Origin of the sequence: Microvirga puerhi (assembly GCF_020089865.1) — a bacterium.
GTDB lineage: Bacteria > Pseudomonadota > Alphaproteobacteria > Rhizobiales > Beijerinckiaceae > Microvirga > Microvirga puerhi.
Window position 1 is genome coordinate 2,126 of record NZ_JAIRBM010000005.1, and the last position, 113,828, is coordinate 115,953.

General features: G+C 60.0%; 105 protein-coding genes and 2 tRNA genes (1 of these 107 cut by a window edge). 61 read left to right on the top strand and 46 right to left on the bottom strand.

Features of this window, described 5'->3' with window-relative positions; translation table 11 throughout:
• Positions 1–119: 119 nt before the first annotated feature.
• The 8 genes from K9B37_RS07860 to ygfZ form a co-directional block, all read right to left on the bottom strand.
• The gene (locus tag K9B37_RS07860) at positions 120–368 is read right to left on the bottom strand and encodes an exodeoxyribonuclease VII small subunit (protein WP_224312537.1); all 249 of its coding nucleotides are present in this window, start codon (positions 366–368) and stop codon (positions 120–122) included.
• A 36-nt stretch (positions 369–404) separates the two neighbouring features.
• Entirely contained in the window at positions 405–3,119 is a 2,715-nt protein-coding gene (locus K9B37_RS07865; RefSeq protein WP_224312538.1) for a DUF2339 domain-containing protein, read from the bottom strand.
• A gap of 56 nt (positions 3,120–3,175) precedes the next feature.
• Positions 3,176–3,694, bottom strand: coding sequence for a tyrosine phosphatase family protein (locus K9B37_RS07870; protein WP_224312539.1), 519 nt, complete (start codon positions 3,692–3,694; stop codon positions 3,176–3,178).
• 52 nt (positions 3,695–3,746) lie between these two features.
• A complete protein-coding gene (locus tag K9B37_RS07875; RefSeq protein ID WP_224312540.1) occupies positions 3,747–4,346 on the bottom strand; it encodes an HD domain-containing protein in 600 nt (199 codons plus the stop codon).
• Positions 4,346–4,954 (bottom strand): DNA-3-methyladenine glycosylase I, encoded by a 609-nt coding sequence (locus tag K9B37_RS07880; RefSeq protein ID WP_224312541.1) that lies wholly within the window; start codon positions 4,952–4,954, stop codon positions 4,346–4,348. The genes K9B37_RS07875 and K9B37_RS07880 overlap by 1 nt, the downstream gene beginning before the upstream one ends.
• A gap of 103 nt (positions 4,955–5,057) precedes the next feature.
• A complete protein-coding gene (locus K9B37_RS07885; RefSeq protein ID WP_224312542.1) occupies positions 5,058–5,699 on the bottom strand; it encodes an FMN-binding negative transcriptional regulator in 642 nt (213 codons plus the stop codon).
• A 115-nt stretch (positions 5,700–5,814) separates the two neighbouring features.
• Positions 5,815–7,764: a hybrid sensor histidine kinase/response regulator gene (locus tag K9B37_RS07890; RefSeq protein WP_224312543.1), complete on the bottom strand. Its 1,950-nt coding sequence runs from the start codon at positions 7,762–7,764 to the stop codon at positions 5,815–5,817.
• 120 nt (positions 7,765–7,884) lie between these two features.
• Positions 7,885–8,763: a CAF17-like 4Fe-4S cluster assembly/insertion protein YgfZ gene (ygfZ, locus tag K9B37_RS07895; protein ID WP_224312544.1), complete on the bottom strand. Its 879-nt coding sequence runs from the start codon at positions 8,761–8,763 to the stop codon at positions 7,885–7,887.
• A gap of 111 nt (positions 8,764–8,874) precedes the next feature.
• On the opposite strand from ygfZ, the gene K9B37_RS07900 reads away from it, so the two are divergent.
• Positions 8,875–10,209 (top strand): dihydroorotase, encoded by a 1,335-nt coding sequence (locus K9B37_RS07900; RefSeq protein ID WP_224312545.1) that lies wholly within the window; start codon positions 8,875–8,877, stop codon positions 10,207–10,209.
• Between the two features lie 218 nt (positions 10,210–10,427).
• Here K9B37_RS07900 and K9B37_RS07905 read toward each other — a convergent pair whose 3' ends face one another.
• From K9B37_RS07905 to K9B37_RS07930, 6 genes are all read right to left on the bottom strand, one after another.
• Positions 10,428–11,243: a prephenate dehydrogenase/arogenate dehydrogenase family protein gene (locus K9B37_RS07905; protein WP_224312546.1), complete on the bottom strand. Its 816-nt coding sequence runs from the start codon at positions 11,241–11,243 to the stop codon at positions 10,428–10,430.
• 213 nt (positions 11,244–11,456) lie between these two features.
• Entirely contained in the window at positions 11,457–12,170 is a 714-nt protein-coding gene (locus K9B37_RS07910; RefSeq protein ID WP_224312547.1) for a class I SAM-dependent methyltransferase, read from the bottom strand.
• 108 nt (positions 12,171–12,278) lie between these two features.
• Entirely contained in the window at positions 12,279–12,536 is a 258-nt protein-coding gene (locus K9B37_RS07915) for a hypothetical protein (protein WP_224312548.1), read from the bottom strand.
• A 130-nt stretch (positions 12,537–12,666) separates the two neighbouring features.
• Positions 12,667–13,212, bottom strand: a complete 546-nt coding sequence (locus tag K9B37_RS07920) for a TIGR02301 family protein (RefSeq protein ID WP_224312549.1) — start codon at positions 13,210–13,212, stop codon at positions 12,667–12,669.
• Positions 13,209–13,658 (bottom strand): NUDIX hydrolase, encoded by a 450-nt coding sequence (locus K9B37_RS07925; RefSeq protein ID WP_224312550.1) that lies wholly within the window; start codon positions 13,656–13,658, stop codon positions 13,209–13,211. The genes K9B37_RS07920 and K9B37_RS07925 overlap by 4 nt, the downstream gene beginning before the upstream one ends.
• Positions 13,655–14,773, bottom strand: a complete 1,119-nt coding sequence (locus tag K9B37_RS07930; protein WP_224312551.1) for a citrate synthase family protein — start codon at positions 14,771–14,773, stop codon at positions 13,655–13,657. The genes K9B37_RS07925 and K9B37_RS07930 overlap by 4 nt, the downstream gene beginning before the upstream one ends.
• Before the next feature lie 75 nt (positions 14,774–14,848).
• On the opposite strand from K9B37_RS07930, the gene K9B37_RS07935 reads away from it, so the two are divergent.
• Entirely contained in the window at positions 14,849–15,916 is a 1,068-nt protein-coding gene (locus tag K9B37_RS07935) for a citrate synthase/methylcitrate synthase (RefSeq protein ID WP_224312552.1), read from the top strand.
• 13 nt (positions 15,917–15,929) lie between these two features.
• On the opposite strand, the gene K9B37_RS07940 is transcribed toward K9B37_RS07935, so the two are convergent.
• The 4 genes from K9B37_RS07940 to K9B37_RS07955 form a co-directional block, all read right to left on the bottom strand.
• Positions 15,930–16,649, bottom strand: coding sequence for an RNA polymerase sigma factor (locus K9B37_RS07940; RefSeq protein ID WP_224312553.1), 720 nt, complete (start codon positions 16,647–16,649; stop codon positions 15,930–15,932).
• A gap of 75 nt (positions 16,650–16,724) precedes the next feature.
• Positions 16,725–17,264: a plastocyanin/azurin family copper-binding protein gene (locus K9B37_RS07945; RefSeq protein ID WP_224312554.1), complete on the bottom strand. Its 540-nt coding sequence runs from the start codon at positions 17,262–17,264 to the stop codon at positions 16,725–16,727.
• On the bottom strand, positions 17,261–17,680 hold the full coding sequence (locus K9B37_RS07950) for a DUF5602 domain-containing protein (protein WP_224312555.1): 420 nt from the start codon (positions 17,678–17,680) through the stop codon (positions 17,261–17,263). Before K9B37_RS07950 ends, K9B37_RS07945 begins: the two co-directional genes overlap by 4 nt.
• A gap of 134 nt (positions 17,681–17,814) precedes the next feature.
• Entirely contained in the window at positions 17,815–18,537 is a 723-nt protein-coding gene (locus tag K9B37_RS07955; protein ID WP_224312821.1) for an SDR family NAD(P)-dependent oxidoreductase, read from the bottom strand.
• 171 nt (positions 18,538–18,708) lie between these two features.
• Here K9B37_RS07955 and K9B37_RS07960 point away from each other — a divergent pair, with 171 nt between their 5' ends.
• Positions 18,709–19,374, top strand: coding sequence for an HAD-IA family hydrolase (locus tag K9B37_RS07960; RefSeq protein ID WP_224312556.1), 666 nt, complete (start codon positions 18,709–18,711; stop codon positions 19,372–19,374).
• Between the two features lie 20 nt (positions 19,375–19,394).
• Here K9B37_RS07960 and pdxH read toward each other — a convergent pair whose 3' ends face one another.
• Entirely contained in the window at positions 19,395–20,003 is a 609-nt protein-coding gene (gene pdxH / locus K9B37_RS07965; RefSeq protein WP_224312557.1) for a pyridoxamine 5'-phosphate oxidase, read from the bottom strand.
• Between the two features lie 86 nt (positions 20,004–20,089).
• Between pdxH and K9B37_RS07970 the strand changes: the two genes are divergently transcribed.
• The 8 genes from K9B37_RS07970 to K9B37_RS08005 all read left to right on the top strand — a co-directional run bounded on the left by K9B37_RS07970 (position 20,090) and on the right by K9B37_RS08005 (position 27,716).
• Entirely contained in the window at positions 20,090–20,527 is a 438-nt protein-coding gene (locus tag K9B37_RS07970; protein WP_224312558.1) for an RT0821/Lpp0805 family surface protein, read from the top strand.
• A 124-nt stretch (positions 20,528–20,651) separates the two neighbouring features.
• Positions 20,652–21,590, top strand: a complete 939-nt coding sequence (locus tag K9B37_RS07975; RefSeq protein WP_224312822.1) for a DnaJ C-terminal domain-containing protein — start codon at positions 20,652–20,654, stop codon at positions 21,588–21,590.
• 146 nt (positions 21,591–21,736) lie between these two features.
• A complete protein-coding gene (gene fabI / locus K9B37_RS07980; RefSeq protein WP_224312559.1) occupies positions 21,737–22,561 on the top strand; it encodes an enoyl-ACP reductase FabI in 825 nt (274 codons plus the stop codon).
• Between the two features lie 2 nt (positions 22,562–22,563).
• Positions 22,564–23,157 carry a histidine phosphatase family protein gene (locus tag K9B37_RS07985; protein ID WP_224312560.1) on the top strand — a complete coding sequence of 198 codons (594 nt, stop codon included), beginning with the start codon at positions 22,564–22,566 and terminating at the stop codon, positions 23,155–23,157.
• Positions 23,158–23,230: 73 nt separating this feature from the next.
• On the top strand, positions 23,231–23,623 hold the full coding sequence (locus K9B37_RS07990) for a hypothetical protein (protein WP_224312561.1): 393 nt from the start codon (positions 23,231–23,233) through the stop codon (positions 23,621–23,623).
• Positions 23,624–23,805: 182 nt separating this feature from the next.
• Complete coding sequence (gene aroC, locus K9B37_RS07995) at positions 23,806–24,921, top strand: chorismate synthase (protein ID WP_224312562.1); 1,116 nt, start codon at positions 23,806–23,808, stop codon at positions 24,919–24,921.
• Between the two features lie 78 nt (positions 24,922–24,999).
• Positions 25,000–26,289, top strand: a complete 1,290-nt coding sequence (gene ribB / locus K9B37_RS08000; RefSeq protein ID WP_224312563.1) for a 3,4-dihydroxy-2-butanone-4-phosphate synthase — start codon at positions 25,000–25,002, stop codon at positions 26,287–26,289.
• 104 nt (positions 26,290–26,393) lie between these two features.
• Entirely contained in the window at positions 26,394–27,716 is a 1,323-nt protein-coding gene (locus K9B37_RS08005) for an oligosaccharide flippase family protein (RefSeq protein ID WP_224312564.1), read from the top strand.
• A gap of 104 nt (positions 27,717–27,820) precedes the next feature.
• Here the strand turns inward: K9B37_RS08005 and K9B37_RS08010 are convergent, their stop codons facing one another.
• Positions 27,821–28,762 carry a histone deacetylase family protein gene (locus K9B37_RS08010; protein ID WP_224312565.1) on the bottom strand — a complete coding sequence of 314 codons (942 nt, stop codon included), beginning with the start codon at positions 28,760–28,762 and terminating at the stop codon, positions 27,821–27,823.
• Positions 28,763–28,971: 209 nt separating this feature from the next.
• Here K9B37_RS08010 and K9B37_RS08015 point away from each other — a divergent pair, with 209 nt between their 5' ends.
• Positions 28,972–29,559: a L,D-transpeptidase gene (locus K9B37_RS08015; RefSeq protein ID WP_224312566.1), complete on the top strand. Its 588-nt coding sequence runs from the start codon at positions 28,972–28,974 to the stop codon at positions 29,557–29,559.
• A gap of 45 nt (positions 29,560–29,604) precedes the next feature.
• Here K9B37_RS08015 and K9B37_RS08020 read toward each other — a convergent pair whose 3' ends face one another.
• The gene (locus tag K9B37_RS08020) at positions 29,605–29,793 is read right to left on the bottom strand and encodes a hypothetical protein (RefSeq protein ID WP_224312567.1); all 189 of its coding nucleotides are present in this window, start codon (positions 29,791–29,793) and stop codon (positions 29,605–29,607) included.
• Between the two features lie 196 nt (positions 29,794–29,989).
• A complete protein-coding gene (locus tag K9B37_RS08025; protein WP_224312568.1) occupies positions 29,990–30,448 on the bottom strand; it encodes a MarR family winged helix-turn-helix transcriptional regulator in 459 nt (152 codons plus the stop codon).
• A gap of 227 nt (positions 30,449–30,675) precedes the next feature.
• Here K9B37_RS08025 and K9B37_RS08030 point away from each other — a divergent pair, with 227 nt between their 5' ends.
• The 3 genes from K9B37_RS08030 to K9B37_RS08040 all read left to right on the top strand — a co-directional run bounded on the left by K9B37_RS08030 (position 30,676) and on the right by K9B37_RS08040 (position 33,843).
• Positions 30,676–31,902 (top strand): DUF898 family protein, encoded by a 1,227-nt coding sequence (locus tag K9B37_RS08030; protein ID WP_224312569.1) that lies wholly within the window; start codon positions 30,676–30,678, stop codon positions 31,900–31,902.
• A gap of 85 nt (positions 31,903–31,987) precedes the next feature.
• Positions 31,988–33,064 (top strand): M48 family metallopeptidase, encoded by a 1,077-nt coding sequence (locus K9B37_RS08035; RefSeq protein ID WP_224312570.1) that lies wholly within the window; start codon positions 31,988–31,990, stop codon positions 33,062–33,064.
• On the top strand, positions 33,064–33,843 hold the full coding sequence (locus tag K9B37_RS08040; protein ID WP_224312571.1) for a DUF1499 domain-containing protein: 780 nt from the start codon (positions 33,064–33,066) through the stop codon (positions 33,841–33,843). Before K9B37_RS08035 ends, K9B37_RS08040 begins: the two co-directional genes overlap by 1 nt.
• A 6-nt stretch (positions 33,844–33,849) precedes the next feature.
• Here K9B37_RS08040 and K9B37_RS08045 read toward each other — a convergent pair whose 3' ends face one another.
• Positions 33,850–34,761: an MBL fold metallo-hydrolase gene (locus K9B37_RS08045; RefSeq protein WP_224312572.1), complete on the bottom strand. Its 912-nt coding sequence runs from the start codon at positions 34,759–34,761 to the stop codon at positions 33,850–33,852.
• Between the two features lie 125 nt (positions 34,762–34,886).
• Between K9B37_RS08045 and K9B37_RS08050 the strand changes: the two genes are divergently transcribed.
• Positions 34,887–35,495 carry a biotin transporter BioY gene (locus K9B37_RS08050; protein WP_224312573.1) on the top strand — a complete coding sequence of 203 codons (609 nt, stop codon included), beginning with the start codon at positions 34,887–34,889 and terminating at the stop codon, positions 35,493–35,495.
• 124 nt (positions 35,496–35,619) lie between these two features.
• On the opposite strand, the gene K9B37_RS08055 is transcribed toward K9B37_RS08050, so the two are convergent.
• Positions 35,620–35,904, bottom strand: a complete 285-nt coding sequence (locus tag K9B37_RS08055; protein ID WP_224312574.1) for a hypothetical protein — start codon at positions 35,902–35,904, stop codon at positions 35,620–35,622.
• A 193-nt stretch (positions 35,905–36,097) separates the two neighbouring features.
• Between K9B37_RS08055 and K9B37_RS08060 the strand changes: the two genes are divergently transcribed.
• Both K9B37_RS08060 and K9B37_RS08065 read left to right on the top strand, forming a co-directional pair.
• Positions 36,098–36,421 carry a PepSY domain-containing protein gene (locus K9B37_RS08060; protein WP_224312575.1) on the top strand — a complete coding sequence of 108 codons (324 nt, stop codon included), beginning with the start codon at positions 36,098–36,100 and terminating at the stop codon, positions 36,419–36,421.
• Between the two features lie 54 nt (positions 36,422–36,475).
• Positions 36,476–37,177 (top strand): hypothetical protein, encoded by a 702-nt coding sequence (locus K9B37_RS08065; protein WP_224312576.1) that lies wholly within the window; start codon positions 36,476–36,478, stop codon positions 37,175–37,177.
• 48 nt (positions 37,178–37,225) lie between these two features.
• On the opposite strand, the gene K9B37_RS08070 is transcribed toward K9B37_RS08065, so the two are convergent.
• The 4 genes from K9B37_RS08070 to K9B37_RS08085 all read right to left on the bottom strand — a co-directional run bounded on the left by K9B37_RS08070 (position 37,226) and on the right by K9B37_RS08085 (position 40,079).
• Entirely contained in the window at positions 37,226–37,630 is a 405-nt protein-coding gene (locus K9B37_RS08070) for a DoxX family protein (protein ID WP_224312577.1), read from the bottom strand.
• A 468-nt stretch (positions 37,631–38,098) separates the two neighbouring features.
• Positions 38,099–38,305 carry a DUF1737 domain-containing protein gene (locus K9B37_RS08075; RefSeq protein ID WP_224312578.1) on the bottom strand — a complete coding sequence of 69 codons (207 nt, stop codon included), beginning with the start codon at positions 38,303–38,305 and terminating at the stop codon, positions 38,099–38,101.
• Positions 38,306–38,375: 70 nt separating this feature from the next.
• A complete protein-coding gene (locus tag K9B37_RS08080; RefSeq protein WP_224312579.1) occupies positions 38,376–39,821 on the bottom strand; it encodes a pyridoxal phosphate-dependent decarboxylase family protein in 1,446 nt (481 codons plus the stop codon).
• Positions 39,822–40,002: 181 nt separating this feature from the next.
• Positions 40,003–40,079: transfer RNA gene (locus K9B37_RS08085), tRNA-Pro, on the bottom strand.
• Between the two features lie 153 nt (positions 40,080–40,232).
• Between K9B37_RS08085 and K9B37_RS08090 the strand changes: the two genes are divergently transcribed.
• The 10 genes from K9B37_RS08090 (at position 40,233) to K9B37_RS08135 (ending at position 51,881) form a co-directional block, all read left to right on the top strand.
• A tRNA-Gln gene (locus tag K9B37_RS08090) sits at positions 40,233–40,307 on the top strand.
• 541 nt (positions 40,308–40,848) lie between these two features.
• The gene (locus K9B37_RS08095) at positions 40,849–42,228 is read left to right on the top strand and encodes a hypothetical protein (protein WP_224312580.1); all 1,380 of its coding nucleotides are present in this window, start codon (positions 40,849–40,851) and stop codon (positions 42,226–42,228) included.
• Positions 42,229–42,231: 3 nt separating this feature from the next.
• Entirely contained in the window at positions 42,232–43,008 is a 777-nt protein-coding gene (locus tag K9B37_RS08100; protein WP_224312581.1) for a class I SAM-dependent methyltransferase, read from the top strand.
• Between the two features lie 12 nt (positions 43,009–43,020).
• On the top strand, positions 43,021–44,193 hold the full coding sequence (locus K9B37_RS08105) for a glycosyltransferase family 4 protein (protein ID WP_224312582.1): 1,173 nt from the start codon (positions 43,021–43,023) through the stop codon (positions 44,191–44,193).
• On the top strand, positions 44,183–44,989 hold the full coding sequence (locus tag K9B37_RS08110) for a class I SAM-dependent methyltransferase (protein WP_224312583.1): 807 nt from the start codon (positions 44,183–44,185) through the stop codon (positions 44,987–44,989). The genes K9B37_RS08105 and K9B37_RS08110 overlap by 11 nt, the downstream gene beginning before the upstream one ends.
• A 5-nt stretch (positions 44,990–44,994) precedes the next feature.
• Complete coding sequence (locus K9B37_RS08115; protein WP_224312584.1) at positions 44,995–46,698, top strand: glycosyltransferase family protein; 1,704 nt, start codon at positions 44,995–44,997, stop codon at positions 46,696–46,698.
• Positions 46,699–47,215: 517 nt separating this feature from the next.
• The gene (locus K9B37_RS08120) at positions 47,216–47,983 is read left to right on the top strand and encodes a class I SAM-dependent methyltransferase (protein ID WP_224312585.1); all 768 of its coding nucleotides are present in this window, start codon (positions 47,216–47,218) and stop codon (positions 47,981–47,983) included.
• Positions 47,976–48,893, top strand: coding sequence for a class I SAM-dependent methyltransferase (locus K9B37_RS08125; RefSeq protein WP_224312586.1), 918 nt, complete (start codon positions 47,976–47,978; stop codon positions 48,891–48,893). Before K9B37_RS08120 ends, K9B37_RS08125 begins: the two co-directional genes overlap by 8 nt.
• A 145-nt stretch (positions 48,894–49,038) precedes the next feature.
• On the top strand, positions 49,039–50,919 hold the full coding sequence (gene asnB, locus K9B37_RS08130) for an asparagine synthase (glutamine-hydrolyzing) (protein WP_224312587.1): 1,881 nt from the start codon (positions 49,039–49,041) through the stop codon (positions 50,917–50,919).
• Between the two features lie 38 nt (positions 50,920–50,957).
• On the top strand, positions 50,958–51,881 hold the full coding sequence (locus tag K9B37_RS08135; protein ID WP_224312588.1) for a lysylphosphatidylglycerol synthase transmembrane domain-containing protein: 924 nt from the start codon (positions 50,958–50,960) through the stop codon (positions 51,879–51,881).
• Positions 51,882–51,920: 39 nt separating this feature from the next.
• On the opposite strand, the gene K9B37_RS08140 is transcribed toward K9B37_RS08135, so the two are convergent.
• A complete protein-coding gene (locus tag K9B37_RS08140) occupies positions 51,921–52,529 on the bottom strand; it encodes an acyltransferase (RefSeq protein ID WP_224312589.1) in 609 nt (202 codons plus the stop codon).
• A gap of 586 nt (positions 52,530–53,115) precedes the next feature.
• Between K9B37_RS08140 and K9B37_RS08145 the strand changes: the two genes are divergently transcribed.
• The 12 genes from K9B37_RS08145 to K9B37_RS08200 all read left to right on the top strand — a co-directional run bounded on the left by K9B37_RS08145 (position 53,116) and on the right by K9B37_RS08200 (position 66,353).
• On the top strand, positions 53,116–54,063 hold the full coding sequence (locus K9B37_RS08145) for a glycosyltransferase family 2 protein (RefSeq protein WP_224312823.1): 948 nt from the start codon (positions 53,116–53,118) through the stop codon (positions 54,061–54,063).
• Positions 54,064–54,065: 2 nt separating this feature from the next.
• Positions 54,066–55,931 carry an asparagine synthase (glutamine-hydrolyzing) gene (asnB, locus tag K9B37_RS08150; RefSeq protein ID WP_224312590.1) on the top strand — a complete coding sequence of 622 codons (1,866 nt, stop codon included), beginning with the start codon at positions 54,066–54,068 and terminating at the stop codon, positions 55,929–55,931.
• A gap of 206 nt (positions 55,932–56,137) precedes the next feature.
• On the top strand, positions 56,138–57,145 hold the full coding sequence (locus K9B37_RS08155) for a LacI family DNA-binding transcriptional regulator (protein WP_224312591.1): 1,008 nt from the start codon (positions 56,138–56,140) through the stop codon (positions 57,143–57,145).
• A 72-nt stretch (positions 57,146–57,217) separates the two neighbouring features.
• A complete protein-coding gene (locus K9B37_RS08160) occupies positions 57,218–58,501 on the top strand; it encodes an ABC transporter substrate-binding protein (RefSeq protein WP_224312592.1) in 1,284 nt (427 codons plus the stop codon).
• A gap of 67 nt (positions 58,502–58,568) precedes the next feature.
• Positions 58,569–59,420, top strand: a complete 852-nt coding sequence (locus K9B37_RS08165) for a carbohydrate ABC transporter permease (protein WP_224312593.1) — start codon at positions 58,569–58,571, stop codon at positions 59,418–59,420.
• Positions 59,417–60,277, top strand: a complete 861-nt coding sequence (locus K9B37_RS08170; protein WP_224312594.1) for a carbohydrate ABC transporter permease — start codon at positions 59,417–59,419, stop codon at positions 60,275–60,277. Before K9B37_RS08165 ends, K9B37_RS08170 begins: the two co-directional genes overlap by 4 nt.
• Positions 60,278–60,288: 11 nt before the next feature.
• Positions 60,289–61,338 carry an ABC transporter ATP-binding protein gene (locus K9B37_RS08175; protein ID WP_224312595.1) on the top strand — a complete coding sequence of 350 codons (1,050 nt, stop codon included), beginning with the start codon at positions 60,289–60,291 and terminating at the stop codon, positions 61,336–61,338.
• 5 nt (positions 61,339–61,343) lie between these two features.
• The gene (locus K9B37_RS08180) at positions 61,344–62,630 is read left to right on the top strand and encodes an MGH1-like glycoside hydrolase domain-containing protein (RefSeq protein WP_439651697.1); all 1,287 of its coding nucleotides are present in this window, start codon (positions 61,344–61,346) and stop codon (positions 62,628–62,630) included.
• A 96-nt stretch (positions 62,631–62,726) separates the two neighbouring features.
• On the top strand, positions 62,727–63,269 hold the full coding sequence (locus K9B37_RS08185; protein ID WP_224312597.1) for a methylated-DNA--[protein]-cysteine S-methyltransferase: 543 nt from the start codon (positions 62,727–62,729) through the stop codon (positions 63,267–63,269).
• Positions 63,270–63,386: 117 nt separating this feature from the next.
• Positions 63,387–64,574: a fumarylacetoacetate hydrolase family protein gene (locus tag K9B37_RS08190; protein WP_224312598.1), complete on the top strand. Its 1,188-nt coding sequence runs from the start codon at positions 63,387–63,389 to the stop codon at positions 64,572–64,574.
• A gap of 81 nt (positions 64,575–64,655) precedes the next feature.
• Positions 64,656–65,315, top strand: a complete 660-nt coding sequence (locus K9B37_RS08195; RefSeq protein WP_224312599.1) for a LysE family translocator — start codon at positions 64,656–64,658, stop codon at positions 65,313–65,315.
• 93 nt (positions 65,316–65,408) lie between these two features.
• Complete coding sequence (locus K9B37_RS08200) at positions 65,409–66,353, top strand: NAD(P)/FAD-dependent oxidoreductase (RefSeq protein ID WP_224312600.1); 945 nt, start codon at positions 65,409–65,411, stop codon at positions 66,351–66,353.
• Between the two features lie 7 nt (positions 66,354–66,360).
• Here K9B37_RS08200 and K9B37_RS08205 read toward each other — a convergent pair whose 3' ends face one another.
• Positions 66,361–67,380: an alpha/beta hydrolase gene (locus K9B37_RS08205; RefSeq protein ID WP_224312601.1), complete on the bottom strand. Its 1,020-nt coding sequence runs from the start codon at positions 67,378–67,380 to the stop codon at positions 66,361–66,363.
• A 162-nt stretch (positions 67,381–67,542) separates the two neighbouring features.
• Between K9B37_RS08205 and K9B37_RS08210 the strand changes: the two genes are divergently transcribed.
• Together K9B37_RS08210 and K9B37_RS08215 are read left to right on the top strand one after the other, a co-directional pair.
• Positions 67,543–68,877, top strand: a complete 1,335-nt coding sequence (locus tag K9B37_RS08210; RefSeq protein ID WP_224312602.1) for a solute carrier family 23 protein — start codon at positions 67,543–67,545, stop codon at positions 68,875–68,877.
• Between the two features lie 118 nt (positions 68,878–68,995).
• Entirely contained in the window at positions 68,996–69,853 is an 858-nt protein-coding gene (locus K9B37_RS08215; RefSeq protein ID WP_224312603.1) for an SDR family oxidoreductase, read from the top strand.
• A gap of 87 nt (positions 69,854–69,940) precedes the next feature.
• Here K9B37_RS08215 and K9B37_RS08220 read toward each other — a convergent pair whose 3' ends face one another.
• Positions 69,941–70,147 (bottom strand): hypothetical protein, encoded by a 207-nt coding sequence (locus tag K9B37_RS08220; protein ID WP_224312604.1) that lies wholly within the window; start codon positions 70,145–70,147, stop codon positions 69,941–69,943.
• Between the two features lie 196 nt (positions 70,148–70,343).
• On the opposite strand from K9B37_RS08220, the gene K9B37_RS08225 reads away from it, so the two are divergent.
• On the top strand, positions 70,344–70,517 hold the full coding sequence (locus tag K9B37_RS08225) for a DUF1328 domain-containing protein (protein WP_109596226.1): 174 nt from the start codon (positions 70,344–70,346) through the stop codon (positions 70,515–70,517).
• Between the two features lie 73 nt (positions 70,518–70,590).
• On the opposite strand, the gene K9B37_RS08230 is transcribed toward K9B37_RS08225, so the two are convergent.
• Positions 70,591–71,136 (bottom strand): sigma-70 family RNA polymerase sigma factor, encoded by a 546-nt coding sequence (locus K9B37_RS08230; RefSeq protein ID WP_224312605.1) that lies wholly within the window; start codon positions 71,134–71,136, stop codon positions 70,591–70,593.
• A complete protein-coding gene (locus K9B37_RS08235; protein WP_224312606.1) occupies positions 71,133–71,429 on the bottom strand; it encodes a NepR family anti-sigma factor in 297 nt (98 codons plus the stop codon). Before K9B37_RS08235 ends, K9B37_RS08230 begins: the two co-directional genes overlap by 4 nt.
• A 107-nt stretch (positions 71,430–71,536) precedes the next feature.
• Between K9B37_RS08235 and K9B37_RS08240 the strand changes: the two genes are divergently transcribed.
• The 6 genes from K9B37_RS08240 (at position 71,537) to K9B37_RS08265 (ending at position 76,975) form a co-directional block, all read left to right on the top strand.
• Positions 71,537–72,340: a response regulator gene (locus K9B37_RS08240; RefSeq protein ID WP_224312607.1), complete on the top strand. Its 804-nt coding sequence runs from the start codon at positions 71,537–71,539 to the stop codon at positions 72,338–72,340.
• 294 nt (positions 72,341–72,634) lie between these two features.
• Positions 72,635–73,072: a hypothetical protein gene (locus tag K9B37_RS08245; protein WP_224312608.1), complete on the top strand. Its 438-nt coding sequence runs from the start codon at positions 72,635–72,637 to the stop codon at positions 73,070–73,072.
• Positions 73,073–73,117: 45 nt separating this feature from the next.
• Entirely contained in the window at positions 73,118–74,953 is a 1,836-nt protein-coding gene (locus K9B37_RS08250; protein WP_224312609.1) for an ABC transporter ATP-binding protein/permease, read from the top strand.
• A 305-nt stretch (positions 74,954–75,258) separates the two neighbouring features.
• Positions 75,259–75,888, top strand: coding sequence for a PRC-barrel domain-containing protein (locus tag K9B37_RS08255; protein WP_224312610.1), 630 nt, complete (start codon positions 75,259–75,261; stop codon positions 75,886–75,888).
• 285 nt (positions 75,889–76,173) lie between these two features.
• Positions 76,174–76,410 (top strand): hypothetical protein, encoded by a 237-nt coding sequence (locus K9B37_RS08260; protein WP_224312611.1) that lies wholly within the window; start codon positions 76,174–76,176, stop codon positions 76,408–76,410.
• 22 nt (positions 76,411–76,432) lie between these two features.
• Complete coding sequence (locus K9B37_RS08265; protein WP_224312612.1) at positions 76,433–76,975, top strand: hypothetical protein; 543 nt, start codon at positions 76,433–76,435, stop codon at positions 76,973–76,975.
• 74 nt (positions 76,976–77,049) lie between these two features.
• Here the strand turns inward: K9B37_RS08265 and K9B37_RS08270 are convergent, their stop codons facing one another.
• Positions 77,050–77,244 carry a con-10 family general stress protein gene (locus K9B37_RS08270; protein ID WP_109596240.1) on the bottom strand — a complete coding sequence of 65 codons (195 nt, stop codon included), beginning with the start codon at positions 77,242–77,244 and terminating at the stop codon, positions 77,050–77,052.
• 422 nt (positions 77,245–77,666) lie between these two features.
• On the opposite strand from K9B37_RS08270, the gene K9B37_RS08275 reads away from it, so the two are divergent.
• The 6 genes from K9B37_RS08275 (at position 77,667) to K9B37_RS08300 (ending at position 85,868) form a co-directional block, all read left to right on the top strand.
• On the top strand, positions 77,667–78,923 hold the full coding sequence (locus K9B37_RS08275; protein WP_224312613.1) for a glycosyltransferase: 1,257 nt from the start codon (positions 77,667–77,669) through the stop codon (positions 78,921–78,923).
• A 3-nt stretch (positions 78,924–78,926) separates the two neighbouring features.
• On the top strand, positions 78,927–80,831 hold the full coding sequence (gene asnB / locus K9B37_RS08280; protein WP_224312614.1) for an asparagine synthase (glutamine-hydrolyzing): 1,905 nt from the start codon (positions 78,927–78,929) through the stop codon (positions 80,829–80,831).
• Between the two features lie 99 nt (positions 80,832–80,930).
• Positions 80,931–82,868 (top strand): asparagine synthase (glutamine-hydrolyzing), encoded by a 1,938-nt coding sequence (gene asnB, locus K9B37_RS08285; RefSeq protein WP_224312615.1) that lies wholly within the window; start codon positions 80,931–80,933, stop codon positions 82,866–82,868.
• 16 nt (positions 82,869–82,884) lie between these two features.
• A complete protein-coding gene (locus K9B37_RS08290; RefSeq protein ID WP_224312616.1) occupies positions 82,885–83,832 on the top strand; it encodes an NAD-dependent epimerase/dehydratase family protein in 948 nt (315 codons plus the stop codon).
• Positions 83,833–83,843: 11 nt separating this feature from the next.
• Complete coding sequence (locus tag K9B37_RS08295) at positions 83,844–84,785, top strand: NAD-dependent epimerase/dehydratase family protein (protein ID WP_224312617.1); 942 nt, start codon at positions 83,844–83,846, stop codon at positions 84,783–84,785.
• 18 nt (positions 84,786–84,803) lie between these two features.
• The gene (locus tag K9B37_RS08300; RefSeq protein ID WP_224312618.1) at positions 84,804–85,868 is read left to right on the top strand and encodes an NAD-dependent epimerase/dehydratase family protein; all 1,065 of its coding nucleotides are present in this window, start codon (positions 84,804–84,806) and stop codon (positions 85,866–85,868) included.
• Positions 85,869–85,977: 109 nt separating this feature from the next.
• On the opposite strand, the gene K9B37_RS08305 is transcribed toward K9B37_RS08300, so the two are convergent.
• Positions 85,978–88,284, bottom strand: a complete 2,307-nt coding sequence (locus tag K9B37_RS08305) for a glycosyltransferase (RefSeq protein ID WP_224312619.1) — start codon at positions 88,282–88,284, stop codon at positions 85,978–85,980.
• A gap of 1,044 nt (positions 88,285–89,328) precedes the next feature.
• On the opposite strand from K9B37_RS08305, the gene K9B37_RS08310 reads away from it, so the two are divergent.
• Positions 89,329–90,147: an ABC transporter permease gene (locus K9B37_RS08310; RefSeq protein WP_224312620.1), complete on the top strand. Its 819-nt coding sequence runs from the start codon at positions 89,329–89,331 to the stop codon at positions 90,145–90,147.
• Positions 90,148–90,158: 11 nt separating this feature from the next.
• Positions 90,159–90,917 (top strand): ABC transporter ATP-binding protein, encoded by a 759-nt coding sequence (locus K9B37_RS08315; RefSeq protein WP_224312621.1) that lies wholly within the window; start codon positions 90,159–90,161, stop codon positions 90,915–90,917.
• Between the two features lie 868 nt (positions 90,918–91,785).
• Here the strand turns inward: K9B37_RS08315 and K9B37_RS08320 are convergent.
• Positions 91,786–94,668: a glycosyltransferase gene (locus K9B37_RS08320; protein WP_224312622.1), complete on the bottom strand. Its 2,883-nt coding sequence runs from the start codon at positions 94,666–94,668 to the stop codon at positions 91,786–91,788.
• 781 nt (positions 94,669–95,449) lie between these two features.
• Between K9B37_RS08320 and K9B37_RS08325 the strand changes: the two genes are divergently transcribed.
• Entirely contained in the window at positions 95,450–97,240 is a 1,791-nt protein-coding gene (locus K9B37_RS08325; protein WP_224312623.1) for a calcium-binding protein, read from the top strand.
• Positions 97,241–97,657: 417 nt separating this feature from the next.
• Here the strand turns inward: K9B37_RS08325 and K9B37_RS08330 are convergent, their stop codons facing one another.
• Positions 97,658–99,247: a calcium-binding protein gene (locus K9B37_RS08330; protein ID WP_369414254.1), complete on the bottom strand. Its 1,590-nt coding sequence runs from the start codon at positions 99,245–99,247 to the stop codon at positions 97,658–97,660.
• Between the two features lie 578 nt (positions 99,248–99,825).
• On the opposite strand from K9B37_RS08330, the gene K9B37_RS08335 reads away from it, so the two are divergent.
• A complete protein-coding gene (locus K9B37_RS08335) occupies positions 99,826–100,245 on the top strand; it encodes an HIT family protein (protein ID WP_255616497.1) in 420 nt (139 codons plus the stop codon).
• A gap of 7 nt (positions 100,246–100,252) precedes the next feature.
• Here K9B37_RS08335 and wecB read toward each other — a convergent pair whose 3' ends face one another.
• From wecB to K9B37_RS08355, 4 genes are all read right to left on the bottom strand, one after another.
• Positions 100,253–101,296, bottom strand: coding sequence for a non-hydrolyzing UDP-N-acetylglucosamine 2-epimerase (wecB, locus tag K9B37_RS08340; RefSeq protein WP_224312624.1), 1,044 nt, complete (start codon positions 101,294–101,296; stop codon positions 100,253–100,255).
• 51 nt (positions 101,297–101,347) lie between these two features.
• Positions 101,348–102,832: a glycerol kinase GlpK gene (gene glpK, locus K9B37_RS08345; protein ID WP_224312625.1), complete on the bottom strand. Its 1,485-nt coding sequence runs from the start codon at positions 102,830–102,832 to the stop codon at positions 101,348–101,350.
• 30 nt (positions 102,833–102,862) lie between these two features.
• Positions 102,863–104,383 (bottom strand): glycerol-3-phosphate dehydrogenase, encoded by a 1,521-nt coding sequence (locus K9B37_RS08350; RefSeq protein WP_224312626.1) that lies wholly within the window; start codon positions 104,381–104,383, stop codon positions 102,863–102,865.
• An 86-nt stretch (positions 104,384–104,469) separates the two neighbouring features.
• A complete protein-coding gene (locus K9B37_RS08355; RefSeq protein ID WP_224312627.1) occupies positions 104,470–105,672 on the bottom strand; it encodes an MFS transporter in 1,203 nt (400 codons plus the stop codon).
• A 331-nt stretch (positions 105,673–106,003) separates the two neighbouring features.
• On the opposite strand from K9B37_RS08355, the gene K9B37_RS08360 reads away from it, so the two are divergent.
• The gene (locus K9B37_RS08360; protein WP_224312628.1) at positions 106,004–107,491 is read left to right on the top strand and encodes a DEAD/DEAH box helicase; all 1,488 of its coding nucleotides are present in this window, start codon (positions 106,004–106,006) and stop codon (positions 107,489–107,491) included.
• Positions 107,492–107,547: 56 nt separating this feature from the next.
• Here K9B37_RS08360 and K9B37_RS08365 read toward each other — a convergent pair whose 3' ends face one another.
• Positions 107,548–108,762 (bottom strand): MFS transporter, encoded by a 1,215-nt coding sequence (locus K9B37_RS08365; RefSeq protein ID WP_224312629.1) that lies wholly within the window; start codon positions 108,760–108,762, stop codon positions 107,548–107,550.
• Between the two features lie 121 nt (positions 108,763–108,883).
• Between K9B37_RS08365 and K9B37_RS08370 the strand changes: the two genes are divergently transcribed.
• Positions 108,884–109,246, top strand: a complete 363-nt coding sequence (locus K9B37_RS08370; protein WP_224312630.1) for an ArsR/SmtB family transcription factor — start codon at positions 108,884–108,886, stop codon at positions 109,244–109,246.
• Positions 109,247–109,267: 21 nt separating this feature from the next.
• Here K9B37_RS08370 and K9B37_RS08375 read toward each other — a convergent pair whose 3' ends face one another.
• The 4 genes from K9B37_RS08375 to K9B37_RS08390 all read right to left on the bottom strand — a co-directional run.
• On the bottom strand, positions 109,268–109,888 hold the full coding sequence (locus K9B37_RS08375; RefSeq protein ID WP_224312631.1) for a hypothetical protein: 621 nt from the start codon (positions 109,886–109,888) through the stop codon (positions 109,268–109,270).
• A 204-nt stretch (positions 109,889–110,092) separates the two neighbouring features.
• Positions 110,093–111,292, bottom strand: coding sequence for an ABC transporter permease (locus K9B37_RS08380; protein WP_439651698.1), 1,200 nt, complete (start codon positions 111,290–111,292; stop codon positions 110,093–110,095).
• Positions 111,253–112,272, bottom strand: coding sequence for an ABC transporter permease (locus K9B37_RS08385; protein WP_224312633.1), 1,020 nt, complete (start codon positions 112,270–112,272; stop codon positions 111,253–111,255). The genes K9B37_RS08380 and K9B37_RS08385 overlap by 40 nt, the downstream gene beginning before the upstream one ends.
• On the bottom strand, positions 112,269–113,828 hold the 3' portion of the coding sequence (locus K9B37_RS08390; protein WP_439651703.1) for an ABC transporter substrate-binding protein. The gene runs 354 nt beyond the window's last position; only the last 1,560 of its 1,914 coding nucleotides appear in the window; its start codon lies beyond the right edge, outside the window; it ends in the stop codon at positions 112,269–112,271. The genes K9B37_RS08385 and K9B37_RS08390 overlap by 4 nt, the downstream gene beginning before the upstream one ends.

Consider the following 113,828-nt stretch of genomic DNA (forward strand, 5'->3'; position numbering starts at 1 on the left):
GGGTGTGGACAAAGGTGTTCTCGTTAGGGCGTTACAAGAAGGATACTTCTTGCCACATAGTGTGCCGATGGAGACGGGTCAAACGTCGGACTGGGCCATTTTCACGAAAGAATCTGAGACTATTCGTCCACATCGAGCGGTGTTTTTCCCGAAGCTTGGCCGTCCGGACCGATGGTGATCTTCTCGATTCGGGCTTCCGCCTTCTTGAGCAGCTGCTCGCAATGCTTCTTAAGTGCCTCGCCACGCTCGTAAATGGCGATCGAATCCTCGAGCGGGACATCGCCGCGCTCGAGGCGCCGCACGATTTCCTCGAGCTCGGCCAGAGCCTTCTCAAAAGGAAGCGTCTTGATGGAAGTTGTATCGCTCATGCCGCCGTCCGCCAAACTGGGGTCCTCCGTCGAATTCTATTGTGTGGCCGTGGCATCGCCTGGCCGGTGTGCGAGCAGTCTCTGATAAACGAGACCGATGCCGATGAGAACAAGGCCGAGGCCGATAAAGGACAGGGCCCGCATGACGCCCTCCAGATTGGCCAGATCGACGATGAACACCTTCAGAACGGCGAAAACAAGATAGACCGCCGAAGCGAGGCGGGCAAAGCGAATGTCGCGCAGGAGGCCCACGCCCAGAAGCACGATGCCGGTGACGAGAAGCGCGACCGAATAGGCCCATTGCTCGCCCTGGGTGAACCCGCGCCAATAGCCGAGTTCCGGCCCCTGGAAAATCCGCCGGATTTCCAGACCCACATAGGTCACTTGAAGGAGCAGGCCGAGGATGGCCGACGTCCAGGAATAAAGAGGTGGTCTGACGCCTCGTTCCTGGAGGGCAAGGAGGACGGTCAGGATCATCGGCACGAGATAGGCTGGGATCAGAGCATTGAAGAAAATGCCGCCAGGAACCGGCTCATCGGTGAAGAGCGGGTTGTTGACTATCAGAAGCCCGCCTGCGGACAGGGCAATCGAGACGACCTTGAAGACGAGCGAACCCCAACGATAGACCGGATCGGTCCTGCGAAGATCGAGGCGGGTGAGAAGAAGCGCGAAGACGAGACTTTCGGTCGCAACGAGTCCCGCCTCAAGGAGCCCGAAACGTGCGGCCAACGGGTCGCCGTCGTTCAGGGCGTGGCGGATTTCGAAGAACACGAGGAAGGCCGCGAAGACGATGGCGAGACTCTCCGTGAGCCTGACGACTAGATCGCGACCGGTACGCTCTAGGAGGCGGCTCGCCAGAAAAAAGGCGAGCGCCGGGATGCCATAGCCCCAGAACAGCCAATTGACGAGGATCGGGCCGGGATTCCCCTCGACGATAGTCGGGCTCCAAATGAGACGTCCGAGAACGATGAAGCCGATGGCACCGACCGCATAGCGCAGGACCGGAATGGCAACCCGCTCGGCCACCCAGGCCGTAGCGAGGGCGGTAAGGGCGAAGGCGACCGTCAGCATTCCCTTGTCGAGAGCAAATGTAAGCCCGAGAGCCAGGGCTCCCAGGGCTGAGGAGGCGGTTGCTCCGATGCCGAGATGGACCGGGGCGGCAGCCTCGGCGTCCGGGATGCGGCGCAGCCAGACGGTGGCATAGACGAAAGCCAGGGCGAGAGCGGCTGCCACGAGTGCGAAGGACAGGCTTCGCTCCAGTTCGGCGATCCGCCAATAGGCGGCCACCAGGGCGAGCAGGGGAAACGCCGTCGCCGCTCCGGCATACCAGGCCGCAACGGGGACAGGCAGTTCGCGGGACCGGGACAATCGGACGAGAGACGCGCCGGCGATAATCGGGACCGACAGCACCGCAAAGGTGAGATAGGTGCCGAGGGCGTCCGGCCGTACCGCGAAGGCGTCGCCGGATTGGTAGAACAGATTTTCGGGATCTTGGCGGAGCAGGGTCCTGATCGGCCAGACCACGAGAGTGCCGACCGCAGCAAGGGCCGCGCCTCCGGTGGCCGCTGCCGCTTGGGGAATGCGCAGCCCCGTGGCGAGGAGGATCAGTGCGACAGCCCCGATGAAGACGGGTCGTGCATCTCCCACTGCGACGGAGCTGGCGAGGATGACACTCGCAGCGGCAAAGACCATCAGGACGAGGTTTGCTGGGCGGTCGAGCGCCGCTCCCTCGTCGGATGCATTCCGATAAGGCTCGATCGTCAGGAAGAAGGCCGCGAAGGCGGTCTGAAGGGCGACGTGAATCATGGCGGGCAGGGCTGCTGCCTGATCGATCCAGAAGATCGGCAGCGTCCAGAGCAGCGCACCGGCTGCACCCGCCAGGGCCAGCCAGCGCCAAAGCCGAAGGCGAGCCACGCCGTAGGCCGGAAGCACCACGAAGGCGAGATAGATGACAAGGACCCAAGGCTGCGGCTCGTCCGATGAAACGAGCAGAGGGCTTCCCAGGGCGCCGACGAGTCCGAGGGCCGCCAGGGCCGGTCCGTGCAGCGTCGCGGCCACCATCGCGAGCACCGCAATGAGGCCGAGGACGACGAAGGTCGTTCCCGGCCCGACAAGGTCATAAAGTGCATAGGCCGCATAGGCGGATGCGAAGGCGGTGCAGGTGCCGGCAGCTGTCAGGATGCTCGGCACGTTGGCCGCTGGGATCCCCGGCAGGGCAATCGCCTGTTCCCGGCGTCTCAGCCATTCGCCTGCGCCAATGAGACCAAGGGCGAACAGTCCGCCGAGGACGATGCGTGTCGCCGGGCTGAGCAGATTCTGCTCGATGGAATAACGCACCAGGAAGATGCCGCCGAGCGCGAGGGCGAGACCACCGACCCAGACGGCCCAGCGGGTGCCGAGCTTTTCCTCGAATCGGCGGTCGTCGTTGGCAGCGGAAGGCGGAGCTGGGGCAATGGAAGGAACCGGTGCTCTCGGCGGCTCAGGCGGCGCGACATCGGGTTCGGGCTCTGCCGCTCGCACATGCTCCGGAATCTCGACGGGAAGCGGAGATGTCTCTCCGACCGGAGCCTCCGGCGCGACTGACGAGCTTGGGACAAAACCTTCCCGCACGGCCCCTTCGAGGCGCTCGATACGTGCGGTGAGGATCGCGATGCTACGGCGTGCCTTGATCGCCAGCACCAGACCGGTGATCGCGCTGATCGGAAAGGCGAGCGCGAGCAGCACAAGCAGCAGAATCTCGACATCGTCCAAGGTGTGCCCCCTCGGCTTTACCCATGGGTAGCGACACGCGCATCAAGCGACGTCGGCTAGCCCCTGCTAAGCTGTAACATGAAGGGCGTGCCCTCCATAGCCTCCGCCCCGCGGCCGATGCCGTGGATGGCCTCGACCATTCGGCCCTGGCGTCCGAGGATGTCGTCGGCGAGTGCGACGAACTTGGCGTTCGGGGTCGCGGTCGGGGAGGCAAGGCGGAGGGCCTGTGCGATGTCCGCCTCATTCCTTTCGGGCACGAGCGCGCAGGCCGAGATGAAGGCGGCCGCCGTCGAACGGCTGATGCCGGCCCAGCAATGGAACACGAGAGGGCTTTCCCGCCCCCAGGCGCGGACGAAGGTGAGAAGTTGTTCGATATGATCGGATGCTGGAAGAATGTGGCCGTCCAGCGGTTCGATAATGTCGCTGACGCCGAGAAAAAGGTGCCGGTCCGGCGAGATCCCCTGCGGCCTCTCTACGACTGATCCGACATTGATCAGCGTCACGACGTGGCTGGCACGGGTTTCGGTTACGGTGTCCTGGAGACGGGAGAGGGGGCAGACGTGCAGGGTGGGCATGATCGGCATCCGGGCAAAGAATGATCGAGGATAGGACTTGCTGTTGGCCCGATCAGGGCGGCGTGGCCGTGCAGGACAAAACCCGCTCCCGATATCGCGCTTCTGCCTCCGCGACCGGCCAGGGATCGAGGAAGCTCTGGACTGCGCGGGGCATCGGCTCCGGGCGTCCGAAGATCTTGATCGCCTCCTCGCGGGAGAAGCCAGCGAGTCGGGTCGCCTCGAGATAGGCGGCCTGTCGGTCAGCCCGCTTGATGAAGCGCTTGAGCGTGGCCGTCGGCTCGGCCGGAAGGCCGAAATGAAGGTGGATGGCGCCGAGAAGCCGCCCCTCGACGCTCTTATAGGCGTCGCCGATCACGGCCTTGAAGGGGGAGATGATGTCGCCGATCACGTATTCGGGCGCATCGTGGAGCAGAACCGCCAATCGCGAGAGCGGCGGCAATCCGGGATCGAGATGATCCGCGATGGCTTCGACCAGGAGGCTGTGCTGCGCGACCGAGAAGATGTGAGACCCTTCCGTCTGCCCGTTCCAGCGGGCGACGCGGGCGAGGCCATGGGCGATGTCGTCGAGTTCCACGTCGAGCGGCGACGGATTGATGAGATCCAGGCGCCTGCCGGACAGCATACGCTGCCAGACGCGTGTCTCCTTCGCCATCACCGCTTCTCGGCGAGGGCCGCGCACTCCGCGTGGCGGAAGCAGCCCGTGAGGTGGTCGTTCACCATGCCGACCGCCTGCATGAAGGCATAGACGATAGTGGGTCCGACGAAGTTGAAGCCTTCGGCCTTCAAGGCCTTGGAAATTCGCCGCGACACCTCGGTTTCGGGCTTAATCTGGGAGCGGCTCTTGAGGTTGTTCTGGACCGGGCGGCCGTCGATGAAATTCCACAGGAACTGCGAGAAGCCGCCGCGCTCCTGGATGGCGAGCCAGGCCTGCGCGCTTGCGACGGTGCTCTGGATCTTGGCGCGATTGCGCACGATGCCCGGATCGAGCATGAGCGCCTCCACCTGCGCCTGATCGAATCGGGCGATCACGACAGGGTCGAATCCCGCGAAGGCTTGGCGGAAGTTCTCGCGCTTGCGCAGGATCGTAATCCAGGACAGGCCGGCCTGAAAGCCATCGAGGATCAGCTTCTCGAACAGGGCGCGGTCGTCGAATTCCGGCACGCCCCATTCGGTGTCATGATAGGTCACATAAAGAGGGTCCGTGCCGGGCCACCAGCAGCGCACTTTCTGGTCGGGGTGAAGGATCAGTCCATCGGTCATGCGACACGTTTAGCTTCACCGGAACGAAACGGGAAGATCGCATCATCGGAAAAGTATTTTTTCTCGCCCGCCGTCCTTTTTCAGGCTCGCGAACAGAGGTGTTTCAGCTCTTTACGCCACGCTGGTCGACGAGGTCCGCCATTTCCTGCGCGGTTCGGCTCTCGCGGCTGCGCAGGCCCTCGCTGACGCCCAGGCGATCGCCCTCTGGCCGGTTCTGGCTGACTTTCCATTTGCCTTCGATGCGGGCGATGGCGATCTGCACGCCGACGATGCCCTTGAGCTGCGCGGCGACGAAATCGTCCGGGGCGTCGCTCACCGCCCACGGCTCGGCGAAAGAGCCTTCCTGCTGCGCCGTCAGAGCGCCGATCTGCGCCCTGACCCAGTTCGGATCGTCCATGATTGTCATCGGGCCCGCTGCCTGCACGACGGCATAGTTCCAGGTCGGCACAACCTTTCCGGTCTCCCGCTTCGTCTCATACCAGGAGGGTGTGATGTAGGTGTCGACACCCTGGAAGATGACCAGGGCCTCCGCTCCTGATTCGATGTCCCGCCATTGCGGATTGGCGCGGGACAGATGCGCCTTGAGGACGCCTTTCGTCGACGAGGACACGTCGAGGAGGAAGGGAATGGGATTGGCCAGGAGACCGGAACGCCCCGAGGTCACGAGCATGCCGAGCGTCTGCGCCCGGATGAAGCCGTGCAGAATATCGAGGCGATCCTCGCGGAAGTGAGGCGGCTGGTACATGGCGTCCCCGTCAATGCGTGATCCCTTCATAAAGGGAACGAGGGAAACGCTTCCAATCACATTTTCAGCTGCCTCACATCACGCAAAGCGATTCCAGGACCAGACAGCGATCGCCTCATCCCCTGGCGCGGAGGTGCCTGAGCTTGTCGGCCAGTTCCGTCCACCTATACGGCTTGCTGATGAAGGAGGAGCCTTCCGGAAGTCCCTGCGTCGGAAGCGTGGAGATCGGGTAGCCGGAGGCCAGGAGGATCTTGATAGTCGGACGCAGCCGCTGGCTTTCTCTGGCCAGCTCGAGGCCGCTCATCCCACGCGGCATCACCACGTCGGAGAAGAGCACGTCGATATGAGCCTCTCCGCGTAGCACATCGAGGGCCGCGATGGCGTCGATCGCCGTCAGAACCTCATAGCCCAGGCTGTCGAAAATTTCGCTCGCGATCTCCAGGACCTCGGGCTCGTCCTCGACGATCAGCACCGTCCCGGCGCTCCGGCGGAGCTCCTGATCATCTCCTGCCGGCTCTGTCGGCTGCTGTTCTTCGCCCTCCTGGACCGGCAGCAGCATGATAACCGACGTGCCTTTGCCCGGAGCGCTGACGATTTCGACATGTCCGCCCGATTGGACCGTGAACCCATAAACCTGGCTGAGGCCGAGGCCCGTTCCCTTTCCGATTTCCTTGGTGGTGAAAAAGGGCTCGAACGCGTGATCGGCCGCTTCACGAGACATGCCATGACCGGTGTCGGATACTGTCACGCAGGTATAGACGCCGGGTTTGAGGTGGGCGGCGTAGCGGTCGTTCTCCCGGACCGTTACATTGCGCGACGAGACGGTCAGGGTGCCGCCATCCGGCATGGCATCGCGGGCATTGATGACGAGGTTGAGGAGCGCGGTCTCGAATTGCGGTCCATCGATGCTCGCGGACTTGAGCTGCGGGTCGAGAGAGATTCGGAAGTCGATGGTTTCGCCGCAGGCCCGGTGCAGCACCGGCTCGAACCCCCTGATCAGATTGTTGGGGTTGTTAATCTCAGGCTGAAGCGGCTGCCGGCGCGAGAAGGCCAGCAATTGCTGTGTCAGCTTGGCGCCCCGGTCGGCAGCGCGTTGCGCGCTTTGGATCAGCCGCTTGTCGCGCGGTTCGTGGGCATTGCGGGTGAGAAGATCGAGATTGTTGACGATGATCGTCAGAAGATTGTTGAAATCGTGAGCGATGCCGCCGGTCAGCTGCCCGACGGCCTCCATCTTCTGGGACTGGAAAAGGGCCGCCTGGGCCTGGGCGAGGGCTTCCTGCGCCTGTTTGCGCTCGGTAATGTCGCGGGTGATCTTGGCAAAGCCGATCAGCTTGCCCGTGTCGTCACGGATCGGATCGATGACGGCGCTTGCGAAGAACCGGGTGCCGTCTTTGCGGACGCGCCAGCCTTCAGACTCGAATTTTCCTTGCTCGACCGCCGTCTTGAGCGCCCGGGAGGGTAGGCCCGTGGTGCGGTCCTCCTCCGTATAGAAATGGGAGAAATGCGTCCCGATGATCTCGTCCTCGGTGTAACCCTTGAAGCGTTGCGCACCCGTGTTCCAGTTCGTGATGTATCCTTCCGGGTCGAGCATGTAGATGGCGTAGTCGGTCACGCCTTGGACCAGGGTTCGGAAGCGTTGCTCGCTGAGCTTGAGCGCCTCCTCGGCCTGTTTGCGATCCGAGATGTCGCGGGTGATCTTGGCGAAGCCGAGCAGGTCTCCGTCGCGGCTCCGGATGGCATCGATCACCACATGGGCCCAGAAGCGAGTCCCGTCCTTGCGGACGCGCCAGCCTTCCGCTTCGAACTTTCCCTGTTCGGCCGCTGTCCTGAGCGCCCGGGAGGGAAGGCCCTTGGCTTGATCCTCTTCAGTATAGAAGCGGGAGAAATGCTCCCCGATGATCTCGTCCTCGGTGTAGCCCTTGAAACGCTGTGCGCCGGCGTTCCAGCTCACCACGTTACCAGCCGTGTCCAGCATGTAGATGGCGTAGTCCGTGATGGAGGACAGAAGCAACTGCAGCAGCCCCTCATCCCGCGCCGCAGGCCGCTGAATTGTCATTGAGTTCATCGAGGGGTCCCCAGCCACGCTACACCATTCCGCCTCCGCCTTTTCGACGTAAGGGCTTTAACCTACGCTAACGCTATCATGAGCCATCCGTTCCGCATCTGCGGCGGCGGAACATGCGTTTTAGACTCTCGTATCCGCCTCACCAGGGAATGGAAAACGGATCCAGGAGGGTCTTTCCAGAGTCACTGGAATGCCGCCCGCCCGTATCGTTTCCCCGGCGGAGAGGGCATCTGCGGCTCGGTCGAGGCGGATCATCACAAGGCCGCGTCCCCGGGCGCCGCTGCCCGTCTTGCCGAGATTCTTTTCTCCCGCCGTCACCTCGACACCGGCTTCGGCGACAAAGCCGCCCTCATACAGCGCCGGCAGGATACGAGTCCGGGCCGTGCCGCGATGCTGCATGCGGGAGACGACCTCCTGGCCGATATAGCAGCCCTTGTCGAAATCGACTCCGTGGAGCTGATCCATCAGAGCTTCGTGCGGAAAGGCGTCGCCGAACAGGAAGTCCCGTCCGCCTTCCGGCACGCCGAGGGCTATGCGGTGAGCCTGGTAGTCTTCGGCCGGTACGGTTGCGAATTCCGCGGCGTCCCCAGCGGCCAAGAGAGCCCGCCATCCGAGATCGGGCAGGCGCGGGTCCTCCGAGACGAGGCCCGCCTCGTCGGTCGGTGCCGGCATATCCCACCCGGCAACCACGGCCAATGCATCGGACAGGTCCTCGATCGTGACCTTGGCTCTGAGCTTGTAGAAGGTCAGGCGCTTGGCGAGATCGGGGGCGAAGACCTTCAGGACGTCGAGATAGTATCCACCGCCGATTTCGGCCGGTGCGGCGAAGACGATGAAGTCGAACAGGATCTTGCCTTGCGGCGTCAGCAGGGCTCCCAGTCGGGCCCGCTGCGGGGATACCCGCTCCAGATCGCAGGTGACGAGGTTGTCGAGAAAGCTCTTCGCATCCTCGCCGGTCACCCGGACCACGCCCCTGTCGGGAAGATGAGCTGACGGCATTTGCTGCTCCGCTGACTTGACCTGTTGCCTCGGTCCAGTGACTTGGCCTGTTGCCCTGGGCTGCAGCGTGACATATGCCCAGTTGGCACCAGCCTCAAGGGATGACAACGCATGCCCCAGACCTTCGACCTGATCCTCAAGGGTGGCGTCGTCGTGAATCACGACGGACGCGCCGAGCGAGACGTTGGCATCAAGGACGGTCGAATAGCGGCCATCGGCGACCTGTCGCGCGCCTCCGCAGGGCGAGAAGTGGATTGCAAGGGCCTGCACATCCTTCCCGGCGTCATCGATACACAGGTGCATTTCCGGGAGCCCGGCCTCGATCACAAGGAGGATCTCGAATCGGGATCCCGCTCGGCCGTGATGGGCGGTGTCACGACGGTTTTCGAGATGCCGAACACGGAGCCGCAGACCACCACGCCGGAGGCGCTCGCCGACAAGATCGCACGCGGGCATCACCGCATGCACTGCGATTTCGCCTTCTGGGTCGGCGGCACGCACGAGAACGCGAGCCACGTGGCCGAGCTGGAGCGTCTTCCGGGAGCGGCCGGCATCAAGGTTTTCATGGGCTCCTCGACCGGGTCGCTCCTGATCGAAGACGACGAAGGAATCGCCCAGATTCTGCGGCGTACGCGCCGGCGGGCGGCCTTTCATTCCGAGGACGAGGCCATGCTGCGTGAGCGAAAGGGCCTGCGGGTCGAGGGCGATCCTCGCTCCCATCCGGTCTGGCGCTCCGCCGAGGTCGCGCTCACCTGCACGAAGCGTCTCGTGCGCATCGCCCGGGACACGGGCGCCCGCATCCACGTCCTGCATGTCACCACCGCCGAGGAAATGGCGCTGCTGAAGGATCACAAGGACCTCGTCACGGTGGAGGTGACGCCTCATCACCTGACCCTCGTTGCGCCGGAGGCCTATGAGCGTCACGGCACCTATGTGCAGATGAATCCGCCCGTGCGCGACGAGATGCATCGCGCCGCGCTCTGGCACGGCCTCGACGAGGGCATCGCCGACATTTTGGGTTCGGACCACGCGCCGCATACGCGAGTCGAGAAGGACAAGCCCTATCCGAACTCGCCTTCCGGCATGACCGGCGTGCAGACCCTCGTTCCAATCATGCTCGATCACGTGAACGCCAGCCGGCTGACGCTGGAGCGCTTCGTCGACATGACCAGCGCCGGGCCGAAGCGCCTGTTCGGTATCGCCGGAAAGGGACGCATTGCCGTCGGCTACGACGCGGATTTCACCATCGTGGACCTGAAGCGCCGCGAGACGATCACCAACGACTGGATCGCGTCGAAATGCGGCTGGACACCCTATGACGGCGTCACCGTCACAGGCTGGCCCATAGGCACGATCGTGCGCGGAAACGTGGTGATGTGGGACGGCTCTCTCGATGCAGATTCGCAGGGCGAAGTCGTGCGCTTCGAGGAGACGGTGCGCGGGTAGAATAGCCGCGACCACCAGAACACACATCCGTCATTCCGGGACAGCGCACAGCGCTGGGCCCGACCCGTAGGGCCACGTGAAGCGGGGAAACCCATAGCCGCTAACGTTTCAGAGAAGTGAGCAGCGGCTGACTTCGGTTTTCATCCTGGAGCCCTGGTGTTTATGGGTTCCGGGCTCTCGCTGCCGCTCGCCCCGGAATGACAGTAGAGGCTCGCCTTTCAAAGCATGCGACTTGACGGCAAGCTCACCGGTTGCAGCACTTCCCTCGCAGCAGAAACGAAAGAGCTCATCACCTCGCGGCCATAGGGATTGTCGAGGACGATAGTGCGGAACAGCTCGTCCGAGTCGTGCCGCACCATCTCCATCATGCTCCTGAGATGGACGAAGGAGGCGGTCGCCAGATCGAGATGCGGCAGGTCCATGGTCGCGGCAACGCGGCCGAGAAGATGCGTGAGGCCTTGGACATAGGCCATCTGCCGGTCGTGAGTCTCCGCCGTCGTCTTGATGACATCGAGGGCGAGATGCCGGCGTAGGAAGCGGGCGACGATCATGCCTTGCACGCTGCCCGGCGCGCAGAGCGCGATGCGAAGGCCCGCGATTCCGTTCCGCCCGCTTTGCGGTCCGAAAAGCGGATGAGTGCCGACGAGATGGATTTCTTTCGGCAGTTCCTCCGTCAGGATCGCCAGCGGCTCGATCTTCACGGAGCAGACGTCGATGACGAGTGAGCCGGCGCGCATGTGCGGCGCCATGGCGCGCACCACCATGCGAAGGCTCCGAAGCGGCACCGCCAGGAGCACGATGTCCTGTCGCGCGGCCGTCTCCAGATCCACCGACGCCACGTCCCAGCGTTGGCAGATGGATGTCAGATCCCGCTTCGGATCGCAGATCAGAAGATCGAAGAACGGTTTCAGGTGTTCGATGCAGAATTCACCGAACGCGCCGACGCCGACGATGGCGAGACTGCGACGGCGGCCCGTCGGACGCATGCGGACATGCGCGTCGACAGGGGAAGAGGGAAGGGGAAGCGTGCTCATGCGGTCCTCGGAGAGTTCGGCCACCGCAGGGCAGTGCTGAAATGAAAACGCCGCCATGCGGCGGCACCATTTCGACAGAATTGATCGACCCGTGCCGCTTCTATGAAGACGGCGGATAATACGAAACGGCGAAGGGGCAGGTCGTGATCATACGCCGGATCAACATCATTCCGGCGCAGAGGTCAAGATTTTTCAGGCGAACGGGCGGGACTGCTACTGCACCTTCCGGGTCAGCCAAGCACCCCAGAACAGGCTCGCAAAGAAGCGGGTCGGCGGCTCGAACCCAGCCTCGTCGAGGAGTTCCGCAATCGCTTCTTCCGAGTGTGGCGGATCGGCGCCCGCAAGGATTTTGGCGAGCTTGGCATCCGCCGCTTCAGCCGAGGCTCCCTGCATGATCCAGCGCTGACGCCAGGCCTTCAGGAGACGCGGGTGGCTCTGATAGGAAAAGCAATTGCCGGCAAGAACGAAGGCGCCTCCAGGCTTCAGCCGGGACGCGAGGGAGGAAAGAATCTTCTTCTTGGCGGCATCGCCCGGCAGGTGATGCAGGACGCCGATCAGGGTCGCAGCGTCGAAACGTGCATCTTCCGGCAGGTCCTCGACATAGCCGAGATGGAGCGTGGTTCTTTCCGTAAGGTTTGCCTCGGCCAGCCGGGTCTTGGCCACTTCCATCATCGGCGCTGCCGGATCCACCGCCGTGAAGTGCCACAGGGGCTCGAACGGCGCGATCGACAGAATCTCCTGGCCCGTGCCGACCCCGGCCACCAGGATCTGCGCCGGTGCTCCGGAGCCTAGCGTGGACGACAACATGCAGGCGGTCAGTTCATGACAGGCATCGTAACCGGCGAGGGCAATGCGGCTCTGACGGTCGTATTCTCCCGCACGGGAAGGATCGAATTTCAAGGCGCTGTCGATTGGGGCTTCGGACATGGAGGGGCTTCGGGTATGGGCGATCGGCAATGAAAAACGGCGATGAAAGAAACTTGGTCGCGGAAGCACTCGCCCGCGATGCAAAGGTATGGGCAGAATGGTGAAAAGCTAGTGCTTCAGTGCCATCGAAAAACCGCCGCTGCGGATCTTGTCCGGCAGGGTCGCGGCATATTCTGCAACCGCGTCCTCGCCATAGGTGGCGACGAGCTCCGCAAAGGCGGCGAAAAGCGCGGCCTGCGCCATGCAGTCGCCATCGAGCCCATCGAGCTCGGCCTCAGCAAATGCTTCGGTCACATAGCTCAGGGCGGCCTGCTTAATGGCGCTGAGTTCCGGCATGTCTGGGAGGAGGACGTCGTTGTCGTTCATGATCCAGGCCCCTTTGACGGGGCGGCGCGTGTTCGGTTGACCCGAATGTAGTCAGTGCGTCCGCCCATCGCCAGCATCTCCTTGCAAAGAGGTTAATGCGAGGGGGCATCCACCGAAAAATGTGGATAAATCAACCGCCGTAGCGGCTGGAAATGTTCCGTGCGAGCGTCTCACCTTCCCGGAGGTATCGGGTCGAAGCATCCTGCGCGGACGCCGTGCAGATCCGATAGGTCAGCGCATAGGCTTGGTAGCCCTTGTTGTAGGCCCCGGCGAGCCTTTCCTTTCGGCCGGGCGTCGTGCCTTCCGCATCGAGCAGGGCCTGCATGCGGGTCTGCCATTCGCTCCCATCGGGGGCCGAACATAGGGGACGCAGGAGTGCAAGCGAACCCATGATCTCGGCGAGCCTGAGCAGGTCCTTCTCGTAAGGAGCAGGGGGCGGCTCCACGGGGGGCGCCGGCTCCGCTTTCTGCTCCTTTTCCTTCGGAGGGGAAGCGGGACGCTGCTGCGCCGGAGCGCGCCGCTGTTGTGGCGGCGGTCGGTACTGCGGCTGATATTGGGGCTGCGGACTCAGTTCAGGCTGCCGGGGCGGGCCGAAGAGCCGCTCGAAGAAATTCTGGGCGCTCGCTGGCCCGATGGTCGCAAGAAGCGCCGTCGCGATCAGGAGGCCCTGCCTCATGGCCTTACGTCCCGCCGCTCGATGATGAAAGCCTGTTCCAGAATGGAGGTGAGGCCCGGCGTCATGGGCAGATCGACGATATCCCGCTCTGTGACCCAACGGATTTCCTTTGCTTCCGGGCCTGTCCGAGGTTCGCCGGAAACCCAGCGCGCGGCATGGGCGGCGATGACGACATGGTGCTTTATACGGCCTTCCGCATCCCGTTCAATGAATTCCACGGGGGCGATCAGGCCGATCAGCTTGGCCTTAACACCGACCTCCTCGTGAAGTTCCCGCAAGGCCGCTTCGGCCATGGTTTCACCCGCCTCCACCTGGCCGCCGGGAAGGGAAAACAGGCCCTCACCTGGAGGCTTGCCGCGAGAGGCGAGAAGCACGCGCCCGTTGCGGAAGACGGCGACGGAGGCGGCGAGATAGGGTCTGCTCGGGTAGAGCCGATCGGTGCTCATGTGGACGGCGTCTCCCCGGTGACGACATAACGGGCTCGCGGGCGGATCAGGGTCGCCTGGCTGCGCTGCTCGATGGCATGGGCGAGCCAGCCGGCGGTCCGGCCGACGGCAAACAGCACGAAAGCCGCCCCCGTGGGAAGGCCATAGGCGCGCTCCACCATCACGAGGGCCGTATCGACGCTCGGCTTGGTGCCGGATGCGCTCGCGGCCGCGCGCAGGATCGTGGCGTCGGAGGATAGAAGCGGAACGTTCTCCAGAAGCGCCTGGGCTCGCGGATCGCCGTCCGGATAGAGCCGATGGCGGAACCCGGCGGGAGAGGGGCCCTTGGGGGCCTCCAGAAACGCCCTGACCCGTTCGGTCATGCCGCCGTGATAGGGGCCGCTCAGGGCAGCGAGGCCGGCAATGACCGCATTGCGTAAGGAGGCGCCCGTGGACGCCGTCACCCGTACGGCGAAAGCGGAGGCGCTGAGTTCATGGTCGGCACAGAGCACGAGGGCGCGGCGGATCGCATCCGCTGCCTGCGGCGCGGCCCAGGCGTTGGCAAGGTGGCGATGCAGAGGCTCCACGCCCGGGTCCCGCCCAGTACTGGCTGCCGCCATGAGCCGCAGAATCGCCGCGACCTCTGCCGAGCGGGTCTCCCTGGGAGCGGGCGCGGAGAGGAGGCGGACCGCCTGGGTCACGTATGAATAAGGGCCGCAGGCCGGATCCGAAAACGTCTCCGGGGATCTGGACGATTGCCTGAAAGCGGTGTCGTCGAGCCCGCCGATCAGCAGACAGGCTGTTTCCTCCAGCGATGCAGAGGCCGAGAGCGCAATCGCATCCTGTTCCCGATAGAACAGGCGCCCGTCCTTGATCTGGGTGATGCTCGTCTCAAGGACCGGAAGCCCCCAGTCGAGCGCGGTGGCAGCAGCCACCGCCGGTCTCCGGAACCGAGCCTTGCGCTCTGCAAGCGCTTCCACGTCTTCGAGGGCGTAGAGCTTCTGTCGCGGATCGTGAGGCGACGAGAAGGAGCGGATCAGGCCACGGCTGACATAGGCATAGAGGCTCGCGCGGCTGATGCCGAGGCGGCCGGCCGCGTCTTCCGCGGATGTCATGTCGAGGGACGAGGTGCTCATATGTTGATATGTTGATTCAAGGTTGACCCTTGCACAATCCCGGCGTGAAGCTCCGACCGAAAAAGGAGTTGCCTCATGTCTATCGGTCTCGACGACGTCATTGCCGCGGAAACAATCCTCAGCCACGTGGACGGGGAAGCAGGTCGCCTGATCATTCGCGGTCATGATCTTGAGGAGTTGGCCGGCCGGGTGTCCTACGAGGACGCCATGGCACTGCTCTGGGACGGGCTGGTGCCGCTAGCTACGGATGCGCGTACGGCCCTCGGGCAAGGTCGGGCGCGAGCCTTCGCGCTGCTCTCGCCGCTCGCGCCTCACCTGCGCGGCCTCACCCCGGTTGAAGGCATGCGCCTCCTGCTCGCGGCGCTGCCCGATTCCGACGGGGCCCCTGCTACCCTCGCGGTTGGTGGTGCTGCGGTCGCCGCCGCCATGGCCGTGCGCGGCGCGCAGGGCCTCTCGCCGCTCGCTCCCGATCCTGCGGCCGGACACGCGGCCGATCTGCTGCGCATGCTGCGTGGCGCGACCCCGGATGCGAACGAAGCGAAGGCGCTCGATACCTATCTCGTTACCATCCTCGACCATGGGCTCAACGCTTCCACCTTCACCGCCAGGGTCGTGGCCTCGACGGAGGCTGGCCTGCTCTCGGCCGTGGTGGCGGGGCTCTGCGCCCTCAAGGGGCCCCTTCATGGCGGCGCGCCAGGGCCGGTGCTCGACATGCTCGACGACATCGGAACCGCGGACCGGGCCGAGGCCTGGCTCGATGCGGCGATCGGCCGGAATGAGCGGCTCATGGGTTTCGGCCACCGGGTCTACAAGGTCCGCGATCCGCGTGCCGACGTGCTCAAAGGCGCCGTTTCCCGGCTCAAGGGCCGGGACAATCGCATCGCTTTCGCGGAGGCGGTGGAGGCCACCGCCCTCCAGGTTCTGGCGCGGCGCAAGCCGGGCCGGCGGCTCGATACCAATGTGGAGTTCTACACCGCACTTCTGCTGGAGGCGCTCGGAGTGCCGCGCGAGGGCTTCACGCCCCTGTTCGGCGCCGGCCGTACGGGCGGCTGGGTTGCTCATGCGGTCGAGCAGGCCAAGACCGGCCGTATCATCCGGCCGCAGTCGCGCTACCTCGGTCCGTGGCCGGCAGAGGCGGCGTAACGGCGGGCATATTTCATGCTTGGCGCGGTTCGGGACGTTCGAGCCGCGCCAGGACGTTTTGCGTAATCCGCGCACAGCGGGCACCCGCGAAGGGAAAGGCGTCGGTGAGCGCGGACGACAAGGTCTGATCGAGGGCGCGCCGCAGAAGGCGCCTGGCGCGATGCAACCTCGTCTTCACCGTCTCCGCCTTCAGGCCGAGCTGCTGGGCGGTTTCCTCGATGCTCATTTCCTCCATGTCCCGCAGCACGAAGACCACGCGGAACGGATCGGGCAACTGATCGACGGCCCGCTCGAGGAGACGACGGACCTCGGCTCGTGCCGCCGCCGCCTCCGGATCCCCATCTCGCTCGGCGGTCGGGAACAGGATCACCCGCGCTTTGCGCTGCTCGCTCCATTCGTCGAGCTGCTTCAGCTCGACGCTCGGGCGCCTGTGCCGGAGACGACCGAGCGCCTCGTTGAGGGCGATGCGGGTGAGCCACGTCGACAGGCGTGCTTCTCCCCGGAAATCACCGAGATGAGTGAAGGCGCGGACATAGGCTTCCTGGACGACATCCTCGGCTTCCGCATCATCGCTCAAAACGCTGCGTGCCACGCGATAGAGGCGGCGGTTGTGTCGCTGCATGATGAGGCGGAAGGCCGCGCCGTTATGCTCCCGGGCCAGGGCGACGAGAACGCCATCGTCGAGGCCGTCGAGCGCGGAGACGTCTTTTTCATATGGAAGGGCAGGTGGCATCGAAGCCTCCTTCGGTCCCAGGACCAAGGGGTGGCAGTGGCCTTTCCGGCAGAACGGCCACTGCTGAATATAGCGTCAGGTTCGGCGAATGGTGCCCTGCTGGACGATCTCCTCGACGGAGGGGAAACCGTGCGCGGCAGCTTCCGGGATCGGCTTCGTTCCTTGAGGCTGAGCCGATGAGACATTCTCCTTCGGAATGCTGCCCGGCCGACCCACGACAATCCGCCCGACCATTCCCGCATGCTCGTGAGGAATGCAGAAATAGTCGTAGACTCCCTCGACCGCGAGGACGACCGAGAAGCTCTCGTCCGGGAGCAGGTAATCCGAATTCCACGGGGTGGCGTCCTTAGGAATCCGGAGCGGATGCTGGAAATTGTCGGGATGATAGGAAGTGGCCGTGTGGGCGTTTCCCGGATCGCGGTTCGTCCACCGGACGGTTCGACCGGGCAGGATGGCGATACCGACCGGATCGAACCAGACATGGGATCCGTCGACATTGCCGTGCATGACGATGTCGATCGGGCCCTCGTCATCGGCCCAGGCCGGCCCGGCCGATCGCGGCAAGGCCAGAAGGGCCATGCCGCTCCACAGGACATGTCGCCGCGACAGGATCATTTCGCGACCCGCGCTTCCTCGGGTTTCGCGACGTGCCACAGCACCACATGGGTATGAGGCTTCTCCACGCCCGGGTGGCCGGCATTGTAGGACACGCTGACGTGGTCGACCTTGCCGCCGGGGGAGGCGAGATCGTCGAACTTCTTGTCCTTGTTCGACAGATCGTCGAGCGGCAGCATGTAGATCGTGCTGACGAGCCTACCATTGTGGTCATAGGCCAGGAAAGGACCAGCCGGCAGGGTTTTCGGATCGACATAGAGCTGTCCGAGCCCGGGAAGGAAGTCGGGCAGCTTCACAAGCTCGCTCACCTTCTTGTAGGGGCCGGACGGGGGCGCCTTCTCGACCTGATCGGCCGCGAAGGCGGGCAGGGTGAGTGCCGCGAATGCAGCGGCGGCGGTGGCGAAGCGCAACGACATGATCCCATCCTCTCTCCGACCGGGCTTCTTGCCCGGCATGTTCGATTGGATGGAGGATGTCCCGGAAGGTTCCCGGAAAAAGACAATTCCAGGACCTGGAGGCCGATCAGGCGCGGGTCACATCACGCAGAGGTCTAAACGTGCTGGCCGCCGTTGATGTGCAGTTCGGCGCCGTTCACGTAGGACGAGGCGTCGGTGCACAGGAAGTAGATGGCCTTTGCCACCTCATCGGGCGTGCCGAGGCGGCGCATGGGGATCTGCTCGACCAGCTTCTCCGTGCCGGGAGAGAGGATCGAGGTGTCGATCTCGCCCGGCGAGATGGCGTTGACCCGGACTCCGATCGGACCGAAATCGGCCGCCATTTCGCGGGTGAGGGCGGCCAACGCCGCCTTGGACGTGGCATAGGCTGCGCCGGCGAAGGGATGGACCCGCGAGCCGGCGATGGAGCTCACGTTGACCACCGAGCCCTTCGCCTTCGTCAGCTCGTCCATGAGGCCCCGAGCCAGCATGATGGAGGCGAAGAAATTCACCTGGAACACCTGCACCCAGTCCTCATAGGACGTGTTGAGCGTTCCGAGACGTGCGCCACCAGGGCCTTTGGGGGAGATGCCGGCATTGTTGACGAGAGCATGGAGCACCCCGCCCTCAGCCGCGAGTCGCTCCTTCACCTCCGCGATGGCCCGGCGCGTATCGTTCGCATCCGCGAGATTGACCTGGAGATGGTCCTCGGGACCCATCTCCCAGGGGCAGTTCTCTGGGAAGGCGTGACGCGAGCAGGTAATGACCCGCCAGCCGGCCGCCGAGAAGCGCTTGACCGTGGCATGCCCGATGCCGCGGCTGGCACCGGTCAGCAGCATGATGCGGCGGGAATTCTGGGACGATGCGGGCATGGGCGACCTGTTTGAATGGGGCGCGGACCCTAGCCCGTGAAGGCCTGGAGGTCCATGGGCTAGCTAGGCGTGACAAGAAAGACAATCAGCATGAAAATAAGTGGGCGATGAAGCGACACTCAGGAAACGGGGCAGGAAATGCCGGTTGCAGCCGTGATGGTGGATGTCGATGGTGTGCTCATCCGTGGACGCTCAGACGGTCGCCACTGGTCCGCGACGCTGGAAGCCGATCTCGGCTTAAGCCCCGAATGTCTCCATCGCGAATTCTTCGAAAAATATTGGGATGATGTCATAGTTGGACGGGTGCTGCTGGCCGATGCCTTAGCGCCCGTCTTGCGGCACATTGCTCCGGATCTCAGCGTAGAACAGCTGATAAGTTATTGGTTCGAAAACGATTCTTATCTTGATCGTGCGCTATTGGAGGATCTCGGAGACGTCCGGGCAGCCGGAATCGCCGTATACCTCGCTACCAACCAGGAGCACATGCGGGCGGATTATCTTCTTCGTGAAGTCGGCTTGGCCGCGCATGTCGACGGGATTTTTTATTCGGCGCAGCTGGGTGTTCGAAAGCCTCAACCGGCTTTCTATGAAGCTGCCGCGACGCGTGCAGGCCTTGCATCCAGCTCCGCTATCCTCCTGATCGACGATACGCTCGAAAATGTCCGGGCGGCTCAGGCGATAGGCTGGAGGGGTCTTCATTGGACAGACAAGGGCTGCGTGTTCGAGGCGCTCCAGGTGCCGGGCTTGGCCAGGAGGCGCCACTCCTCTGCTGTTCTTGATCCGTCCGCCCCCAATCCGGAATGATTGGTGGGGTCGCGTGAAGTCTATGGATAAAGCCGCGTCTTGCGCCATCCGTCATCCTCGCGGGTGAAGACGACCCGGTCGTGGAGGCGAAAAGGCTTGTCCTGCCAGAATTCGATGGAGACGGGAGCGATCCGGAAACCCGTCCAGTGAGGCGGGCGCGGCACTTCGCCAAGGGCGTATTTGGCGGCGTTCACGGCGACCGCCTTTTCCAGGGCGAAACGGCTCTCCAGCGGGCGCGACTGCTGGCTTGCCCAGGCGCCGATGCGGCTGTCGCGGGGGCGGCTTTGGAAATACGCGTCGGCCTCTGCATCGCTGACGATGGTCACGGGGCCGCGGGCGCGGACCTGACGGCGCAGGCTCTTCCAGTGCAGGACGAGCGCCGCCTTCTTCTGGCCGAGAAGCTCGCGGCCCTTGTTGGATTCCGTATTGGTGTAGAACACGAAGCCGTTCTGATCGAAGCCTTTCAGCAGAACCATGCGGACGTTTGGAAGGCCGTCAGCGTCCACGGTCGCCAGGGCCATGGCGTTCGGATCGTTGGACTCAGAGCCTTTGGCTTCTTCCAGCCAGGAGGAGAAGAGGGTCCATGGCTCGTCGGCTTCGGTAAAGTCACCGCTTGTTAACTGATTCAAGGCTTTATCCTGTCTGTGACGAATTCGTTCCGGGGGACCGCCGCCGCATGTGGGCCGATGCGCGCCGTTATAGATCAGACGCCGCCGTGCGCGAAGCCGTGAAAATAGCCGCTGCCGTCCTGATCGCCCTGACGACCGGTGCCTGCGGCTTCACTTATGGCATCGCGGGCTATTCGGATGAGGAACCACAGGCGACCGGGGCCATCGCGCCGCAGATTGCCGTGTCGCCGCTCTCCGCAGACCTCAATGAGGAGGATTGGCGCCGGGCCAAGGCGGCTCTCGGCGTCGCTCTCGACCCTCAGGGTGCCGGCACCCAGGTGTCCTGGGACAATCCGGACACGTCCCACAAGGGTGTCTTCGCTCCGACCAGCCCGCCCTTCGTCAAGAATGACGAAGTTTGCCGTCTCTTCTCGGCGCATCTGACGGCATCCGCAGCCAGCTCGATCGAGGGAACGGCCTGCCGCCCGTCCGGGGGTGAATGGACGATCAAGGATCTGAAGCCCAGCAAGGTCGCCAAGAGCTGAGGACCCGGATCCGGCCTACCGTGACCGTTGCAAACGCGCAACACATTCCCATATGGTCGGGAGAGCCGGTGGGCGGCTGCTCCTGCGCCCGACCGCCCCACTTCGACGGCTGATGGATTTCATGATGCGTAACCCCTACGACATTCTCGGTGTATCCCGCACCGCGAGCGAAGCCGACATCAAGAAGGCTTTCCGTAAGCTCGCCAAGACCTATCACCCTGATCGCAACGCGGATGATCCGAAGGCCAAGGACAAGTTCGCGGAGGTCAATTCCGCCTACGAGATTCTGGGCGATGCGCAGAAGCGGGGCCAGTTCGACCGGGGCGAGATCGATGCGGAAGGCAAGCCGCGCTTCCAGGGTTTTGAGGGCTTCGGCGCCCGTGGCGGTGGCGGACGGGCTGAGGATTTCGGCTTCAACTTCAGCGGAGGCGGGCCTTTCGGCGGCCGCCGCAGCAGCCGTAGCGCCGAGGCGGGCGACGACATCTTCTCACAGTTCTTCGGCGAGGCCTTCAGGTCTGCCTCGGAGGGGGGCCGGCGCTCGCGCACCCAGTCGGCGCCAAAGGGCGAGGACGTCAATGCGACCCTCACCGTGACGCTGGAAGAGGTGGCGCGGGAGGCCACGAAGCGCCTCAAGCTACCGACAGGCCGGGATGTCGATGTGGTGATTCCGAAAGGCGTGACCGACGGACAGACCATCCGCCTGCGCGGCTTGGGCCAGGGCGCGCCCGGCGTCGACCCAGGTGATGCGCTCCTGACCATCAAGTTCATCCCCCATGACCGTTTCACGACCGAGGGGTCGAATCTGCGGATCCGGGTCCCCGTCGAAATCGAGGAGGCCGTTCTCGGCGGGACCATCCGGATTCCGACGCTCAAGGGTGCGGTGGAGATGTCGATCCCTCCCATGACCAATTCCGGGCGGACCTTCCGCCTGCGCGGCAAGGGGCTGCCGAGCAAAGCCGGACCGGGGGACCTCCTGGCCACGGTCGAGATCAAGCTACCCGAGATCGTGGACGAGGAACTTATGGAATATGCCCGCAAGCGCCGGTCCGCTCGGGCCAGCTAGGCTGTTGACGCCTTCCGAGCCGATCCCTGCCAAGCCGTTAGCCGTGCAATTGCCGGGGGAAGTCCGCGAGGTCTCTTCCCCCTGGACACGGTGTCGGTTAAAGAAGCCATCGTTTTGACGTGTCCAGCGACGTTTTAAGGTGATTCATGGCAGAGACAACGGCGCCCGGCATCTTGGCCGGAAAGCGCGGCTTGATCATGGGGGTTGCGAACAACCGGTCGATCGCCTGGGGGATTGCGCAGGCGGCGCGCCGGCACGGGGCTGAGCTGGCCTTCACCTATCAGGGTGAAGCCCTGAAGAAGCGGGTCGAGCCCCTCGCCAAGGAGCTGGACGCGGCCGTCGTCGGCCATTGCGACGTCACGGACGGCGCGACCATCGACGCGGTCTTCGAGGAGGTCAAGAAGCTCTGGGGCTCGATCGACTTCGTGGTCCATTGCATCGCCTTCTCCGACAAGGACGAGCTGACCGGCCGCTACGTGGAGACGAGCGAGGGCAATTTCTCCAAGTCGCTCCTGATCTCCTGCTATTCCTTCACGGCCATCGCCCAGCGGGCCGAGAAGCTCATGACGGACGGCGGCTCTCTGCTCACGCTCACCTATTACGGCGCCGAGAAATGGATGCCGCACTACAACGTCATGGGCGTGGCAAAGGCGGCGCTGGAGGCCTCGGTGCGCTATCTCGCGGCCGATCTTGGTCCGCAGAACATCCGCGTCAACGCGATCTCCGCTGGCCCGATCAAGACGCTGGCTGCCTCCGGCATCGGCGACTTCCGCTATATCCTGAAGTGGAACGAGTACAATTCGCCCCTGCGGCGGACCGTGACTACCGAGGAGGTCGGCGAGACGGCCGCCTATCTAGTCTCGGACATGTCCCGCGGCATGACCGGCGAGATCCTGCATGTGGATGCCGGTTATCATGTGGTCGGCATGAAGAACCCCGAGGCTCCTGATCTTTCCCTCGACAAAGACTGATCGTGAGTTCGACGCGTCCGACGATCTATTTCATCCGCCACGGCGAGACCGACTGGAACCTCGAGGGGCGGCTCCAGGGGCAGAAGGATATTCCGCTCAACGATGTCGGGCGGGTCCAGGCCGAGGAGGCCGGCCGGCGTCTTCAGGCGCTCGTGCCGCACGTGGAGGATCTGGACTACGTGGCCAGCCCCATGCTGCGCACCCGCGAGACCATGGAGCTGATGCGCGAGTCCATGGGTCTCTATCCGGACTATTACAGACTGGACGAGCGCCTCATCGAGCTCACCTTCGGCGCCTGGGAAGGCCTGACCTGGAAAGAGGTCCGCAAGCTCGAGCCGCAGCTCGCCTCGTTGCGCGAGCAGGACAAGTGGAACTACGCCCCTCCCGGCGGCGGCGAGAGCTACGCGATGCTGGCCGAAAGGGTACGGCCGATCCTGGACGATCTGACCCGCGACACGGCCCTCGTGGCGCATGGCGGCGTCGCCCGTGCCTTTCTGGCGGTCGCCTGCGGTGTCTCCACCCGCCATGCCGCGAGCATCGATATCTGGCAGGGCAAGATCCTTGTGATCGAGGGGCGCAACCACCGCTGGGCTTGAGACCAGCAAGCTCGGCCATTGTGGTTGTAAGGAAGATATGCTCTCATTTGCAATCATATTGCATGGAGGGCCTATGCGCCAAATCTCTCTCGCCTTAGCCGGATTGATGCTGATGACGGCGCCGCTCGCTGCGGAGACTGTCGAGCGCACGGTCAAGGCCAATTCCCGCGCCGCGATCGGTGGCTTCCTCAGCTATGAGGTGGATACCTGCTATTCGGCGGAGATCCCTGACGTGACGGTGCGGCAAGCTCCTGCCAATGGCAGCTTCCAAGTTGTTCCGCACGAGCAGGAACTGGGGAAGGACTCGCGCTGCCCCGGCAAGCGCGTCCGCGGCCTCGCCTATGTCTATACGCCGAAGAAGGGCTTCAAGGGGCTTGATGAGATCGTTCTCGATGTGCCGTGGCGCTCGAACGATCTCAATCCGCAGAGCGTCCTGACTTACACCTACCGGATCCGGGTGGAGTAGGGCGCGACCTTTCGGTTCTCCCTCTCGCATTCAATCTCGCCTGCGGTGCCCCAAGAATGAGCGCTGCACCGCAGGTTGCTCTCGAGCGAGACGAGGGAGTGAGGACGACGGATATCCGCCAATCGCGCGCGTGACACCTCGGCACTTTGGTTTTAAGAGGCGCTGAACGTCAGTTGAGCGCCATGTCCCACAATACTTTTGGTCATCTGTTCCGCGTCACCACTTTCGGGGAGAGCCACGGTCCTGCCCTCGGCTGTGTCATCGACGGCTGTCCTCCCCGGATTCCCCTCGACGTATCCGAGATTCAGGCGGAGCTCGACCGCCGCCGGCCCGGGCAGTCGCGGTTCACGACTCAGCGTCAAGAGCCGGATCAGGTGAAGATCCTCTCCGGCGTCTTCGTGGACGAGCGGACGGGTCAGCAGGTCACCACCGGGACGCCGATCGCGCTTCTGATCGAGAATGTCGACCAGCGCTCCAAGGATTATTCGGAGATCAAGGAGCGGTATCGGCCGGGTCATGCGGATTTCACCTACGACGTGAAGTACGGGATCCGCGACTATCGCGGCGGTGGACGCTCCTCCGCCCGCGAGACGGCGGCCCGCGTCGCAGCGGGAGCGATTGCGCGTAAGATCCTCCCCGGCGTGACGATCCGCGGCGCCCTCGTCCAGATGGGGCCGCATCCCATCAACCGCTCGCAATGGGATTGGGATGAGGTGAGCCGCAATCCGTTCTTCTCGCCCGATCCGGAGGCGGCGGCCTTCTACGAGGATTATCTCGACGGCCTGCGCAAGGAAGGGTCCTCCATCGGGGCCGTGATCGAAGTGGTGGCAGAAGGGGTCCCGCCGGGCCTGGGGGCACCCATCTACGGCAAGCTCGATTCGGAACTCGCCGCGGCGCTGATGTCAATCAATGCCGTGAAGGGGGTCGAGATTGGGGACGGGTTTGCGGCAGCTGCCCTGCGGGGCGAGGAGAATGCCGACGAGATGCGCCCTGGCAATGCGGGTGCTCCCACCTTCCTGTCGAACCATGCTGGCGGCGTGCTCGGCGGCATTTCGACCGGTCAGCCTCTCGTATGTCGCTTCGCAGTGAAGCCGACCTCCTCGATCCTGACGCCGCGGGCGAGCGTGACCCGGTCCGGCGCCGAGACGGAGGTTCTCACCAAGGGTCGGCATGACCCCTGCGTCGGCATAAGGGCCGTTCCTGTCGGCGAAGCGATGGTGGCGTGCGTCCTGGCCGATCAGTTCCTGCGTCATCGCGCCCAAGTCGGCGAGACGTCGGCCTGGCCCTTCAGGGCTTGAGCTGGGCTCAACCCTGATCTGCACATCATCGCAGAAATTTTAGTATTGCTAAAATCCACTCTCCTATAAGAACGGGGCATGAAGCTCGCCGAGTGGCTGTCCCGCAACCGTGTTTCCCGGGTGGAATTCGCCCGGCGCATCGGCGTCACGCCGGGCGCGGTCACGCAGCTCTGTAACAGCGACAGCGCCTGGATGTCCCGGGACACCGCCGACCTCATCGCCCGCGTCACCCGCGGAGCCGTGACCCCCAACGATTTTCTGCCGACGCCCCTGAAGGAGGCCCGTATGCTCCATTCCGTCACCGAGGCCCTCGAAGCCTTCGCCCGGGGCGAGATCGTCATCGTCACGGATGACGACGATCGCGAGAACGAGGGCGATCTCATCGTCGCAGCTTCCCTCTGCACGCCCGAGAAGATGGCATTCATCATCCGCAACACCTGTGGGATCGTCTGCGCGCCGCTCACCGCGGCTGAGGCACGGCGCTTGCGGCTCGATCCAATGGTGGCCTCGAACGACGCGCCTCTCGGGACTGCGTTTACGGTCACGGTTGACGTCAAACACGGTCTGACGACCGGCATCTCCGCCGAGCAGCGGACCAACACCGTGCGGGCACTTGCCAACAACAATATGGGGGCGGCGGATTTCGTGCGTCCGGGTCACGTCTTTCCGCTCGTCGCCAAGGAGGGCGGCGTATTGATGCGGTCCGGTCATACGGAAGCGGCCGTCGACTTGTGCAAGCTCGCCGGCCTGCCGCCTGTCGGCGTGATCTGCGAACTCGCCAACGACGACGGCACCGTCATGAAGGGCGAGCAGATCTCTGCCTTTGCCGAAAAGCATGGGCTGAAGCGCATTTCGGTTGCCGATCTCATCGCCTATCGGCAGGCGCGTGAGAAGCTCGTCGAACGGATCGCGACGTTCCCGGTCGAAACGGAATGGGGCGCGTTTACGGGCTATGCCTATTCGACACCGTTCGACAGCGTGCAGCATCTGGCCCTGGTTCATGGCCGGATCGGCGACGGCACCAATCTTCCGGTGCGCCTCCACCGTGCCAATGCGCTGACCGATGTCTTCGAAGGCGGCAAGACTATTGCCTGCGCTCTGAAGCGCTTCGCCGAGGAGGGCAGGGGCGTTCTCATCTATCTGCGTGACGGCACGGCGGGTGTTCCGATGACGAACCTGTCCGACAGCGAGACGACCGCTTCCGAGGCCCTGAGGTCTAGCCAATGGCGCGATGTCGGACTCGGTGCGCAGATCCTGAAGGATCTCGGCGTCGTCTCCATCCGCAATCTTGCCACATCAAGCAGGTCTTACGTGGGCCTCAGCGGCTTTGGAATCGAACTCCTCGGTGAAGAAGCCCTCGATCACTGAGGTCGCCGCGGGCATTTCCTTTTTCATCTCCTGGCGGCTTTCGCATCCGAGCGCACTGCGCTTAGGATAATGAATGTTATTGCGTGTCGATGCCGAGAGATTGAATGCCGTCAACGACTAGCCCATCGCCACAAGTCAGAACGCTGACTCAGTCTCTGCGGCGGGTCGTCAATGGCCGCGCCGTGCAGGATGCAGCCCTTCTCGGGTTGCGACTCGTGGGCGCGCGCGGCATGTCAGTGGTCAGCCTGATCGTCTCGGTCTGGCTGGTCGACATTCAGGCCTTCGCGGAATTCGGCGTCTACCAGACCCTTGCGGCTCTCGCCGCCATGTCCCTGTTCCTACGCTACGACACGGCGATCATCTCCGCCCCGTCGCAGGAGGAGGCTCATGACGTTCTGCGCCTGTGCGCCGTTCTGGGTGGCGTCCTGTGGTTGACCTATTCGATCCTCGCCTTGGGCGCCGGCCATTTCGGATTCATGTCGGCGACATTGGCGTCGTTGCTGCCGATTTCGCTGATCGTGCGCGGCATGGTGCGCCTCGGCTTCGCGCAGATCACGCGCGACGGGGATTTCAAGGGAATCGGCCGCGGCTCGCTGGTGCAGTCCGTCTTCCAGCCGCTCGCACTTCTCGTTCTGGTCCTCGCTTTGCGCAACGATGCGGTCGCCTTCGCCATTTCCGACATTCTCGGCCATGCGAGCGCCGTCGTCTATCTGGTGTGGCGGAGGCGCGGCCGTGCGCCGGTGTTCCGACACGGATGGTCCGTGCGGCGTCTCGTCGAGCTGGCGTCCCGTCGACGGAGCCTTCCGCTTTACAATCTGCCGGGCACATTTTGCGCGCTTGCCTTTGTCCTATCGCCGCTCCTGATTCTGCCGCTCGCGGGTAACCATGCGCTCGCCGGACACGTGGCGCTTGCTTACCGCCTGTTCGACGTTCCGACGCAAATCCTCGCCGCGACCATGACGCCAATCTTTCTTCATCGGCTGCGTCCTTCGGAAGATCGGCCGAACGTCCTCTTCGGCCGTCGGCTTCTGATGATCCTGATCCTCCCCGTCGGGTTCGCCTTCGGCGCGCTCGCCGCTGCCTTGATCCTAGCCGATCCGTATCTAGCCGGCACCAAGCTTGCGGATCTTTCCGACATCGTGCCGGCCGTCGCGATGTTCCACCTCTTCCTCGCTCTGGGTGCTCCGCTGAACGAGTCCTGCTCACTCTATCCGCAGCAGAGGCGATTGGTCGTCATCCAGGCGGCGGCGCTTCTCGGCAGCGGAGTTGCAGCGTTCATCGCCCTGAGCGGCTATGCCGAAGGCGCACTCGCGGCACTGGCGCTCGCCTCTGCGGTAAGGACTTTCGCGCTTGGGGAGCTTCTCAGAAAGCTCTCGCTCCTGAGAGACAGGCTGGTATCGGCAAGGAACCTGGCAGTCCCTGCTTAGAACCTGGTAAGAGGGAGACCGCTTTCTCCCTGCTGGATGGCTTGGGATCGAAGGTCTCGACGCCTCTCCACGCAAAGCCGGTTCTCGATATTGCGCCCGGCACTCTAGCCGCGCAGATCGCGGCCCATCAGGGTATCGATGTGTGCCGCCACGGATTTGGATAATCCTTCGAGGTCATAGCCGCCTTCGAGAACGGAGACGAGCCGTCCGCCGCAATGTTTGTCGGCCAGATCCATCATCTTGCGGGTCGCCCAGGCGAAATCCGCCTCGGTCAGATTCAGGTCTGCCAGTGGGTCGCGCCAATGGGCATCGAAGCCGGCCGAAACGATGATGAGATCCGGTGCAAATGCCTCGATACGGGGCACGATCACGGCATCCACGGTTTCGCGGAATATCGCGCCGTCGCTGCCGCTTGCGAGCGGCGCGTTCACGATCGTTCCCTTCTCGCCTTGCTCCGAGGCCGCTCCAGTGCCGGGATAGAGCGGCATCTCATGGGTCGAACAATACAGCACGCTCGCATCGCGCCAGAAGATGTCCTGCGTGCCGTTCCCGTGATGGACGTCCCAGTCGAAGATCGCGACGCGCTCGGCTCCGTGCTTGCTTTGAGCGTGACGTGCGGCGATCGCCGCGTTGTTGAAGAAGCAGAAACCCATGGCACGAGTCCGCTCGGCATGATGTCCCGGCGGCCGCATTGCCACGAAGGCGTTGTCGGCCTTCCCCGTCATCACTTCGTCGACCGCCAGGACAGCGCCCCCGGCGCTGCGGAGAGCAGCTTCATAGGTGCCTGGCGACATCACCGTGTCAGCGTCGATCCGAACCAGGCCTTCGCGTGGGGCGATGTCGCGGATAGCCACCACATGATGCTCGGGATGCGCCAGCGTGAGGCTCTCCATCTCTGCCATCGGTGCCTGCACCCGGATGAGGGATGCAAACCGTTCCTTCTCGAGAATTCCTTCGATGGCGCGAATACGCTCGGGTCGCTCTGGATGTCCGAGAGGCGTCTGGTGATCGAGAGCGGCGGGATGAGTGACGTAAAGGGTGGACATGTGGGGACACGAAACTCTTGCGGCAAAGCGCCGAACATGGGCTCATCAATGTCGCAGCCGCAACGGCGCGTGTCTATGTTGTCTTGCGGCAACACTCTTGCACCAAAAGCCGTGGCATGGTTGGCGAATCGCCCCAATGGGGTATGGGACTTTTCCCGAACTGCCGCGTTAACGAAACGGCCCCGTTTCGCCGTCCAAGAGCTTTGACCATGCGCCCCCTCAGCCTGTCTCTCTTCCTCGCAGCCACGACTCTTCTCGCCGGATGCACGTTCAAAGGTGTTCCCGACCCGGAAGTGTCGTCCAAGGATTCAGAATGGATGGCATTGGTGCCGTCGGCACAGGAGGACCGGCGCTATGGCCGGTACATGATGGATGATCCGACCGGCGAGGCACCAGGAACCGTCGTGGTCGATACGAAGGAGCGGTTCCTCTATTATGTGATGCCCGGCAAGAAGGTCATCCGCTACGGGGTCGCCGTGGGCGACGAGGCCTATGGCTGGACGGGAACGGCGCGCGTCGCACGCAAGGCCGAGTGGCCCAACTGGAATCCGCCTGCCGAGATGAAGGCCCGCTGGCCGCATGTGAAATTCACCCAGGGCGGTCCGGAAAATCCGCTTGGGGCGAGGGCGCTCTATCTCTTCGACGGCAACAAGGACACGCTCTACCGGATCCATGGCACGAACGAGCCGGAAAAAATCGGCCTTGCCGTCTCGTCCGGCTGCATCCGCATGCGCAACATCGACGTGGTCGATCTCTACAACCGCGTCGACGTGAACGCGAAGGTCATCGTCCGCTGAGTGCGTGAGCGCCGCTCCCGGCGCTCACCAAGCCGAAGCCTCGGTTCAGTCCGTCATCGCTTCCTTGCGCAGGATGGCCGGAAGCTCATGCTGCCGCGGCGGCGTTGGCCGCAGGTTGGCGGCCTGCACGGCGGCGGCGAGTGCTGGCAGAGCGACAGGTTTGAAGGCAGGGTATGGCTGGCGTCCGGAGAGCTGCTGCGATTGGCGGTCGCGTTCGGTCATCTGCTTCGTCACAAGAATTCCTCCCAAGGAAAACAGGCTGTTACAGAACCTGTGCGCATGATCGGGAGGCTGGTGGCAGGATCGGGGCAGCCCCGTGATCATTTGCTGGCTTGGCTGCAAATGACCGAAACGAGCTTAATCCTCGATTAACAAGGTTGCGTAACCGCTCTTCTACCGGGATATGCTCTGTCGATAGCAGGTATCCTGCCTAGCGCCGGAGTCGGGCGAGCGTCTCGTCTTCCGCCGACCGTGCTCTTTCGCGCCAAGCCAGGACGATCCGTTCGAGATCGGCAAGGTCTTCCGCGGGAAGGGTGCCTAGCGTTCCCTGAACATAGCGCCGCTGCACGGCAATGCCGTGCTCTGCGAGTTCCCTGCCTTTCGCCGTGAGATAGAGGGCATTGGAGCGCCGATCACCGGGGATGGCGCGCCGCTCCACCAAGCTAGCCTCCACCATCCGGTCGAGAAGACCCGAGACATTCCCCTTGGTGACGTAAAGGCGCTCGGCCAATTCCTGCTGGCTCAAGCCCTCCTGCTCGGTGAGCGTGGAGAGGAGGTCGAACTGGGGGATCGAGAGGCCAAGCGCCTTCAACTCGGCCGCGATCGTGTTGGTGGCGCGGCGATGAAGCCGGATGATCCGAAACCAGACTCGGAGCGGGTCCACGCTCAAGTCCAGGTCCTGTGTTGGAGAAGCGGAAGTCACGGGTACGAGTTCCTCATCTGGTTTTAAAAAGTTTACTTCGGAACTGTTCGTCCCGTCACCTGCTGACCGATCGCTTGCGCCGGGTCACGTAACGGAACATTGTGGATAGCTCTCAATGACTTAGCCTGCAGGGCTGACGAAGACAACGTTCCTGCTATAGGCTCGGGACGAGCTCCTCCGCCCAGGATCGCCCCATGTCTGCGACCTCGGTCCCTGCGACCGGCCCCGCACTATCCAAGTCCTCCCCGTTGTACTTCTCCGGGCAGGGAGGTGATTTCTTCCGCCTCCTCGTAAACGGAAGTCTGCTTCAGATCCCGACGCTCGGATTTTATCGATTCTGGCTGATCACGAAGATCCGTCGCCATCTCTGGTCGAGCACGCAGGTGGCCGGTGAGCCCTTCGAGTACACGGGCACGGCCAAGGAACTCCTGCTGGGCTTCCTGATCGCGATTGCGATCCTGACGCCGATCTATCTCGCCTACGCCATCCTGGCCTTCGCGCTCGAGGAGCAGCACGCTCTCGCGAGCGCGCCGCTCGTCCTCATCATGTATGTGCTGGCGCATTTCGGCGTCTACCGGGCCCGGCGTTATCGTGCCACCCGCACCGTCTTCAGGGGTATCCGGTTCTGGATGAAGGGGCGCGGTTGGGCCTATGCGGCCCGAGCGATCCTGTGGGACGTGGCCACGGTCCTGACCCTTGGACTGGCGTTGCCCTGGGCGTCCGCATCCCTTGAGCGCTACCGGATGCGGCACACTTATTTCGGCACGATCCAGGGCGATTTCGTCGGGACGGGCTGGGTCCTGTTCAAGCGCAGCTGGTGGACCTGGGCCCTCGGTCTCGCTGGCCTTGTAGGAGGCGTCGCGGTCATGATCCGCACGGCCAAGAGTTCACCGGACACGGTGAATGTTATGGGCGGGATCGTGACCCTCGGTGTTCTTTTGATCATCGTCGGCCTCGCACCGGCCGTGATGGCGATCAAGACCCGCTGGCAGCTCGAGGGCCTGCGGTTCGGCGATGTCGCGGTCGCCAGCAATCTCAGCATCGGGGCGTTCTACGGAACGTTCATCAAATTGATCCTGTCTTCTCTAGGCTTCCTGCTGGCCTTTGGCTTGGTAGTCAGCCTCGGGGGCGGGATGTTCGCAGGGATTTTCAAGCGATCGCTCGCGCAGGCCTCGGTCGGCGGCTTCAACGCCTATACCGTCGCGGGCGGGGTGGGGATCGCGCTGGCCTATCTGGTCTTGCTGCTCGGCCTCGGCGTCATCCAGCGCTATTTCATGGGGCGTGGCCTGTGGGAGAGGGCCGTCCAGTCCCTCTGGGTGTCGAACCTCGACGCTCTCGACGCCGCCGCCGCTGCGGGCGAGCCCGTCGGGGCGACCGGGGAGGGGCTGGCAGACGCTCTCGACTTCAGCGTCGGCATTTGAACGGCGGGAACTCGTCCGACCAGCGAACGGAAGGGCGACGCTGGCCAGGACACAGGGGCTCTTTCGGCGGAGCTGCGGAGGCGCGATGACCGGGGCGGTGTTCTACGACGGAGCGAGTGCGCGCCGCCGATCGGTCGCGGTGCGGGTCACATCCTCCAGCGTCGACATCGAAGAGGCCGGTACGTGGATCGCCTCCTGGCCATGCGGAAGAGTTCGGCGACGGGACGCTCCCGAGGGCATCCTGCGGCTCATGCTCGACGGTGAACCCACGCTGGCGCGTCTCGACATCCTTGATCCCGGCCTCCAGACCGCCATCCGCACCCAGTGCCGTGAGCTCGATGGACGGAATGTCGGAGAACGGACGACGCGCATCGTTCTCTGGTCCATGGCCGCCGCCCTTTCGGTGGTTCTGTGCGTGATCTATCTCGTACCGGTCGCGGCCACGCGATTGACGCCGCTCGTGCCCTTATCCTGGGAGCAACATCTGGGGCGGGCGGTAGACAATCAGGTCAAGCTGCTGGCCGGCGACAAGGTCTGTGCTGGCCTGCCTGGTGCAATAGCCCTCGCGACCCTGTCAGATCGACTGCGGAGGGCTGCGATGCCTGCCGCCGGGACATCCGACACGGTGGTCGACATCCAGGTTCTGGACGCGGCCGTCCCGAACGCCATCGCACTTCCCGGTGGCCGCATCTATCTGTTCCGGGCGCTCCTCGATCGTGCCGAATCCGTTGACGAGATCGCCGGCGTCCTGGCGCACGAAATGGGCCATGTGCGGCACCGCGACGGATTACGCAAGCTCATCCAGGCAGGCGGAACGTCCTATCTGGCGGGTCTTCTGCTCGGCGACGTCACGGGCGGCGGCGCGCTCGTCCTCGCCAGTCGCATGCTCCTGGATAGCGCCCATTCCCGCGACGCGGAAACCGCCGCCGATGCCTTCGCGGGACAGACAATGACGAGCCTCGGACGACCGGCCGGCGCGATGGCGCAGCTTCTCGCGCGCATCGAGCGGAACGAATCCAAGATCCCAGCATTTCTCTCCACCCATCCGGTCACCGAGCAGCGTCTCAAGGCTCTTGAGCAGTTCGTCCCGACGGTGCAGGGGGCGCCACTTCTCACCGATGAGGAGTGGCGCGCGCTCAAAGAGGTTTGTAAGACGTCCTGATGCGACATCTCATTATCGAGGAACCCTATTCCCGGCCGGCAAAGTGGTCGCCCATGGTCGCGTGGTTCGCGCTGGCCGTCACGGCGATGGCTGCCGGGCTGATCCGGTTCGGGCGCATCGACTATGAATCGGGCTTTGCCGCCCTCGGCGCCGGGATCGTCGTTGCGCTTCTAGCGGTCGCCTTCTCCTTCATGGCCTTCATCCGCATCTGGCAGGAGGGGAGGCGCGGGCTCGGTGCCGCCGTGCGAGGCCTCGTCATCGCCGGCCTCGTCCTGGCCTATCCCGCGTGGATGGCCGTGAAGGCCGCGACATTGCCGCCGATCACCGATGTCTCGACCGATACGGATGATCCGCCGACATTCTCCCGTTCTCGCGCAGCGCTTGAGGCGCGCGGCGGCCGTATTCCTCCAGATGTGTCGCCAGCCGTTCGGGAGGCGCAGCGCCAAGCCTATACCCGGATCGCGCCGCTGACGCTCGATGTCGGACCCGATGAGGCGTTCGAGGTCGTACAGTCGGCTGCCAAGCGTCTCGGCTGGGAGGTCATCGAGGCCGTGCCGCCGGGCGGTCGCGTGGGGACCGGACGCCTGGAGGCGGTCGCGCGCAGTTTCCTTTTGAAGGTCCCGGACGATGTGACCGTGCGCATCAGGCCCCGCGCCGACGGCACGCGGATCGACATCCGGTCGGCGTCCCGCATGGGCAAGCATGATCTTGGAGCGAATGCGGCCCGCATCCGGGCGTTCCTCGATGAGGCTTCCAACCTGGCGATCGCTCTCGACTGATCGGCTTCAGGCCAGCCGGTATTCGCCGTCGAGAGACGGGAAGCCATCCGTCGCCACCTCGCCCCGCGCTACCAGATCCTCCAGATGCGCGAAGACCGAGAGGCCAGCGGCTCCCACGAGAGCAGGCTTCAGCCCCTGATAGATCGCCGCCACGATGGTCGGAATCGTCCGGTCTCCTGCGGCGAGACGTTTCAGGATGGAGACCTCGCGCTGCCGTCGATGGTGGGCGAGGGCACGCACGAAACGCTGGGGATCCCGTACCGGTCCGCCATGGCCCGGCCAGTAGAGATTCTCGCTGCGTCCCCGGAGCTTCTCCAGGGAGGCCATGAAATCGCTCATCGATCCGTCGGGTGGGGCGATCACGGTCGTGGACCAGGCCATCACGTGGTCTCCGGAGAAGAGCACGTTCTCCTCCGGCAGAAAGAAGGCAAGGTGGTTGGCCATGTGTCCGGGCGTCTCGACGGCGACGAGGCTCCAGCCGTCGCTTCCGATTTGATCGCCCTCGCGCATCTCCTCATCCGGCGCATAATCCCTGTCGGAACTCGCCTCCAGCATGTTGACTTCTTCGGAGCCGAGTGCCCGGGCGCTGCGATGAGGGCCGCAGCCGACGAGACGTGCTCCCGTAGCCGCGACGATGGCACGAGCGGCGGGCGAGTGGTCCCGATGCGTGTGTGTGACGAGCACGTGGCTGACAGTTTCGCCGCGGACCGCATTGAGGAGCGTCTCGATATGCTCGGGCAGATCGGGGCCCGGATCGATAATCGCCACGCGCCCTTCGCCGACCACATAGCTGCAGGTCCCTGTGAACGTGATCGGCCCCGGATTGCCGGCGACGATTCGGCGGACCAGTGGGCTTAACCGGACGCACTGGTCAGGCAGGGCCGGTGGCGTGGTATCGAAGGTCAGGTCGTCGGCCATTGATTCATATGCCTTTTTCCGGCTGCGACTAAGGGAGAGGCTCAAGCTTGAGACGTTCGCCCGACCCACCTATAAGGCGTCTGGAACCGCCTGCGAACGGCGGAATAGGATCTGGAGACCTCTTGATGTCGACTGGCGCTACTTCTCTTGCCTCGCCGTCCACCCTCGTTGGCCTGCTTTGGCCGTCCCGGAACGATGCCCGTTTCGCAGTCCTCCGCGCTATTGTGCTGATGGTCGCGGGCACCGCATTGCTGACAATTTCGGCGAAGGTTCAGGTGCCGCTGCCTTATGTTCCGATGACGATGCAGACGATGGTCGTGTTGCTCATCGGTGCGTCCTACGGCTGGCGCCTCGGCGGCGCGACGGTCGCCCTATACCTGGCCGAAGGCGCCATGGGCCTCCCGGTCTTCGCCAACACCCCGCCCATGCCCGCCGGTATCGGCTATTTCCTGAGCCCGACGGGCGGCTTCCTGTTTGGCTTCCTCGCAGCGGCCCTGGTGATGGGCGCAATGGCGGAGCGCGGCTGGGACCGTTCGCTCGCCCGCGTGCTCGTCATGATGGCCATCGGCCATGCGGTGATCTTCGCTGTCGGCCTTAGCTGGCTCTCGGCGATCATGCCTTTCGCGAAGGCCTGGACAGTCGGCGCTGCCCCGTTCGTCGCGGCGACCATCGTCAAGACCCTGCTCGCCGCCGCTTTGATGCAGGCTGCCTGGACCATTACCCGCCGGGGATAAGCCCACGGCCCATCCTGAGCCTGGAATACGAAAAAGCCGCCCACGGGCGGCTTTTTTATTGAAAAACAATGACTTGGCGCCAATAGCGGGTGCGGTAGAAGGCCAGCTGTCCGTGAAGATGTCTCTAGCCGGCCGAATGGACGAGCTTGAGCTGGGGCCGAGCTGAACCGTAACGGAAGATGAGATCGATGAACTCGCCATCTTCCTGGTCCGTGATCACGTGGTAGCCCATCTGTGTCGCGATGGCGCGAACCTGACCGAGATTCGTCGTGGCTATCCGCCGGCGGAACTCGCGAATCTGCGAATCCATCATAACCGCCAGCATGCCGATCTCGACGCCCTGGTCGAATTCTTCGCCGCGACCGGGAAACCGCAGCCGCAAGCCGTTGTCGAGATGGATATGACGCATGTCGATTGCCCCCGTTGCGCCTTTGCGGCGTTTTGATCACCCTGTGTAGCTTCCATCGGGGCGGAGGGAAAGGCGGCACACAAACGCATGCGACCCTCTCGGGCTTTGCAGATGTCACACGGCCTAGGTCCGTGCGGAACTGTCGATCCGGTCGCACATTAGCCCATGGAAACTCAACGGAAAGGTTCGTTCCATGCGCCTCCTTCTCGCCGCCGCTGCAGCTGGTCTTCTGAGCACCGCGGCCGTTGCGCAGACCGATGCCGGGTCCGGCTCCCTCACCACAAATCCCGCTCTTTCCCTCAAGCCTAACGGCAGTCCGGAGAATACCGGCGCAATTGCGCCGGGCGCGAACAGCTTCACGGAGGGGCAGGCCCGTTCTCGAATCGAAGCGCAGGGCTTCACCGGGGTTTCCGATCTCAGGAAGGACGATCAGGGCATTTGGCATGGCCGGGCTCAACACAACGGACAATCCGTCGAGGTCATGCTCGATTTTCGCGGCAACGTCGCATCCAAGTAGCGCTGCCGGGACAGTATCGGGCGGTGGACAGAACGCCGCCCTAAGGAGAGTTTGATGGCTCAGAACACGATCACCGCCTTCTACGACAATTATGAAGGAGCGGCGCGCGCCGTATCTCGACTTGAAGCTGCCGGCGTTCCCGATGCCGATATCAGCGTCGTGGCCAACAATGCGAACGACGCCTATTCCCAATATGCCTCGCGCTCATTCGACACTGAGGAAAGCAAGAGCGACGCGGTCGGAACGGGAGCGACCATCGGGACGCTTGCCGGCGGCGGCGCCGGGCTGCTCGCGGGCTTGGGGATGCTCGCGATCCCGGGCCTCGGGCCCGTCGTGGCTGCGGGATGGCTCGTTTCCATGCTTGTCGGCGCCGGCGCCGGCGCCGCCGTCGGGGGACTCGTCGGAGCGCTCGTGAATGCCGGCGTCAACGAGGAGGAGGCGCAGGTCTACGCGGAGGGCGTGCGGCGTGGCGGCGCTCTCGTGACAGTGCGAATAGACGAAGCCGATATGGGCCGAATCATCGATATTCTCGACGAAGGAGGGCGGGTCGATATCGAGGAGCGCCAGAGCGCCTGGCGAGCCGAGGGCGATGAGGGACCGGCGCCCCCAATCGGCGCAGCCGCCTCGACGACCACGGGCCTGACGACGGACATGATCCCCAACCCGCTCGATGAGCAGGATGGGGAGCGTACGAAGGTCGAGGTGGAGGACGAGCGCGAAAGGGCCCTGAAGGAGCGTGGCCTCGGCCGGCCCTGACGCTTCACTGTCCGGGAGGAGGCGCGATGACCTCCTCCGCGATTCTGATCAGGCGGTCTTCTGTCGGCGCAGAGTATCCAGGCTCCAAAGCCCGCCGCCTGCCGCGACCAGATAAAGGAAGATGAAGCAGTAGAGAATCGCAGCGTCGCCACCATTCAGCACGGGGAAGAAGCTGCGCGGCGCGTGCGCCATCCAGTAGGCGACTGCCATTTGTCCCGACAGGATGAATGCGACCGGACGCGTGAACAGTCCGAGCGTCAGCAGGGCACCGCCGACCAGTTCGAGAATGCCTGCGATCCAGGGAAGACTCATCATGGCCGGAGCGGGATTGGGCGAAGCGGGAAAGCCCAGGAGCTTCTGAGTTCCATGAGCCATGAAGATCAGCGCTGCGACGATGCGCAGGATGCTCAGCAGGCGTGGCGCCCAGACGGTCTTGAGGTTGACTGCATTCATGAATTCGCTCTCCGATGCGACAGGCACAAGGCCAATGTTGGTTGTCCGCCGGCCGGTTTAAGGACGACCTCTCCCCATCGCCAGTGCCTGAGGCGCCTCTTCCAGTAACGAATTGCTTACCAAGTTCGAAAGGTCCGTTGATCTTCGGCCATGCTGGTGCGTTTCCCCTGCACGACAACGCGTACAGGAGTAAGCCATGACGATCCTCGATCCTAAGACCGGTGAACTCGTGACCATCGAGATGCCGCCCCGGCCGCGAGGCCAGTGAGGTCGCGCATCGTCTTTTCGTGGGGCGTATGTCTGGTCATCGTCAGGCTAGAGGAGCTTGGCCATGCCCGCCGGCCAGAATGCCGCAGTGACAGTCGCGTAACAAACGCGCGTCGCTGGTGTTGGTGAAGGTCCCTCTGGACGTTTCCTCCCTGAACTCCCCGCTGGCCTCCGGGTTGGCGGGGTTCTTTTGCGAGATGTCTACTGTTCCGAAAGATCCATCTCCGGAACGTAGTCGGTGCCTTCGACGTCCTTGATGATCGCCTGGCCGCAGACGACCCGTTTTGCCTCTTCGCTGTAGGTCAGCGTTGGCGGGCCGTACAGCTCCCAGCCCCGGTTGAGCGCAGCCGTCACACGATGACAGAAGCTGGCATCGTCTGGGCCTGTGAGATAGCGGTAAAGCTTCATGAGATTTCCAAATTCGATCACATCGGGTGAGCTTGCGACGATAGTGGCGAAGCACGGTGCCGCAAAGCTGTCACTGGGCTCGATCTGTCGCTCGAATGGCTCTCCATGCGCTCAGAATCGCCTCGGCCGCGCGATCGATATCGGTAACGGTTGTCGCGCCCGATATCACCGATAAGCGCATGACCCACGCGCCCTTCCACTTCGCGCCGCCGGCAAAGAGGATCGCGTCATCCTGTATGCGCCGAATTGTCTGGAGCGTCAGGTCGTCCCCGACGGATATTGGCTCATCCGCGCCGAACCGGACGATCACCTGATTCAGCACCACCTCATTGAGGATCCTCACCCCAGGTTCCCGTGCCAGCCGCTCGGCCAGATACCGGGCCAGGGAGCAATGGCTCTCGACCATCCCGGCGATCCCCTCGCGCCCGAGATGCCGAAGCATGGCCCAAGTGGCAAATCCACGCGCGCGCCGCGAGAGCTCCGGGACATAGTGGGACGGATCGCGTTCTCCTGCATCCGCTCCGGGCAGATAGCTGGCCGCGCTGGTCATGGCCCGCCTGTGCGCATCTGCATCGCGAACGATGGCGTATCCGCAGTCATAAGGCGTCTGCAGCCACTTATGTCCGTCCGTGGCCCAGGAATCCGCGCCCTCGATTCCAAGCCCGAGGTGAGCACGGGCCGGGCAAGCCCGTGCCCATAAGCCGAAGGCTCCATCGACATGCACCCAGGCTCCGTGAGCGCGGGCCTGCGGAATGATGCTGGCATGGTCGTCGAACGCTCCGGTGTTGATCTGTCCTGCCTGGGCGATGACGAGCGTCGGCCCTTGGCACTGACTCAGAGCCCGATTGAACACCTCGGGGCGCATGCGTCCCTGCGCATCTGTTTCGATGCGGGTGACACGGTCGTGGCCGAGCCCCAGGAACTGAAGCGCGGAGAATACGGTCGTATGGGCCTCGTCTCCGATGAGCACGTGAATGGGTGGCGCACCGAAGAGGCCGTTGCGCTCCACGTCCCAATCCGCGCGGCGCAGAACCTCGCTACGAGCCGCGGCCAGACAGACGAAGTTCGCGACCGTCGCCCCTGTCACAAAGCCGACCGAAGCTTCCCGAGGAAGGTCGAGAAGATCGAGCAACCATCGGGCAGAGATCGTTTCGGCAGCAGCTGCTGCTGGGGACGCGGTGTGATTGCCTGCATTCTGCCCCCACGCCGAGGTCAGCCAATCGGCAGCAACGCCGACCGGATGCGAGCCTCCGATCACCCAGCCGAAGAAGCGGGGACCCGTGGTGGCATGGAGCCCTGGCGTCGCACGTTCCACAAGCTCCCGGACCACATCAAGCGCAGGCGTACTGCCTTCAGGGGCCGGTGCATTGAAAGCGGACAATGCTTCCGGATAGGTGTGGATTGGTCGTTGCGGACGCTCGGCGATGCTGGCGCGGAAGCGGGCGGCCTCAGAGGCGACGCTCCCGAACAGAGAATTCAGCGAGCCCAAGTCAGGCGCATTCCCATCGTTCATCATCTGGGCTCCTGGCAACAACAAGGAGCATGAAACGACGTTTCGTGAACGACAAGCTGGAGTATCCTGAATTGTCTGATGAGAGTTTGATCGCGTTCAGGCGTGTGAATCGAGCCGATCTACTCGACCATCCTAGCGGATATGCGCTTGAGCTTGGAGCCTTGTCTGATCAAGGCCTGAAGAATGGTCGGAGTGGCAGGATTTGAACCTGCGACCCCCACGTCCCGAACGTGGTGCGCTACCAGACTGCGCTACACTCCGACACCGAAATCATCGGGAAGGCCGGTCTTATAGCGGCGGGTTTCGGGGGCCGCAAGAGGGAAAACGGGCTTGGTCGCGATATTGTCGAGGTGATGAAAACCCAGTTGCCAGCCCTGCTCCTGGCCATTATGTACAGCCCACTTTGCGAAGCATTGGGGCGTCGCCAAGCGGTAAGGCAGCGGTTTTTGGTACCGCCATTCCCAGGTTCGAATCCTGGCGCCCCAGCCATTCCAGTCATAGAGAATTCAGAGTTACGTAAAGCGCTTGGCATCCAGGTTGCCGTTGGTCCCGCGGGGCGCAGAGGGGAAATATCCGCATCGACCCTCTAAGCTGGAAGGAAGCGCGGTGGGCTCTGATCGGAGCCTACTCCAGGTGTTGGACCCAAAATCGCCGAAGAGTAGCCGCCTGGAGAGGCATTGCCTTGCGGAATTAGCAGTTCGCTAAAAACTGTCCAGCGCAGCTTTGTTTGATCTTTGATCATGTTCAACAGGCCGCAAAGAATTTGAAAAGGTCTCTAAGACAATCCGAATAAAAAACTTTATTAGGTTATAGGCTCTGCAGCCCTGGATGGACCCGCGTTTCCGTTGCTCAGGGGGGGCCGCACTTGAGCGCCTCCGATAACCGATATATTAGGTCGCTTGCCTCGATGGGGCTGAAATTTATTTAGCCGACACGAATCTTCGCTATTCTGAGATTAGGACTTGCAGTGCATCATTCCTCTTCTGTGAACGCCAGTGGCTTGCAACAGGTCGGGTTCAGATCTCCTCGCGTGGATTGGCGCGATTTTCTCGCCCTTGCACTACTCTTGGGCCTGAGTGTCGCCTTCAAGGTAATCTTCGAGAGATCGCTGCCGTTCTTGGTAAATCATCGAATTTTCGAGAGCGTCGATTCCTATTTGAGGGCGAATCCCCTGGCTCTATTGTGGCCGCAGGAGCTTGAAACGGGACGATACCATTGGGTTCCTACAAGCCTTCTTCCATTTTACGCTCTTTCTCTCTATTTTTCTACATTCAGCATCTATCTTATTCTTAGCTCAATGACTGCAGTTGCTGGTTATTTGTTGTCCCGGTTCGCTGGACGCTCCCGCGTCTTTGCGGTCACTCTAACGACGGCGATGCTTTTTGGTACGCAGTTGATCTATGCATCTACGCTTGGGTTGACGCTCCTTCATTACATCGTTTTGGGGTATATTTTCATAAATATCTATACTATTCATATTTGCATTAGCAATAATGGTAGCAATGAATCGTTGTTGTGGTTTGTCATTAGTATAGTGGTTCTCGCGCTCGCAACGGAGATTTGGATCAACTACGCAATAGGACTAATTTTGTGTTGCCTATATCTATTTATCTGGTCTGGTATCCATCGCCATGAAAATTTCCGGCGCCTGAGTTTTAAGCTTGGGGCTATAACGCTTGTTCTGCTTCTGATCTATTTGCCCATACGGATGTCGGTGGCGGGCCAGTATATGGGACCAGGGGCTGAGGAGGAGCTGATCCTTACCTATGGTAGCTTCCTTCTTATGGTGGAGGATTTTGTGACGAATTTCTTCACTTTCCTTTACATGTCCGTGTCGAACTTTTTTCCTTCATTCTTAACCTCTTCCAACTCGCTCACAGTCTTGGGCCCAGAGCGCATCATTGCTGAGCAAAATGGATATCACCAACAGTATCAGCAACTCGTGGTGATGAATCATCTCTTCTTCTGGCGTTATTTTGCAGGGATTACAGCCACGATCTTCTTTGCATCTGGCTATACGACCTTCCGCCGCTCTCTGGAGTCGCGCTCAACAGTCTATCCGACTGTCATATGCGGCATGCTGATAATCGTTACGGGGTTCTGCACTTATCTCTTGATCAAATTCCGTCCATACAACAGCGCTCCTGCTCTCCATTACAAAACGATTATCAGTATCTGCGGCGTTGCATTGCTTTTGAGCTTTTTGCTTGAGCATCTCCAGGCGAAATTCGCCTCTCGTCGAATTTATTGGGCTATCGTCTGCTCGGTGTGGGCCGTCCTGGTGACAGGGGCCATTACGCGACCGGGGATGATCAGGGTTCAGCTTCAAAATGTAGGTCTTCAGGGATATAGCGACCCATGGAAAATCATTAAAAGCAATCTTGGTCTCTCAGTTTGGCCGGCGGATTAAGGAATGGCAGTTCGTACTTCGGACCGTATGGTAAACATGGTAAATAACGATCAGCTGGCCCCTAAGGGGTGGGCCGCGGCTTGGCGCGATGTCAACAATGGAACGATCGGCACCAGAGCCTATTGGACGATAGCGATTCAAAACTGGTCATTTTTCAAAGATATGGCGCCGTTAATCGCTGAGCATGTTTCAGGATCAGTTTTGGATCTCGGTGCAGGCCAAATGGCTTGGCGTACCGAACTCATGCGTGCCTCGCCGCACTATCAAGCTGCCGATCTGGAGAAGACGCATGAGGACATCGAATTCATTGTCGATCTAACAAAAACCCTGCCTTTCGATAATGATTCCTATGACACCGTGTTCTGCTGCTCAGTCCTTGAGCATCTGATCGATTTCAACCAAGCCCTGTCCGAGATGCATCGTATCCTGAAGCCCGGGGGGCGCTTGGTGCTCTCAGTGCCATTTCTGTTCTACAGGCATGGCGACCCATACGATTACTTCCGGTTTACAAGCTATGCGATCCGACATTTGGCGAAAGCCCATGGTTATGAGCTCGCCGTGCTCCGACCGACGGGCGGGCTCGCAGAGGTAGTTATCAATCCGATCTCGATGGCGCTTTCATCAGCCTTGTGGAAGTTGCGCCTGCGGAGCTTAATCAGCCCGCTCACACGTGCTATGACAGCGATCGTCCGATGGCTCGATGGTATGATTGACCGAGATCGTCGCTTTGCCCAAAATCACATCGCTGTGCTCCGTAAGCCGTTGGTCGTGTCCAACTGAGGAGCCGAGTGGGTGCGTATCGTCATCGTCAATTACGAGTTGCCTCCCCTCGGGGGAGGGGCAGGCAACGCGACAGCCAACATTGCGCGCGAAATGGCAGCCTTGGGCCATGATGTGACTGTCCTGACATCTCGCTTTCCAGGCTTACAAAACAACGAATTGGTAAATGGGTATCGTGTTCGGCGAATCTGGACGATCCGACGGCGAGTCGACCGCTGCACGCCCTTTGAAATGATCGTATTCATGGCGTCGGCAATGCTGGCGATATCCACCTTCATTCGCAGGAAGCGGCCGTCTGTTATAATCGCGTTTTTTGGAATCCCTTCGGGGCCGGTTGCTTGGGTCGCCAAAGCACTCTACGGCATACCATACATCATTTCTTTAAGGGGCGGGGATGTCCCCGGATACCAGCCTTATGATCTCAATACGTATCACAAGCTCCTCCGTCCTCTGATCGTCTGGTTCTGGCTGAGAGCAGCGGCCGTCGTTGCGAACAGCCAAGGGTTGCGGGAGCTCGCTCAACAATCCGCCTCAGAGCTTCCGATTTCAGTCATACCCAACGGAGTGGATGGAGAGCGGTTTCGGCCAGATCGACGAGGCGATGCTCGAGCTCGGCTCCGGCTTCTCTTCGTTGGGCGTCTGCAGCATCAAAAGGGAATCGATGTTCTGCTTCGGGCGATGACCCAGGTAGCTTCTCCTGATATGGAGTTACTTGTTGTTGGCGACGGACCAGAGCGCAATATGCTCAAAGCCATGGCTCGGGAATTCGCCATCCAGGACAACGTTATGTTCCATGGCTGGGCTGACCGGTCAGAGCTGCCGATCCTCTATCAATCGGCAGACATCTTTGTCTTACCGTCTCGCGATGAGGGAATGCCGAATGTTTTGCTCGAGGCTATGGCGAGCGGTCTCCCAGCTATAGCCACTCGAATTAGCGGTTCGGAAGAGCTAGTTGTCGATGGAGAGACTGGCTTTCTTGTCCCTCCCGATGATGCAAATACCCTTGCAAATGCAATCTCATTGCTGTCTGCCGACTCCTCCTTACGAGAGAATTTGGGGCGAAATGCACGCGTCCGTGTCGAGCGCGAGTTCAATTGGCGCGCTGTCGCAGAAGCATATCTTGATCTTGTTGAAAGATGGCCGAGCCATCCTCAAGCCCCGAATAGGAATATCGATGCAGTTTGACTTCGGAAAGAACTGGCTGAGCTACAGCAGCACCGTGCTGAGCACAAAGAAGGTTGTGCAAGCCCGGGAAGACTTCAGACACCTTCTCGCGGGAATTGAGCTCCGGGAAAAGTCGTTCCTTGATATTGGCTTTGGTCAGGGGCTCAGTCTGCTTCTCGCCACTGAAGCTGGGGCAAAGGTTGTCGGCTGCGACATCAATCCACGCTGCGCAGAAGCGCTCGCTGTCACGTCTAAGTTCTTCGAGGGCGATCCAAAATCCCGCATTTCTGTGGTCATCGGCTCCATTCTCGATGACCATACGAGAGAGGCTCTCCGTCAGCATCCTGTGGCACAGCCTGACGGAGGATATGACATTGTTCATTCCTGGGGTGTACTCCATCATACTGGACGTATGGACCTCGCAATCAAGAATGCGGCCTCTCTCGTACGCCCGGGCGGACACATAGTGATCGCGATCTACAACAGACATTGGTCGTCGCGGCCTTGGCTTTTCATCAAGTGGCTGTATTGCAGTGCGCCGAGCTGGATGCAAAAATTCCTGATCGCCGCTCTGTATCCGGTCATTTGGCTCGCAAAGCTTATTGTCACGGGTCGCGCGCCGACGCGTCAAACACGCGGGATGGATTTCTACTACAACGTAGTCGACTGGGTAGGAGGTTACCCTTACGAATACGGCTCACGCGACGAGATGAAAAGAATGGTCGGTACACTAGGTTTCGAATGCATAGCCGAGATTCCCGCAGAAGTGCCGACCGGATGTAACGAGTTTGTCTTTAGACGCACAGCCGTGAATTAGGCACCATGGTTGCTGCGGAATCCAAGTTTAGCGGGTGCGAAGGGCGACTTTGGATCTCCACGCTGCGCTTCATTCTCGGTGTGTTATCGGCCTTTTATATATACCTCACCTACAGCGTGTGGTGGATCGACAACCATAATGACTTTGGCGAGTACTTGACTCGGGCAGAGCTATGGTCGCGAGGGCTTTTCACATGGTCGGGGGGCTCAGACAAGCTGCTGTCACTACTGGAGTTGATTCCGGCTTATTTATTCTCTCGAAATCTAGATGCATTATATATTTTTACGAAGTTAATTCTTCTGTCATTATTAGGAATAAGCTTATCCTTGTTTATTGCATCGAATAATCGAAATTTGCCGAATTGGCATATTCGGTTATTTGCAGTGTTGGTTGTGATCATTCATCCTGTCTTCGCTATTATATCGACGTCAGTGGATCCAAGCATCCCATTTCTGGGATGCCTATTGTTATTTATTTCTTTCTATAAGCGCAAATATATAGCTGTTGGATTAGCTGTTCTTGTTGCCTATTCGCGGCCAGAGGGTATTTTAGTGTTCCCTTTGTTTGTTTTATTGGGTCTCATTGAAAATGAGGGGATGCGTAGGGATATTTTTAGGTCTGCGCTTAGTTCAATTTTGATCTTTATAGTATTAAAAGCTTGTGAAGTGATCTTGTTTGGGAGAACGCAGGAATTCGATATAATTAATTCCGCTGTAGAAATTGGTTTCTGGAAATCTATCGCGAATTTGCTTTTTATTCCGATCGTTCCTGTCCTTTTTGCCTCCGAGGTCTTCCCAGGCTATCCTTGCATGGTAATTTTTTTGCTGGGTTATGTTGCTAATTTTAGGAACAAAAGCTATTGGATTATTTACAGTATACTTTTTCTCCAAAGTATACTTACTGCCGTTCTCTATCATTCCGCTGGGCTCATGTTGGTCGACAAGGTCGGTCCGGCCTGGAGCCGGCTTGCATGGTGGGGTGCCCCTCTGTCGATAACAATTGGCACTGACCAAGTTCTGGGCGCGCGGTATATTATTCCATATTATCCGTTCTTGGCTATCTTTCTGGTTTCGGGGGCAAGTTTATTTTACTCTGGAACCATCAAAGCGCTCTCGGGGCTGTTCCCGCAATATGCCAACCCAAGAGGGCGTAGTATATTCGCAATCGGAGCTGCGATAGTTGCAAGTGGAATGCTTCTCGCTACGTTTCAGCGAGGCTATCAGGAATTGATAATTTCAGGGAAGTATTTCTGGCCATACAACATTAGCTCTCTCAATCATGCGGCTATTCAAATTCGCGCGCTTCGCGAGGCAGAGGAGGCGGTTCTTTTCGATGGAATTTGCGATGACACGAACGGCTCGTTGCTGAGCGAGTTCTCTGTTCATTCAGGGGTGGTGCGGAAATACATCGCAATCTGTGGCGGACGTTCGGCATTCGGGTATGTAGATAGCGTTCAGCGAGTTTTGAAAAGTGAGGATATTGATCAAATAGGGTCAGACCGCTTTGGTATATTTCACGATTTTACTTTAGACGTAACAACGACAAGAGATGCATTATTGAATGGCACGCTACGCGCATTGAGGGAATTGGAAGAATCGGCCCTTGGCAAGCATCGAGTGCGTTTCGTGATCAGTAGAAGAAAGCTTTCAATAGGCTATTTGAGATATATTGGAGAATACGGAGATTATAATTTATATGAGGCTAAATAAATATAATGTAAACCATGGAAGTTAGTTATTTTATTGCGTCGCGGTATAACGACGGATGCAATCGACCGTAAGGTATCCTGTTATACGAATCTCGCAAGATTAACTGAAATGTTTCAGGTCTATCTTATTCTATTGGATTTGAGTGTTCCGTTCTGACTGGCTTGGAGTCTCCTTCGGTAACCTATGGTCATGGCTCAGGTGCGTTGCTCGCGGAACTCTCCCGTTCGTGGACTCGGATATGATGCTGTGCTGTTGCCGCAAGGTAACGTAGAGGTGCTGTCCGACGTCACGGATATTTCCAGGCGTACGACCTGAAACGAGCCTAATAGCCTTCCTGCCCAGACTGCATCATTAGGCCTGTGAAACATAGTTTGACGCCTTGCTTCTTGGGCGTTAAAGCTCCCGCGCACTCGATATGCAGTGGTAACGGTTGCAATGCGGCTCGATAACTTGCCAGGGTTGCCTCGAGGTTGTGGATTGATCAGTTATTAACGACGTAAAAAGTAGGAAAACGGGCATGTCCCAACTTGATGTCAAAACTGCAGAATTCTACGACCAATTCTGGCCAAAATCAGTCCCTGTTCTAGATAAGACGCGCGAATATGTTGCGATGACTGTTTCAGAGGCGCATGTCGGGCGCGCTCTTGACGCGGGTTGTGGCCATGGAATCTGCAGTGTTGCTTTGTCCGAGCGCGCAGACCAAGTCGTCGGCGTCGACGTGTCATCCGAATGCATCCAGACAGCGCGCAAGCAAGCGGAACATTTCGGGCGCAAGAACATATCGTTCGAGCGGCAGGATTTGCAGAACCTTTCCCTACCGGACACTAGCTTCGATCTTGTCTGGTGTTGGGGTGTTGCCATGATGGCGCCCGATCCCATGAAGGTGATCCATAACCTCATGCGCGTGACGAAGCCTGGTGGGGTCATCTACTTGGGCCTCTATCTAAAGACCTGGCTCACTCCCTTTCATGAATTGACCCGTCATTTCTGTCGGACTTTCATGAATGGCCCGCGCCGCAAGAAGTTCGTCTGTGATTTCTTCACTGCTCTCACGCATGTGCACGGTACGCTGGTCGGTCGGCAGACGAACCTTCGTACCGACAACATCTCGATTCAAGCGCAGGTCGAAGATTGGTATTATCCTCCCTACAAGACGTTCTATTCGATCGAAGAGATCGTCGAATTGTTCCGGCGTAATGGGTTCGAGGCGAACTGCATTCAAGATCGAGTTGGCCGTATCAAGAGTGCAACTATTTTCGTGGTGAAGGCGGTGAGGAATGCCTAGCGCAACCATGCAGAATAGACCTGATCTCGCTCCCAAACTGAGCGATCATCCACAGTTTGCGAAGTTGAAGCAGATTCTCATCGACGGTTTTGTTCGGACGGGATTCGATCGGGTTACGCGCGTCCCATTGGAATATGTGGTTCAGGATATGCTGTCCGATGCTCGAATCGACGAGCAGATCGGCGAGATGCGACGCTATATGGATCTCGAGGGAAAGAAAATTCTCGAGGTCGGATCAGGCTGTGGCGCTCTCGTGACCCGAGGGCGCGTTGCTTACGGGCTTGACATCTCTGGTATCGAACCGAGCGTCAATGAGTTCACGGCAACTTTGGACGTTGGGCGTCGTCTCCTTTCTCATTTCAACTTGCCTCCAAATGCGCTGCAAGACGCTTTTGGCGAGGCCATTCCGTTCCCAGACGAGCATTTCGATTTTGTCTACTCATCGAATGTTCTCGAGCACGTCCAGTCACCTCAGAAGGTGATCAGCGAATCGCTACGTGTCTTGAAGCCCGGTGGTCTGCTGCTATTCGTGGTGCCAAACTATGGATCGTGGTGGGAAGGACATTATGGCATCTTATGGCTTCCGCATATGCCGGCGTGGATGGCCAAACTTTATGTTCGGATGTTCGGGCGAGACCCTGATTACATCGATACGCTCAATCTCCTGAGCAAAGGTAGGATCGAGAAGCTGCTAAGGCCTTTCAAGGAAGAAATCGAGGTTCTGGACTGGGGTTCTTCTGTATTTGAGCACCGACTGCGTAGTTTGGATTTTAGTGGGTGGGCTGCACTGCGGACGGCTAAGAAGATTGCGGGACTCGTTCACAAGTTGCAGCTGGTGAAGCCAGCAATTGTGATGTCCCGAGTCTTCCACTGGGAGACGCCGCTGGTTCTGGCCGTCCGCAAGAAATAGAGCGCTCGGGCTACCGGGACGTCATAAAGGCGAAAGGGCGGATTTAAGTCGGTCCATTTTCGCCAGGGTGATTCTATTCTTTGAGTCGCGGCAGGAGTTCCCCAGAGTCCCGCCCTGATGCGAGCATCTGAAAGGTTGAACGACCATGTGTGGAATCGCCGGATTCGCTGGGATTGGCGAGGAGGAAACGCTCCGGGCCATGACATCCGCGCTTGGTCATCGTGGACCTGATGCGGGGAATTTCTGGTGTGATCCATCCCGAGGCGTCTTTCTTGGGCATCGCCGTCTGTCCATTGTCGATCTTGGTGGGGGTAGTCAGCCTATGTGGACGCCTGACGGCGAGATTGGCATCGTCTTCAATGGCGAAATCTACAATCATCAGGAGCTCCGCCGAGATCTCATAGACCGAGGGCACATTTTCGCCAGTGATCATTCCGACACGGAGGTGCTACTTCATGGCTATCGTGAGTGGGGCGAGGACCTCCCGCGCAGGCTGAATGGCATGTGGGCCCTTGCCATTTATGATCGCAAGGCTGCGGTTCTGTGGATCAGTCGGGATCGTTTCGGCGAAAAGCCGCTTTATTATGCTGCAACACCTTCTGCTTTCATTTTCGCTTCAGAACTCCACGCTCTGGTTCGGCATCCAGCTCTTCGGCCGACATTGTCGACGATTGCGGTTCAGAAGTACTTAGCATTCGGGTTCATTCCCGCGCCGAATTCAATTTATCGCGAAGTGCATAAGCTTCCTGCCGGACATAATCTTCGATTCGATGTCACGACAAGAAGTATTTCCGTTCAGCAATATTGGGACTTCGTGCTTGATCCAGGCGAACGCGTGTCGAACAATGCTGAGAATGAGTATGCGGAAGAGCTTCGTCTCCTCCTCTCGCGGTCTGTCAAACAGCGCCTGATGGCGGACGTGCCGGTCGGTGTGCTGCTCAGTGGCGGAGTCGATTCCTCTGCGATCGCAGTTCTCGCCGCTCAACACAGCCCAATTCCCATCAAGACGTTTAGCATTGGCTTCGCCGAACAAACTTTTGATGAATCGACCTATGCCCAGCAGGTCGCGGAGATGATCGGTTCCGATCATCATACCGACCAGCTTCGGGTCGACAGCGCAATCGAAGTGATGGCCGAGGCGTTGAGCAGACTCGACGAGCCAATGGCAGATGCGTCCTTGCTGCCATGTTTCCTGCTGTTCCGTCATGTGGCGGCCCATGTGAAGGTAGCATTGGGCGGCGATGGCAGTGATGAACTTTTCGCGGGGTATGATACCTTCCGAGCCTTGCGTTGGGCTCAACTCTATAATCGTGTCGTGCCTCAGCGGCTCCATAATCCAATTCAGCTTGTTTCAGGCCTGCTTCCGATCTCTCATCGCAATATGAGCTTCGACTTTCGTGTCAAGCGCACGCTTCGAGGCCTTTCGGCGGGACCGGCCTTGTGGCTTCCCTCGTGGATAGGTCCGCTCTCACCAAGTGAGTTACGCGCAGTCATGGAAGAGCCCGTCAACATCGAAGAGGTCTACGAAGAAGCCCTCCTGCAGTGGGAGAACTGTAAGCAGGACAACTTGCTGGATCGCACCATGCAGTTCTACACGAAACTCTATCTTCAGGACGACATTCTCACAAAGGTCGATCGATCCAGCATGATGCACTCCGTCGAAGCGCGTTCGCCGTTCCTTGACAATGATCTAGTCGATTTCGTGCGGCGGATACCAAGCCGTTACAAGTTGCGCGGAAACGAGACTAAGTTCATCCTGAAGAAGGCTGTAGCTCCCTTGCTCCCTCGAGATGTCGTCTACCGTCCCAAAAAGGGATTTGGTGTTCCCATTGGACAATGGATGGCGGATGGCGGCTTGCCTGTTTCTGACCAACTCAGCATTGATCATCTTTTCAATGGCAGCCTCGTACGGCGTTGGAGCCAGGAGCATATCGGGCGTAAAGCTGATCATCGTAGCTTTCTATGGGCTCGACTTGTCCTTGACCGGTTTCTCGTAAACCCGAGCCGCGGCGCTTTGCCGATTTAATGCTCTGCAAAATTCCAAGGCCCATCAGGTCTCCATCCATGCGAACGCTGCTCGTCATTGCCCAAGTCGCGGTTTCCCTGTTCTGCCTAAGTCTGTTAATTTTTGTCCTTGATTGGCCGGGCATTCTATCGGCCATGAAAGGGATCAACTTTGCCTCGATGACCGGCGCCATTCTTTCCTTTCTTGTGGCGCAGTTCGTTGCAACGTGGCGTATGCAACTCATGCTGAGAATCGTTGGTGTGTCGCTTAGGTTTAGGGAGGCGATACGACTGAACTGGCTGGGCTTGGCATCAGGAAACGTTCTGCCTTCGACCGTTGGAGGAGATGTCCTGATCGTGCTTGGCCTCTCCCGGCTTGGGCGACCCGTCATGCAGTCCCTAACTGGCCTCGTTCTCAATCGAATTGTCAGCATTCTGGCAACGATTGCCTGCCTTTCTGCCGTCCTGACAGTCCCTGCTCTGATGCAAGCCATCGAAGAAGTCCATTTTGACAAGATCGTTCTGGCTGCGATGTTACTTGTGCTGCTGGCGGCTATCGGGCTCATCTGGGCCCGACGCTGGCCAGCACTGAGTAGGCGCCTCAGTGAAATCTGGGAACTCGTACTTTCCTACCGAAAGCATCCCTGGTTGGCTTTCAATGGGTTTCTGATGAGCGTCGTGATACTTGCTCTGGGTGCAGTCACCTTCCGGTTCCTGCTTCCGGAGCTTCCAGGGCGCCCAACGTTCCTGCCACTGATTGCGATTGTCAGTCTGATAATGGTCGCCCAATTAGTCCCAATTTCATTTAACGGTCTCGGTATCCAAGAGGGCTTGCTCACGGCCTGCCTGACCCTGATCGGGTGGAGCGTCGACAACTCCGCCGCCGCAGCGATCTTGATCCGCCTGATTACGATCGGTTTGAGCCTTCCGGGTCTGTTGTGGATCGACTTGCTATGGCAACGACAAGAGAGAGGTGCTACGTAACCTCGCGTGTTCAATCGATGTGTTTGAGCCGTCAGCGGGTCACGTTTCTTGGTGGCGCTTACGAAGCAGTCGGGCAGGCACGCCACCGAAGATTGCGAATTCTGGCACATCCTTCAAAACGACTGCGCCGGCGGCGATAATGCTGCCCGGCTGAATGGTGACACCAGCCAGGACAATGGCGTGTGCCCCAAGCCATACATCGTCGCAGATCGTGACCTTACTTGCGCTTGAACCTTGTTCGCGAATGGGCCGGGTTGCATCGCTATGATGATGGCTGGTCGATACTATTGTCGAGTGCGTTGCAATGCTGCACGCTTGACCGATATCGACGTTGCCACCCCCATAAATGATCACGTTGGGACCGAGTGCGCTGTTCTGACCAATACGAACTGTTCCACCCTGACAGTGAATGAAGCAACCCTCATAAAGCTCTGCCTGAGGGCCAATCTCGATGGCACCGTTGGCAATCAGCGTTACACGTCCGATTAGCCGACTTCCCCGACCAATCCGAATCCGAAAAGGATAATATATACGTGCATCGAAAGAGACGAATGCTTGCCAGCGAAGGCTGAGGTAAACGGCCGCCATCCAATGAGGTAGAGGACGAGCCTTAAGCGCTTCCAGCAAAAGTTTTCCTACAGTGCGCAAGTATATTTCCCTCTCGCCAGTTCTCTCGGGACACCAAGCAGACCATTCTTCAGAAAGTCTAAACTATACCATTGAAATTAGTGTGAAAATCGAACCGATGCTTGGATGGGTACGAATTCGTGAAGGCTAGTGCATTTTTCGGCAACGTGGGCCCGGCTCGCCGCCAGAAAATGCGGCACAATAACGAAGAGAGTTGATTCCACGTAAGGGAAATGGTTCTGGGGGATCGATCCTCTCGTGGCATTGGCGCTACGAGCATGGCCGATTAGGCCGGAATAGGCCCTGATCCTCGAAGCTGGACGGAGGCATCGTTTCCCCGTCCGCGTGGACTATGTTGCCTTGCAGCGGCCCTTTCGTTTCATTCAGTCTTCGGGAGGCAGTCGCCGCTTACTGTGCCAAGTGAGGATGACTCGCCCCTCAGATTCTGTAACGTAGTCCTTGCGCCGTCGCCATGATGTGGATATTAGCCTTGAAACCTTGAGGCTTTACTATGATTGCCAATGCTTTAACAGAAAGATGTGCTCCCGGCATCGAGTCGCACGCGCCGGATCGAGCAACGTCTTCTCATGTTTCCCTAAATCCAAGTCTGTCGATCATCGTGCCTCTTTACAACGAAGAGGAAAATATTCAGATCCTGGTAGATGGCATTCTGCCGGTTATGGATTCCATCGAGTCCCCATTTGAAATCATCCTAGTCAATGATGGAAGTTGGGATCGTACGGCGGAGGTCATTGGCGGTATTGCAGAGAAGGACGATCGTGTCAAAGTCATCAACCTCCGTAGGAATGCTGGTCAGACCGCAGCGATGATGGCTGGTTTCGATCATGCCAGTGGTGACATCATCATTCCGATGGATGGCGATCTCCAGAACGATCCAGCCGACATTCCGCGCCTTCTTGCCAAGCTCGACGAAGGGTATGACGTGGTCTCGGGCTGGCGAAAGGATCGCAAGGACAAGTTGATTGTCCGCAAAGTACCGAGTTGGCTTGCCAACCGCATCATATCCTGGGTTTCCGGTGTGAAACTCAACGATTATGGCTGTACACTCAAGGCCTATCGTCGCGATGTGCTGTCCGGCGTGCGTCTCTACGGAGAATTGCACCGGTTCGTGCCGATCTTCGCGAGCTGGCAGGGGGGAAGGATCACGGAGCTTCCCGTCAATCACCGGGCTCGCCAATTCGGCGTATCGAAGTATGGGCTCAATCGCATCTTTAAGGTGGTGCTCGATCTCATCCTCGTGCGCTTCCTGACCAAATACCAGGCGAAGCCGATCTATGTCTTTGGTTTCATTGCCGTATTGTTCTTTGCCGTGGCGTTCGTGGCAGGCCTCTACGCAGTGTTCCTGAAGATCGCTGAGGGAACCGCCTTCATTCAGACGCCCTTGCCTCTGCTCTTCGTGACCGGCTTCATGAGCGGCATGATGTGCATCCTTCTCGGGCTCATCAGCGAAGTTCTCGTGCGCACCTATTTCGAGTCGCAAGGGCGGACGCATTACATCATCGGTTCGACGCTCAACATCGGTCCTGCCAAGTAGTCATGTGCGGAATAGCCGGATTCGTCGGGATTGGAACGGAGGGTGATCTCGACGAAATGACGCGCTCCCTCGCGCACCGCGGACCGGATGGAAGCGGTTCATTCGTCGATTCCGCGCATCGGGTCTTCCTCGGACATCGACGACTGGCAATCATCGATGTCTCCGGTGGCCTTCAGCCGATGTCTAGTTCGGATACCGGTACGACGATCGTCTTCAATGGAGAGATCTACAATCATCGCCATCTGAGGCGCGAACTGGAGCAGTTGGGTCATCAATTCGTGACCGATCACTCCGATACCGAAGTCATATTGCGTGGCTATGACGCGTGGGGCGAGGCCGTCGTGGAACGGCTCGACGGAATGTTCGCCTTCGCTATCTACGATGTGAAGCGGCAAAGACTTTTTCTGGCGCGTGACCGCTTTGGTGAGAAGCCTCTCTTTTATCACGTGTCACACAAGGGAATTGTTTTTGCGTCGGAACTTGCCGCTCTCAGGAAGCATCCAAGCGTTGCGGCGCTCCAGCTGGACGAAAGGTCGCTTCAGAAGTTCTTTGCGTATTCGTTCTTGCCGGGGGCTGCGACTCCTTATCGGGGCGTCCAAAAACTTCTTCCCGGTTCGGTGCTGACATATCGGCTGAGTGACGGCTTCGTTCAGAAGCGTCAATACTGGCGTTTTGCCATTGTCCCAGACCAGCGCCCTGAGGGAAATGAACGCGACTGGATCGACCAGATTCGTTCGCTTCTCATGGAGGCAGTCGCGTCTCGGCTGGAAAGCGATGTGCCCCTCGGGGTCTTTCTGTCTGGAGGGATCGACAGCAGTGCCATTGCGATCCTAGCCAATCGCGAACGTTCTCATGGAGAACTATCGACTTTTACGATCGGATTCCACGAAGCAAGCTACGACGAGTCGGCTTATGCGGAACAGGTGGCCAGGTTCGTCGGATCGAGCCATCACGTCGAATTCTGCGACGTCGACTTCATGCTCGCCTCTGCGTCAAAGATCCTTGAAACTCTCGCAGAGCCGTTGGGCGATCCCTCGCTGATACCAACTTATCTGGTTTCTGCATATGCATCGCGTTACGTCAAAGTAGCATTGAGCGGGGACGGGGGCGATGAGCTCTTTGCCGGGTATGATCCCTTCAAAGCCCTGAAGATTGCCGATCACTATCAGAAATGGGTGCCGCGTCCCGTTCACGCTGCCATACGGGCAATGGCCGCGAAACTCCCCGTTTCGGATAGAAACATGAGCTTTCAGTTCAAGTTGAACAGGGCATTGCGTGGCATGTCCCAGGCTCGGTCGGTCTGGAATCCTGTTTGGCTCGCCGCCCTCGAGCCCGACGACATTTCCCGTGTCTTCGGCACTCGTGTCGCCGTTGATGAACTCTATGAGGATGCGATCGAGCTCTGGGATGGTTCACGCGCCGACAATCTTGTCGATCGGACACTCGAATTCTACACAAACCTCTACTTGCCGGACGACATATTGATGAAGTCCGACCGGGCCGGAATGATGAACAGCCTGGAGATCCGCGCGCCGTTTCTCCACTCTGGACTCGCGGATTATGTGAGCAGGCTGCCGGCCCATACGAAGTTCCGTAATGGAACGACCAAATGGATCCTGAAGGAAGCTCTCAAGGATATTTTGCCGTCGCAGATTCTTCAGCGTCCTAAGAAGGGATTCGGAATTCCAGTCGCTCAGTGGCTGCGCGACATGCCGAGCCCTCATTGGAGACCGATCGAGGGTCTAAACGACAAGATCTTTCGTCAATGGGACCTCGATCACCGAAGGCGTTCGAAGGACCATCGCGGTGGCCTGTGGTGCCGTTACGCGCTCGACCGGACAGTTGGAGTGGAACAACCGCTGATTTAGGGCATATCGCACAAAACTCCCAGCATTTGCATAGGGGCGCTGGGACGCCATATCGCTTCCTGTAGGTCGGCGGTCTTCTCAGACACTCCTCCCACGAGAGATCCGTATCCTCGAAAAGCATGCGTGCGCTCCGAAGCGCATTTCACCGAGCTTGACTTTCCAAAACGTTTCGGATGCTATCCCACCACGAGGGAGGCCGAACGAAAGTGTCCAATCTGAAGCAGCTGGCGCGGTCGCTCGGCCTGTCGATCACGACAGTCTCGCGGGCGCTTGACGGCTATTCGGATGTGGCGCCCGCCACGCGGGAACGGGTTCAGGCTGCGGCACGGGCCATCAATTACCGCCCTAATTCGGCCGCTCGCAGCCTCCGGCGCCGCAAGGCGGAGGTGGTGGCCGTCACGCTGCCGACCGAGCCGGGCCGGTTCGGTCCACCCGTCTTTCTGAACATGCTCGCCGCCTGCAGTCAGCGTCTGGCCGAGGAGGGGCTCGACCTGATGCTCCTGCCGACGATGAGTCCTGCGGCGGAGATGGAAACCTATCGCAGGCTGGTGGATGGCGGACGCGCTGACGCCGTGATCGTGGTGCGCACGCGGCGACATGACGAGCGCGTGACCTTCCTGAAGGAAAGAGGCATCCCCTTCGTCACTCATGGACGGACTGCGGAATCATCTGAGCACGCGTTTGTTGATGGGGATGGCGAAGCCGGATTTCATGATGCGGTGCAGCTGCTTGCCTCATTGGGGCACCGTCGCATCGCGCATATCGCTGCGCCTCAGGATCTGACTTTCGCATACCTGCGGCGGAACGGATGGCTCGCTGGTCTCGAAGCCGAGGACCTGGCGGAGCGGGCGGAATATGGGGCGCTGCCGACGGAGTCTGGCGGCTATGAGGCGGCACAGCATCTTCTCCAGCAGCCTTCGCCACCGACGGCACTGCTTTGCGCGACGGACAGCATGGCGACCGGCGCCCTCAGCGCCCTCAAGGAGCGAGGCCTCGTCGCCGGGCGGGACGTTGCGGTGATCGGGCATGACAACCTGCCATCGGCCGCATTCACGGATCCGCCGCTCTCCACCATGGAGATCGCCGTTCCCGATGTCGGACGGCAGCTCGCGGAGATGCTGATCGCTCGCCTGGGCGGCCGCGATCCGCGCGATCTGCAAACGATTCTGCCACTTCGCCAGATTCTACGAGCCACCCACGGATTGGCGAATTGACGAAAAAAACCCACTCGGCCTTCCCGGGCCCGGGCCGAGGGGCGCAGCGAATGGGACCGACGGAGGAAACATATGACGTATCCGGTGTCGCTTCGCGCCATCGCCGTCGCAACGGCCTTTTTCGGAGGGCTCGCAGCAGCGCAGGCGCAGGAAACCGTCTTCTACTCAACCCAGCTTCGTCCGATCGAAGAGGCGAGCAAGGTCCGTGACGTGCTCCTGAAGGGAATTCCCGGCAAGGTCACCTACGTGGTTGACGAGCCGCCAGCATTCGCCGTTCGCATGAAGGCCGAAACCCAGGCCGGCAAACGCACCGTCGACGTCGTCGGGGCGTTGCACGGCGAGTTGCAGCCGCATGTGCCGGCGGATCTCCAGCCGATCGATGACCTGGTCGCAAAGATCGCCGACCGCGGCATTCCCGCAAACCTCATGGAACTCGGCAAGCTCGGGACCGGTCAGCAGCAATACATCCCGTGGATGCAGGCGACTTATGTGATGGTCGCCAATAAGCAGGCGCTGCAATACCTGCCGGCGGGCGCCGACGTGAACACCTTGACCTATGCCCAGCTGCTGCAATGGGGAAAGAACATCGCGGAAAAGACCGGCCAGCGCCGGCTCGGATTTCCGGCAGGACCGACGGGCCTGATGTCGCGCTTCTTCCAGGGCTATTTCTATCCGTCCTTCACCGGCGGTGTCGTGTCCACCTTCAAGTCGGCGGATGCCGAGGCAGGCTGGAACACCATGAAGGAGCTTTGGGCCGTCTCAAGCCCCAACTCCACCAACTACAACTTCATGCAGGAGCCCTTGATGGCCGGTGAAGTGTGGATTGCCTGGGACCACATCGCTCGCGTGAAGGACGCTCTGACCATGCAGCCCGACCAGTTCGTGGCCTTCCCGGCACCGGCGGGGCCGAAGGGACGCGGCTACATGCCTGTGATCGCGGGCCTCGCGATTCCGAAGGATGCTCCCAATCGCGCCGGAGCCGTCGCGGTCATCGAGCATATGACGAAGCCCGAGACGCAGCTTCTGACCGCAGCCGAGGTCGGCTTCTTCCCGGTCGTGAAGGCGGACCTGCCACCGAATCTGGCGCCCGGCGTGAAGCTTCTGGCAGGTGCCGTCGGGGCGACGCAGAATGCCAAGGATGCGCTCGTGTCTCTTCTGCCGGTCGGTCTCGGCGCGAAGGGCGGCGAGTTCAACAAAGTCTATACGGACACGTTCCAGCGCATCGTTCTCCGGAACGAGCCGGTGAAGGATGTGCTTGAAAGTCAGGCGAAGACGCTCGAAGCCCTGATGAAGGAGACTGGAGCTCCGTGCTGGGCGCCGGACAAGCCGAGCCAGGGCGCCTGCCCGGTCCAATGAGCTCCCAATGATCGCCAAGCGGCCCGGCGGCCTCCGCCGGGCCATCCTCTCTGAGCGGGAGCGGCCCATGCCTGCGCGCACGTCCTGGATTCCCTATGCGCTCATCGCGCCTTCCGTCGCCTTTCTGGGCGCGCTCTTCATCATTCCCCTCGTTCAGACCGTCTGGCTTTCGTTCTCGGCCGGTGAGGGAGTCTCGCTCGCCAACTACCAGCGCATGGCGAACGATCTCAATTTCGGGCTCGCGATCCGCAACACGTTCCTGCTCACCCTTGTGGTCGTTCCGCTTCAGGTGATCCTGGCGCTGGTCATGGCAACCATGGTGTCGAAGCTCGATAAGGGTCGAGACATGGTGCTCTGGGTCTTGACGATCCCACTTGGAGTTTCGGATCTGGCTGCCGGTCTCGCCTGGCTGTCGATCCTCCAGAATACAGGCTATCTCAATTCCGCGCTCTACGCGCTGGGCGTCATACCCGGCCCCGTCGGTTGGCTGTCGCAGGAGACGCCCTGGACGCTGTTCTTCGGAATCGTACTCGCCGAAATGTGGCGTGCCACGGCGATCGTGCTGGTCATCCTGATCGCCGGTCTGCAGCTCATTCCAAAGGAGTTTTCCGAGGCCGCGGAAATCTTCGGTGCAAGCCCGTGGACGCGCTTCCGGAAGATCACGCTGCCGCTCCTGAAGCCCAGCCTTCAATCGGCGCTCATCCTGCGTACCGTGCTGGCCTTCGAGGTCTTCGCCGTCGTCTATGCGTTGGGCGGACGCAACTTCCCGGTTCTCGCCGGTGAGGCTTATACCTGGCAGAATGAGAACCAGAATTACGGCGTGGCCGCGGCCTACGCAGTTCTCATCATGGCGATCTCGCTTGCGGCGACGGCAGTCTACCTGCGAGCCCTGAGAACCCGTCCGGAGCAGCTCCCATGACGACGAGTTTGTCCCAGGCGCCTGCGAGCGGCGCGCCGCGGGCCTACATGCTTCCCTCGGCCCGGCGGTTTCTTCTCTGGACTGGACTTGTGGCCTTATTGGCCTGGGTTCTGGTACCGATCTATTTCGTGGCGCTGGGCGCGTTCGGCGGCCGAACGGGCGTATTTCGCTGGCCGAAATCGATCTGGCCGAGCGATCTCTCCGTCGCGCCGATGATGCAGTTCCTCAACATCGAAGGCGTCTTCAACGCCTTGATGAACTCGTTCATCGCAGCCGGGCTGACGGTCGTCTTCTCCATTCTCCTCGGCGCGCCTGCCGGTTACGCGCTGGCCCGCTACACCTTTCGTGGTCAGAACGCCTACCGTCTCCTCGTCCTTCTCACGCGCGCCTTTCCGCTGGCGATCCTGGCGCTGCCTTTGACGGTCTCGTTCATCCGGATTGGTCTCTACGATACGCCGTTCGGCGTCTCGCTCATTCATACGGTACTGGCTCTTCCGTTCGCGGCTCTGGTCACACAAAGCCTGTTCATGGGCATTCCTCGCGAATACGAGGAGGCTGCCTGGGTGTTCGGCTGCACGCGGTTCCAGGCCTTTGTGAAAGTGGTGCTGCCGCTGGCGCTGCCGGGCCTCGCCGCAACCGCGATCTTCGCCTTCGTCATTTCATGGAACGAGGTTTTCGCGGCATCGATCCTGACCGTCCGCGAGCGGACGCTGACGGCCTATCTTCTCAAGATTCTTTCCGAGAGCCCGCTTCACTATCGGTTCGCAGGCGGCTTCATCCTCATCATTCCCTCCGTGCTCTTCATCTTCGCCGTCAGGAGATATCTCTTCGCGGTGTGGGGAATTGCCAGCAAGTAACGGATCATTTCATGGCCGATATCGTCATCGATCATGTCGTCAAGGACTTCGGCACCTTCCAGGCGCTGCAGGATGTTTCCCTCGTCGTGGAGGATGGTGAGTTCGTGGCGCTGCTCGGCCCTTCGGGCTGCGGCAAGACCACGCTGCTCCGCATCATAGCGGGTCTGGAAACGCAAACGGCGGGCCGCGTGGTCATCGGCGGACGCGACGTCAGCGGATTGACGCCGCGCAAGCGCGGGCTCGCAATGGTGTTCCAGAACTACGCCGTGTTCCCGCATATGACCGTGTTCGAGAACGTGGCTTTCGGCCTGCGAATGCAGAAGGCATCCACCGCCGACGTGAAGCGCAAGGTGGAACGAGCTGCCGCCCTGCTGCATATCGACAGCTATCTGGATCGTTACCCTGCGAAGCTCTCGGGCGGGCAGCGCCAGCGCGTCGCGGTAGCACGCGCCCTCGCGGTGGAGCCGGCCGTCCTGCTCATGGACGAACCGCTGTCCAATCTCGATGCTTTGCTGCGACTGGAAATGCGCACGGAGCTGAAGGCCGTTCTGCGCGAGGCTGGCACGACGACCATCTACGTCACCCACGATCAGACCGAAGCCATGGGCCTCGCGGACCGCATCGCCGTCATGTACGGCGGCAAGATCGAACAGATCGGTTCACCGCTCGAGATCTACGCGACTCCGGCGACCCGTTTCGTGGGCGGGTTCATCGGCAGCCCGCCGATGAACTTCATCAAGGTACGCTGCGAGCAGGGCATTGTCAGGATCGGCAACATCACTCTGCCATGCCCGGCCGGCTGCGAAGATATGGAACTCGGGTTGCGAGGCGAGGATGCGATGATTGCAGCGGATGGGTCGGGCATCCCGTTCGACGTGCGCGTGGTTGAGCCCATGGGCTCCCACCTGCTTCTGACTGGCTCCATCAACGGCCAGCTGGCGCGGATCGTTGCGCCACCGACCGCGACGATCAACGCGGGAGAGCGGGTCGCCCTGAAAGCCGATCCGTCTCGTCTGACATGGATCGACAGCAATACCGGCCGCGCCGTCGGCCGGGCATGAATGGAATGATGATGAAGATAGATAAGAAGATGAGCGAGGCCGCCTGGGCTATTCTCGCTGAGAACGATCGCGGCGGTTACACGGTCCCGACCGCGCACCTCTATCCGTTCCAATGGAACTGGGATTCCGCCTTCGTGGCCATCGGCTTCGCGACCTACGACATCGATCGCGCCTATCGGGAGCTCGAACGCCTGGCGGAAGGGCAGTGGGACGACGGCATGATCCCGCACATCATCTTCCATGCGCCGAGCGACACTTATTTTCCTGGCCCGGAAGTGTGGGGGACGCGGCATCGAATTCCGACCTCGGGCATCACGCAGCCTCCGGTTTTCGGCATGGCCCTGCGGCAGGTTCACGAGGCTGCGTCGGCCGCAGGTCGGCCTGACGCCGTGGAGCGGACGCGCAAGCTGTTTCAGAATGCGCTGCGCTCTCACCGCTGGTGGCTGCGGGCGCGCGATCCGGAAGGGACTGGGCTGGTATCAATCCTTCATCCCTGGGAAAGCGGTAGCGACAACTCGCCGGCCTGGGATGAAGCGCTGAAGCGCGTCCCGACCTCGACGAAGACTACGATCCGGCGCAAGGATACGGGCCACGTGGATGCCGCGATGCGCCCGCGCGATGAGGATTATCAACGCTTTATCCATCTGGTTGATGTCTATCGCGAGTGCGAATGGGATCCGGCGCGTCAATGGGAGGCCGCGCCGTTCAAGATCGCCGATGTTCAGATGACGGGAATTCTGGCGCGTTCAACGGCTGATCTCCTTATCCTCGCGCAGAGCCTGAGTTCGCCCGAAGAGCGCGGCGAACTGGAGCGCATGCATCAGGTTTTGACCGAAGGCCTTGCCCGCCGGTGGCGGCAGGATCTGTCGCGGTTCGTCTCGCGCGATCTCGTCTCGCACCGCGACGTCGAAGCACCGACGCAAGCCTGCTTCATTCCGCTCGTCGCTCTTACTCTTGATGACCAGCAACGCAGGGCCATCAGATCCGAGATCAAACGCTGGCTCGACGGGATGGTCGTCGGAGTTCCGTCGACGGCGCCGTTCTCGCCGGCCTTCGAGCCGAAGCGCTATTGGCGCGGGCCTGTCTGGGCTGTCGTTAATTGGCTCATCTCGGACGGCCTGCGCATGAACGGATCCGAGGATCTGGCCCGTGAGATCGAGCAGGGAACCGTTCAGGCGATCGAGCGCGCCGGCTTTTGCGAGTATTTCGATCCCACGACGGGCGAAGGTCTTGGAGGCGGGACATTCTCATGGACGGCCGCGGCCTATCTGGTCCTGAGCCAGCGCAGCTGAGGTTGCGTGGAGCGCCGTGTCGGTGATGTCCGAAAACCGCGAGACATGCGTGCGTGGCGGGACCATCATGGGCCGGCACTGAAGGAGCGCAGCACAATGGACGACGCGACGCCGCAACGCCTCGTCATAGGCAGGGTCGAGACGCCGGTTGGCGCGGCCCTGGTGGCCACCGATGAGAACGACGTGCTGCGCGCCCTCTTCTTCGAGGACTTCGAGGGGCGGCTGCAACGGAGCGTGCGCCTTCACTACGGTGCCATCGCCATCGAGGCCGGCTCGATCCCGAGCGACGTCGGACGGGCATTGCATGCCTATTTCGAAGGGGATGCTGGTGCATTGACGGGACTTCGATGGGCCACGGGCGGCACGACGTTCCAACGGACGGTCTGGCGGGCTCTGACCGACATTCCTTTCGGCGGGACCCTCAGCTACGGGGCGCTCGCTGCAAAAATCGGAATGCCGAAGGCGGTCCGGGCCGTCGGTCTGGCCAACGGCGCCAACCCGATCAGCGTCATCGTGCCGTGTCATCGGGTCGTTGGTTCCGATGGGTCGCTGACAGGATATGGCGGCGGGCTTCACCGCAAGCGATGGCTCCTGACCCATGAGGGCGCTTTGCCATCCGAGGCGCCACGCCTGCTTTGAGGCGAGACCTGAACGTGCGGCCTCCGTTTGGCTGCATGCAAGGGCACGATTCTTGAGGGGAGACAAATAGCCCGGATCCTTGGCAATATGCGCGCCTCTCAAGAGCGGGAATCGGGCATGAGCCAAGTGGCATTCGACGATCTTTCGACAGCACTCCCAGAGGATTCATCCGTCGCGGCGCTCGGGGGGCGCGTGTGGCGTCCCGGGATCGGCCCATCGGTGGTGGCGATCCGGCCGGAGGGGGTCTTCGATCTTACCGCCTCTTGCCCGACGATGAGCGCGCTTGCGGCGCTGGCCGATCCGGCGCAGGCGGTCAAAACCCTGCCGGGTGAGCGGATGGGGTCGCTCGACGATATTCTCGCCAATACCCCGCCGGACACTCGGGATCCGGCCAAGCCCTGTCTGCTCGCGCCGATCGACCTGCAGGTGATCAAGGCGGCCGGCGTCACCTTTGCCATCTCGATGCTCGAACGGGTGATCGAGGAGCGGGCCCGCGGCGATGCCTCGTCCGCTGCCGCGATCCGAGCCGAGGTCACGCGCCTCGTCGGTGACGATCTGTCCCGCCTCAAACCCGGCTCGAAGGAAGCCATGGATCTCAAAGCCGTATTGGTGGCACAGGGTGCCTGGAGCCAATATCTCGAGGTTGGTATCGGGCCCGACGCGGAGGTGTTCACCAAGGCTCCGACCCTCTCTTCGGTGGGCACGCTGATGGATGCGGGCATCCATCCCAAGTCGACCTGGAACAACCCGGAGCCGGAGGTTGTCATGGTGGTCACCGCCGAGGGGCGGATCGTCGGGGCGAGCCTCGGCAACGACGTCAACCTGCGCGATTTCGAGGGCCGCTCAGCCCTGCTTTTGTCGAAGGCTAAGGACAACAACGCATCCTGCGCGCTTGGACCGTTCATCCGCTTCTTCGACCAGAGCTTTTCCCTCGACGACGTGCGTCGGACCACCGTGACCCTGACGGTGAAGGGGGAGGACGGGTTCCGGCTGGAGGGCTCCTCGTCGATCGCCAAGATCAGCCGCGACCCGACGGATCTGGTGGCGCAGACGGTGGGAGCGAACCATCAGTATCCGGACGGGTTCGTGCTATTTTTGGGCACGATGTTCGCGCCAACCCAGGACCGGGACGAGGCAGGGATGGGTTTCACCCACAAGCCCGGCGATATCGTCACCATCGCCGCCCCGAAGCTCGGGGCATTGCAGAACCGCATCCTGCCGAGCGATGCCTGCGAGCCCTGGACATTCGGTCTTTCGGCTCTCATGACGAACCTCGCTCAGCGCGGAATGCTCAAGGGCGCATGATCTGGACAAATCGTATGTCCGTGGAGGAGGGAGCGGTGCGATATCGCTCCCTTGATACGGGCCGATACTGAGAATGTACCTATGCCGAATCTGGCGACTTTTCTGACCTTCTACATGGCCGTCCTGGCCCTTCAGCTTGCGCCTGGGCCCGACATGATCCTGCTGCTCAGTCGCGGTGTCGGGCAGGGCCGGCGCACGGCCGTTCTTACGGCTGTCGGCATGACGCTCCTGGCGGGGCTCGTTCAATTGCCGCTGCTTGCCCTAGGGGTGACTTCGCTGATCCAGGCATCGCCCCTCGCGTTCGAGCTTCTCCGCTGGGCCGGTGCCGCCTATCTCGTCTGGATCGGCGCCAAGCTCCTCATCGGCTCGTTCCGTCACCATGGCAAGCTCGTCCGGTCGGCACCGCAACCCGTTCCCGATGCGGTTGCCCTCCGCCAGGGCATGATCAACAACCTGACCAATCCCAAGGCCATGGTCTTCATGCTCGCCTTCCTGCCGCAATTCGTCGATCCGGCGAATGGCTGGCCCGTCACGGCGCAACTGCTGTTTCTAGGCGGCGTGCAGAAGCTCTCCGGCTTCTTCATCCTGGTCGCCGTAGCATTGGGTGCAGGGACGATCGGCAACTGGCTCTCGCAGCGGCCCGGACTCATCGCCTGGCAGGAGAGGGCGGCCGGCGTGATCATGGTCGTTCTCGGTCTACGCCTTGCTCTCTCGGGAGATGGGCCGTCTTTTCGCCGATAGAGTGCGCCGGACGGGATCCTGATCGGCCGCCCTCGATCTTTTCCGCGCCTTGCGTGTTGAGACTCATGCATCGCAGAAACAGCAGGGCGGGGAATGGCGTCAAACAGCGAGATACTCGATTGCCTCATCGTGGGCGGAGGTCCGGCGGGATTGACAGCGGGCCTCTATCTCGCGCGTCTCAGGCGCCGCTTCATGATCATCGATGGCGGTGCGCCACGGGCCGCCTGGATCCCAAAAAGCCACAACATTCCGGTCTTCGCAGACGGGATTTCGGGGCCGGATCTTCTCGGCCGTCAGCGGGACAGCCTTGTGCAATACGGGGTCAGTCCGGTTGCGGGAACCGTCTCCGGCCTAAGGAAACAGCCGGATCGCTTCATCGGCGTCATCGAAGGCGAAGGACAGAGCCGCCAGATTGCCGCGAGACGCGTGCTGCTGGCGACGGGCGGCGTCGATATCGAGCCGGATCTGCCCGATCTCCCCAATGCCGTGCAGCGGGGGCTCGTACGCTACTGTCCGATCTGTGATGGCTATGAGGCCCGCGACCGGCGCATCGCCGTCATCGGCTATGGCGATCACGGTCTCGGTGAGGCCATCTTCATCGCGCGGACGTACTCTCCCGACGTCACGCTTCTGACCCTCGGGCAGCGCCTGCAAAAGCCGCTGAAGCGACAAGAGGAGCTCGACGCGCTCGGGATCACCGTCGTCGAGGATCCGGTCGAGCGGCTCGATCTGGAGGATGATCGCATCGCCGCCCTCCATGCGGGCGGCAGAGAACTTCGCTTCGATGTTCTCTATTCCGCCTTGGGTCTCAAATATCGGTCCGACCTCGCGCTTTCGCTCGGCGCGGAGCACGATCCGAGCGGCAGCCTCATCGTCGACATTCACTGCCAGACGAGCGTCAAGGGTCTCTACGCAGCGGGCGACATCGTGCGCGGGCTCGATCAGATCGTCATCGCTATGGGACACGCGGCCACCGCCGCCATCGACATCCACAACCATTGCGAGATGCCGACGGAGGATGAACCCGGCGGCGCATGAGCTGCGATCAGCTCAGAGCCTTGGCGAGAAGCGGCAGGCTCGTGTCCATGCGGTAGTCGACCGAGGAGTGATTGTCGTGAAACTCCTCGTAGATGTGGGGAATGCCCGCGGCCTCGAGCTTCCGGTGCAGGATCCGTGATCCATAGACCATGTTGTACTGGTCGATATCACCGCAATCGATATAGAGGCACTTCAGCTTGCGCAGCGCCTCGCGATGGGCCTCGTCATCAGCCATGCGCAGCGGGTCCCAGCGCAGCCAGTTCGCCCAGCGCTCGTCGATTATCTCGCAGGTCTCGAGATCCACTGGCAGCCGCACGCCGTAGAACTCCGCAGGTGCCGGATCGAAGGTCGCGGCCTGCGCCAGGATCATCATCGTGTGCCAATCCGTGTCCTTGGCCTTCGGCCCCGCCTCGAATTTGCGGATGAACGTCTCAATGGACATGCCGTGATCGACAAGGTGCCGCAACGCGCTGGCGAATTCGCCCAGGTGATAGAGAAACTCGAAGCCCACATCGCCGGAATGACTGGCAGCCGCCGACCAGACGGATCCGCCATGGCGCAGGGCATGGACCAATGCCCCGTATCCTCCCGAACTCTTGCCGAAGACGCCGCGGCGCCCGTCGCCGCCACAGCCGAAGCGCTCCTCGACGAAGGGCAGCATTTCCCGGATCAGAAAGGTCTCCCAGGGGCCCGTGGCGGCGCTGTCGATGTACTGGTTGCCGCCGAGCCGCGTGAAACAATCGGGAAAGGCCACGACAACCGGAGGCATCGCGCCGGTGCCGATCAGCCGATCCAAGCGCTCCGGAACGTTCTCGCCATAGTTCTTCCAGTTCGTGTGAGCGGGACCACCCGCCGTGTACCCGACCAGATCGACAAGGAGAGGAAGGCCGCGCCCCTCATGACCGGCAGGCACGTAGACGTCGATCCGCCGCCGCGCCGGATCTCCCAGCAGGTTGCCCTTGAGGCTTTGGCTGTCGATCCAGAGGCTGTGTACCGTTCCGGCCGGGTGGTCATAGTCTTTCCGCATGGTCAACCTTCCTCCGAGAAGGGCAGAACGGTGACGGGCGAGGGGCACTTTGTCCAGTTCCGAGGCTCTTGCAGGCGTGCATAAGTCCTTTCCGGAGCTAGCCATTTCGGTGCTCTCGGCGTTACGGTACGGGCCGAAAAGGCATTGCTTGGGGGATAGACAATGGCCGAAGGATATTTGCCGAAATGGACGCTCAAGACTGAGGGCGTCATCATGCCGGACGAGCGGCTGCCGATGGGACCGACGATCATCGTCGGTCTGCAGCACGTGGTCGCCATGTTCGGAGCGACGGTGCTCGCGCCGATCCTGATGGGCTTCGACCCAAATGTTTCGATCCTGTTCTCCGGCATCTCGACGCTGCTCTTCTTCCTGGTCGTCGGCGGGCGTGTGCCGAGCTATCTCGGGTCGAGCTTCGCCTTCATCGGCCCGGTACTGGTCGCGACAGGCGCGACGGTCGGTAGCCCCAATCCCAATATCGGCCTTGCGCTCGGCGGCATCATCGCGGCCGGCGCACTCTATTTCCTGATCGGCCTCGTGGTTCAGATGGCGGGGCATCGCTGGGTCGAGCGGCTCATGCCGCCGGTGGTGACCGGCGCCATCGTGGCGGCCATCGGTCTGGTTCTGGCCCCGATCGCGATCTCTGGCGCTTCTGGCGTCACGCCGGATAACGCAGCAGGGTCCGATTTCGCGCGCTGGATCGCTCTCATCACGGTCGTGGCAGTCGGCCTCGTCGCGGTTTATGCGCCCGGCATGTGGCGCCGCCTGCCGGTGCTGGTCGGCGGAGCGTTGGGATATTTCGCATATTATATCTGCGCCAACGTGATGGGGCTCGGGAATGCGATCGATTACACGAAGGTCAGCCAGGCCGCATGGTTCGGGTTGCCGACCTTTCACAGCCCGGTTTTCGATGGCCGCGCGATCAGCCTGATCGCTCCGGTGGCATTGATCCTGGTCGCCGAGAATCTCGGGCACATCAAAGCCATCGGCGCCATGACCGGACGCAATCTCGACCCCTATCTCGGACGCGCCTTCATGGGCGACGGCCTTTCCACCATGCTCTCCGGCTCCTTCGGTGGTACGGGCATGACGACCTATGCCGAGAATATGGGTGTCATGTCGGTGACTCGTATCTACTCGACACTGATCTTCGTCGTGGCGGCCGTCATCGCGCTGCTCCTGGGCCTGTCGCCCAAATTCGGCGCCTTCATCAGCACGATTCCAGGGCCGGTGCTGGGCGGGCTTTCCATCGTCGTGTTCGGGCTCATCGCCGCGACGGCGGGACGCATCTGGGTGGAGAACCGGGTCGACTTCTCCAATCCACGGAACCTCATCACCGTGGCGGTCGCGCTGATCCTCGGCGCCGGTAACTTCAAGCTGACGCTCGGTGGCTTCACCCTCGACGGCATCGGCACCGCCACCTTCGGGGCGATCATCCTCTACCACATCCTGCGTGTGAGCGAGCCGGCTCCGGCCGAGCATACGCAGCCGGCCGAATAACCCTCCGTACAGGAACACGCCTTCAAGGCCCGCGTTGGGATCCCAACGCGGGCCTTCTTTTGCGCCCGGCATCTCCTCAAACGCGCGAGTATGCGCTGCCATCAATCTGGATCATGCCATGTGCCCTCAGCAGACAACCTTGCCGCCGCAGACTCAGGGGACGCAGCCGGGGCGGGAAACACAGATGCATCCGCGACCCGATTACGAGCCGCGCTATCCCGGAAGCGGTCGCCTGAAAGGAAAGGTTGCGCTGATTACCGGCGGCGATAGCGGAATAGGACGCGCCGTCGCCGTGCTGTTTGCCCGAGAAGGTGCGGATGTCACGATCGTGTATCTCAACGAGGGCGAGGATGCTCAGGAGACCAAACGACTTGTCGAGCGGGAAGGACGGCGATGCCTGACCGTGGCAGGCGACGTCTCCGAGCCTGGATGTTGCAGCGATGCCGTCGAGAAGACGGTAACGCAGTTCGGCAAGCTCGATGTGCTGGTGAACAACGCTGCCGAGCAGCATCCTCAAAAGCTGCTCCGCGACATCAGCGCGGAGCAGCTCGAACGCACGTTCCGGACGAATATCTTCGGCTATTTCTACATGACGCAGGCGGCGATGCCGCATCTTCGCGAAGGGGCGGCTATCGTCAACACGACCTCCGTCACAGCCTATCGCGGCAGCCCCGAACTTCTCGATTACAGCGCGACAAAGGGAGCCATCCTGGCGTTTACGCGGTCGCTGGCGAAAAAGCTCGCCGAGAAGCGGATCCGTGTAAACGGCGTCGCGCCGGGACCCATCTGGACACCGCTCATTCCCTCGACCTTCAGCGCCGAAAAGGTTGCGACATTCGGTGCCGAAACACCTTTGAAACGTCCCGGCCAGCCCAACGAGGTCGCGCCCTGCTTCCTATTCCTGGCCTGCGAAGACGCTTCCTACATCACCGGCTCGGTGCTGCATCCCAATGGTGGTGAGCCAACGGAATCCTGACACGAAGAAGGGCGGCCAGGGCCGCCCTCAAATTCCATTGTACATATTGATGAGCGAAGTGACTTGGCGGCCTGTTCGCTGCCTGCTTCAGCGGCGACGGTGCCGAACTCGGACAGGCACCGGAATAGGCGCAGGAGTGGCCCACACGAAGAAGAGCATCAACGCGGACAATGAAGCGCCGATCAGGAAAACGATCTCGGCAATCTCAACCTGTGACGTCCAACCGATAATGGCCGCAAGAGACGTCACGATTGTGAACATAACAAATGTACGAAGTGCAACGGAGCGATTCATCGGAGCGATCTCCCAAGTGTTTTGGGAAACGTACCTGTTTCTGGTGGGTTCCATACTGCTCTGGTCTCCTTTCAATACTTGGATGAATCAGATCGCAACAGGCAAATGAGTCAGAATGACGGAACCCCACAGTCGCGCTTCGCGTTGAAGATCCATCATCGGCCGCGGCCGATCCACTGTTAAGCGAGGTAACATCATGCTTGGTTGGGCAGTCACTTTCCTGATTATCGCCCTGGTTGCGGCCCTCTTCGGTTTCGGCGGCATTGCCGGTACGGCAGTCGAGATCGCGAAACTCATCTTCTTCGTGGCGATCGTCCTCTTCGCCATTTCTGCGGTCATCGGCCTGCTGCGCGGGCGAAACCCGCTCTGACGTCAGCCGCAGCTTTCGTGAAAACGCCGCCCTCGGGCGGCGTTTTTTCGTAGCGGAATGGAGAGGACGGCGCCTAACTGATGCCCTGAAGCGCAGCACGGGTCATGCTATCAGGCCCGAGATCGTCGACGTCGTCGACGTTGAGCAGGGAAGCGAGCCGAAACCGCGCGCGATTGACGCGGCTCTTGATGGTGCCGACGGCACAACCGCAGATGTTCGCAGCTTCCTCGTAGGAGAAGCCTTGAGCGCCGACCAGCAGTAGTGCCTCGCGCTGATCGGGTGGGAGTTTGGCCAGAGCGACGCGAAAATCCTCGAAATCGAGGCGAGCGCCCTGCTCGGGTTGAACCTTCAGCCGGCTTGCATAGGAGCCTTCCGGATCCTCCACCTCGCGGCGGCGCTTGCGGTATTCCGAATGGAAAAGATTGCGAAGGATCGTGAAAAGCCAGGCATTCAGGTTTGTGCCGGGCTCGAAACGATGGAGGTTGGACAGCGCGCGGAGCAGAGTGTCCTGAACCAAGTCGTCGGCCCTGTCGACCTGACCTGAAAGGGAGATGGCGAAGGCGCGTAGACTAGGAACGGCTGCGAGGAGAGCCTCCCGGAGAGCCGGGTCCGGAGTCATTTTGTCTTCTCCGCACTGCTCTTCTCGAGCTTCTCGAGCAAATCTTTGAAGCGGTCCGGAACGGGCTGCTGCATCAACTCGTCGTACATGGCGCGTAGCTGATCGCCGATGCGCTTTTGGCTGGTCTTGTCGAGCTGCGGTTCGGATGCAAGCTTATCGTTCAACGACTCCTCCGGGATCACCCGAGCCAGCTTATTTCCCTTCTCACCTGTCATTGAGGTCCCCTTGCGATACCCACAGGCTAATACAAGATGGTTAACCTTGGCAGTATCTATATGTTCGTTTTCGAGCAATAACGCGGTCTCTTGCCGGGAGTTCCCAAAAATGGAACTTTCTTCCGTCGGTCGAGTTTAATGGTCCGTAGTGAGAATCGAGTCAAAAATTAAATAAGGGGAAGCGAATGTCGACAGCGCAGCTTGTCGTCCAGCACTTGCCATATCTTCGTCGTTATGCCCGCGCACTCACCGGTAGCCAGATGGCCGGCGATGCTTACGTAGCGGCGACTCTTGAGACTCTTGTCAGCGAACCGGATACCATTTCACCCTCCGGAAACGTCAAGGTGGAGCTTTTTCGGGTCTTCACCCGCATCTGGAATTCCCTTTCCGTGAACGGCCGCAGCGATCAGGTGCAGCGAGATCTACCAGCGGAAGTGCGCCTGGGCCAAATCACGCCTCTGCCGCGCCAAGCTTTCTTGCTTTCCTGCCTCGAAGGCTTCGGAGAGGAGGAGGTCGGCCAGATCCTCGATAGCGACACGAGGACGGTTCGCGATCTCGTCGACGAGGCGGGGCGTGAACTCGCAGCTGACATGGCGACCGATATCCTCATCATCGAGGACGAGCCTCTCATTGCGATGGACCTTGAGGCGCTTGTGGAGGGTCTCGGCCACAACGTCACGGGAGTGGCCAGAACGCGAACCGAGGCTGTCAAGCTCGCCTCCTCCAAGCGTCCAGGCCTTATCCTCGCCGATATCCAGCTTGCGGACGGCAGTTCGGGCCTCGATGCCGTGAACGATCTCCTCAAGGCCTTCGAGGTTCCGGTTATCTTTATCACCGCTTATCCGGAGCGCTTCCTGACGGGCGAGCGGCCCGAGCCGGCCTTCCTCATCGCAAAGCCGTTCCAACCCGCGAATGTATCGGCCGTGATCAGCCAAGCTCTCTTCTTCCAGCAGAGCGCCCGCCGCCGCGAGGTGCGCGCTTCGGCTTAACGCGCCGCCCCAATTGTCAAAAAGTAAATGCCCGGCCTCGCGCCGGGCATTTCTTTTATGGACTTGGCACAGGCAAATAAAAAAGACGGGCTCGAGAGCCCGTCTAAAGGTGCCGGCCAATGCACAAGGGGAATGCGGGGAGGACCAGGAGGCCGGTACTTCAAGAACGCGATGGAGCCTTGGAAGGTTCCGCTCCTGTTCTTTTATTTATGAAAGGTAAATGCTCAGGAACATCACTGAAACGGCCGCGTTGTTTTGGCGAAAGTAGCCAAGCTAACGGAAGGGGAGAGATCTATGCGAAACGTGCCAGCGATCTTGCTTGGGGTTGTGGGAAGCGCGTTTCTGGCCGGCGGCCTTGTGTCGGGTCCGATGCCGGATCCTCTATCGTCAGGTTTCGTATCAGGTTCGGCCGCAGGAGAAGTAAGTATCGCGCCGGCAGCCCCATCGGGAGGTTTCGACGGCCGGATCCTATTTGGATCCGACTCGGTGATGAACGTGGATTATTTCAAAGCGCTCAGCCATCCCATGGCAACTCTCAAGGATGAACGGAAAGGACAGGCCCCGGAAGCTCCCGGGACGGAGCGTCATGAAAGTAGGGATGAGCCCGCCAGAAAGCGTCAGCCCCAGACCTTCGGATGCATGACGTCGGTCAGTCCATTGGCACGCGCCTCGGCGGATCAGAATCCCAGCCTGTGTCTCGCTCAGGTCGTCCAAGGACGCCGCACCGGCTGATGAGTTCTCAGGACCGGTCGGCGGTGAAAAGGATTGGAGACCGATGTGAGTCACGAAGAACGGGCTCTTGACCGGCGCCGTCTGTTTGCTCGGTTCTGGCAGGCAGCTTCAGGTTTCTGGACGGGCGTAAGGCGGCGGGAAGCCTGGTTCCTGACCTTGTCGCTTCTCGGAATCATTCTCGGCCAGCTCTTCGTCCAATATCGGCTGAATGTCTGGAACAGGGATATCTTCAACGCACTCGAGAGGCGGGATGTCGCTTTCGTCGGCCACTTGGCCCTGCTGTTCGTTCCCCTGGCACTGGCCGCCGTTGCCTTCAATGTCGCTTCCGTCTGGGGGCGTTTGACCACCCAGCGTGCTTGGCGTGCCTGGCTCACCGATCACCAAATCGATCGATGGCTGAAGAATGGCCGCTATTATCAGCTCAATCTCGTCAAGGGGCAGCACCAGAACCCGGAATTCCGGATCGCCGATGACACGCGGATCGCAACGGAATCCCCCGTCGACTTCGCTTTCGGCGTCACGACGGCGGTGCTGACGGCAATTACATTCATCAGTGTGCTCTGGGCCGTCGGCGGCAGCATCTCGTTTGAGCTTGGGGGGAGATCCCTCACGATTCCCGGCTATCTCGTTTTTGTGGCCGTCTTTTATTCGATCATTACGACCATCGCGATGATCGTGATTGGTCGTCGTTTCGTCGAAGTGGCCGAGAACAAGAATCAGGCCGAGGCCGAGTTCCGCTATGCGGTGACGCGCTTGCGGGAAAATGGCGAGAGCATCGCTCTTCTGGGCGGAGAGCCGGAGGAACGAAGCGGCCTCAGCCGGGCGCTCGGCCACGTGATCATGCAATGGCGCGACCTGTGCGGGCAGTATCTCCGCACAACGGTCGTCTCCTATGGCAACTTCGTCTTGGCTCCGGTCATTCCACTCATCCTTTGCGCCCCGAAATTTCTTGCCGGCACCATGTCCCTCGGGGACGTCATGCAGGCAGCAACGGCCTTCGTCACCGTCCAACAATCCTTCAATTGGCTCGTCGAGAACTACCCCAAGCTGGCCGATTGGACCGCCTCGGCCAACCGGGTCGCCGGGCTGATCGTGTCCCTCGACAAGCTGGAGCGGGCGGAGCGGCCCGGCATCGGCCACATTGCGCGAAAGGAGGAGGGCGAGAACGCGGCTCTCGAGTTGCGTGGCGTGTCCGTGACGTTGGATGACGGGACGGCGGTGGTCGGCGAGACTGAGGTTGAGATCTTTGCAGGGGAGAGAGTGCTGGTCGTTGGCGAGTCCGGCGCGGGCAAGAGCACCCTGATCCGGGCGATTGCCGGTCTTTGGCCATGGGGGGAGGGCGATATCGTCATTCGCCGCGGTGCAAGGCTCTTTTTCATGCCCCAGCGACCCTATGTCCCGATCGGGACGCTGAAGCACGCTGTTGCCTACCCTCATCCGACGGAGAGCCTCTCGGACGAGGCGGTCGCCGAGGCCCTCAAAAGCGCGGGACTGGGCCATCTGGCGGACCGGATTGTCGAAGAGGGGATACCCTGGGACCGGACGCTCTCAGGAGGCGAGCAGCAACGCTTGGCGTTTGCTCAATTGTTCATTCAGCAGCCGGATATCATCGTGATGGACGAGGCGACCTCGGCTCTGGATCCCGAAACCCAGGATGTCCTGCTGGAGCGGGTCATCAGCCGCCTGTCCGATGCAGCTATCATCAGCGTTGGTCACCGTCCGGAACTGGAAGCCTTTCATAACCGGCGACTGGTTCTCGCTCGCCGCGAGAATGGGGCTCGGCTCGTTGCCGATGAGGTGCTCTCTCCTCGGACTTTTGCCGTGCGGCGCGCCATGTCCCTCCTGTTCCGCAAGCCTCCGACCGCCCAGAGAACAGAGTGAGTTTGCCCGGCTTTTGTCTTGAAATTGCCGGGAAGAGAGCGGCCTCGGAACCATTCGCCGCGATCAGCTGTTAACGGAATTCGATAGAGCAGGCCGCTTCCTGTCAAGGATCGGCAAGGCTCTTTGTTTGTCTACAAAATATAATCCTCTATGAAATTTCGCATGAATAAGAAAAAATCGATATGACTAAAATAAATATCGACTCAGATTAGCGAAAATTTGTCGGAACGACAATGCCAAGATTGCGTTAAACCGACACGCGCTCAGGCGTATCATGCGAATTACTGATCTTAGGAGAAATTGCAATGCTTAAGAAGCATATGGCTGCCTGCTTTGTCGCAACGCTCTTCGCGGCGCCTGCCTTCGCACAGACCTCGGCTCCCGGAGCAACGACGACTTCGCCTGCCATGCAGCCGAGCACCAGCTCGTCGATGAATTCTTCTTCGGGTCAGTTCGTGACCCAGAGGCAGACCAGTCAGATGATGGCGTCCGATCTGATTGGCACAAAGGTCATCAGTGCCAATAATGAATCGATCGGCGATATCAACGATGTCATTCTTGACCGCAATGGTCAGGCTGTGGCCGCCGTCGTCGGCGTTGGCGGCTTCCTCGGCATCGGCGAGAAAAACGTCGCTGTTCCCTTCCAGTCCCTGGAATTCGCGTCCCGCGAGCAGGTGAATGCGATGAACAATGCCGGCAACAATGTATCGACGACCGGCTCGACGACCACGACGGCTCCCGGAACTCCGATGAACAATAACGCAGTGAACGCGACCGGCTCGACGAATACGACCACCGGAACGTCCGCCAGCGGTACGAGCGACGAGCCTGAGCGGGTCATTCTCCGTATGACGAAGGCCGAGCTCCAGGCTGCGCCTAAGTTCGACAAGAAGGCACCTGTAGGCGCGACTGGCACAGCCGCCCCGAAGCCGTAACTGCTGACTGATCGCTAATCCACGCGTGGCGCGGCGTCCGGTCTCCGGGCGCCGCGTTTTCGCAAGCGCCCATCCAAAGGAAAAGAAAAGGCGCGGTCCGAAGACCGCGCCTCAAAAGGTGCCGGCTCAGGGGGCATTTGAACCGGTTGTCGAGATAACTCTTCGTGAAGGGCCCGGTTCCACGGGAGAAGAGGAAATTTTTTCTGTCCTATCTGGACGGGCCCATTGCCGCAGCGGGAACCCTTGCTCAGCCGACACGTTTGCCTCGCAAATGCGGAGATCCCTATGACTGCTACCAACGAACTCGACGCTATTCTGGCCCAGGAAATGGTGCCGGATGAGTTCTGCCGCCTCGCTTCCAGCGCCCCACCGCGGGACAAGCCCCTCGTCGCATCTATGTTGAGCGGAATTGTTCCAGTCCGTCAGCAGGACGGTGTCGTGTGTCCTCTCATGCTTCGTCGTCACTTGGTGGTAACCTCATCCCGGTCCAGTTCGGCTGGGCAGGAGGGGTGGCAGTTCTGAGCGGAAAGCGTGCGTCCTCCTTATGTTCGGTGCAGACATCCCATCCGTCGCAGGTAACGTGATCGCGATCCTGTTCCCCCCACCGATCGTTCCTCTTATCGACGCGTTCCGCTCTCTCGAGGTCCTGTCCGAGCACTACGATGTCCATGTTTTGGACGGTCCAGAGGGCGACATGGCCCGGTTCATTGATCGGGACACGGCGAGGGCCATTGTCTCGGACGCCATGCTGCTTGCGTTCGCCCTTAGCCGACAGCGGGGAGGGCCTCTTTCGCATCGGCCGCTGAGGTCCCGTCAAGGTAGTGTTGATGAGTACTGTGTCCTGGCTCTCATCGGAGCTGCCCGTGATCCAGGATCCGAACTGGCCTTTGAAGCGGCGGCGGCCTTGGGGATTGGCTCGGTGGACTTCACGCTCTCCATTGCCATCGACCTGCTGCGACAGATCGACCAGGGAGGTTTATTCCTGGAGCAGCCGAGTCTTGCCGAGTTCCGGGCGATCGTCAGCGAAAATCTCCTCTTGGACGGCGGCCTGACCGAGGATTCGATCGCCTCAAGCTTTCTCAACTAGAAAATACTTGCAATCCAAACTGCCAAAACAAAGGGGCCGTTACGCGGCCCCTTCGAAACTTGAAGAAATATCGATTACTCTTGGTTGGAACGGTTACTGCCGGACGCCTGACCGCCTTTGCGGCCGGCTTCCGAGGCCAATTCACGATCCTGCGAGAAAGATCTTTTCTCGGCCGGAACGCTCTTCCCGCCCTTGCTCGCAATCTCACGCTGCCGGTCACCGTCCATCGACGCGAAGCCACGCTTCGAAGTCGAACTTCCTGTTGCCATCACAAGCCTCCTAAGCGGTTAACTCTGCTTTGAACAACAACGGTAAAAATCGATAGTTCCGCTCGATGGATAATAAGGCTTCCAGCAAGTTCTTTCCTTGGAAGCTTGGCAATACTGGGACAAGACGCTCGTTGTGGATCGGAGGCAAAGCTCAAGGACAGAGGCAACGACGCTCATATGAAACGATATTAAGTTTTGAATCGGTGATCTTGATGCAGTATTTATTTAGTAATTATACTGAACTGGGATGTATTTTGATCTTCCTGTCGGCTTTATGCTTTGAGCATCTTTGTTTCGGAGAGTGCTAAGGGCGGCGATTGACTCACTTATCGTTCAATAATAGGGAGCACAGCGAAGCTCTGCCAAAAGTCTGACTTGTTTTGCGTCGTCTGCATGTCCGATGACAGCCTGTTGTTCCTCAAGTGCCGAGAAAAATTGGACTTATTTCGCTGTCCCCCGTCGCTGACGATCCAAGAGTTCGGCGCCAAGGGGATGCCTTTGCATCTGCGGGATGGGATGTTGTCGCGGTTGGGATTGCCGGCGCGACGTCCGTTTCGCCGCAGTGGCATGTCGACGAGGCCGCCCCGGCCTTAAACTGGTCCGTAACGTCTCGAGTCCGGCGCCTAAGAAGTGGACCTCAAGAGGGGGCTCGGCTTCGCGGGATGCTCAACCGGTTTTGGGCCGACTTCGCGTATCTTTTTGATCTCCAGGCATCGCGCCTCTCGACGAGAGCTGCGCTGAGGGCCTACTGGGACCAAAATTTTCGCTATCATGCCCTGTACGAGGCGGCCTCCCGCCATAGGCCCGATGTTTGGCTCGCAAACGATTGGAATGTACTTCCGATCGCGCAGAGGCTGGCAAAGGAGCAAGGGGTGCCCTTCCTTTATGACAGCCATGAACTTGCATTCGACGAGTACGGAGAAAAGTGGGTCTGGCGGCTCCTCTACAGGCCCCTCGTTGTGGCCCTGGAGAAGCGAGGGATTCGCGGGGCAGCCTTCGTAACATGCGTCTCCGAAGGCATAGCGGAATGCCTGAGGCGCCAATACGGATTGGAGAGGCTACCGCTCGTCGTTCGCAACACCCCAGCATATCAAACTATGCCGTTTAGGGAGACCGGTGAGCAGATCAATGTGCTCTATCACGGTGTCGTCTCTCCCGGCCGAGGATTGGAGGAGTGCATAAGGAGCGTCGCATTATGGCGTCCGGAGTTTCGCCTCATCATTCGCGGACCCGCCAGCGACTCCTATGAGAGGGAGCTCCGCCAACTTGCCTTGGCAATGGCCGTCAGCGAGAGAGTCTCTATTGTTCCTCCGGTCCCAATGCCTAGTTTGATTGCTGCGGCTCATTCCGCCGACGTAGGACTATTTGCCTTGCCTGCTTCATCTCGACACAATACTTTCGTGTTGCCCAACAAATTCTTCGAGTACGCGATGGCCGGTTTGGCACTTTGCGTGTCCGATCTCCCGGAGATGGCGCGCCTCGTAAAAAGATATGATTTGGGGCTCTTGATAAGTGACGTATCGGCAGACGCCATCGCGACGCAGATAAATGCTCTCGACCGCGGACTGATCGATTGTTACAAGCGCAGGGCCTTGGCGGCGGCGCGACAGCTTAGCTGGGAAGAAGAAAGCAAGAAGCTTCTGGCTCACTGTGCAGCTCTTGTGACGGGACGTTCTTGACCCATGTGCGGACTTTTCGGCTCTCTTGGCTTTACGCCTGAGCGTGAACGTATTGATATTGTTGCCCATCGTGGTCCGGACGGATCCGGATGGCAGGAGTTCCGATCAGGTGCGGGACCGGTCGCGCTCGGGCATCGCCGTTTGGCGATCATCGATGTGAGTGATGCAGGGCTGCAGCCGATGGCCGATCGGTCGGGCCGGCTCCATCTCGTCTTCAATGGTGAGATCTACAACTATATCGAGCTCCGCGAGGAGCTCCGGGCAAAGGGGCATGTCTTTGTCTCGGATAGCGACAGCGAAGTTCTTCTCGCCGCCTATGCGGAGTGGGGAGAGGACTGCCTGCAGCGCTTCCTTGGAATGTTCGCGTTCATTATATGGGACGAGCGCGAGCAGCGCCTGTTTGCGGCGCGTGACCGGTTCGGCATCAAGCCCCTCTACATGGTTGCCAATCGGCATGGCTTAGCCTTCGGCTCCGAGATCAAGCAGCTCCTGGGTCTGCCCGGATTGAGCGGGTCGATGAATCTGGCCCGAATCCGCGACTTCCTGGCCTCCGGAATTACAAATCACACGGCGGAGACACTCTTTGCCGGAGTTCAACAGGTCCAGCCGGGGTGCAGTGTCAGTGTCGAAGCTGCAAGGCCTTGGACTGGCGAGGTTTCTCCGCGGCGGTGGTATGCAATTCCGCCCTCATCAGGCTTGGAGCTCTCCGAGGCTCAGGCCGCAGAGAAGTTTCGTGAACTCTTCACGGACGCGGTCCGAATGCACCTTCGCTCGGACGTGCCCATTGGCTCGTGCCTTTCCGGCGGGCTCGATTCATCCTCGATTGTCTGCGTGATGTCGGAGCTGCTCGATCGGCAGGGGCAGGGTGCCAAGGTAAACACCGTTTCAGCTTGCTACGCGGAGAAGTCCGTGGACGAAAAGCCGTTCATGGAGCAGGTTGTCTCGCAGACGGGGGCGTCGCCGAATTATATTTTCCCTCGTCCCGAGGAGGTTTTCGCCCGAGCATCGGATATTACCTGGCACCAGGACGAGCCGTTCGGCTCGACCTCGATTTTCGCGCAATGGTGCGTATTCGAAGAGGCGCGGCGTGCCGGCATTAAGGTGATGCTTGACGGACAGGGTGCGGACGAGCAGCTCGCCGGCTATCACTCTGCCTACGTCTATTACATGTCCGATCTGATCCGGCGCGGTGAATATGCAACGCTCATTCGGACGATGGCCGAGCGCAACCGCTATCACGGCATTTCCTTCCGAGATCAGGTGTCGCGTTACGTGGTTCCCCTCATCCCACCCAAGATGCGGTCGTTCCTGATCCGGCAACGCCAGAGTCTGGTTTATCATGACTGGACCAATTCCGAGGTCTTCCAGGCCCTGGGCCCGGCACGCTCGGTGATCGATGTTGCGTCGGAAGCCAATGGGCTGCCCGCTATCACGGACATCGCCAGCTTCTGCCTCGTTCTGACGATGTCATCCAATCTGCCGATGCTTCTCCATTGGGAAGACCGCAATTCGATGGCCCATTCCATCGAGGCGCGGGTTCCCTTCCTGGATCACCGCTTGGTCGAGTTCAATCTCGCCCTTGGGAACTCCCATAAGATTCTCCATGGCGACACGAAGCGGGTCCTTCGGAGCGCCATGAAGGGCATTCTGCCCGAACCGGTCCGGAATCGTCGGGACAAGCTCGGTTTCGCAACTCCAGAGCAGGAATGGTTCCGGGGGCCTCTCAAGGGCCTCATCAAGGACGGCGTCGAAGCAACTTTAAGTCGCTATCCTGGGCTGTTGGATGCAGCCGGAACCCGAGCCCTTGCGGCCGATATGTTGGAGGGGCGCCGGAATGTTGATTTCACTCTATGGCGAATCGTCAATTTGGGGCTTTGGGGCGACAGATTTAATGTTTCGCTTGGTTAATGGGTAGAAATTTTTCTGTGTTGCTGGTATGGGCGCGTTTTTGGCGCGCAAGTTGATCTGCTAGGGAATCATTGAGTTCCAAAACGGGGGCAGGACGTTATGTGTGGAATTGCTGGGGCAGTATCGTTAGATCGCACGCTGATCCGGAACCTCTCTTCAGTTCTGGGGGCAATGAATACTCTGATTGCCCATCGCGGCCCGGATGGCCATGGAACTTGGCAGGCGCCAAGCGACGTGTGTGGCCTTGCTCATCGCCGCCTGGCGATTATCGATCTTTCCCCATCAGGTCATCAACCAATGGTTGCGCCCAATGGGACGGTGCTGACGTTCAACGGCGAGATTTACAATTATGTAGAGTTGATGGAACAGCTGTCCGACAGCTGGAACTTCCGCTCCCGTTCGGATTCCGAAACGATCCTCGCAGCCTACGCTCGCTGGGGGGCCGATTGTCTCGATCATCTCCGGGGGATGTTCTCATTCGCGATCTGGGACGGTGATCGTCTGTTCGCGGCCCGCGATCGCTTCGGTATCAAGCCCTTCTATTACGCCATCGTGGACGGCGTCTTCTACTTCGCTTCCGAAATCAAGGCCCTGCTGCCCGTCCTGCCGGAAATCACAACCGATCCGGATGCCTTGGGAGAGTATATCACTTTCCAGTACACGATTGGCGACAAGAGCCTGTTCAAGCACGTCCACGTGCTGTTGCCTGGGCATGCCATCATCGTCGAGCGTGGGGAGGTCCGCGTCAAACGCTACTGGGACGTCCACTACAACATCGACTTCGATCATACGTCGAAATGGTTCGAAGAACGGATGCGGGAGATTCTGCAGGAATCGATCTCCGTTCACCTTCGGTCGGATGTCCCTGTTGGCGCCTATGTATCGGGCGGTATCGATTCGAGCCTGATCGCCATTTTGGCCGGCCGGGAGGAGGCTGCGGGAAATATTGGATTCCACGGCAAGTTCACCGAGTTTCCCGGCTACGACGAGAGTTCTTACGCCGAAGCGGCTTCCACAAAGGCGGGTATCAAGCTCCATCAGATCGATATCACGGCGACGGATTTTCGAGATACGATCGAGAATGTGATTTATCATCTCGATCAGCCAGTCGCTGGTCCCGGGTCATTCCCGCAATACATGGTCTCGAAGCTCGCGGCGGAGCATGTCAAGGTCGTCCTCGGCGGGCAGGGGGGCGACGAGATTTTCGGCGGATACGCTCGCTATCTCATCGCTTATTTCGAGCAAGCGCTCAGCTCGGCCATCGACGGAACGCACCGCAATGGCAATTTCGTCGTCACGCCGGAATCCATCATCCCGCACCTGACGGTGCTTCAAGAGTACAAGCCCCTGATCCGTCAGCTCTTCTCGAAGGGATTGTTCGGTCCTCTCGACGAACGGTATTTCCGCCTGGTCGACCGCTCCACCGACATGGAGAACGAGGTCGACTGGTCAATGATCGATCGAAAGGCTGTGTTCGGACGCTTCCAATCCATTTTCAACTCCGAGCGCAACGTGCGCAAGGAGGCGCTGTTCGACTCCATGACCCACTTTGATTTCAAGTGCCTTCTCCCGGCGCTTTTGCAAGTGGAGGATCGGATGTCGATGGCACATGGGCTGGAATCCCGTGTCCCGCTGCTCGACCATTCCGTTGTCGAATTTGCTGCGACAATTCCCGCGGATATCAAGTTCAAGGGCGGGCAGATGAAGCACTTCATCAAGTCGACCTTTGGTGCGGATCTTCCTCAGGAACTGATGCAGCGGCGCGATAAGATGGGCTTCCCGGTACCCTTGAAGGAGTGGTTTTCGGGAGAACTGCACGACTTCACGATGGATATCTTCCATACGCAGAAGAGCCGCTCGCGCCCCTATTTCAATACGGACGTCATCCTTGGCAATTTTGACAAGGCCGAGCGGTTCTCCCGCAAGACCTGGGGGCTTCTCAGCCTCGAACTCTGGCATCAGATCTTCCATGATCGTGCGGCACAGTATAAGCGCATGATCGACGAAACTCCTCCGCAGATGGTTGCGGCACAGTAATTTTCAGGGACGCAAGATGAAGGTATTCGTAACCGGTGGTTCCGGCCAGGTTGGCTCGACGGTCGTGGACATGTTCCTCGCTCGCGGCGATGAGGTGATGGCGATCGATAACTTCGCCACCGGCCGGCGGGATAATCTCTCCGCTCATCCCAAGCTGAAGCTCATCGAGGACACGATCGTCGATGGTGCCCTGATCAACCGTCTTTTCGAGGAGTTCAAGCCGCAGGTCGTCGTGCACACCGCAGCATCCTATAAAGACCCGGAAGACTGGCAGAGCGACGCTCTCGTGAATGCCGTGGGCACCGCCAACATCGCCAAGGCCTGTAAGACCCACAAGGTCGATCGCCTGATCTATTTCCAGACTGCGCTCTGCTATGGCACGAAGCCGATCCAGCAGCCGATCCGTCTCGATCATCCGATCAATCCGGTGAACTCCAGCTATGCCATCTCGAAGACGGCCGGTGAGCACTATGTACAGTTCTCGGGCGTCGACTGGGTGACGTTCCGTCTCGCCAACGTGATTGGCCCGCGCAACGTCTCCGGCCCGCTGCCGATCTTCTATGGTCGTCTCTCGAAGGGACAGAAGTGCTTCATCACTCCGGCCCGCCGTGACTTCTGCTACGCCGGGGACCTGGCCAAGGTGGTCGTCGAGGCTGCACAGGGCAAAGGCAATGGCACCTACCATTTCTCGTCCGGCAAGGACGTGGCGATCAAGGAACTCTACGACGCCGTCGTCAAAGCCATGAAGCTCAACGACTATCCGGAGCCTGAAGTAAAGCCGCTCGGTCCCGATGATGCGCCGTCCATTCTCCTCGATCCTTCTCGGACCTTCGCCGATTTCGGCAATGTCGAATTCACCTCGCTCGACGAGATCGCGCGTCTCTCGGTCGAGCGCTGGCAGAACGAGGGTGTGGTCGGCGGCTACACGCATCTGAAGGAAGCCCGCGCCGAAATTCGAAGCTGAGCGAGGCGGCCATGAGGATCTTGATCACTGGCGGAGCCGGCTGCCTTGGCTCCAACTTGACCGAGCGGTATTTGGAGGCGGGCCATGCTGTCTGCATCCTGGACAATTTCGCGACAGGTCAGCGTGGTTCATTGCCCGATGCACATCCGCAAATGACCATCGTCGAGGGCTTGGTCTACGATCGCGCCCTTGTCGACAGGGTCTTTGCCGAATTCGAGCCGACACACGTCATCCATTCTGCGGCTGCGTACAAGGATCCGGACGACTGGATCGAAGATACGCGGACCAACGTCGAGGGCACGGTCCACGTGGTGGATGCAGCCCGTCGGTCCGGTGTAAAGCGCTTCATCAACTATCACACGGCTCTCGGATATGGCCGTCCCGACAGCCTGCCCATTCCGGTATCGGCGCCTGCGCGTCCTTTCACGAGCTATGGGATCTCCAAGCAGGCAGGCGAAAACTATCTCGCCATCTCGGGGTTGCCATACGTATCTCTACGCCTCGCGAATGTGACCGGTCCGCGTCTCGCGATCGGGCCGATTCCGACTTTCTATACGCGCCTGAAGGCTGGAAAATCCTGCTTCTGCTCCAAGACAGTTCGTGACTTCATCGACATGGATGACTTCTTCTCCGTCATGGATCTCGTGATGGAGGAGGGGGCGCCGACGGGCGTGTTCAATGTCTCCACCGGTACAGGGCACACGATCAAGGAGATCTTCGACATCGTCGTGGATCATCTCGGCATCACTCTGTCCGAGCCTGTTCCCGAGGTCGAGCCGGGGGCCGATGATGTGCCTGCGGTTGTTCTTGATCCGTCGGAGACGATACGCGCGTTCCAGTGGCAGCCGCAATACAGCTTCGAGCAGACCATACGCCGGATGTTGGCATGGTATGACCTCCACGGCGTCACCGCCATCTACAGCCATCTCAAAGCGCCCGCGCCGGCGCGCTAAGGACTACGGAAGAACATTATGGCCGAGAGCTTCGAAGGCAAGAACGTGCTCGTCGTGGGCGGAGCAGGTTTCGTTGGCTCAAACCTTGTTCGCTTCATTCTGAAGCAAAATCCACGCAAGCTGACGATCGTCGATAATTTCCTGTCCGCCGATCCCATCAACGTCCCGGATCATCCCGCCGTGAAGCTGGTATCCGGTCCCATCACCAATGACCGGATTCTGCGGGAACTCGACGAAGACCTGGACTACGCCTATCACTTGGCGTGCTATCATGGAAACCAGTCGTCCATTCATGACCCGCTGGCGGACCACGACAACAACAACATCACCAGTCTGAAGCTGTTCGAGCGCCTCAAGGACATCAAGAGCCTGAAGAAGGTTGTCTATGCTGCCGCAGGCTGTGCCGTGGCTGCTAAGACCTTCGACGGCGCGCAGGCCACAAAGGAAGACGCTCCTGTTTCCCTTTTCCACGACAGCCCATACTCGATCTCGAAGCTCGTGGGCGAGATGTACGGCAATTACTATTTTGCGCGGTACGGCATGCCATTCGTGAAGGCACGCTTCCAGAACGTGTATGGTCCCGGTGAAATCCTGGGCGCCGGCCGGTGGCGCGGAACACCGGCAACCGTCTGGCGCAATGTCACTCCGACCTTTGTCTGGAAGTCGCTGCACGGCGAGGCCCTGCCTGTCGAGAATGGCGGCATCGCCAGCCGTGACTTCATCTTCGTCGAAGATATGGCACGCGGCCTGATGGCCTGTGCGTTGCGAGGGGACCCAGGAGAGATCTATAACCTCGGCTCCGGCGTCGAGACCACGATCCGTGAGCTTGCAGAGCGGATCAATCGTCTGACAGCTAACGGGACGCCTATCGCTATGACGCCGGCGCGTGACTGGGATCGATCGGGACAGCGGTTCGGCGATCCCACGAAAGCGAAGGAGAAGCTCGGGTTCGCAGCGGAAGTCACCCATGAGGAAGGGCTTCGCAGGACTGTCGAGTGGACAAAGGCGAACAGAGAAACGATCCTGCGATGCATGGGACAGCACGTGCACTTCGTGCCTGATGTGAAAAAGTATCAGGCCTAGTCGTTCGAGATAAGACAGCTCGCTGAACGGAGGAACGGCGGACGGCCTCGCTTCTCGGATTGCGGGGCCCCCCTGTCTGTACACAGTGCGCGGGTGAAGTGGCCCGGCGTTAGCGGATGTGATACCGCAGCATGTTTCTAAGACGCTGCGGCATCCATTTCACTGCAAGCCTTACAAATCGATGGCTCGGCCCTGCCGCCCGTAGTTCTCGTACCTTCTGTGAGACGCGACCGGAGATATACTCCCTGAATTTCTTCGGAAGCAGCGTCCATAACCAAAGACCTGTGAGCAGGATGATGCTCTTCAGACTCGGCTTCATATTGACAAAGTTCGGATCGAGGTACTGATCGCTCAGACGAGTCAAGTTGGTGACGAGATGACGATAGTCATCGGGCGTCAGGCGCTGTTTCAGAACAGTGTTTGTCATGAATAGGCAGCTCAGATCTGCTCCGCCCCGATCTTCGGCTTGTCCAGAGTTCGCAAAGATTCCAAGTGATGGGGTCAGCAGCAGGGCGCCTTTCGTCCGACCATCGAAGCGGCGATCCAGATATGCATCAACACCCGCGACGAAGGCGGCGTAACTGTATCGGCCGCTTCTTATGATTTCATCATAGGCCCGATCTGTCAGGTCACGCAGGTAATCGACATCCTCGAGCTTCCTCACGACTTCGGAAAAATTCGAATAATCTTTCTTCAGCGGAATGTAGTGGCGGTCTGCCTCAACAACTCCAGAGTATTCTCCCTCGAAGAGCACGAGCGCCGTGCGAAGTCTGATCGCTTCAAAGATCTTCGGTGAAATCTGGTTCATGCGGATCTTGCCATCGCGCTCGCTCAGATAACGCGCGCTGAAGTCCGCATAGGGAAGGTCGGCAAATTCGGTAGATAATTTCGCTAGGGAACCGTCGAAGTCGAAGACGTTCGATCCGCTCTCCGTGCCTAATGTCGCCCTGCATGATCCCAGAAAGCGATACCAGTCATTGCCATAGATCCGACGCGTGTCGTCGACCTCAATATCGACGTTGAGGCCCATTTTTCGGGCGAGTTGCCGAATCTCTATCCCGATATTCAGCTTCTCCTGACCGAGGTCGCCATAATGGTGCGGTAAACGACGGCCGCGATAACCGATGAGGAGATCTCGCTCTTCGATGGGCTTCGCATAGCTGTCGATCGTCCGGTCCTCAGGTACATAGCCGGTCAACGTCGGAAGAAACTCGACGTTCGGAAAGCGGGACCTCGGATAAATGGCATCGACGAACTGGTCGGGCACCGTCGTGAAGACAGCATCGATGCCGAGCCGTTCGATCCACTGCCGGGCCGTCTCCGTTGCATCATATTCATCTTGAATGAAAAGGAGCTTCGGGCCGTTATAGGCGGAGACGCTTGCAGCGACGGCTTTGGAAAGATGATCGGGAATGGATAGGCGGATCGAATAGTGGATGGCGACCGCATCGAAGAGCGAGAGATCAATTCCGTCGGGGGCGTCATCGAGACCCTGGATGAATCCCGTGGCCGGCATAAAAAGAATATGGTGACGTGAATAGGTTCGAAACGCGACCAAATGTTCTTCGATCGTTCGCACATGAAGAGAGCGGTCATCGTAGAGGACAAGCAGGTTTCCCTGAGGAAGGGATTGCCCGTTTCGGCGCAGCTCGAGGCGTGCGAGCAACTCCGACTTCAACTGAGCAAATCGCTCATCGTAAGACTGCTGCGATGCTGCGATGAGGCGCTCTTCAATTCTCGCCGGGTCAGTTCTCGTCGTTGCCTGCAATACCATGGCATCGGCAAACTCCCGGGCATTCCGGGCGAAGCTGAACAGATGAGGCTCCTCTCCGAGCGCATCAATGGGAATTGTTACGACGGGCAAGCCGCAAGCGACATATTCATAGGCCTTCAAGGGAAGCGAGCGACGCATGAGGGCGTCCTGTCGGAACGGGATAAGGCCGACGGATGACTGGCGCGCGAGATCCGCGATTGCCGCCGGGGCCAGGCTGCCGAAATGGCGCACATTGGGCCTCGCGAGAAGCTTGTTCCAGCCGGGCGGTGCATCGACGGTCTTGCCGCAAAACCAGAAGTGCCAGTCTGGTAAACTATCGACGAGCTCCAACAGGAGATCGTAATCCAGTCGGCTGTTGAGGGCTCCTTGGAAGAGCGCTACGGGCCGGGCGTCCGCGGGGGGAGTATAGTCGCTGGCACGGCTGTCCCGCCAAAAGGGAAAGTCACACCCGTTTCGTAGAACGATCGATGCTCCCCGATAGCCTCCATGGGCCTCGTAGCTGTGCGCAACGCCCTCACTGACGCTGACGAGCAGGTCGATCTCATGAAGGAGGCGTTTCAGAGGTGCCTGGACGTTCAGTGTCGAGACGCTCAAGCCGTCGGATGGGGAGAGGTAATCCTCCGTCGCGTGATAGACACGCATGCGCGCTGAAGAGCGCAGGACGAAGTGTTCAAAGAATACATTATATATCCAGAGGAGGGGGCGCTTTATCCCCATTCCTGAAAGAGCATCATTAAGTATTTTTGTCTGACGATGGCCGTAATTGGCCGATACATGAAGTATCGTAATCGAATGATCTTGGTCGTGCTCGATTCGAATATCTTCCGAGTAGAGATCAGGCTGGACGAATACGACCTGCACTTCCTTAGAAAATCTTGTGGCGAAATGATAGCGATTGCTGCGAGGCTCGTCGTGCCAATTTGACCACGTCAACATGACAACTGCGTCGAATTGGCTCTGTAGCGTTATGGGATCTATCATGTTGAAGAATTTCTACGGTCAAATGAAGCGTCGTCTTCGCAGAGCTCGTTATGAACAGTCTAGTCGATCGGGACGGGTGCCGGGTTGGGGGGCGCTTTTTTGATCAATGCCTGGATTCTCATCGAGGATGAATGTGAGATAACGTCCCGTTGTTGAGCTTTCCTCGTTCTGTTCTTGCAGTGATCTGGAGCGGGAGGCAAGCGCTGATCGGTGAGGTGTTGAGGGAGCGTGGCCGCCTCGAGCGCTTTGCAGGAGGCCTGAGTGGGAATGGTCGCTCCTCCTGGGCTGGAGCTTGGCAATGACGCTTTTGTAGTCTCGGCAGGGGTAGATTGGCGGCTGAGATTGGCAACGAAAGCTCTGATTGGCATCGATTGACAGGCCGGGACGCACTTTGTAGAACCCGACCTTCCGAGGCTTGGGCCAATTATTGGATGCCGGAAACTGCGTCCTTGAATGGTTCTGAGCCACGCCCTCGTCTTTAGGACAACCTCGGCCGCCGTGACCGGGTCTTGTGGTCCTGACCTTGTCGCGTTGAAAAGTGAACAATTCTTGAGTATGTCACACCGCGCGGCGGACCCGTCCCACTTTAATGAGCCTCAATAGCCTAAGACTCTGCGCTTCCTGGCGCGGCAGGGAAGTGGCGGATCATGGGGCTGCATTTGAAAGGCACGGCCCCCGCGCTGCCTTGAGCTCCAGTGCTTCAAGGTGTTCGATTCGAAGGAAGATATGATGGTTTCCTATAGCAAGAACTCAGCCACCAATGACTTGGTGGTTGGCTTGTTGGACTGGCCCTTGTGGTCGCGCCTCGGATGGTACGATGTCGTCGCCCGTTATCGCCGGTCTTGGGTCGGTCCGCTTTGGATGATCGCGACCACCATCATCTTCGTTGTCTCGCTTGGAATAGTATATAGTGTCCTTTTCAAGATTGCCATCAAGGACTACATGCCCTTTGTCGCGCTTGGGACGGTGATCTGGACCTACATTTCAGCGGTTACGTCCGAGAGCTTGCAGACTTTCGTCGAGGCGGAAGTCTATATGAAGCAGGTAAACCGATCGCCGATCGTCTATTGTTGCCGGGTTGTCTGGCGAAATACGATCATTTTCGGAAACCAATTGATCGTTGCTTTGCTTGTTGCGGTAGTATTCGGGAAGTTCTCGATTTATTATTTTCCCTTGGCCGTCCTGGGGCTCGTTATTTTGATTGTGCAGGGCGTATGGATCAATATTTTGCTGGGAGTGTTGGGCACGCGGTTCCGCGATCTCGGGCCATTGGTGCAGAACCTGATTCAGATATGCTTCTTTGTGACGCCAATCTTGTGGCAGCCGGATTCCCTAGGCTCCAATCGCTGGATCGCAGAGATCAATCCCGCCTATCACCTTATCCAGATTCTGCGCGCACCGATCTTGGGACAGACTCCTGAAGCTGTCTCTTATATCGCGGTCATCGGACTTACCGTCGTCGGTTTTGGCGTTGCATTCTATTTCTATCAGAAGTTCAGGCACCGAATTGTCTATTGGCTCTGAGGGGAAGTGAAATGGCAAGTGTTGTGCTTGAAAACGTCTATGTTGATTTCCCGTTGCTCCAGCAGGATCAGCGCTCCCTCAAACGCCTTCTTTCCGCCCCGCGTGCGACCTCGCGCTTCAAGATGGATGACAGTTCCCGGGTCATCGTGCGTGGCCTGCGGGAGGTCAACCTTTCATTGCAGGACGGTGATCGGGTCGGTGTGATCGGTCTCAACGGTGCGGGGAAGTCCACGCTCCTGAGAGTCATGGCCGGAATCTATCCGCCTACGACCGGAAGCGTGGCGATCAAAGGAAAGGTCGGCGCGCTTCTCACCGTCGGACTTGGCTTGCGAGATGATGTCTCCGGCTTCAAGAATATCGAATTCTGCCTGATGCTTTTCGGCATTCCTCCTGAGGAAATTCCCGAACGGCGAGCCGAGATCGTCGATTTCACTAATCTTGGAGATTTCATCCACCTGCACGTGGGTGCTTATTCCGCAGGAATGCGGACGCGGCTGGCATTTGCAATCGCCACTTCCATCGATCCAGAAATCCTGGTTCTTGATGAGGTGTTTGGCGCAGGCGACAGCACGTTCTTGAAGAAAGCTCAGGAACGCATGCACGACCTTATCCACAAGGCTCGCATCTTCGTGTTCGCGTCGCACGCTCCCGGACTGCTTGAGCAGTTCTGCGACAAGGCTCTCTTTCTCGATGGTGGCGCGATCCAAGCGTTCGGCCCGCTCGGCGAGGTGATGGAACTGTACGAGCAGACGGTGGCCGCGCGGTCTTAACGACCCGCGCATAAGCAGAATGGGGATGCTGTCGGATCCGCAGCATTCCTAGCAGTGCAGCTGGGTGCGGCTGCTTGCGAAGATGTGCGTGCGACCATCCTTACGATGCGCCCGGTATCCAATCTGCCGCATCGAGAAGAGGGATGGCCGCAGGATATTGCTGCGAAAAGTACTATATGTTATATAGTTCAAGCTGAGTCGGCTTAACATCTGCGAACGTGTAAACGGCAAAAATCCGGGAACCGTTAGCGCATCGCCGGCGATAATCCGTAGGCACGCTTTCGGAGATGTCTCATGGTTCGTCTGAGGCTTAATCTGTCCGGACTTCCTCTTACGCGCTCGCCGTTGCGATCTCTCGTATCGATTGCAAGCTTGGCACTGTTCCTCTCCAGTTCACTGGCCCTTGCGCAACCCTACTATCCTCCGCAAGGGGGCATGCCGTATCCGGAGCGAGGGCCGTCTTATCGGCGCGACCGGGGTCCCAGGCAGCTGGTTTGCGTGGTCGAGAGAGAGTTTCGGCGAAATCGAGCTGCATGCGCGGTCGGGGGCTATGGAAAGCAGCCGGGCGACTACTGCGAGTGCCGGCTCTATAACTATGGGCCCACCGTTCCAGGAACCATCGTCGCTCAGTAGCACGCATCGTTCCGAAGCGACGTGGCATAATCGAGCTTCACGACGCTATAGGGCTTGAGCCGCTCATAGAACCTCTTCAGTTTGGTGGCGCTACGGTGATCGCGCCAGTAACTTTACGACTGCCTGAACATGCTGGAGGCGTGGCAGGACGAGCCCGTCTGGCGTAAGACGCGGCTCGATCCCGGACCGACCGACGGCGTCTCTTGCATCCTTTGCAAAGAACGCCATGAGGACATCAGTTTTCCTGACGCCTTCTGCGATAGCGCAGCCCAGCTTCGACGACGACTTTCAGCGGCCAGGCCGCCGGATAGCTGATCCAACGCTTCACCGCGATCTTCGTCGCCAAGACGACCCTATATTTGATCAGGGTGAAAAGACTCACGTCCCGCACAAGTGAATTCAACATCCGAATGTGCTCGGGATAGTCCGTATGCAACCTCTGAATTTCGGCGGTGTATCGCCTGAGATCGGCTTCAAGGGTGGCAATGCGCGCCTCCTGTGTGGATGGCTCCGCATTCCATTTCCGCTGATCTGAGATCCAATCAAAATCCAATGCGCGCTGTCTCACTGCCTCTTCTGGCACCAGAGCTTTGACGGCAGCATAAACGTCTCGGCTTTGAACTTGCCAGTTGAAGCATTCCGTAAAGAAGACCTGCGCCTTGCGTGAAAGCTCTGCAATTCGCGGTCTGTCGGTAACATAGGCATTGATCGTACGAATGAAGTTGTCCCGCTCTCTGAAGTTGACCGCGGTTCCCACGCCATTGTTGACGACGACCGACCGTACAAAGTCTATCTCATTGCAGATGATCGGCAGCCCCGCCGCCAGATACTGTGACAGCTTGTTGGGCGACGAGTAGCGGTAGTTCAGATTGAACGGCTCGTAAGGGATCAGCCCGACATCGGCCTCCCGTGCAGCCATGACGAGCTCGGCTTCAGGAACCGCATCCGGGAAGAAAACCGTCCGGTTGAGCGTGCCCTTGTTTCGGGCAATCTCTATCGCTGCGGCTTTGATGTCGCTATCGGGTCCCCGCAGCCACAGCGTTGCGCGTGGATCAACTTCGCTCCACATTTCTACGAGGTTCTCGACGCCCCGGTGAGGAGAGAAGTTGCCTTGAAACAGGAAGACCACTTCTTCCTTGCCGGCTCGTTCCCGCAAGACCCTCTCCAGATCGATCGAGGATTCGATACCAAGAGAGGCGCAGTTCGGAATATGGGTGAACGAGCGTCCGTACTCACCTGACATTTCGGTCGCGAGCTGGGGCGACACTGTCAATCGATAGGTCGTCTCGGAAAGAAGCTCGCTCTCCAGCTTGGTCCAGAAATCAATCTCCCAGTGACGGAAGCTCGGATTGGAGTGAGGCCAGTATTCGTGAGCATCATAAACGACAGGTACGCCGAGCTCTTTTGCCAAGACCGCAGCAGCAGGAAGCGTGTCGAGATCCACCGTCGCGATCAAGTCGAATGAGTCAACCAGTCGCGCGGCCCGTATAAGGGCGGCGTTTCTTGTCACAAAATATCGGCAATACCATCGGAACCGGTAGAGATCATCCTCGTCGGCATCATGTGCGCCGATTGTTCGAGCAAGCAGGGCGGCCGGTAGCTGTTCCAGCAGATAGAGATATTGCAGAGCCTGGATTCCGACAGAATTCTCTTGCTCAAGACCGCCCGATGTCACGATCGTATCCCAGATCGAGGGCTCCCGCTCGATCCGGACTCTTACTCGATGATCCGAAAGCCGCTCGAGTGTTGGAGCGGTATTCTCGACATCGTGTTTGTAGATGCCGATCTCGCAGACATCAAAATCGTGCGACAGCCCTTCCGAGAACCAGTCGATGCGAGGGTCGAGGCTCGGTTCGTGTGCCATGAGGAGCAGCGCCTTCGGCCTTGCCTTCTGCCCCGTCGCGCTGGCGGTCTTGCCATGACCCATATTCTTGATCCGCATACGCTGCTCGACCGCTGCGTCGAACTGCTCGACGAAACGCTCGTAGTGGTAAGCTGGATTGAGGACGACCTCTTCATAAGTCCGCTCGGCGAACTCCTTCAAGCGTCGCTCGTCACGGGCGAAGTCGACGGCCTCCGCAAAGTTCGACATGTCGCGCTTGAGCGGCAGAAAGTGGCGATAGGGGATGAAAATCCCCGAGTAGTGACCTTCATAGAGGATCTGTGCGGCTTGGCAGACGGCAGCCTCGAAGTGCCGTGGCGAGATCTGAGCGTAGTTGACGTTGCCTTCGAACGCGTGAAGGTACTCTTCATGGGCCTTGATGTAATAGGCCTTGGATCCCGGATCCATGTCCTGGTTGCGCTCTTCGTAGGATCTGCACCAAGACGCAACCTCGCCCGTAAAATCGAAAAGATTCGAGCCCGACTCCACGCCGAGAACGACTTTCGATGATCTGAGGAATTCGAACCAAGCCGTACCGTTGATCCGATCTTCCCACCGACTGGAAATATCGAGCTTCAATTGCGAAGAATTGTTCGACGTTGCGAGGAAGTCATTGCCGATCGCACGCTTTTCGTATCCGAGACGTCCGAACTCGAGGGGCTGGATCGAGCCTCGATAACTTACATCAATCGCGCGCCCTTCCACCGGAATACGCTTCACATTCCGCAGTGCCGGCGAGATATATCCGGTATAGGCCTGTAGAAAGTCGACATCGCCCACCAGCTCGCGCGGATAGGCCTTTTCCCATTCCTCCGGCGGAAGACAGGTGACGACGAGATCGATCTTCTTCAGCGCAATATACTCGGCAAAGCGCCTTGTCTGCACCTGCTCGTCCTGCTTCATGAGGATCTTCACGCCGTCGAACTCTTCGAAGGGCGTCGTGAGTTCCTGGTCAAGAGCAAAGAGGTTGCCGGGAAAATACGATACGGTGGAGTGGATGATTATGCCGGCGTATTGATTCAAATCTAGAGACGGAAGCAGGTGAAGGGGCTTTCCGCCTCTCCCTGGCCATAGATTGACGATCTCGATCTGATAGCGGCTGAAGGCTTGCCAGCTCGCGATGTTTTCATAGATCGTCGGGATGCCGCTGGGGTTGTAGAAACAAATCATCAACAGGCGTTCGCGTCCGCGTCCGGGCCGGTAGCCGACGACAGGCTTTAGACTGGCTAGATCCATGTTGATTTTCCGTACTTACGAGGTGATCTCCTGCCGCGCTGCGGACCGCCCCGGCGTGGAGACTGTAACTTAGTCGCTGTCCCAGGGGGCATCGAATACCCGACCCTTGCGGTCTTTTCCAGCCCAATGAACGAGGGAACTGTGCCGCAGCACTCGCCTAAAGCGAGGATTCTCCCACAAACGATGAAGGGGCCTGAAGGCGACCGGTGTGGACTAGGAGCTGGTGCAATATTAGTGGAAGCACCCCGATCGGTGGACGAAGAATGCACTGTTGTTGGCGTAGATTTTCCTATCTCTATGTTGGATTTACTGAACTATACTATCGGCAAGTTCAATCTTGACTAAATTTTCACCAGCGTGACGAGCCTGTTTCACAGGATAGGGAGGCTCAAGCAGCCCTTCTAATTGCATCGTTATGTTGATGGTATCGAGTTTTACAAAACAATAAATTCTATAATAAAAGATTATTGCACAATTATATTAAGTATATTTTCGATGTAATTAAATTAATGTTCGAAGCGTATACCGATATTTTGGTAGGTTGTGCTTGAATGGCATAGAAATAAGAGAATTATATTTATTTATTCTCGAGAAATGCGCTTGTGGGTGGTGTTGGGATCAACTGACAGACGCCATTAGCAAGGATTTTGATCTGCCCTCGCGAACGCCGCTGCCCTGGAGGAAGGTTCATTTTGTTATTGCCATGATATAACATATGTATATATAGTAACATGATTCAGAGTGACATTTCATCTCATTCTTTGATCTGGCGGATAATCAAATGAGTTTCTTTTCCAAGGCCGCTTTGGCCGATCTCGCTGCTCATCCGGAAACGATGCCTGCATTCTACCGAGCATCTAGAGCGGCCTTCAAAAAGGCGCTCGGCGCTTCGTTCGCCTCACAGCCAGAGGATCAAATCAAACTGGCATTCGCGGCTCTCGTTGCCTATGAGTTAAAGCCTTACGGCACAAGTAAAGTTGTGACGCTCGATGAGCTTCTCGCGACAAATGGCGGCCTCGATTGTGTCAAGTATGTCCTTTTGGCATCGTATCTGTTCGAGAAGCTGTCACCGACATCGGCCTCTGAGGTCGCTTTGATTGGATGGGACGGCGGAGCTGTCGGAAATCACGCGCAGCTGCTGATCAGTACGCCAGGATCAAAGGCGATGTTGGTTGATCCAACGATCGGGCTGTTTGCGAAGACAGATGGCTACAATGCCCTTGTGTACGGGGATCCGATCGCAAAATCAGATCAGGTATCGTTCTATAGCAGGCATGATATCGACTGGTTCAACGGCAAAGTGGTCAAGGCGGTAACGGATGGCTTGTTCAAGCCAGCCGACATTCTTTACTACTACGGCAGTCCGGAGGAGCTGCTTCAGTATCCTCCCCTGACCCGTACCTATGTCCTTCCTGATCATGCCGCCAAGCTGACATTGCCTGGAAAGGGAAGTGTCGACAGCGTCGGCAACGAACTTGCAAATATTCTGACCGGAAATTCCGGCAATAATTCACTCTGGGGATTGCTCGGAAACGATAAGCTGCTCGGCAAGGGGGGCAACGACATTCTTCATGGGGGAGACGGCAACGATTACCTCGATGGCGGATTTGGCTACGACACGATGATCGGCGGGCGTGGCAACGACACGTATATATTGAACTCTTCGCTCGATGTTGTGCACGAGAATGTCGGCGAAGGTATAGACACGATTCAAATAAGTTCGAGCTTCGAGCTCGCGCCAAATTTTGAGAATCTCGTTCTTACCGGGACGGGCAGTTTCAGCGGTCTGGGAAACAGTGCCTCGAACGTGATCACGGGTAACTCCGGAAACAATGTGCTCGACGGAATGAACGGAAACGACTTCCTTTATGGCGGGGCAGGTCAGGATACGTTGTATGGCGGGCCTGGGTCGGATTATCTTGATGGCGGCAACGGTTCTGACCTCATGATCGGTGGAACTGGCAATGACGTCTATGTCGTCAACAGCTCGGCCGACATTGTTCAGGAACTAGCCGGTGAGGGAACCGACACCATTCAGGGCTGGATTTCAATCGCGCTTACATCATATACGAATGTCGAGAATGTCACGCTCATGGGGCGAGCTGCACTGAATGCTTCCGGAACGAGCGAGGCTAATGTGCTGATTGGAAATGACGGCTCCAATATTCTCGACGGTGGAATGGGAGATGACCTGATCGTCGGAGGAGGTGGTCGAGACGTATTGATCGGTTCCGGTGGGAACGATCGTTTCGTCTATAGGTCCCTGTCCGATTCTGGCCCGTCATTCTCGACCCGGGATATCATTACCACGTTCGAGCACGGCGATAAGATCGACCTCTCTGCGATAGATGCGAACAGCTCTCTGGCTGGAAATCAGGCTTTCAAATTCGTTACTCATTTCTCGGGACATGCCGGTGAATTAATGGCGGTAAAAACGGGCCCAGAGGGGACAGCGACGCCTGGCTACCTCGTCTATGCCGACGTAAACGGGGATAAGAATCCGGACTTCTCAATTCAGGTCTATGGAACGTCGAACTTCGACAAGCTCTTTGCTTGGGACTTCGTCCTGTAACAGGATTATTTCTACGAACGTTTCGGAGGGGCGCGTTGTTCACAAAGAAACGCGCGATGCGACCACCAATATATAAGATAGAGGCTCCGGAATATGTCCGGCGCCTGAGCGAAACGGAAGAGCGACTTACGAGCGCCGTTACGGATCTCTCTCTGCCACGATCGAGATGGTCTTGAAGCGTTTTTGTCTCAAGAGATGAGGCGGCCGGGGTGGAGTGCGCCTTGTGTCATGCATATCGAAGGGCCGACAGGCGGCGGTCGAAGGCGGCTGCGCCCAGAGCATAACGGTGTGCGGAAGGGAAAACGCGGTATGGAAGTCGAATATGGTCAGGACAGCTTCAACGGTGCACTCGGAATAGCACGAGCCTGATCGATCCCCGTAACCGGAGGATCGATCAGGCTCGGCGCCTAAGAGCAGTCAAAGGACAAACCAGGACGCATCAGGTATTTTCAGTCCTGGCAGGCGAATGACCGCCTCGGCGTCCTTGTCACTGTCGGTGTTAAGCAGGATGCGTGTCTCACCACCGGAGTGAATGTAGCTGATCTGTCCCGGATGCGTGAATGTGGCTTGGCCGATGAATGTAAATGCCTGATTGCCCGGCGCGTTGGCATTTGCATCAATCTGCGCGAGATTGAGTAGATCGCCATCCCGGTGCGAAAAGTCCTTCACCAGGTCAGCAGTTGCAGTGAATTGTCCCAGGTCGGAGAGGTTTCTCCAAATAAAGACATCGGCCCCTGCATTGCCCGAAAGAATGTCGGCCCCGGGCCCACCTTCCAGAACATCGTTTCCAGGGCCCCCTACAAGGATATCGTTGCCGCCCGCGCCTGAAAGATGATCGTTTCCTGATAGGCCGCTCAGGATATTTGGCGCATCGTTGCCGGCAATGAAGTTGTTCTCCATGTTGCCTGTCCCGTATGTTCCCGAGAGAAGGATCAGGTTTTCGAAGTTGGGAGCGAGCGTATACGAACCATCCGAGCGGACCGTATCGATTCCTTGGTTGGGGTTTTCTATGACGAGATCTTCCATGGAGCTGACATAGTAGATGTCATTGCCTACTCCCCCTTCGAGGCGGTCGGACCCTCCGCCGCTGATCAGAACGTCGTTGCCTCCGAAGCCCCGCAGAAAATCCCGCCCTGAGGTCCCGGTCAAAGTCTCGCCGGACGATGTGCCATCCTGCCCATGGACATGCTTCCAGTCGACCACTTCCACAGAATCGTCATCGTAGGTGAATGTCGTGGTCTCGACATTTCCATTGCTGTCATAGATGTCCTGATAGAATTTCCAGCGGACGACGTTGGCTTCATCCCAATCGATCGACCATCGGCGCCCGTCATCGAAGATTCCGGTCTGCCAGTCGATTTTTCCTGCAGCTGTGTAGTGCGTTGTCTTCTCAGACCAGTCGTATGCGGAGGGTGCGGTATCGTAGTCGATGATGGTTTTGCTCTTATCGTCATTGACGAGCACGGTGTAGTCAAAGACGGCATTTCTGGTGTTGCCGACATAGGTCGTCTTGCTGGCCCAGTTGTGCTGATTGGCTTGGTCCCAGTCGACGAATACCGCATAGACATGCTTGCTTGTCTTATCGTATTCGATCCAGCGCGAGTCGAGCTTTCCCGATGCGTCGAACGTATCGACTTGACGCATCCATGGATATTTATTGGCTTTGTCAGTGCGGGTTTTCCAGGTCGAGTCGCTGTCCGGAAGGTCGGAGTACTTGCCGTCGCTATAGTACGCTGTTTTGGGCCCGAAGTATAAGCTTTTGACTTCACCGCTCAGTACGTTCGGGATGCTCGTGGCAGCCATCGGCCGATAGAAGAAGTCATCCTTATAGCTGCTGTAGGCGGTCGGGCTGACCGTCGCCAAATCGACGAATTTACCCTGCCATCCCTCAAGGCTGGACTTCTTGACCACGATGTTCGGCCAATTTGCCCGTGCTTCTGCGGCAGAGAGCGGTCGTCCTCCACCGACAGGCTCGAAGTAGGTGCCGAAGGTCGGATCGAAGAACACCCACTTGCCGCCGATCAGCAGTTCGATCGCCGTATGATTTCCTTGAAATGGAACGTCATAGAAATTGACCGCGCGGCTCTGAATCCCGATATGCTTGAAAAGATCGGCCATCAAAATTTCGCGCCATCCGCAGCTGGCTGCGAGGACGTCCGGGACATTTTTGGCGCTTGTCGGAACGGGACCGTAGCTGCCTCCCGCGAGCGAAGTCCATTCCCACGCGTTGATGATCTTTGCGAGGTTTAGCGGATCGCGTGCATGGGCCCGAACGAATCGAATGAGTTGGTCGTAATTCGACATTTGTTTCCAATACCTTTTCCGCATCCTCCTCCATCAGTCGGCACCTCTCCCAAAGGAAGCGGATGATATGCCTGGCTAAACGGAGGAGCGGGACAGAATCTGGCTATAGAATTATATAACATCGCAAATGTCACGCCGTAACGGAATTGTCAATCGGCGAATGAGCCCGGCCTATGCATTCGCCGGTGGCGCCTCGTCAGGCTTTTCCACATGCCGGCACATTGTTCTTGGTGGATGCTCACGCTAATTTCACCGCAGCAAGCAGCAGCGAAAGAATCCCCATGATTTATGATAGAAACAATATCTTTGCTAAGATCATCAGGGGCGAAATCCCTTGTCATAAAGTCTATGAAACGGATAAGGCGCTCGCATTTATGGATATCATGCCGCGAGGCGACGGGCACGTCCTCGTGATCCCCAAAGCGGAGGCGCGGAATCTCTTGGATGCGAGTCCCGAAGTCTGTGCAGACCTTGCGAAAGCTGTGCAGGTTGTCGGAAAGGCGGCAAAGGAGGCCCTCGCTGCGGACGGCCTCACTGTTCAGCAATTCAACGAGTCGGCAGGTGGGCAGGTGGTCTTCCACCTGCACGTTCATGTCATCCCGCGTTTCGAGGGCGTGCCGCTCAAGCCTCACACGGGTCAGATGGAGGAAACGGAGAAGCTGGCGGCATACGCGGAGAAGATCCGCTCAGCGATCTCCTGAGGCGTACTTATCCTGCCGATGATAAAAGAGCGGCAATCTTCTCGCTGCTCTTTCCCGTCCCATAATCTGAAATATCTCGACGGGGCTTGTAATCTTCGTTGATCCAAAGCCGGTTCCAGCCGGCTTCTACCGTTTCTACCCATTCCGTCTCGTCGCGCAGCGTGACGCAAGGAACGCGGTGGAAGTAGGCCTCCTTCTGGAGGCCTCCGGAATCGGTGAAGACCGCGGCGCAGTTATGGGTCAGCCAGGCCATGTCGAGATAGCCGAGCGGGTCGATGAGACGGACGCCTGCCGGCGTCAGGCCGCTTTTCTCCATCAGTTTGCGCGTCCGCGGATGGACCGGCATGACGATGGGCGTTTCTTTCGCGCGATCGGATAGCCACTGCATCACTTTGGCAAAGCGCGCCGGATCGTCCGTGTTCTCCGCCCGATGAATCGTCGCCACCGCGTAAGACTTCGGCGAAAGGCCATGGATTTCGAGGATGCGCGAACGCCCTTTCGCGCGCTCGACGGCCGCAAGCGTCACGTCATACATGACGTCGCCTACATGGTGCACGCCCTTGGTGATGCCTTCGTCCTTGAGATTGTCGACCGCCGTCTGCGTCGGGCAAAACAGTGTCGCACTCAAGTGATCGGCGACGACGCGGTTGATCTCCTCAGGCATGCGCCGGTTGAAGGAGCGCAAGCCCGCTTCCACATGCGCTACCGGAATGTGGAGTTTCGCGGCAGCCAGCGCGCCGGCGACCGTGGAATTCGTGTCGCCATAGATCAGCACCCAATCGGGCTTCTCGGCGATCATCGCCTCTTCGAGCTTTTCCAGCATCCGCCCGGTCATCGCGCCGTGCCCGAGGCTGTTGACCTCGAGGTTATATTTCGGCGGCGGGATATCGAGTTCTTCGAAGAAGACATCCGACATGGCGGCATCGAAGTGCTGCCCGGTATGCACCAGGATTTCCCGGAAGCCCCCGTGCGCGAGCAGGGCGTGACTGACGGGAGAGGCCTTGATGAACTGAGGCCGTGCGCCGACCACCGTCAGAACCGTCCGTGACATCGATGTCATCTTTCTTGATCCAGAGTTTCAGAGCCGCTGCCGGCAGAACTATCAATTCCAGTCGAGCGAACGTTCGACTGCTTTGCACCAATGGGTGTAAAGCCGCTCTCGCGTTGCCGCGTCAAGACCGGGCTTCCATCGGCGATCCACGGCCCAGTTGCGAACGAGCTCGTCCGTACTGGTCCAGACGCCGGTGGCGAGACCTGCGACATAGGCCGATCCCAGGGCTGTCGTCTCGATGACTTTGGGACGCACCACGGGCACATCGAGAATGTCGGCCTGGAACTGCATCAGCAGCTCGTTGACCACCATGCCGCCATCCGTCCGCAGTTCCTTAACGGCAATATTGGTGTCCTTGGACATTGCCTCCAGGACCTCGCGGGTCTGGAAGGCGGTCGCTTCGAGAGCGGCGCGGGCGATGTGACCCTTGTTCGCGAAGCGGGTGAGGCCGCCGATCAGGCCCCGCGCGCCCGCATTCCAATGCGGTGCGTAAAGGCCGGAGAAGGCCGGGACGATGGTGACGCCGCCATTGTTCTCGACGCTGCGGGCAAGGGGCTCGATGTCAGTGCTCGCCGCGATCAGCCCGAGATTATCGCGCAGCCATTGGACCAGTGCGCCGGCGATCGCGATGGAGCCTTCAAGAGCGTAGACCGTTTTCCTCTGGCCGAAGCGGTAGCCGACGGTGGTGAGCAGGCCGCAGGTGGACGGGTAGGGCGTCTCGCCGGTGTTCATGAGCATGAAACATCCGGTGCCGTAGGTGTTCTTCACCTCTCCAGGCTGGAAGCAGGTTTGCCCGACGAGAGCGGCCTGCTGGTCACCGAGGATGCCGGCGATCGGCACGCCTTTCAGGAGCCCGACCGCTTCCCCATAGACCTCGCTCGAGGAGACGATGGCTGGAAGACAGGCGCGCGGAATGTTGAAGAGCTTCAGAATCTCGTCGTCCCAGGCGAGCTTGTGCAAATCCATGAGCTGGGTGCGGCTGGCATTGGTCACATCGGTGATGTGACAGCGCCCGCCGGTCAGGTTCCAGACGAGCCAGGTGTCGATGGTCCCGAAGAGCAGGTCGCCGGCTTCCGCCTTCGCCCGTGCTCCCGGAACATTGTCGAGCAACCAGCGCAGCTTCAGGCCGGAAAAGTAGCTGGTCAATGGAAGGCCGGTCTTGTCGCGCAGGCGGTCGGGCCCGCCATCCTTCGCGAATTCGGCCACCAGCGGATCGACGCGGGTGTCCTGCCAGACCAGAGCATTGTAGAGCGGCTTGCCAGTGGCTTTGTCCCAGATCAGGGTGGTTTCGCGCTGGTTGGTGATGCCTATGGCCGCGAGATCCGTCGCTTTCAGCCCTTTCTTCGCCAGCGCCTCCTCGATCACCGCCAGAGTATTGTGCCAGATCTCCAGAGGGTCGTGCTCCACGTGTCCTGGCCTGGGATAGATCTGCGCATGCTCCTTCTGGGAGACCGAGACAATGCTGCCGCCGCGATCGAACACGATGAAGCGTGTGCTGGTCGTGCCTTGATCGATGGCACCGACATAGTGAGCCATGGTGTTTCCCCGCAAACCGTCGTTTTGAGTTTATTGAGCCGCGACGGAGGTCGCGCGGCGTCCTTCGAGATAGGCATCGATCCGCGCCGGCGCGCCGGCGGGCACATGAAGACCGAGCTTGGAGCGCCGCCACAGGATGTCTTCGGCACTGCGCGCCCATTCCCGGCGTACCAGATAATCGACCTCGGCGGCCGTCAACCCGGCGCCGAAATCCTCGCCGAGATCCGCCATCGCCTTGGCCGAGCCTAGAAGTTCCTCGATCCGCGTGCCGTAAGCACGCGATAGGCGATAGGCGAGCGCCTCCGGCAGGAAAGGCCAGCGCTTCTTCACGCCGGCAAAGAAACGCTCGAAATCCGCATCCGGCATATCACCGCCGGGCAGTTTCGCGGTTTCCGTCCAAGCCGGCTTCATGGCCGGGAAGAACGACTTCAGCTCGTCGAGCGCATGCTCGGCAAGCTTGCGGAACGTCGTGATCTTCCCGCCGAAGATGGACAGGACGGGCGCCTGACCCTCCGGACGGTCGAGATCGAACACGTAGTCGCGCGTCACCGCCGAGGCGTTGACGGAACCGTCGTCGAACAGGGGGCGGACGCCCGAATAGGTCCACACCACGTCGGCCGGGGTCACATTGCGCTGGAAATGGTGGTTCACCACGTTGCAGAGATACTGGATCTCGTCGTCGCTGATGGTCACCTTCTTGTCGGGCACGGATTCGACCGGGATATCCGTGGTGCCGACGAGGGTGAACTTGCCCTGGTAGGGGATCGCGAACACGATCCGCTTGTCGGTGTTCTGCAGGATGAAGGCCTGCTCGGTCTCGAACAGCTTCGGAACGACGATGTGGCTGCCTTTCACGAGGCGCACGCTCTTCTGGGTGTTGAGCCCGAGTTTCGCGTTGAGCACGTCGGCCACGAAGGGGCCGCCTGCATTGACGATGACCTTCGCCCGCACTTCCGTCGTTTCGCCGGTCGCGACATTCTGCAGGCTCGCGACCCAGATATCCCCTTCGCGGCGCGCAGAGACGAGCTTGGTGCGGACGCGGATATCGGCGCCGCGCTCGGCAGCATCGAGGGCGTTCAGGGCCACCATGCGGCTGTCCTCGACCCAGCAGTCGGAATAGGCGAAGGCCGTGTCGAAGCCGGGCTTCAGGGCCTTGCCGGCCGGATGGCGCGTCAGGTGGATCGTCTCGGTGCCCGGGAGGCGCTTGCGTGGCGCTAGATGGTCGTAAAGGAAGAGGCCGAGGCGGACGAACCAGGCCGGCCGGATGCCCTTCTCATGAGGCAGGATGAACCGCAGCGGCCAGATGATGTGGGGGGCGGCCTCGAGAAGGCGCTCCCGCTCGAACAGGGCCTCGCGAACCAGGCGGAACTCGTAATATTCCAGATAGCGCAGACCACCATGGATGAGCTTGGTGCTGGCCGACGAGGTGTAGCCGGCGAGGTCGCCCTGTTCGCAGAGAACCACGGAGAGGCCGCGGCCCCTGGCGTCGCGGGCAATGCCTGCGCCATTGATGCCGCCGCCTACAATCAGAAGATCTGTCACTGTCGTCACGAAACGGGTCTTTCCTTCGAGCCGGGCTGTCCGGCACCTGCACATGTTTCCTTTAGCCGACTAAGGCAAGAAAAATCTGGATAACGTCACACCCTGCGGGCGAAGGCGAGGTTTAGCACAAATGCAACCAAAGAGCAGAGGGCCATGCCCAGGCAGATGATCAGAACCGCATCGTAGTTGCCTTGCCAGGCCCACAGGGTTCCGAAGGCGAAGGGAGCGGCCGCCATGGAGATCCGCACCGGCGTTGCGATCATGCCCTGGATGGCGCCGTAATTCTCACGGCCGAAGAATTCCACGGGCAGAAGCGCCTTGACGATCGTCATCATGCCGTTGGAGGCCCCATAGAGGCCGGCGAAGACGGCGATCAGCCAGGATCCCGCAGGAATGAAGGGGAGCAGGGCGAAACCCATCACGCTCATCACCATCGTCATCACCCCCAAGGCTCGGACGCTGATCGCCCGTTCTCCGAAAGCCGTGGAGAGACGGGCTGCGACCTGCGCCGGTCCGATGATCGAGTAGGCCGCAACGGCGACATCAAGGCTGAAGCCGCGCTCGATCAGCATGGGAATCAGGTGGAGCGGAATACCGGTGGAAATCATCCCCTGTGCGACGGAGGTGGCGACGAAGCACCAGAAGGATGGACTCTTGAGGAGGTGGTTCGGATCCTTCGCCGCTGTCGGGGCGACCTGCGGCGAGTGGGCCGCCTTCTTGCGAGGTTCCGAGGGCGGGATGAAGAGGAGGTGGAGGAGAGCGCAGACGAAAAGGTTGAAGGCTGCGAGCACCAGCAGAGCGCTTCGCCAGCCGAAGGCGTCGATGAGCAGATGCGTCAGGGGAATGAAGACGGTGCTGGCAAAACCACCGACCAGAGTCATCATCGTGATCCCCTTGCGGGCCAGCAATCCGAGCCGGCGCGCCAGAATCGCGAAGCCCGGCTCGTAGAAGACAGCGCTCATCGAGGCGCCGAGACCGATCCAGATCAGGACGAAGAGGGGATAATTGTGGACCTGCGACCAGAGAGCCAGAAGCACGGCTGCCAGCACCGAGCCCCCGGTCATGATGGCCCGCCCGTAGCCCCGGTCGATGAGACGGCCGATCGGGACCGCAAACAGTGCGGATGAGGCGAGCGACAGGGAATAAGCGGCCGTAAGCGCCGATTTGGACCAGCCGAGTTCGCGCTGCATCGGCTCGATCAGAAGGGCGAAGGCATAGAAGATCGTGCCGTAGGAAATAAGCTGGGTTGCCGAAAGGGCTGACACGAAGCCCCAGGGCATACGGGTGGGGGATGACATCAGATGAACCTTGCCGCGCTGGGACTTCCGTTCCGAAATGCGGTCCAGTCCTTAGGTGGCTATCGGCTTTATGTCAGCCCTGGCGGTTGACGAACAGGCCTTAAACGATCATATGCACAGGGACGGCGTCAGCGTTCCTCCTGGAGCTGCTTGAGCGGGGCTGCGTGACGGATATCCACTATCGGTGGAAACCCCGGCCCCCTTCTTCAATCGCTTGACCGTACGATAGCCCCATCACGCGGGCCGTCGCCCCGAGCCCGAGCAGCGCGCCTTGAATGGGTAGCAGACCTGCCTTGGGGCTCTTTCGCATCTGTTCGAAAGACTGAATACCTTGACACTTTTCTCCGATTTTGGATTGGCGCAGCCGATCCTGAAGGCGCTGGCGGCTGAAGGCTATGAGAAGCCGACCCCGATCCAGGCTCAGACCATTCCCTATGCGCTCGAGGGCCGTGACGTCTGCGGCATCGCGCAGACTGGAACCGGTAAGACCGCGGCCTTCGCCCTTCCGATCCTTCATCGCCTGAACGCCAACCCTAAGGCCCGCATCCGCAAGAGCTGCCGGGTCCTGGTGCTCAGCCCCACGCGCGAATTGTCCGGGCAGATCGCCGACAGCTTCCGCGTCTATGGCAGCAACCTGAAGCTTACCACTTCGGTCGTCTTCGGCGGCGTGACCATCGGCAAGCAGGAGCGCGAGCTCGCAGCGGGCGTCGATGTCCTCGTCGCGACTCCGGGCCGCCTGATCGATCTCGTCGACCGCAAGTCCTTGAGCCTGCGCGACGTGGAGATCCTGGTCCTCGACGAGGCCGACCAGATGCTGGATCTCGGCTTCATCCACGCTCTGAAGCGCATCGTCACCCTGTTGCCGAAGGAGCGGCAGAGCCTGTTCTTCTCGGCCACCATGCCGAAAACCATCTCGACTCTCGCGGATGCGTTCCTGCGGGATCCGGCCAAGGTCGCCGTGACGCCCGTGGCGACCACGGCGGAGCGTGTCGAGCAGAGCGTCATGTTCGTGGCGACGAGCCGCAAGCAGCCCCTGCTCGAGATCGTCCTGCGGGATCAGGCCATCGATCGCGTCCTGGTCTTCACCCGGACCAAGCATGGCGCGGACAAGGTCGTCCGCGCGCTCGACAAGGCCGGCATCGTGGCCGCCGCCATCCATGGCAACAAGTCCCAGCCGCAGCGCGAGCGGGCACTGGCAGCATTCCGCAACGGGACGTGTCGTGTCCTGGTCGCGACCGACATCGCGGCGCGCGGCATCGACGTCGAGGGTGTGAGCCACGTCATCAACTACGACCTGCCGAATGTTCCGGAATCCTATGTTCACCGGATCGGCCGCACGGCGCGTGCGGGGGCGGATGGATTGGCGATCTCGTTCTGCAACGACGAGGAGCGCGCCTATCTCAAGGACATCGAAAAGCTCACCCGCATGCGGGTGCCGGTTGCGTCGCTGCCGGAAGGCTTCTCGGCCGGCCCGATCGGAGGCGAGCCGGAAGAGCCGCAGCGCAGGCCGCAGCAGCAGCAGCGTGGCCGTCCGGCCCCGCACGCTCGGGGACATCAGGGCCATGGCCAGTCGCGAGATGCAGACCCGAATGCCGAGCGTGGCCCGAAGCGTCGCCGTCGCCGTGGGGGCGGGGGACAGAAGCCCGCAGCTGCGGGTGCCCCAGCCAATGCCGGTCAGCGGCCCGCTCAGAACCAGAAGACTCCTTCGCAACGGCAGCCTCAGCGCCAGCCGCAGCAGGGTCAGCCGAACCGCGCCCGTTCCGAAGGACGCCGCGACGGCGCCCAGGTTGCGTGGCTCGACAAGGCGCCCCGTCGCTGAAACTTCTCGCAGGCTTGATATGAGAAAGGCGCCCTTGGGCGCCTTTTTCTTTGTTCTTATGGTGTCGCGGCCTTGAGCGGTTCGCAGCCTTTTCTCCGCAGGCGCAACTTCATCACGGTCGCGCCCCTTCCGGTCGCAAGCACGATGAGGAGCGCCAGGAGAGGGAACAGTGCGGCAACGAAGCCCAGATCCCGCATATGTCCAAGCGTCATGATTTCGCCGCCGACAAACGCTCCGAAGGCGACGCCGAGATAGAGAACGGAGGCGTTCAGCGACAAAGACACCGGCGCACTCTCCGGATCAAGGGCGACGATGCGGCTCGCCTGCGTCGGGGGTACCATCCAGGCGAAGATTCCCCATGGAACCGTCAGTGCTACCAGGATCGGTCCGGCGAGGTTGGCAGGCGCCGTCTTCACGACCACCGACATGGCGATCAGCACGACGCTGACTGCGAGGGTCGAAAAGATCAGCGTCGGGCGGGGCCCGAAGCGGTCGGCCGCTTGGCCTCCGACGATGTTGCCCAGTGCCGAGCCGATGCCGAAGGCAAGCAGCACTGCCGGAATGAGGCTGGCCGACAATCCCGCTCCGTCGACGGCGAAGGGGGCGATGTAGGTGAAGACCGTGAATCCACCGGTCAGGCACAGGAAGGTCGTTGCCAAGAGGGGCAGCATGCCGGGACGTGCAGCCACGGCGGCCCGCTGACGGAGCGGGATGCGCGAGCCGCGTAGATTCCCCGGAAGCTTGACCAGCACCGCGAGTGCCGTACAGGCGCTCAAGACGGCGATGGCCGCGAAGGTGCCGCGCCATCCGGTGACCGTCGCCAGCAGCGCTCCGATCGGTGCGCCGAGGGCAACGGCAACGGTCGTTCCGCCGACCACGACGGAGATCGCTCGTGCCCGGTGATCGGGCGGCGACAGGGCAATGGCGGTGGCCTGGGCCGTGGCGGCATAGAGGCCCGCCGCCACCGCCATGACGATGCGGGCGATCAGAAGCGCTGCAAAGCCGGAGGCGAGGGCGGCCGTCAGGTTTCCGGCGGCGAAGAGCGCCATCGTGCCAGCGAGCAGATACCGCCGGTCGACGCCGCCGAGCAGCGTCGCCAGAATGGGAGTTCCCAAGGCATAGGCAAGCGAGAAGGCGGTGACGAGGCTGCCCGCCTGGGCCATGGAGATGTCGGCTTCCGTGGAAATTTCCGGCAGGAGGCCTGCGATGACGAAGCCCTCCGTTCCCACCGTGAAGGCCCCGAGCGCCAGCCAGATCAGTCGAGAGAACATGCGAACCTCATTTGTTCAAAACCTATTGAACAAATGAACCAGCGAGTCACCTTTGACAAGAGAGCTAATTCAATAATCGTTGAACATTGAGATTTTCGCAGGGCTGGCTTACATGGAAGACATGCGTGACCCTCTTCATCCACCCGTGGAATCCCTCGACCTCGCCACGATCCTCGCTGCCTTGAGTGACCCGACACGCCTGGCGATTCTCGTCCGTATCGCGGACTCGGCCGGCGAAGTCCGCTGCGGGGGATTCGGCGACATGGGGACGAAGTCCAACCTCAGCTATCATCTCGCGAAGATGCGGGAGGCGGGGCTGGTGAACACCCGCAACGAGGGCACGTCGCGCTACATGTCGTTAAGGCGCGATGATCTCGAGAGGCTGTTTCCGGGCCTGCTCGACCAGTTGATCGCATCCGCCCGATCGACGGTGAAATCAGACGTCACCCTGCCGGACGACGCCGGAGTCGGCGCCTCGAACTGAGTGCGGGAGAGGCGTGGGGCCTTAGCTCGCGCCGCGCTGAGCGCTCGATGCTGTTCCGAGACCGAGCATCGCGCCCTCGCGTATGACGGTTTCCGACGTCACGACCACCCAGCCGCCGTCCGACTTGAAGATCGAGATCACGCGGCCGGCACCTGGAAGGAAGCTGCCTGGAGACACTTCCTGCATTCCGCTTGGGCCCTCCACGAGAGCCCCGCGCCGGAGGATTTTTCGGACCACATAGCCACGACCTGAATTCCGGTCGGCGGATTCTGCAGCTGCATAGTCCTGCTGCGGCTTGGCCTCGTCCCGGGACGCCTGGGGGATCGAGCCTGTGACCGAGGGATCTTCCTGGTCCTTGGCGCGGAATGCGATGCGACGTTCTCCATTCGCGGCCGCGCTTCCAAGCGATGGGACCGCCATGGGGAAATCGGATCGGGCGACGCCGCCCTGAATCGCATATCCCGCGAAGGCCACCGACGAGATGGTGATGGCGCCGATCAGACCGAGCGTGAGGCGGCCGGCCATGGCCTCGCGCTTGCGGAGGATATCCTCCATGCGCTTGTTGCCCGCTGGCTTCGTTTTCGCCGTCTGGCTGTTGGCCTGCGCCACTTGCCAGAGGACCTTCTCGAACAGGACACGCATGGCAGGTGATTCCCCCAAATTTTATTTGGCCGGAGTTTTGGTGCAACAGGCTTAACAAACCGTCAATTGCGCGAAGCTTGCAGAAGTTTTCCTATAGTATCAGACTTTAGTCCTACAAAAGATGCGAGCACTCACCCAAGTATCGTGCGCAGAAGAGGGTTTTGACTGCCTGACTCCTCCCGCGACCATCTGTTCCGTGAGGCGCTAATGGTAAGGATCCGCTGCGTCACGCAGGCCGTCGCCCATGAAATTGAAGGCGAGCACAACGATCACGACCGGTAGGATGGGGAAGAGGAGCCAGGGATGGAGCTGCACGGCTGCCAAGTTCTGAGCCTCGTTGAGAAGGACGCCCCAGCTCGTCACCGGCGGGCGAAGGCCGAGCCCCAGGAAGGAGAGGGCGGTCTCGCCGAGGATCATCGAGGGAATGGCGAGCGTCGCGGATGCGATCAGGTGGCTCATGAAGTTGGGGATCAGATGGCGCGCGATGATGCGCTGCTTCGAGGCGCCCATCAGCTCCGCCGCCTTGACGAAATCTTCCTCGCGCAAGGAGAGCAGCTTCGACCGCACCGCTCGGGCGAGGCCCGGCCAGTCGAGCAGACCGAGAATGATGGTAATGCCGAAGAAGACCAGGATCGGGCTCCAGTTGGCGGGAAGAGCCGCCGACAGGGCGAGCCAGAGCGGCAGCTCCGGAAGAGAGCGCAGGATCTCGATGAGCCGCTGGATGGCATGATCGACCCAGCCGCCGAGATAGCCTGCCAGCCCACCGAAGAAGAGCCCTAAGGCGAACGACACCGCGATGCCGACGATGCCGATCGTGAGCGAGATCCGCGCTCCGTAGATGATGCGCGAGAAGACGTCGCGACCCAGCCGGTCCGTCCCAAGCAGGAAGAGAGTGCCGTCCTCAGGCGGGCAGAACAGGTGGATGTTGGACGTCACGAGGCCCCAAAACTCGTAGTAGTCCCCCCGACACAGGAAGCGGATCGGTTGGGGCTTCGACGTATCGGTGGTGTAGACGCGCCGGAAGCTCTCCAGGTCGAAGGTGAATTTGTACGGATAGACGAAAGGCCCCACGAACCGGCCCTCGTGCATCAGATGCACGGGCTGCGGCGGCGCATAGATGAAATCGCCGTTGCGCTTGGTCTGATTGTAAGGCGCGATCACCTCGACGAACGGGATCAGAAGGTAGAAGGCCAGCAGGACGAAGGCAGCGGCAACCGCCACCTTGTGACGACGAAATTTCCACCAGACGAGTCGCCAGGAAGAAGCCCTGTAGAAATCCTCGTTCTCCGCGCCCATCGGCTCTGTGACGCCGGGATCGAAGGGCTCCTTGTTGACGTAGTGCCGCTTGAGCGGGAGAGCCTCGTTCATCGGCCGCCTCCCAGGCGAATGCGCGGATCGAGCCATGCGAGCAGGAGATCCGAAATCAGCATGCCGAGCACGGTCAGCACGGCGACGAACATCAGGATGAATCCAGCCAGGAACTGATCCTGACTCTTGAGCGCGCTGAGAAGGATCGGCCCGACGGTGGGAAGGCTCAGGACAAGGGAGACAAGCACCGAGCCCGAGACGAGATGCGGCAGGAGGTTGCCGATATCGGCGATGAACGGGTTCAAAGACATGCGGAACGGATATTTCAGCAGCGCCTTGGAGGGTGTCAGCCCCTTCGCCTTCGCCGTGACGTAGTATTGCTTGCCGAGCTCGTCGAGGAGGTTGGCGCGCATGCGCCTGATCATCGCCGCCGTACCGGCGAGGCCGATCACCAGAGTCGGCACGATGAGGTGAGCAAGCAGCGACCGGATCTTTTCCCATGTCCAGGGCTGACCGGCGAAGCGTGAATCATACAAGCCGCCAATCGAGATGCCGAACCATCGGTTGGAGTAATAGAGCAGGATCAGCGCCAGGAGGAAGCTCGGCGTCGCGAGTCCGAGATAGCCGATGAATGTCGCGACGTAGTCGCCGACAGAATATTGGCGCGTGGCCGAGAAGATCGCGATCGGGATCGATACGAGGTGGATGAAGATGACGACCGCCACATTGACCACGAGAGTCAGCCAGAGAGCGTCGCCCACCACCTCGAAAACGGGACGATCGTATTCGAACGACCAGCCCCAGTCGCCCTGTAAGAGACCGGAGAAGCCGTTCTCGCCGGGCATGACGCCGAGCCAGACCAGGTATTGCTGCCAGACCGGCTTGTCGAGGCCGTATTGCTTGATCAGGAATTCTGCTTTCGCGGCAGCATCGGCCTCGCCCTGCGACCGCAATTCGGCGATCTGGTTGGACAGGAAGTCGCCCGGCGGCAGCTTGATGATCAGGAACACAAGCGCCGAAATGATCAGAAGCGTCACGAGCATCGTGACGAAGCGACGCAACAGGAAGCGGATCATTTCCGGGCCTCTTTCAGGGCAGCCTTGTTCCAATACATCTCGTCGACCCGGTAGATGCCGATCATCGCCGTCGGCTCCCAGCTGTAAAGGGCCTTCTGCGGCAGGCCCTTGAGGTTGTTGCGCACCACGATCGGCTGCAGGGCGCCCGCCACCGTGCCGATGGTCCACTGGTTCTCGGCATGGTTGCGCAGCATCTCGGTCCACGCATTCTGCTGCACGCCACGGTTCCCGGTGTTCATCCAGATCTTGTAGAGTTCGAGCAGGCGCTGCGCCTCCGGGATGTCCACTGCCTCGCCGTTCTTGCCCTTCGTTTCGACGTGCTGTCCCCATTGCGGCCAGGCATAATTGTCCTGCCGCATCGGGGCATATTCCGTCGGAGGCATGATGGCGGTCGGAACGGCGTTGTCGAAGCCCTGTCCGGCGACCATGTTGGTGAGCCCGGCAAAGGCGCGGTTACGCAGCACCGTCCGTTCCTGCGGCTTGACGAAGAGGCGCACACCGATCTCCCGCCAGAACTCGCCGATCAGGGTCAGTGCGTCGATGATGTGACTGGCTTCGCCGTCCGTCTCGACGATGATCTCCATCTCGCGTCCGTCGGGCAGAAGCCGTGTTCCTGCCGAATTGCGCTTCGTCAAGCCGATCTCGTCGAGAAGGCGCGAAGCCTCGGCGGGATCATAGGTGGCGTTGAGCGTGCGAAGGCCGGGGAATGAGAGCGGACTCTGCTCCATGACGGTGTTGTTGCCCTCAATTCCGAGGCCGAAGAGAAACACGTTGTTCAGGGTCTTGCGGTCGATGGCGAGCGAGAGCGCGCGACGGTAGCGAATGTCCCGATTCAGCGCCCGCCACACGGGATCCTTCGCATTCAGGTCGGGAAAGAGTGCAAGTTCTGAGCCACGGGCATAGGGCCACAGGAGCGTCGTGTAGTCGTGCGCCTTCTCACCCTGCTTCAGCACCGGGATGTCGCTCATGGCGATGCCGCGGAAGAGGAGATCCACTTCCCCCGCATTGGCCTTGGCCGCGAAGAGGCCGCTGGAGGACACGTCCATGATGATGCGATCGACATAAGGCAACTGATGTCCATGCCCATCGACGCGATGATAATAGGGATTGCGTTCGAAGATGAATCGGTTCGCCGGCGCCCTGTTGGTGACGCGCCAGGCCTGAAGCACCGGCTCGTCGGGATTGGTATGCTCCTTCATGTCGTCGAGACGATTATGAAGAGCGGCCCACGATTTCAGCTTCTGCCCCTTTGCAACCTCGTCGAGCTTCGCCTTGTCGGCGTACTTTGCGTGAAACTGCTTCAGGTAGTGCGCGGGGCGATAAATGCCGGGATCTACCGGTCCTGCGAGTTGCGGCAGGAAGCGCGGATTGGGCTTGTCGAAGGTGTAGCGCACCGTGTGCTCGTCGAGGACTTCGAACTTCGCAGGCTTGCCGTCCACCATCATGAATTCCGGCACGCCAGCCGGCGAAAGTTCCTTGTTCTGGGCGATGTCCTCCCAGTAGTACCGGAAATCCTCCGCAGTGAACGGATGGCCGTCCGACCAGCGATGTCCTTC

Excerpts from the sequence above, each read along its gene's own strand:
- K9B37_RS07860 (WP_224312537.1), bottom strand. The coding sequence starts at position 368 with ATGAGCGATACAACTTCCATCAAGACGCTTCCTTTTGAGAAGGCTCTG.
- K9B37_RS07870 (WP_224312539.1), bottom strand. The coding sequence starts at position 3,694 with ATGCCCACCCTGCACGTCTGCCCCCTCTCCCGTCTCCAGGACACCGTA.
- K9B37_RS07875 (WP_224312540.1), bottom strand. The coding sequence starts at position 4,346 with ATGGCGAAGGAGACACGCGTCTGGCAGCGTATGCTGTCCGGCAGGCGC.
- K9B37_RS07880 (WP_224312541.1), bottom strand. The coding sequence starts at position 4,954 with ATGACCGATGGACTGATCCTTCACCCCGACCAGAAAGTGCGCTGCTGG.
- K9B37_RS07885 (WP_224312542.1), bottom strand. The coding sequence starts at position 5,699 with ATGTACCAGCCGCCTCACTTCCGCGAGGATCGCCTCGATATTCTGCAC.
- K9B37_RS07890 (WP_224312543.1), bottom strand. The coding sequence starts at position 7,764 with ATGAACTCAATGACAATTCAGCGGCCTGCGGCGCGGGATGAGGGGCTG.
- ygfZ (WP_224312544.1), bottom strand. The coding sequence starts at position 8,763 with ATGCCGTCAGCTCATCTTCCCGACAGGGGCGTGGTCCGGGTGACCGGC.
- K9B37_RS07900 (WP_224312545.1), top strand. The coding sequence starts at position 8,875 with ATGCCCCAGACCTTCGACCTGATCCTCAAGGGTGGCGTCGTCGTGAAT.
- K9B37_RS07905 (WP_224312546.1), bottom strand. The coding sequence starts at position 11,243 with ATGAGCACGCTTCCCCTTCCCTCTTCCCCTGTCGACGCGCATGTCCGC.
- K9B37_RS07910 (WP_224312547.1), bottom strand. The coding sequence starts at position 12,170 with ATGTCCGAAGCCCCAATCGACAGCGCCTTGAAATTCGATCCTTCCCGT.
- K9B37_RS07915 (WP_224312548.1), bottom strand. The coding sequence starts at position 12,536 with ATGAACGACAACGACGTCCTCCTCCCAGACATGCCGGAACTCAGCGCC.
- K9B37_RS07920 (WP_224312549.1), bottom strand. The coding sequence starts at position 13,212 with ATGAGGCAGGGCCTCCTGATCGCGACGGCGCTTCTTGCGACCATCGGG.
- K9B37_RS07925 (WP_224312550.1), bottom strand. The coding sequence starts at position 13,658 with ATGAGCACCGATCGGCTCTACCCGAGCAGACCCTATCTCGCCGCCTCC.
- K9B37_RS07930 (WP_224312551.1), bottom strand. The coding sequence starts at position 14,773 with ATGAGCACCTCGTCCCTCGACATGACATCCGCGGAAGACGCGGCCGGC.
- K9B37_RS07935 (WP_224312552.1), top strand. The coding sequence starts at position 14,849 with ATGTCTATCGGTCTCGACGACGTCATTGCCGCGGAAACAATCCTCAGC.
- K9B37_RS07940 (WP_224312553.1), bottom strand. The coding sequence starts at position 16,649 with ATGCCACCTGCCCTTCCATATGAAAAAGACGTCTCCGCGCTCGACGGC.
- K9B37_RS07945 (WP_224312554.1), bottom strand. The coding sequence starts at position 17,264 with ATGATCCTGTCGCGGCGACATGTCCTGTGGAGCGGCATGGCCCTTCTG.
- K9B37_RS07950 (WP_224312555.1), bottom strand. The coding sequence starts at position 17,680 with ATGTCGTTGCGCTTCGCCACCGCCGCCGCTGCATTCGCGGCACTCACC.
- K9B37_RS07955 (WP_224312821.1), bottom strand. The coding sequence starts at position 18,537 with ATGCTGCTGACCGGTGCCAGCCGCGGCATCGGGCATGCCACGGTCAAG.
- K9B37_RS07960 (WP_224312556.1), top strand. The coding sequence starts at position 18,709 with ATGCCGGTTGCAGCCGTGATGGTGGATGTCGATGGTGTGCTCATCCGT.
- K9B37_RS07975 (WP_224312822.1), top strand. The coding sequence starts at position 20,652 with ATGCGTAACCCCTACGACATTCTCGGTGTATCCCGCACCGCGAGCGAA.
- fabI (WP_224312559.1), top strand. The coding sequence starts at position 21,737 with ATGGCAGAGACAACGGCGCCCGGCATCTTGGCCGGAAAGCGCGGCTTG.
- K9B37_RS07990 (WP_224312561.1), top strand. The coding sequence starts at position 23,231 with ATGCGCCAAATCTCTCTCGCCTTAGCCGGATTGATGCTGATGACGGCG.
- aroC (WP_224312562.1), top strand. The coding sequence starts at position 23,806 with ATGTCCCACAATACTTTTGGTCATCTGTTCCGCGTCACCACTTTCGGG.
- ribB (WP_224312563.1), top strand. The coding sequence starts at position 25,000 with ATGAAGCTCGCCGAGTGGCTGTCCCGCAACCGTGTTTCCCGGGTGGAA.
- K9B37_RS08005 (WP_224312564.1), top strand. The coding sequence starts at position 26,394 with ATGCCGTCAACGACTAGCCCATCGCCACAAGTCAGAACGCTGACTCAG.
- K9B37_RS08010 (WP_224312565.1), bottom strand. The coding sequence starts at position 28,762 with ATGTCCACCCTTTACGTCACTCATCCCGCCGCTCTCGATCACCAGACG.
- K9B37_RS08015 (WP_224312566.1), top strand. The coding sequence starts at position 28,972 with ATGCGCCCCCTCAGCCTGTCTCTCTTCCTCGCAGCCACGACTCTTCTC.
- K9B37_RS08030 (WP_224312569.1), top strand. The coding sequence starts at position 30,676 with ATGTCTGCGACCTCGGTCCCTGCGACCGGCCCCGCACTATCCAAGTCC.
- K9B37_RS08035 (WP_224312570.1), top strand. The coding sequence starts at position 31,988 with ATGACCGGGGCGGTGTTCTACGACGGAGCGAGTGCGCGCCGCCGATCG.
- K9B37_RS08040 (WP_224312571.1), top strand. The coding sequence starts at position 33,064 with ATGCGACATCTCATTATCGAGGAACCCTATTCCCGGCCGGCAAAGTGG.
- K9B37_RS08045 (WP_224312572.1), bottom strand. The coding sequence starts at position 34,761 with ATGGCCGACGACCTGACCTTCGATACCACGCCACCGGCCCTGCCTGAC.
- K9B37_RS08050 (WP_224312573.1), top strand. The coding sequence starts at position 34,887 with ATGTCGACTGGCGCTACTTCTCTTGCCTCGCCGTCCACCCTCGTTGGC.
- K9B37_RS08055 (WP_224312574.1), bottom strand. The coding sequence starts at position 35,904 with ATGCGTCATATCCATCTCGACAACGGCTTGCGGCTGCGGTTTCCCGGT.
- K9B37_RS08060 (WP_224312575.1), top strand. The coding sequence starts at position 36,098 with ATGCGCCTCCTTCTCGCCGCCGCTGCAGCTGGTCTTCTGAGCACCGCG.
- K9B37_RS08065 (WP_224312576.1), top strand. The coding sequence starts at position 36,476 with ATGGCTCAGAACACGATCACCGCCTTCTACGACAATTATGAAGGAGCG.
- K9B37_RS08070 (WP_224312577.1), bottom strand. The coding sequence starts at position 37,630 with ATGAATGCAGTCAACCTCAAGACCGTCTGGGCGCCACGCCTGCTGAGC.
- K9B37_RS08075 (WP_224312578.1), bottom strand. The coding sequence starts at position 38,305 with ATGAAGCTTTACCGCTATCTCACAGGCCCAGACGATGCCAGCTTCTGT.
- K9B37_RS08080 (WP_224312579.1), bottom strand. The coding sequence starts at position 39,821 with ATGATGAACGATGGGAATGCGCCTGACTTGGGCTCGCTGAATTCTCTG.
- K9B37_RS08100 (WP_224312581.1), top strand. The coding sequence starts at position 42,232 with ATGGCAGTTCGTACTTCGGACCGTATGGTAAACATGGTAAATAACGAT.
- K9B37_RS08110 (WP_224312583.1), top strand. The coding sequence starts at position 44,183 with ATGCAGTTTGACTTCGGAAAGAACTGGCTGAGCTACAGCAGCACCGTG.
- K9B37_RS08115 (WP_224312584.1), top strand. The coding sequence starts at position 44,995 with ATGGTTGCTGCGGAATCCAAGTTTAGCGGGTGCGAAGGGCGACTTTGG.
- K9B37_RS08120 (WP_224312585.1), top strand. The coding sequence starts at position 47,216 with ATGTCCCAACTTGATGTCAAAACTGCAGAATTCTACGACCAATTCTGG.
- K9B37_RS08125 (WP_224312586.1), top strand. The coding sequence starts at position 47,976 with ATGCCTAGCGCAACCATGCAGAATAGACCTGATCTCGCTCCCAAACTG.
- asnB (WP_224312587.1), top strand. The coding sequence starts at position 49,039 with ATGTGTGGAATCGCCGGATTCGCTGGGATTGGCGAGGAGGAAACGCTC.
- K9B37_RS08135 (WP_224312588.1), top strand. The coding sequence starts at position 50,958 with ATGCGAACGCTGCTCGTCATTGCCCAAGTCGCGGTTTCCCTGTTCTGC.
- asnB (WP_224312590.1), top strand. The coding sequence starts at position 54,066 with ATGTGCGGAATAGCCGGATTCGTCGGGATTGGAACGGAGGGTGATCTC.
- K9B37_RS08160 (WP_224312592.1), top strand. The coding sequence starts at position 57,218 with ATGACGTATCCGGTGTCGCTTCGCGCCATCGCCGTCGCAACGGCCTTT.
- K9B37_RS08165 (WP_224312593.1), top strand. The coding sequence starts at position 58,569 with ATGCCTGCGCGCACGTCCTGGATTCCCTATGCGCTCATCGCGCCTTCC.
- K9B37_RS08170 (WP_224312594.1), top strand. The coding sequence starts at position 59,417 with ATGACGACGAGTTTGTCCCAGGCGCCTGCGAGCGGCGCGCCGCGGGCC.
- K9B37_RS08175 (WP_224312595.1), top strand. The coding sequence starts at position 60,289 with ATGGCCGATATCGTCATCGATCATGTCGTCAAGGACTTCGGCACCTTC.
- K9B37_RS08180 (WP_439651697.1), top strand. The coding sequence starts at position 61,344 with ATGATGATGAAGATAGATAAGAAGATGAGCGAGGCCGCCTGGGCTATT.
- K9B37_RS08185 (WP_224312597.1), top strand. The coding sequence starts at position 62,727 with ATGGACGACGCGACGCCGCAACGCCTCGTCATAGGCAGGGTCGAGACG.
- K9B37_RS08190 (WP_224312598.1), top strand. The coding sequence starts at position 63,387 with ATGAGCCAAGTGGCATTCGACGATCTTTCGACAGCACTCCCAGAGGAT.
- K9B37_RS08195 (WP_224312599.1), top strand. The coding sequence starts at position 64,656 with ATGCCGAATCTGGCGACTTTTCTGACCTTCTACATGGCCGTCCTGGCC.
- K9B37_RS08200 (WP_224312600.1), top strand. The coding sequence starts at position 65,409 with ATGGCGTCAAACAGCGAGATACTCGATTGCCTCATCGTGGGCGGAGGT.
- K9B37_RS08205 (WP_224312601.1), bottom strand. The coding sequence starts at position 67,380 with ATGCGGAAAGACTATGACCACCCGGCCGGAACGGTACACAGCCTCTGG.
- K9B37_RS08210 (WP_224312602.1), top strand. The coding sequence starts at position 67,543 with ATGGCCGAAGGATATTTGCCGAAATGGACGCTCAAGACTGAGGGCGTC.
- K9B37_RS08215 (WP_224312603.1), top strand. The coding sequence starts at position 68,996 with ATGTGCCCTCAGCAGACAACCTTGCCGCCGCAGACTCAGGGGACGCAG.
- K9B37_RS08220 (WP_224312604.1), bottom strand. The coding sequence starts at position 70,147 with ATGAATCGCTCCGTTGCACTTCGTACATTTGTTATGTTCACAATCGTG.
- K9B37_RS08225 (WP_109596226.1), top strand. The coding sequence starts at position 70,344 with ATGCTTGGTTGGGCAGTCACTTTCCTGATTATCGCCCTGGTTGCGGCC.
- K9B37_RS08230 (WP_224312605.1), bottom strand. The coding sequence starts at position 71,136 with ATGACTCCGGACCCGGCTCTCCGGGAGGCTCTCCTCGCAGCCGTTCCT.
- K9B37_RS08240 (WP_224312607.1), top strand. The coding sequence starts at position 71,537 with ATGTCGACAGCGCAGCTTGTCGTCCAGCACTTGCCATATCTTCGTCGT.
- K9B37_RS08245 (WP_224312608.1), top strand. The coding sequence starts at position 72,635 with ATGCGAAACGTGCCAGCGATCTTGCTTGGGGTTGTGGGAAGCGCGTTT.
- K9B37_RS08255 (WP_224312610.1), top strand. The coding sequence starts at position 75,259 with ATGCTTAAGAAGCATATGGCTGCCTGCTTTGTCGCAACGCTCTTCGCG.
- K9B37_RS08260 (WP_224312611.1), top strand. The coding sequence starts at position 76,174 with ATGACTGCTACCAACGAACTCGACGCTATTCTGGCCCAGGAAATGGTG.
- K9B37_RS08265 (WP_224312612.1), top strand. The coding sequence starts at position 76,433 with ATGTTCGGTGCAGACATCCCATCCGTCGCAGGTAACGTGATCGCGATC.
- K9B37_RS08270 (WP_109596240.1), bottom strand. The coding sequence starts at position 77,244 with ATGGCAACAGGAAGTTCGACTTCGAAGCGTGGCTTCGCGTCGATGGAC.
- asnB (WP_224312614.1), top strand. The coding sequence starts at position 78,927 with ATGTGCGGACTTTTCGGCTCTCTTGGCTTTACGCCTGAGCGTGAACGT.
- asnB (WP_224312615.1), top strand. The coding sequence starts at position 80,931 with ATGTGTGGAATTGCTGGGGCAGTATCGTTAGATCGCACGCTGATCCGG.
- K9B37_RS08290 (WP_224312616.1), top strand. The coding sequence starts at position 82,885 with ATGAAGGTATTCGTAACCGGTGGTTCCGGCCAGGTTGGCTCGACGGTC.
- K9B37_RS08295 (WP_224312617.1), top strand. The coding sequence starts at position 83,844 with ATGAGGATCTTGATCACTGGCGGAGCCGGCTGCCTTGGCTCCAACTTG.
- K9B37_RS08300 (WP_224312618.1), top strand. The coding sequence starts at position 84,804 with ATGGCCGAGAGCTTCGAAGGCAAGAACGTGCTCGTCGTGGGCGGAGCA.
- K9B37_RS08305 (WP_224312619.1), bottom strand. The coding sequence starts at position 88,284 with ATGCGTGTCTATCACGCGACGGAGGATTACCTCTCCCCATCCGACGGC.
- K9B37_RS08315 (WP_224312621.1), top strand. The coding sequence starts at position 90,159 with ATGGCAAGTGTTGTGCTTGAAAACGTCTATGTTGATTTCCCGTTGCTC.
- K9B37_RS08320 (WP_224312622.1), bottom strand. The coding sequence starts at position 94,668 with ATGGATCTAGCCAGTCTAAAGCCTGTCGTCGGCTACCGGCCCGGACGC.
- K9B37_RS08325 (WP_224312623.1), top strand. The coding sequence starts at position 95,450 with ATGAGTTTCTTTTCCAAGGCCGCTTTGGCCGATCTCGCTGCTCATCCG.
- K9B37_RS08335 (WP_255616497.1), top strand. The coding sequence starts at position 99,826 with ATGATTTATGATAGAAACAATATCTTTGCTAAGATCATCAGGGGCGAA.
- wecB (WP_224312624.1), bottom strand. The coding sequence starts at position 101,296 with ATGTCACGGACGGTTCTGACGGTGGTCGGCGCACGGCCTCAGTTCATC.
- glpK (WP_224312625.1), bottom strand. The coding sequence starts at position 102,832 with ATGGCTCACTATGTCGGTGCCATCGATCAAGGCACGACCAGCACACGC.
- K9B37_RS08355 (WP_224312627.1), bottom strand. The coding sequence starts at position 105,672 with ATGTCATCCCCCACCCGTATGCCCTGGGGCTTCGTGTCAGCCCTTTCG.
- K9B37_RS08365 (WP_224312629.1), bottom strand. The coding sequence starts at position 108,762 with ATGTTCTCTCGACTGATCTGGCTGGCGCTCGGGGCCTTCACGGTGGGA.
- K9B37_RS08370 (WP_224312630.1), top strand. The coding sequence starts at position 108,884 with ATGCGTGACCCTCTTCATCCACCCGTGGAATCCCTCGACCTCGCCACG.
- K9B37_RS08375 (WP_224312631.1), bottom strand. The coding sequence starts at position 109,888 with ATGCGTGTCCTGTTCGAGAAGGTCCTCTGGCAAGTGGCGCAGGCCAAC.
- K9B37_RS08380 (WP_439651698.1), bottom strand. The coding sequence starts at position 111,292 with ATGGCTCGATCCGCGCATTCGCCTGGGAGGCGGCCGATGAACGAGGCT.
- K9B37_RS08385 (WP_224312633.1), bottom strand. The coding sequence starts at position 112,272 with ATGATCCGCTTCCTGTTGCGTCGCTTCGTCACGATGCTCGTGACGCTT.